Source organism: Pseudoalteromonas sp. BZK2 (assembly GCF_014349195.1).
Taxonomy (GTDB): domain Bacteria; phylum Pseudomonadota; class Gammaproteobacteria; order Enterobacterales; family Alteromonadaceae; genus Pseudoalteromonas; species Pseudoalteromonas simplex.
Genome location: NZ_JACSOG010000002.1, coordinates 115,343 through 230,685, shown reverse-complemented (window position 1 = coordinate 230,685; position 115,343 = coordinate 115,343). Strand labels below are relative to the sequence as shown.

The following is a 115,343-nucleotide window of genomic DNA, read 5'->3' as shown; positions in this document are numbered from 1 at the left end:
TACATCAGGCACCGATGGTGCTGGGTTTAATATTCGTGGAATCGATGCATTTAATGTCACTGGCGGCGGCTCTGGTGGGCTAGCAAGTGTCTATATTGATGGTGCCCCTGTGCCTTATCGAATGATGCAACAAGGCGGCTTCTCAACATGGGATATTAGCCAAGTCGAGATATTACGAGGTCCGCAATCAACTTTGCAAGGGCGTAATTCTTTAGCAGGCGCAGTGGTAATGAAAACTCGTGGTGCTATGCATGAATTTGATTTTAAAGGTCGCTTAGGGGTTGGCGAGTATGGTACACAAGAGGCCGCTGTTGCTTTTGGTGGCAGCTTAATTGAAGACGAGTTAGCATTTCGTGTTAGCGCTGAAAAACGTGACTTTGATGGCTACAATACTAATGTTGCAACAGGCAAAGAATCTGACTTTGATAACAACGAATTTTATCGTGCGAAGCTGCGTTATACCCCCTCTGCATTACCTGAATTTGAAGCACAATTTAGTTTTATGCACAGCGAAAATGACAAAGGTATCGACTGGGTTATGGTTGAAAGTGGTCATCAAGACTACCCTATTAATGATATCTACAAAGACAGGTACGTATACTTAGATTCGCCGACTTATGAATGGACAGATACTGACTTATACATTTTAAACCTTGATTACGATCTTAATGATCAATGGTCATTTGCATCTATCACTACTTACTCTGACGCTGCCTATGGTTATGAGTGGGATGGTGATGCGAGTATGAATCCACCAAAATCGACTCTAACAGATGTAAGAAAAGACGAAACAAAAACACAAGAGCTGCGATTTACTTATGATGGCGATAAACTTTCTGGTTTGATTGGCTTCTATTATTCAGATCTTGATGTTTTTGATAGTAGTGGTGGTGAGCGAGGCATTACATTTGCAGATTTAGGTGTGCGTTCATTATTAACTGCACCGGCTGAATTCGGTGGTCTAGGTTTACCTGCAGCATTAGCTGATCAAGTACTGCAATTTTATGCCGCAGCAGATCCTGTTTTTATTGGCCAAAACTCTGATTACATTCAAAGAGTAAAAACTAAAGCATTGTTTGCTGATTTTACTTATGAAGTTAACGACAACTGGGATATATTTGCCGGACTTCGTTACGACAAAGAAGAGCAAACCAACGGTACAATTGCAGACATCTATATCACAGAGCAAACTCAAGCTGTACTGCCAAACCCAGAAGACTTCGCAACCAACCCTATGCTTGCCCAATTGGTAGCCGGTATTAACCAGCAGCTTTTTGCAATGGCAGATGGCGCATCAGGGGATGAGCCTGTAGAGGATGCTGACTTTGACTCATGGCTACCAAAGCTAGGGGCAACATACCGCTTCAATCAAGATATTTCTACAAGCTTCACAGTACAAAAAGGCTATCGCTCAGGCGGTGTCGGCACCAATGTATCAAAAGCGACACCATTTACTTTTGATCCTGAGTATACATGGAATTATGAACTTGCATTTCGCTCAGTCTGGTTAGATGAAAAGTTAGTAGTCAACGCCAATATTTTCTACCTTGATTGGACCGACCAACAAATTGCGGTTTATCTATCAGGTAATCAATACGATAGAGAAACTCGCAATGTCGGTAAATCATACGTTCAAGGCTTTGAAACAGAAATTAGTTATGAACTTACAAATAACCTTAACTTTTATGGTGGGTTAGGTTATTCAAAAACCAAAATTGATGAGTTTGTTACTGACGTCAATGGCTCAGACGAAGATTACCAAGGCCGTCCTTTCGCTGGGGCACCAGAGTGGACTGCACTTGTTGGCTTAGATTACTTTAACGAACAAGGTTTCGTTGCAAATATCAATGCAAGCTATACAGGAAGCTCACAACGCTTGTCGATTCCCAAAGAAACAAGTGACAGCATTTTTATTGATCCACGAAATGAAGCCTACTGGTTAGTAAATACGCGAGTTGGTTATCAATGGGATAATTATGGCGTTTATGCACTAATCGAGAATCTACTTGATGAACAATACGTTGCACTTGAACCAGCTGGTTTTAACAATCAAACATTAAGCTCACCAAGAACCGCGAGTATTCGTTTCGAAGTAAGCTTTTAATAAAATGCGGCGGCTAAGGCCGCCTTTTTGAGGGGCATAAAAATGACTAAAAACCACACCTTCTCTGCAACTAAGCGGCGCCATTTTATGGCTTGTTTACTTGCCTTGCTGACTGCGATTGTAATGATCCCAGGAATGACAACATACCTTCCATTTGCGATTGAAGAACAAATACTTATTCCAATAATGTTGTTTCCTTTAATTTGGACAGCCTTGTTTATCTATGCCTATATGGCTGAAAAAGCGTGGCACCCTTTTGCATTGATGGTATTTATTTTGATAAGTCATGGTGGTCTGAGCTACTTAGCATTGACTGGGGGGCAGTCATGAAATCAATCAGCTTGAAAAAACTTTTCTTAATGCATAGCTGGGGCGGTATAGTGACTGCCATCTTGCTGTTTATTGTTTGCTTCACTGGTGCGTTAGCAGTGTTAAGCCGCCCAGAACTAAAGATTTGGGCGAATCCAGAGCTACATCAACTCAGTACACTTCCAAGCGAAAAAATCACAGATATAATAAATACATACCATAAAACTGTACCGAAAGAGTTTGGCGAAAATATTCATGTGTATTTACCAACGGGGCACAATACACATTTACTAACCGTATTGTTTGAATCACACCATGGAGATGAAAACTACAGCGAAGCGGCTGCTTATGCTTATCAGTTTGATCCGCGTAATTATCAATTAGTGAATGAATACTATGGGGCAACGGGTTACTTTTACGAACACAGAAAAACAGATGCCCCATCATTTATCGGGCATTTTCATGCAGACCTACATTTAGGTAGACCTATAGGCTTAATTTTAACCGGATTCTTAGGGTTAACGTTGCTTGTTTCTACAGTGACTGGTTTATTTATACATCGACAATTTTTTAAGGAGCTATTCACATTTAGGCGCAAAAAACCGCTTGATGTCATTATTAACGATGGCCATAAAATTATGGGGATTTGGGGCAGCTTATTCCATGCAGTCATTGGTTTTACAGGTGCTTTTTTAGGGCTTGCTACCGTTATTTTGCTACCCGCAGCGGCATTTGTTAGCTTTGGCGGCGATCAAGAGAAATTGATTGAAAAGTTCACCGCCATTCCAGAACCCATTATCAGCGAACAATTTCAAGCCACAGATATAAATGCCATTTTGCTAGATGCACAAGTACGCTACCCAAAAGCAAAGATAATTGATCTCACTATAATGGCGCATAATGATGCAAATGCAGAAGTCTACATGCGACTAATTGGTGGTGAGCAAGTGGCTTCACAATTGTTGAAATACCATGGCTCTGGTGAGTTTGTAAAATCAATGAGCAGTTTTGGCGATATACCAGGGGCATCAATCAAAGTACTAGAGTTATTGTTTCCGCTTCATTTTGGTAATTTTGCAGGCTTGTTTGTTAAATTAGTTTGGGTATTGCTAGGGCTGAGCACTGCGTTGTTACCGCTATCAGGTATGATGATGTGGCTTGCCAAACGCAGTCGGGGCAATAACCCCACACTCAGTCAACAAGCGTATCAGCGCTGGAACAGAGTTATTATTGGTACTTGCGGTGGCCTTGTATTAGCGTGTGCTATTTTATTCCCTGCTCAAATACTATTAAATAACCTGGTCGATAGTACCTTGCATAACAAGGTATTTGCTCCATTATTCTTTTATAGCTGGTTAGTATGGTCTTTATTGGCTCTATTACCGTTGAACTATCAGCGCTTTTTACAAATCACGCTTATTGTCATTGGTGTAGCATGTTCGGCCATCTTACCTCTTAATCTAATACTTTCATCCAGTCACGCTTTTAGCGCAGCTAACCTGTTAGTGAGTGTCGTTGATATGAGCTTTTTTGTAATCGGCTTTACCGTGTTATATGGCGCTTTTTGTAAAGTGAATATTCAAGATATCTCTAAAACGAAAAAGTTAGAACAGGAGTTAACAGTATGAACTTACTTCTCCTTATTGCCGCAATAATATTACTTTTAGGTAGTAATTTACTGCTTAGAAGCACAATAAGAACCTATAACCTCTTATCACCGTGTTTACTAATTATTGCAACAATATTACTAACACTCATTTATGGTGTAGTTGCAGGTGTTTTCATCGCCATTGCAAGCTTCCTCCTGATAGGCCTATTAACTGCACTATGCCTTGGAAAGGCACAGTAAGTTTTAGTGAAGGCTGCGTAATAGCAGCCCTCACCCACCTTCCCAAAAAACGCAAAAATACCGCAAATAAATAATGATAATAGTTATCACTTGTGATACATTTTGCAAAATTATTATATTACAAATAAAAATATTATTTTAATTCGTATCGTAAGCAAAATGCCGTATTGAATACCAATTAAAATAATAAAAATCATAACCCCTTGGAGATCATAATGAAGTTCACCCAGTTGCCTGTAGCCGCAGCCATCGCTTATACACTTTACCCTCAAATCAGCTATGCAGAGCAAATAACTGAAACAGAAGCCAATGTCGAAAAAATCGAAATTGTTGGCATACGTCAGAACCGTATTAGTGAAGGCGCGACAGGTTTAGCGCTCGAAATTGATGAAACTCCGCAATCAATTAGTGTGATCTCTGCTGAGCAATTAAAAAATTACTCTGCTTTTAACGTCAATGATGCTTTACGCTTAGCACCTGGTATCAATGTTGAAGAATGGGAAACTAACCGTACTAACTATACATCACGTGGTTTTGAAATTAAGAATACACAAATCGATGGTGTTGGCTTACCGAATGACTGGGGTATTGTCACTGGCGCAATGGAAGCGTACGGCTATGAAAAAATTGAAGTTATTCGTGGTGCCAATGGCTTACTTACTGGTGTAGGTAATGCTTCGGGTACGCTTAACTATGTGCGCAAACGCCCTAAAAACGAAAACGGCGGCGAAATCGGTGTCTCTGTTGGCTCTTGGGATTTTAAACGTCTACAAGCTGACTATTCACTATTATTAACCGAATCAGGTAGTTGGGCTGCACGCTTTGTGGCTGCAGCTGAAGATAAAGAGTCATATCTCGATGGACTTGAAAACAACCGCGAGTTTTTCTCTGCGGTAGTAGATGGTCAGCTTACAGATAACTCAACGGTTACTGTGGGATATTCATATCAAGATGCAGACACCGATGGCAATACTTGGGGCGGCCTTGTTTATAACTACACAGATGGCACACAAGCTAAATGGGACGAAAGCGACACAACCACCCAAGAATGGACAATGTGGGACACCATTAACACCTCTGCATTTGTTGAATACAACTATGTTTTTGCAAACGCGTGGCAACTTCAAGCGAGCTACAACTTCCGTGGCTTTGAAGAGCAAGACAAACTATTTTATGCCAGCGGCAGCATTGATAAAGACACAAACCTTGGCCTAAGTGGTTGGCCGGGTCGTTACGACAGCGAAGTAGATGCTGATTTATTTGAAATCAAAGCATTTGGTGCCTTTGAATTGTTTGGTAAAGAGCACCAAGCAAGCTTTGGGGTAAGCCATGCAAAAAGTGATGATGTGATGTATCAACACCCGTTTGATTTTGCAAATACACCAGCTTATGGACCAACGCCTGCGTTCCCGTACGATTTAGATGCGATCCCAGAACCTGAATGGTTAACGCCGGTTCTGTATTCAGATATTGAACAAAAGCTAACCCGTTACTTTGGCTCTGCTCAGTTAAATATTACTGATAAATTATTTACCGTGGTTGGTTTTAACGCTATTGAATTTGAACGCTCAGGTATGAATGCCGGTGCATCAATCGATAATGACGAAAGCGAGACAAGCCCATATGTCGGTTTTACCTATAAGTTAAACGACGATTTAAACCTATATGCCAGTTACTCAGATATTTATCAGCCGCAAGAACAAGCTGATTACAACGGCCAATACTTAGCACCTACCAAAGGCACTAACTTTGAAACCGGTGTTAAGGCTTCTTGGTTTGATGATGCTCTAATGACAACATTTGCTTATTTTACTGCTGAGCAAGATAACTTTGCGCAATACGCAGGCCTGACTGAAGATGGTATTTATTACTATGAAGGCGTGTCTATCGAGTCAGAAGGCTATGAGTTTGAAGTTACAGGTAAAATCACCGATGCTGTGAATATCGTTGCATCTTATACGCATATTGATGTTACAGATGAAAATGGTGATGACACTAATAAATGGGCACCTCGCGATGTTGTCGGTGTAACAGTGGATTATGCACTAACAGATGCAGTGGTGGTTGGTTTAAATGGCCGCTGGCAATCTAAAATCGAAAGCACTGATTACAATGTTAAGCAAGGTAGTTACGCGCTGCTAAACGCCTTCGCACGTTGGAATATTAATGACCAAGTTGCAGTACAGGCTAACGTTAATAATATTACTGATGAGCAGTACATCAATAGCTTGCAAACTGTAGGTTATTATGGCGCACCAACAAACGGTAGCCTCACCCTGACTTATAAGTTTTAAACCTTATTTAGAACAGTGTCGTCTTCGTAGGCGACACTTATCTATCTGTCAGTCAAACTATAGTTGTTAAAGCTATCAATACACGGGACTAACTCCGCAAGATTATGCTTTTGATTATAGTTGTGCAGAAAGCCTATTACTTCACAGCCACTTGCTTGTGCTGCAATTACTCCAGACCTAGAATCTTCAAAAATAATGGCTTGTTTACTGGTTATAGCTAATTTTTTTAATGCGAGTTGATACGCTTCTGGGTGAGGCTTTAAATTTGTCACTTGTTCATTAGTAATTATCACATCAAAAACATCCTCTAAATTTATTAATGATAAAACAGTATCGACCATCCACTGCGACGCTGAGGTTACTAAAGCACATTTTTTTTCATTTTTCTTAACATCGTTTAAGAGCCTTTTAGCTCCATTATTTAATTTTAGCTCTGCTCTCAATAACGTTTTGTAGTTTTTTTCAAAGCACGGGTTGAAGCTTTCTGGTACTTTGCTAATTTTTGCGTGGCTAAAAATATATTCAAGTACAGCTTGCCAACTTTGCCCCATTACTTCTTTATATATTTCAGCTTTGATTTTTACGTTAAATTCTAAGCATGTCATTGCTAAAGCTTTTGCTTTAAGCGGCTCAGAATTAACCAATGTGCCATCCATATCAAAAAGATACCCTTCATAGTTTTGCATTGATTGCTCCGGTTTTATTATTGCCAATTATTAAAATTTAGAATCAGTTTGTGTATTGAAAAGTCCACTACCTATAAGCACTTTCAGTTATTTATAAAAGCAAATTGACAAGATTAGCTTAGGTATGTAATTTACCAATTATAATTATTGTTTTACCAGAAAACTTACCAATTAATAAGCGTTCTTCGCATTAGTTATCTAAGACTCAAAATCGTTTTTATAGTTATGACTAATTTGAAGATCGGGAGAGATATAATGAAAAGACGGAGACGTTTTTGGACCGTTGTTGATAAATTAGAGTCTCAGATAGATCGTGGGATCTACCCTGTAGGGAGTCGCTTACCTGCAGAACGCGAATTAGCCGACACTCATCAAGTAAGCCGACCAACAATACGTGAAGCAATTATCGCGTTAGAAGTTCGTGGCCGTGTAGAAGTTAAAACTGGCTCTGGTGTATTTGTTACCGATAACTGCAAAGTAGAGACTGTAGATCAACCAATCAGTGCATTTGAGCTAACCCAAGCTCGTGCTTTGGTTGAAGCTGAAGCAGCAGCATTAGCAGCTGCGACAATTCAAGAACCAGAACTTGCTGCGCTAAAGCAAAGTTTAGAAGATATGAAAGTGCCCGATATGGCAATTGAAGCTGATCAGCGTTTTCATGAAATTATTGCTAAATCGACTCGAAATAATGCCATTGTGATGTCTATTCAGAACTTATGGAAATTAAGACGTTCTGAGCCACAAATAATCGCTGCCTATGAAGATGTTTGTTCGCAAAGTGATGAGCAACGCCTTCAAGAGCACACAAGTATTTACGAGGCAATTGCGAATAAGGATTCATCTGCGGCTCGTAAAGCAATGCACAACCACTTTAATCGTTTAATTAACTCACTATTTGCGGCAAGTGAAAAGAAAGCACTTGAAGAGATCAGAAGAAAAACGAATGAGACTCGTGGTTTGTATTCGATCTCACATTTAACTCAATAAAGATAAGCAAAACTTTAAGGCGGATTCTTAAAAAGTTTCAAACACCCCTAATTAAATATAAAAAAAGCAAGCTACTCAGCTTGCTTTTTTTCTAAATCGAACTGTTAGAATTTATAACTTACCCCAAATGTAATACGGCGGTCAGTTAAACCTTGATAACAAAGTAAAGCCCCTTCATTGACACATGATTGGCTAACTTCTGACTCAGTTAAATTCACTGCTTCAACAGCTAAATTAAGTTGTTCTGTCACATCATAGCTAACACTCGCATTTAATTGTCCACGATCTTCTTGAACAACCGGGAAACCCCACGGATAGCTTGATGTACTACCAAAGTCTTCTGAACGATAACCTTCACGCCACGTGTAGCGGGCACGAGCTGAAAACCCATATTTTTCATAATATAAAGTAAAATTATACGCGTTTTCAGAAAGATCAATTAATGGCTGCTTAGCAGAAACGGTAATATCTTCAATACCCGTTGTTAATGCGAAAATGGCATTAGCTCTACTCGTAGCCGTATCTATAGCCTCTCCTCCAGAAGACTTTTGATAGGTATAGTTAGCCATGACGCCAAAGCCTGAAGCCCAACCTAAATCATTCTCAAACTCTGACAAGTCATATTGAAATGCCAGTTCTACACCTTGCTGAGTTCGCGTATCTGAATCATTAATCGTAGTTTGTGTTGGCACACAAAGCCCAACCCCTGGTTCCGGGCCAAATACATTAATATCGGCGATCGGATTAAAAGTACCACCTTCTTCACAAACAGGTCCTGTGGTATCACGGTAGCCTGTAGCTGGGTCTTCATAAGGGTCAACTTGTCGAGTTACATGTAAATCTTTTCGTTTTTTATGAAAGTAGCCAACACTCACTAATGCTGAAGGGGCAAAATACCACTCAGTAGAGATGTCAAACGAAGTTACTTCCTCTGGCTCAAGACCAGGGTTGCCAATTGACACCGCGCTGTTCGGACTTGTGCTATATGAAACTGAAGTCGATAGGTCATCGTAATCTGGACGACGAATATCCTTTGACCACCCTAAACGAACAATCACATCCTCAGAGACATTCGCGCTTAGGTTAAGGCGCGGTAAAATAAAATCATAATCTGCTTCAGAAACAATTTGCGATACTACTTGGTTCCCTTCATCATCGACAGTGACAGAATTACCTACAGAGGTAATATCTGTCTGTAAATATCGAACACCGATATTGCCTCTAAACATTTCGTACTCAAAATTAGCTTGTGCATACAAAGCATGAGTAACTTCTTCAATATCAAAAAACGCACTTACTTGTGAAGTTGGCGAGCTGATTGGTGCGCGATCAGAACCGGTAATGGCATTATTAGCCGCAATTGCATCATTTAAAACGCTTAATACGTAGTCTGGATTTGAACCTGCTAATTCAGGGTTAATAAGTAAAAAATCTTTAATGTATAGCTTGCGGCCATCTGCAGCATTAAAATTATCTGGGCCAGCAACTAAAAGTTCTGCGAATAGGTCACCCGATGGGCTGTCAGCCATTTTACGAAGACCAACATTGTTGCGAATTTGGTCTGAAGTACTTGTAGATTTGTTGTAACGATAACCAAAGTCAACTGATGTAACGATACCGTCGAGGTAATAAACAAAATCAGTGCGAAATGCATCTTCTTGATTTTCAGTTGTGTCACGACCTTGGTTTACATCGCGTAAGACGACATTTGCAGGGTCAAGTAACTGTGAGCTGGTTGGCGCATTCGCTTCACTTTGGGCAATACCAAAGGATAAAGCACCACCACTTAAGTCATACTCAAAGGGGGTTCCATTTTCATTAGAGTCATTTGTAGCAACATTCGGGTTAATAAAATTCAATGTTGTATTGAAACTTGGAGTCGTTGAATCTGAACGAGATGTAGATGCTTCAACGCTAACAAATAGATCATCTCCTTGCCACTGGCCGCCTAAACGGAAAATCTGACTATCAGTTTGACGTGAGTTTGTATCACTTGAGAATCGAAGATTTGGATCTGCTCCGCCATCTTCTACTGGAATAACACCCTTTAGAGCAGCCTCAATACTACCAAGGTCTTGACCGTCTAAGGTGCCAAAATGAATCGTTTCAAATTCCGTTGGAACAGATACATTCCTAAGATCACTGACACCAGAAGCCTGAACACGAGAGCTTTCTTGACGGCGATCTTGATCATTTACAACAGCATCAAAGAAAAATTTAGTACTATCATTTGGCGCCCATTCAAGTGTACCTGCAAAGTTTACGGTTTCAGACTCGTAATTATCGTAATCTTGGATCAAGAACTGAATTGGTAGAAAGTCAAATGATTGAGCGCTTTGAGCTCCACTCTCGGCAGCTACAGAGTTATCTCTATCTGCACGAGGTCTAAAAGCCGTGACATCCTGCTCCGCATAACTTGCACTAAAAACAGCACCAAACTCACCACCAGAAGATAGTTCCCAATTATCGCCCCATGATGCTGAGACTCTAGGCTTCATACCATCGGTAGATAAACTACTATCTTCACCTTGAACACGAATTGCAGCAAGTGTTTCATTGAGTTGTAGAGGGCGAATTGTACGTAGATTAATTGTTCCACCTACTGAGCCTTCGATGGTCTTCGCCTCCGGTGACTTAATAACTTCAACAGCAGAAATCATTGAGGCAGACACATCTTCAAAGCTAATGCCCGTGCGACCTGAACCTGAGCCAACAGTAGATACACCATTTATCTCTGTTCTATTAGCATTAGTTCCCCTAATTTGAACACCTGTACCAACACCTGCTTGGCGAGTAATTTGAACACCAGTAACATTTTCTAGTACTTCAGCTAAGTTCTGATCTGGTAATTTACCTATGTCTACGGCTTGAATGACTTCAACTAAACTGTCCGCTGAGCGCTTTTCCGCTAGTGCGTTAGTAAGTGACTGTCTAATTCCTGAGACTTCAATCACTTCAAATTCTTCTTCCGTTTTTGTTTGACTTGGTTCTTGCTGCGCAAATGCAACATTGAGTGTACTTGCTGAGAGTATCGCTAACGTAATACTAGAGAGTGTGTGTTTCATAGTGTTTCCTGTGTATTCAAACGCATGATGTAAATAATTGTTGTTGTAAAATTGCTAACTGCCCCACAAAAGGTTAACCAAATAATTACACTCACTACAAAAAAGATCAACCTTTTGGTAATAACTTTATTTAAAAAAACCACAACATAGTTATTACCAATAAATATAGAAGAAGCCCAAAAAAAACAAACCCAATTAAAACAATTACTTAAAAAGAAAACAACACATTTACAGACACACTCGCCAACTACTCAAACATTAAGCCAACATTTATAAACACAATAAAATTGGTTAACCAATTGGTTTTAAGCAAAAAAAAGAGCGGCTATCCGCTCTTTTGACTCTCACAAAATCAGTTAATACTTAAATGTTACTCCTGCAAATAAGCGAGGACCATAATCATTTACTTCACCAAGATTTCCTTGAGTATAGAAATCTTGCGATTTAGGCGCACCGAATAAATTGATTGCTTCAACTTTAACTTTTACATGTTTATTTACTTTATATGAAGCACGCATCTCCCAAGTACCCACAGCATCTACGTAACGTAAACGTGTACCGTTTGATGTATATGGTTGAAAATATTCACTGCGATATTTATAAATGATAGCGGTATCTAAATCACCAATCTGGTAATACACTTGGCTACTAAATACATGCTCAGAAAACCCTGGCACAGATCCCGGCGGCACAATCCCTTGTGTTAATTGCGTTGTGTTACCTTCAACATCGGTAATAAAGGTATCACCATAGTTACTGTCTTCAAACTCAAAGTCAGTATCTGCGTAGTTGTAGCCTACTTTAATTCCTATGCCGCTGTCCCAACGATAAGTAATAGATGTTTCTAAGCCATACAAATCGCTTTTATCACTAGTTGTTACTGAGTTGGTGACTGGTAAACTAAAGCGCTCACCATCAATAATAAACTCTTCAAGAACGGTTTGCTGTTGAAAGCCTCCCTGAAATTGCTTGTAGTAAAAACCAAATGCAAATATCGCATCTTCATTTGGGTACCACTCAATTGCTGCATCATAGTTCCATGACATCAACGGTTGTAAATTAGGATTTCCCGAACCATTAACACCTATTATTAAATCTGATAATGAGGTTGGTGCGTCATCATCATCAGTTTGGAATGTACGGCTATATCCCATGTCTGAGGGATCGGCACGGGACATCCCACGGTAAATGCCACCACGAATTAAAATATCTTCGTTATAGTCAACAACTAGATTAAAGCTAGGCAGTAGTTCTGTATAACCGCCTCCTCCAGATACCTGCTCTAAGGCATCACCCGATGCAAGGGTTAAGGTACCATCTGGGTTAGTAACAATTTCAAACTCATTTCTAAATCCTAACGATGTTACGTCAGTATCAACAAACCGAACACCCACATTACCGCGAATAAACTTACCAAACATTTCAGTATCATAATTTGCCATCAGATACGCTGAGGTCGTTTTTTCGGTTACATCTTTGGTGCCTGCATTGATGTACTCAACTTCGGGGTAAGCATAGTCGTCTCCTGCAAGTGCCTGAGCAAAACACACATTATCATAGGTTGCCCAAGATGAGCCGCTAGCAATTGCATTACCGTCACTATCCAGCAGAGTAATTAAATCACCATCTGAAACACCCGATAAAAAGCCTGATTCAGGGAAAGCAATTTGACAACTTTCAAGAATATCAATTGCAGATTGCTCCGAAGAAAGCGTAAATTCACTTCTTGAACCATTACCTTGGTTACCACCAAATTGGATAAAGTTCATTTCAGAGGCTCTAACTCCCCCCTGAATACCTGTAAAAGCGCTGTCATTCAGGGTGTAATCAAAGTCAAAACGTGCTGCAACCACTTCATTTTTTCGTACATTTTCACGATCCATTCGTGAGCGTAAGCTGTCTGTAAAGTTTGCGATATCAGTAACATCAAAGTCCGTTATGCTAAAATGCGGAATGTGCTCACCCATATCCCAAGAGAAAAAAGGTCGGCTTGAAGTACGGCCTCGGTTAGAGATCTGTAGCTCCTCACGTTGTGTTTGTGAGTACGACACATCAAATTTTAGGGTTAATCTATCGGTGGCATAGTGCTCTACATTAATGCCATAGCCTTGGTAGTTTTCTTCACGAGAAAATTGCTCCCCAGCAGACTCAATACGCTCCTCACCTTGCCAATGTAAAATGCCACCAACATTATTTGTGATCAACGAAGGCCCTGTAACTCCGGGCGTGGCACGTTTTTGTAAAAAAATAAGATCATGGCGAGCCTCAGCCTGAATACGATCAGATATCTGAGCATCAAAATTTATATCCCATGTTGACGATGGCTGAAATTGCAACGCTAAGAAGAACGCATCACGTTCATCTGATGTTTCGTTTTGTCTAAAACTACGACTACTTCCGGTCCAGGCATAGGGTGTTCCTGCACTTATTGCATTGCCTGTTTCTGGGTCAATCTGCGTATTATAACCTTGGTTTTTACTGCCACTAACCTGATCCTCACAATCACCGGCTTCGCCGCGATAAAAGCCTTCATTGGTATTATTAGGATCATTCAAACATGCCCATAAAGATGATCCTGTAGGACTAGAACTACGGTATTCGCCCTCAGGTTGGCTAATATCTTGACGCTGTAGCCCAAAAGACACCCCTAACGCTTGACCACCATCAAATTCAAACTGATCCACATAACTAAATGTGCCTCTAAAACCAACATCACTTTGCAGTGAATTATCAACATTACTTTCGTCAGGGTTATAGTTTACTTTTACCTCACCCTGCAGGCGCTGCTTACCAAAATCCAGAGGCTGTACTGTTTCTAGGGCAATTACACCAGCAACTCCGCCCTCAATCATTGAGGCATCTTGGGTTTTATAAATAGCCACTTTCTTGACTAATTCAGATGGAAACTGAGAAAAGTTAACCGAGCGGTCGCCACTGCCATTAGTTGCTTCTCGGCCATTGATATGCGTGGCACTTAGAAAGGGGCCAAGGCCACGAATGGTGATCTCTGTAGCTCCGCCATTTTCTCGGTGCGATGCTGCGCCAGTAATTGATTCAAGCGCTTCACCAATCGAAAGTGCTGGTAAATCGCCAATATCTTCAGCAGATAAACCATCTACAACAGTGGTTGCTTCACGTTTAATTGAAATTTGGTTTTGAATAGTTTTACGCGAGCCAGTCACGCTAATAATTTCAATCCCAGCTTCCTCTTCAGCCTGCTCTTGTTGTTGTGCTTGTTGAGCATACGCTGAGAACGTAAAGGTACCAGCAACCCCAACTAGCAAGGTTGATTTAACCAACCGTGCCACAGGGTTTAGCAATAAATGCATGTGTTTTAAATTTTTATTGTGTTCATTATTCAACGACATGGTTATTCTCCATTAGTTTTTAGACTGCTTGTCGCTTTAAGTTTGTTGTCAATTTATTGTTGTTCTGCTTGCCACGTTGAGCCTGCGCCTACATCTTCTTCTTTAATCAGGTACAGTCCTTTTGCACCAGCAAGCGCTTGTGCTCCACTTACATCAGTTTCAAGTAAGCCATTGTCAGCAGTCACAAATTCAGGAACTTCTTTTGAGTTTGCAGCAGGGTCTTGATCAATAGCCCCATCGGCATCAAAATCTCCGTTGCCATTGAGTTTTCTTATATCTACCCAGTAATCATCTTCGGCATCACCTGAAGCGTAACTGTCACTAAAGCCAAAGCTATTAGAGAACACAGATTGGGTGTGATTAATTAAATCGCAGTCATACTCAAAGGAATGATCACTGCTGCTAGCATCAAAAGGTAAAAATAGCCCTTGTGTTTCTTGGTTGTCATTCAGGCCATTGGCGATTAAATTGCCATCAAAAGTAATCTTGAAGAAGTTTTTCGTTAACCCATACAACACTGGGGCATTGTCGGCTGTGAGTTCGTCGCAATCACCTACGGGGGCTTTAGAGCCTATTTCAGTGCTAAATACAATCGGTTGTATCGAGTTTAAAACCGTATTATTTGATACATCTAGGGTAAAATCACCAGCGCTATCAAGCACCGCTTGGTTGCCAGCGTTAGGCACGCCACCTGAGGCCTGTGAAAACGGGTTTGCGGTAAAAACTATACCACCAGTTTCTTTACCGTCGGCACGGATACCTGCAATGTAGTTATTAGTCACTGAGTGCCCTAAAGGTGTTATAAGTACGCCACTGGGCCTATCGTTACTTTGTGCAATATCTGATTTGCGGATAATTACGTTATTACTTACTGTATTGAAGCCACCGTCTTCTAACGATATAGCACCATTTGGATTGATAATGGTATTGCCGTTGATACTAGCGCCTGAGGTTTGTACCCGCATAACACGGCGCCCTGTCACAAAGTCATCGATTCGATTATATTGAACTTTAAAGTTACTTAACTGCGCAGCATCTTCACCAGTGCTGCTGCCCACATTAATAACCATTAAGCTTGAATCTAAACTTGCGTTAGCCGCACTATTATTAAATAAGTTATATTGTATGATGTGATTTGTACTTGATGATGCCAGCTTAACAACAGCGCCTTTTTCAGCATTGTTACGGTTTGCAAAGGTGTTGCGCTCAATTAGTGCGTTGTTTCCTTTGACCACCAGCCAGTGGTAGGTTTCGTTATTTAAATCAGTCTGATCGCCATCCATAACATTATGTGAAAAAACAAAGTTATCCGCTTCTGAATAAATAACTGCTTGCTCTTGCGAATCACAGTACGACCCTGCTAGCGTGTCGAGATCTTTAAATGTCAGGCCTGATAATTGTAGGCCATCAACATCACTGGCAACATGAATACATACATCACCGCTGATCACTGGAGTTTGCTGTTCAACCGCACGAATTGTAACCTCTGAGGTTAGCAAAATTTCAGCTAAGTCAGCGTAGATACCGGAGTTTAAACCAATAACTGAGCCATCAACTGGGGCATTCAGTGCGGCACTTAACGCCGCTTTGTCACTCACCACCTGTGAATAAACAATAGAATCAAGCGCTGTTGATACTTGCCCTGCAAATCCATCATTATCAGTATAAGTGGCAGAAACAGAAATAATAGCGCCTGCGTAGTCTGTTGGAGTGAACGTTTTTGCTGTTGCATCTGCAATGACTTCGCCATCGTGATACCAGCTATAGCTAACATTTGCCTCATCAATGCCATTATTATCAGCGATTTCGGCACTAAGCGTAACATCAGCAAGATAAGGAGCGGTGCCAATAATAGCGATACTGCCAGCTTGATCTACCGCTACTTCTGATACCTCGATGGTGGCCTCAGAAAGATTATCTTCACTAAAACCATGATCATCGGTATACATCACTTGAACAGTGAATGACTTTCCAAGGTGAGATTGGTTGACCGTAATGCTAGGTTGTGTTGCCTCAGTAATTACTTCTGAGTTTAAAAACCACTGGTAACTAATTTCACCAGAAATACCATCTGCATCTGTCACCTCAGCGCTGAGCACATTACCGACAGTTGGCGCTCCAACTATACTCACCACGCCTTGTTCATTAACACGTTGAACAGCTTGTGTCGGTGCTGATATTGCTGTTTCATCAAAACCTTGGTTATCTTCAAAGTTTGCTCTAACAGTAATCACTTTACCAAATTGTTGCTCGGTAAGTAAAAGGCTAGACAATAGCTCGTTTTCAATTACAACCCCATCAGCTTGCCATTCAAAAATAACAGTTTCAGGATCAAAACCGTTATCATCTGTAACAGTGGCCATCAGTGTCGAACCTATAAATGCATCACCGCTAATCGTGACTAATGATGGATATGCAAGCGCTGCCACGTTAGCTGTTTTATCTGTAATATGTGATTCGTTCACACCGCCATTGTCGATATATTTAGCTTGTGCTGACAATTGCATGCCTATTTGCTGTTGTGTGATCAGCAACGACTCACCATTTTCACCTTCAATGAGTTGATCATCTGCATACCAGTAATAACTTACATTACTTGAGATACCATCAGGATCACTCACTGAAACTTGTAAAGTTTGCCCAACAACTGCTGAGCCAGACAGCACTACTGAGCCGATATTATTATTATTCTTATTCTCATCACCTGCATTACAGCCAACTAATGCGGCTGCAACCGAACAAAGTGTAAAGTGTCGTAAGTTCATGATGATATCATTCTCCTTGGGAGGAATTTGGCATCGCGTGTTCTTTATTACCAAAAACCAACATTGTTGTTACCAAAAAAATAACAAACTGCAATAATTGTTAACCATTTTTAGTATATAAACACAGCAAAAAAAATTTTACCACCACATTTAGAAAGAATGACAAAATAAAACTTACCAAACACTAGAAATTGGTAATAACAAAAAGCTTTTAAAACTTACCAAAACTTAAGTTTTTAACTATTTTTATAAACAAGGAGACACAGCAGTCATCTAGCAAACACGACATGTGATGACTTTGGAAGAAATTTAGAACATAGCAATAACGTAGGCTCCAGCTAGTTTAGAGCCTACAATTTGTATAAGATTAAGAGTAGATAAATTAATGCAAGTTAGCTAAGTGATAAAAAGAGGCTTGTACAAAATCTTTTGAGTTTCCTGTGTTATTTTGGTTATAAACACCCGCTTTAAAATACATATATTGGTTATTTTTGTTATAACCACTGTCATTCATGTCCAAGTGTTTTGTTATTACAGGTTTACCTTCGCGGATCAAGGTAACAAATAACACGCTATTTTCGACCGTAATTTTATAGCTAAATTTCTCATTCAGCTTAATTCCACCTTCAGGATCATCAAGGGTATGTGAACGTGAGCCTATAAGATTTACCCAAACATCATCGCCACCATTAATTTCATGTGCAAAATACACCGATCCTCGCTCATTATTTGGCAACTTGCGGTAATACAAGCGGATCGGCTCATCATCAGTGGCATGGATCTGGCCGATAATAACGCGACCAACCTTTTTAATATCGCCCGTTGTTGATACACGATTAACCGCAAGCGTGGCCTCTAAGCTGCCCTCAATAGCCCCAGCTTCTCGCTTTACAGAGCCATGAGCAGAGCTAAACACCCAGTTATTTTTAGTTATTCCTTTTGTTTTTATACGGGTATTGCCTTGCCTAAGCATTTCACGAAGCTCAGTACGCGCATATTTAGTATTTTTAGAAGTTTTTGCCCCTTGGTTAGGGCAGGCAAACACCATTGCGCCATCTTGCGCGGTATAAAATAACGGAGCAAGTACAAAACCGTCACTGAGTGCTGACTCTAACACGGTGTCGGCTTTTTTATCTTTATTTAAATCTGTGGGTAAGGTTAAGTACCAATCGCGTAAGTCAAAATTATCACTGGGAGGTTTAGTCGGATCTAACTTGCTAAAATCACCTAATAACACTCCTGAGACTAATTGCAGATGAGATTGTGGAATACTCACCTGTGCAAACAATGTGAAACTGGCGAAACTTGCCCCTAATGCTAATCCGCGAATGAGTCCTAACATAACCTACTCTCTAAATTAGTTTATTCAAAAACAGTCTGATTAAACCCTTTTACTTGCTCAGGTGAGCCAATAATAACGGGTACTCGTTGATGTAAATTAGTTGGCATTATCGACATAATTCTCTGCCCTTGAGTAGTGGCTTGTCCCTGTGCATTTTCAATTAACATTGCCAATGGGTTTGCCTCATAAAGTAGTCGTATTTTACCATTCTCATTACCCACTCGGCGATCTGCTGGGTACATAAAAACGCCACCTCGCGTTAAAATCCGGTGTACATCTCCTACCATGGCTGCATTCCAACGCATAGCACTTTTGTCAAATTGCTCATCAGCGTATAGAAGCTGGTCAAAGTAATGCTGTACCGTAGCATGCCAATAGCGATAATTAGCCATGTTTACAGCAAACTCATTACGTGTATTTGCAACCTGCATCTGCTGTTTTGTTAGCAAAAAGCCTCCATGGGTTAAATCCAAGGTATAGCAGCGAGTTGGTCCGCCCGTACTCATAACCAATAACGTCGATGCTCCATATAAAACATAACCTGCGCATATCTGACTTTCACCAACCTGTAAGAATTGCTCATCGCTATCAAAGGGAACATCATCACGTTTGCGATAAATAGTAAAAATAGTGCCAATTTGGCCATTAACATCAATATTTGAAGAGCCATCAAGGGGGTCAAAAGCAACGATATAGTGGCCTTTAGCGTTACCAGCTACGGCATGATCTTCTTCTTCAGATGCAATAGCCGCAACCGATGCTTCTTCAAGTAACATGTCTTTAAGTAATTGGTTTGCGATTACATCGAGCTTCTTTTGCACCTCACCTTGGATATTTTCATCCAAGGTGGAGCCAAGTACCCCTGCCAACTCTCCCTGACTCACGCGAAAAGCAATTTCTTTACATGCCGCTAAAATAGTTCTGATCAGCATGATCAGCTCAGTCTCGACAGCATCTTTTTTTAATACGGGGATCAATCGTTGCATGGTAAGTACCTATTGATACAATTTAAATCACTAAAACACTGCAATAACCGCGCTGTCATTGCTTGCTCGCCTTGGTACAACCAAACTCTTGGATCATAATACTTTTTGTTTGGTTTATCGTCGCCGTCTGGATTGCCAATTTGACCTTGCAGATAGGCACTATGTTGGCGGTAATAATTTAACACCCCATCCCAACATGCCCATTGTGTATCAGTATCGATATTCATCTTTACCACACCATAGCCTAGCGACTCAGTAATTTTTGCTGGTTCTGAACCGCTACCGCCATGAAACACAAAGTTCAAACTGTTATGTGGCAAATTAAATTTCTTGGCTACAAACTGCTGAGATTGTTTTAAGATAAGCGGGGTCAATACTACATTACCCGGTTTATACACGCCGTGCACATTGCCAAACGAGGCGGCAATTATAAAATTAGGACTAATTTTACTGAGTCTTTCATAGGCATAAGCAACATCTTCTGGTTGGGTGTAAAGCGCTGAACTATCAAGGTGACTATTATCAACCCCATCTTCTTCGCCCCCAGTACAGCCCAGCTCGATTTCAAGTGTCATTCCTATTTTTGCCATACGAACTAAGTAACGTTCACATGTTTCGATATTTTCCTCTAAGGACTGTTCAGATAAATCAATCATATGAGAGCTAAACAAAGGTTTGCCCGTTTTTGCAAAGTAACGTTCTCCCTCATCTAGTAAGCCATCTATCCAAGGTAGTAATGATTTTGCGGCATGATCTGTGTGCAACATAACTGGCACACCATAATGCGCTGCAACACCATGCACATAGTGCGCGGCACTGACAGCACCTACAACCGCAGCATGTTGCGGTTCCAAGCCACAGTCTTTACCACAGAAAAATTGTGCGCCCCCATTTGATAACTGAATAATAACCGGAGACTGCACCTTTTTTGCAGCTGCCAGTGTTGCATTGATTGATGATGTCCCCACCACATTCACTGCCGGTAAGGCATAGTGGTTCTCTCTAGCATCATCGTATAGTTTTGCAACATCCCTACCAACAACCACCCCTGCTTTAACAGCTGTATCTAACAACGACATTTCAGCCTCCGTTATGCTTTATTCGCTGCAATACATGCATCGGTAATCGCTTGCCAGTTTTGTTGCTCAACCCATTGTTGTTTAGCGACCCACGTGCCTCCTACTGCAATTACATTATCTAATGCTAAATATTCATCTTTATTATGCTCATTCACGCCACCTGTTGGGCAAAAGCGAACATCTTGGAACACACTCGACACAGCTTTTAAAAACGCCGGCCCTCCTGATAAAGAAGCTGGAAATAGCTTTTGCTCAGTAAAGCCGGCCTCTAATGCCAGTAAAATGTCTGCTGTATTAGACACACCGGGAACAACCGGTAAACCACAGTTTTTTAGCGCTTGAAGTAAGTTTGCTGACACAGCAGGTGTAACAATAAAATCTGCACCTGCTTTAATTGCTTGCTGTAGGATACCTTCGTTGATAACCGTCCCTGCACCAACCGTGAGTTGGGGCAATTGTTGTTTTATCGCTGAAATAGTCGCTAATGAAGCCTTCGTTCTAAGTACAACTTCAACCAGCCCTAGCCCTGCATCAGCCATTGCTTTGGCTATTTTTACCCCTTGTTCAGGTGTCTCAGCTTGAATAAGAGGCAGCAGTGTTTGCCCTGACATCAGTTCAGAAAAGCGGATCATGTTCGTTCTCTCTTTAAATTAATTGGTAAAGATCAAGTTGCTGCTAACGAGCAGTTAAAAGGTAGTTTTGAAATTAAGTACTCTGCATGGCCTTCACAAAGTGTTCTTTTGGTGTAATTGCTCCTGGCTGCTGGATCACCACAGCAGCGGCTTTTGCAGCAAGCTGTACAGCTTTATGTTCATCCATACCTGCCATTCTGGCACCTAGGTAAGCACCATTAAATGCATCGCCTGCTGATGTGGTGTCGACAACATGCGTAACTGGTGTAATTTGATGCTCAAACAATTGACCATTTATTTTTGTAAAGACAGAGCTTGGGCCATTTTTAACAACGACTTCTGCGATATTAAATTGCGCTAAATAGTCCATAACGGCTTGTGCGCTATGAAGCTCATAAAGTGTCGTTAAATCTTCAATACCTGGTAGACAAATATCAGCTAGTTCGAATGCAATAGTGTATTGCCCTTTAGTTTCTTGCTCACTCTGCCACAACCGAGCACGATAATTGGGATCAAAAACAATTTTAACGCCCGCTTTTTTTATCCGCTGCACGATTTGCCAAAATAAATCTCGGCTTGCTGGTTCAATGACAGCCAATGAAATACCCGAGATAAACAGCATATCTGCACTGGCTAATTCTTCTTCAACACTTGGGTTAAAAAAATCCACCACTTTACGGGCTGCTGAGTCATGTCGCCAGTAGGTAAAACTGCGCTCCCCTTGCTCATCAGTTTCAATGTAGTAAATACCGGGTACTTTATTAGCATGTGTGAAGACAAGCTGTGTCGCTAGGCCTTCTTCGACAAATCGCTGCCGCATTTTAATACTGAGCGCATCCGTACCGATAGCACTTACAACCCCACATTCAAGTGAGCTAAAACAACGCTTTAAATACACCGCTGAATTATAAACATCGCCAGCAAATGATTGATTTAGCGTGCTATCTGAAATAGCTTTTAACTCAACCATGCATTCACCCAAAAAGAAGATTTTTTTCATTATTTTATCCTGTAATTAAAAAGGCTTTTTAGAGAATCTAAAAAGCCTTTATTTGGGTTACTTTTTACTGCTTAGTGGTTCAATTTTTGGGATCAATAGCCAAACAGCCAACATCGCAATAATCGCAAGCGATGCGCCAATCACAAATGCAGGTGTGTAATTACCGCCGGCAGTTAAGTAAGGCACCAATGACGTTAGACCTACAGCACCTAGTTTTGCAGCCATACCAGAAATACCCGATAAGGTGCCGACTGCTTTTTTCCCTAATAAGTCACTCGGTAGCGTTTGCACATTACCAATCGCTGTTTGAAAACCGAATAAAATCACAGCCATAATCAATACAGCTACTACGGGCGCGCCTGGGTTTGCCATGGCAATTAAGGCTGGCAACATAATTAAGCAGCCTAATGTAATGGTGAGCTTACGTGTTTTATCCGTGCTCCATCCGGCTTTTAAACGGTTTTGCGCAAGTAAACCACCAAACCATGCACCAAACATAGCGCCTACATAAGGCACCCAACCATAAATTCCAATTGACTTAACATCCATGCCATAGACTTCATTGAGGTAAATTGGGATCCAAAAAACAAACAACCACCAAATAGGGTCAATTGCTGCTGATGCAATGATAACGCCCCAGCTTTGTTTACGACTTAAAAGCTCAGTCGTGCTTGGGTTGTATTCTTCATCATTGGCGTTTTCGGCTGTAGACTGACGTTGGCCGGTTAAGATGTATTGCTTTTCTTCTTCGCTGATCCATGGGTGAGAGCCTGGTGGAGCTTTCACTAGAATAAGCCAAGGCACTAGCCATAAAAAGCCCATAACACCTACCACAACAAACACCATTTGCCAGCTAAAGTAGACAGTTAAATAAGCAATAAGAGGGATTGCAATAATGCCGCCAATTGCAGCTCCAGAGTTAAAAAATCCTTGTGCTAAGGCACGTTCTTTAGTTGGAAACCATTCAGCATTGCCTTTTGCAGCTCCCGGCCAATTCCCAGCTTCTGCAACGCCTAAAATAGCGCGAAAAAGACTTAAGCTCATTACTCCTTGGGCAAATGCATGAGCCACGGTTGCTAGCGACCACACCCCTATTGATAAAACAAAACCAAAGCGCGTACCAACCCAATCAAAAATTTTGCCAAAAATTGCTTGCCCAAATGCATAAGCAAATACAAAAACAATCGAAATATTGGCATAAATTTGCTTTCGCTCTAAAGCTGATTCATCAGGAAACAGTTCTTCAACAATATCAGGCCATAGCACACTAAGCGCTTGTCTATCGATATAATTGATAATAGTTGCCAGTGCTATTAGAGCAATTACCCACCAGCGTAAACCTTGAAGTTTCATATTATTCATCCTCTAAAAAGTCTTCACGAGCTGGGCTAAAGGTATCAATTAAAATACCACCCGTTGGGCAAGTTGCACCGTGATCTGCAAAAGGAGGAATAAAACAGCTATCACCTGCTTTTAATACTTTGGTAACACCATCAATATTAAAATGAAATTCACCTTCAACAACATAAGTAACTTGTGAATGACGGTGAGCATGGTTATAGCCAATAGCACCTTGTGCAAACCAAATTTTAACGGCCATTAGTTCTTCGTTATAACCAAGCATTTGACGTTTTAGGCCATTCCCTAGGTCTTCAACTTCAGCGTCGCTTGCAAATGTAAAATGTTCACTTTGTTTAGTCATGGCAACTATTCCTAAATGTTGGTCATCAAATAAACGCCTAAGTGGCCGTCTAATGAATATGATTGATTTTTATATTTAAATGATCTTTTACTAGCGCCTTTGTTGTTATTAATGGCAATTAAATAAGGCTTATCTGCCACAGTTAACTCAATAAGCGTAAGCTCCCCCTGTTGTGTGTGTGACAAGGCAGATAATCGGCTTTGTGCAACGAGGGTATATTCTTTGCTCGGGTTATATTCACCATGAGGCTCTAGTATTGAAATAAATTGATGCCTATTTACACCTTTCACTCGGCGGATAAAACCATGTTCATTACGTAGATTGAAATTAGGATCGTTTGCACCAACTTGCGTGAATAAAAACGACTCTTCGCCATTCACTAAGCTTGATAAAGTATAAAAGCGGCCATTTTCATTTAACCATGTGACCTTAGCTAACCCCTTCTCAGGACGAGCTTGCGCTCTTAACCAAAGATGTTGATAACCATTCTTTTTACCCAGCGCCGTCATCTGTTGACTCTGTGTATTTAAATCAAAATTACTATCGATAAATTGCCCTTTATAATGCAAAGGCAAATCTAGTTGGTGAGGTTGTGATGCATTGACACTGTATAAATCAATAGCAATAGTACTACCTAGTTCTTTAAGTTCGACCAAAGCAAGCGTTCTCTCAAGCTCAACCCCTTCGTAAGCTGTATTTATTTGACCACTCGATACACTGCCGTATTCCGAGGTTTCAAAGAAATTTAGCGTTGGGGCATGTTTGTTTCCTTGCTTTACATCTGAATTAAAATGACTGATTTCGTCCACAACGACTGTATTATGCGCTACGGTTTGTTTTGCATAGCTGTTATTTTCCGGTAAGTAACGACCCCCAAATTTGGCTTCAACATTTAAAAAACGCGCAGCACCATAATCAGAAACAATTTCTTGTCCCTTGTCATAAAACTGCCAGGTTAACTTATCGAAGTGGCCATGCCCTAATCCCTGAGAAGCAGGTTTAAAGAGTAATGCCTGTTCGCCATTGGGTTTGCTGCGCATGATCACAAGCGCCCCTTCATCTCCTTGGCTGCCATCTCCAAATGCGACGGACCTGAACTGATAGGGTGTTGCTAATCCTTCATCTAACGCATTTGCAACCTCTAAACCATCTCCCGAAAGAATAATTTGCCCTTGTTGTTGAGCAATATCTAAGTAGCCTGTATCACCCGTTAAACCGTAAGCAACCGTCACACCATGCACAAGTTCAATGGTGTCGATCCCTTTGCTCTTAATTGCATCATTAATCGGAAAAAACAAACCGTTATAGCTTAGTTGAATTGTAGTATCTATGGCTTTTAGCAAAATGCCATCACGATAGTGTGCAATTTTTCGCTCAGGTTCGTTATGTGCAATAGCTTGGGCAAACGTAACAAAAGGGAGTAACGCAAAGCGCTGGTAATAGGGGCCTTCGTTATAATACCCCTGAGGTGAAAAAAGCATATCAAGCTGCTTTAAGAAGCCGCCTTTACCAGATTTATCTAAATCATACAGAGCCTTTTCAACCCACTGTGGCTCATCTAACACGTAGCCTGCCATGCCAACTCCAGCTGTAGCCCAAGTGCCGTGATTATGTACTTTATTAAAAGTAGAAGGCTGTCCTTGTGATAAAAAGAGTGCCACAGGTCTTAATAGCTTATGCTCAATGTCATTAATGTCTTGATCTGTTAGTGTCTCAACGACCAAATCATAAGCTTGAATTGTGTATACCAACCACATGGCTTCATTTAAGCTTTGCCAAAATAATTTTCCTGGATTTTGCGACTTAACTTTACGTTTGGGGTGCACATCTAACGTTGGATAGAGTGCGGCATATTCAAGTAACATATCGCGCACAAAATCGGCATATTTTTGCTCTTGGCTTAACTGGTAAATTATGCCAGCGCCATACATAAGCTGATAATTCTTTTTATGACGCTCATGGCTATAACCACCGCCACCATCTTTAGGTAACGGCACAACAATACCAAAAGCAAGTTGCTGATCTACTTGTTGCTTTAGCTCAAGATACCGATCATTAAAGCGACCCGATTGGTTAAGCGCACTGCGCATCTTCTCAACATCAGATTGGGTGATTACTAAATTTGGGTGCGTCGCAAAAGCACTGCATGTGGTAATAGCCAGAGCAGTTACCGCTATTTTTAAGCCTGTGTAAAAATTAAATATTTTCATGCTTGCTCCCTACTTCTGAATCACTTGGTTATTTTTTAAAATAGCCGTATGCGAGCCTGCAATATTTAGCTCTTTAATGTGTGGTTTTGCTGTATTAGTGAACGTGTTTGAGATAATACGCGTTTGCGGTTCACCAACTGTATGTTCAACGACAATCGGCGCAGAATTGGTAAACGCGTTCTCGGCGATTTCGGTAACTTGCACACCATGTAAGTAAACACTGGCATTAGTTTTATTTCGCTTACCTAAACCCACTGAGTTCAGTGTATTATTCTTTAACAAAAAGTGAGGACCAAACGTACTTTCATCAGTGCCGCCACGATAAAGCTTAACTAGCGCACCACTAACATTATCAAAATGATTATTTGTTAAGGTGACATACTCTGCGTTATACACACCTAAGTTTTCAATCTCGCTGTCCAAGCGCAAGATATCACCAGTAACCTGACTAAACTGGTTATTAATTAAAGTGATTTCATCCGCTAGTGCACCTTTACCCGTTTTAAAAAAATCAAAGGTATGATTAATATCTAAGTTAATTAATTGGCAACGCTCCATAATCAAACGGTAGTTTTCAACCATGCCCCATTTTTTAGTACGAATAACCGAATTACCCGCTGAGTCTGGGCTGTTTTTACCAGATATAACTAACCCTTCTAATTTTAAACTGCCGCCATCATGAATTTCGAACAAACTCGAGCGCTCAAAAGTCAAATTCACAGCGCCATCTTGAGCCGCCTTAAAAGAAAGGGTTTTATCAATCACGACCAGTTTTGCGAGGTCATAGTCTCCTGCTGATAGTTCAAGTACATCACCAGAATGCGCTTGTTCAATTTTAAGCAGGAGATCCTTCGCAGAATTTTCGACTCGATGGGTTTTTCCCGAATCAAAAGCCACAATTGCAGGGCTTTTAGGGTACCAGCTCACTCCTGTGTCTGCTTTTTTCAGTACAGTTAAATCGGCCTTAACACCCGCAAGAACTGACTCTGAAACAGGGTAAAGTAAACCCGCTTTATTACGCATTAACTTAACTTGCTGTTGATTTACTCCCTTGCTAAGCGATGGTAATACGGCTGTATTGGCAATGTTGTTACTAAACTTAATGCCACTAATATCATCAAAAGCTGTGAACGGTTGCTGCGAGTCGTTAATGATCAGGTTATTGTTCATCACACTATCAATTGGTACAGCACTGCGTTCAGCATCACTGCCAGCAGCAAGCTGAATATGTTCAACATTTATAAAGGTATTGTTTTCAATTTGCGCATTTTCAACTTGGTGATAGCGGTTAATGGGTGAATTAGGCACACCATTCATCACCGTAAAGCCACTGCCAAAACGAAATCCCGTTAATCCCTCGAGATAATTATTACGAATAATGTGATCTTTGTTGATAACGCGAATGCCGCCAGTATGCTCTACACCATTACCGAAAAAAATATTTTCTTCGATGATATTTCCATTCCCATGACGCAGTGTAAGTGTGCCGCGAGCTTCATAAAAAACGTTATTTCGAATATGGTTCTTACCTGATTTAATCGAAATGATTTCGACCTCACCATTGGTTTGTTCAAAATAGTTGTTCTCAACTAATGTGTGCGAATCGGACAACGAGTAATGGCTCGTCCCAATACGTAACGTTTCTCCACCGTTAGAGCCAAATACAGGACGATAGCCAAAATAGTTATGGTCAATTTGATGGTAATTCTGCTGACTTTGTTCAGAGTTCAACCGAACCGCAACTGTTACTCCTTTATTTCGTTTACCTTCCAAGTGGTTGTGATCAAAACGGTTATGCTGACCATAAAGCGCTACCCAATAATCAGATTCGCGCTTATCTGGGTTGTTATAATTATCGATTACCATTTCAGAGACACGCGAATTAAATGCGAGTTCTTTACCATTACGAAATTCAATAACCGCGGATGTCGGGGTATAACCATTTTTAAATACAAGGCCGCTGGCATGCAAATACTGCCCTGCTAAACGAAGGTTTGACTGCCCAGATAAAATAACCTTACCTTTAGTTTGCGGCTTTAATCTAATCGGTAATTGTTTAGAGCCTTGACCAGATAAAACAATTTCGAAGTCATGCCACACCCCATTTTGTAAAATTACGGTATCACCTGCTTGTAACGTGTTGGCTATTTTTGCGTAAGCTTGTTTGTTGTCTATTAAGTAGTCTTTGGCTGCAATCGTTGTCGAAAAACAACCAAGAATAACTAGGCTAAGCTTTATTATATTTAGTTTAATCAATCGCATAGTTAACTCATTTTTACTGATATTTCGACGAAAAACGCCATCAGCTTTATTATGTGTGTTCAGACGCTTCACGATGTGAAGCGCTTTGGCAAATGGCTTTACTTAACTAAGCTTTTGAAATAATCAAAAATCTCAGGCACATTGCCTTGACCCATTCCCGCATCAAATGCAGCTTGCAAGTTCGCCGATGAGCCTTCAGCAATTTTTGACACAGTGCCAAGATCCTCTACCATCTGTAAAAAGTAACCTAAGTCCTTATTTGCATTTGCAATTGAAAACCCAAGATCACTCACTCCATCCACCGCATAGTTTTTACAAAAATGCATAAAAGGTGAATTTGATGGTCCCGTAGACATAATGTCGAAAAGTTGTTGGCGATTTACGCCGGCACGATCAGCAACAGCAAATGCTTGAGACATCGCACATACCGTTGTCATACCCATAAAGTTATTAATTAACTTTGTTGTATGACCTGCGCCAAGCTCCCCTAAATGGAACACATTTTCACCTTGATCATCTAATACAGGCTTCACTTTATTAAACGTCTCTAAGTCACCTGCAGCCATAATATTCAATAAGCCATCTTTTGCATGCGCTGGAGTACGCCCTAAAGGTGCATCAATCATACCTACGCCTTTTGCAGCAAGGTCTTTACCAATTTTCTTAGTTGAGGCAGGAATTGATGTACCAAAATCGATTAAAACAGACCCTTCTTTTAGTCCATCCAATAAACCTTCATCTGAATAAACTACTTTTTCCACGATATCTGATGTTGTTAAGCAAAGCATAACAATGTCTGAAGCAGCGGCTAACTCTTTACCTGTCGATACTGTTTGAGCACCTCGCTCTACACATTTTGTAACGGCTTCTTTATTAAGATCCATCACAATCAACTGATAGCCTTTGTTTTGTAGATTCTCGACCATATTGCCACCCATTAGGCCAAGGCCGATAAAACCGATCGTTGGTTTTGACATGTAGAACTCCTAAATAAATTGACACTTTTGAATGAAGTTAACCATTTCGAAAAGTGCGCCTAGTTAAATTTTTTAAATCTCACAGCACTACATCTTAATAGCAGCACTTACACAAACTGGCACAACAAGGTTACCAATAACAACATAAGTTATTACCAATAAATTACATTGTCAACCAATTGGCGTTACAAAAAAAGAAAAGAATATTGACCAATATTCAAAAAAGTCTGTCGCGATAAAAATAAAAGCTATCAAGTAAAATTATTTACTAACTTAATTAGTTAATTTTATTAGATTATTTGATTATTTACGGGAATTGATAAGTTTGAGAAAATTTTGAGATGAGGGTGCAACATAAAAACATAAAATTGGTAAGAACACTAAAATCATCTTTATGACCAATCATGCCAACCAGCTTAAATTAGTAAACAAATTTGAAGCATTTAAATATTGTTGAAAACAGCAAAAAGCGTCGTGACTAGTTGTTTCAACAATTCCACTAGTAATCCTGTAATCATTTTTAACGTAGGTGGTAATGGTTTAAATATAAGAGTAACTAAAGCTATGTCGCCCGTTTGGGCGACACACATCTATTAATTAGGGCAATTACCTAATTCATAATACCCAGCACTAGTTTGCGCTAAGGTACTGGTATAAAAAGTGTTATAAAGACCTAGGTTATCACCTGAGCCTACCGCATAGGCGTAAGAGCCATTCGTGGTTGCGCGATTTGCTTGCACATGTGCATAGTTGCTAGAGGTGGTTTCAGTGCATTGGTAATCACCATTCGGGGTTGAATCACACGCATCACCCACACCATCTGCATCACTATCCAGTTGATCACTATTGGCCACCAGCGGGCAGTTATCTAGGCCATCACTAACACCATCGCTGTCAGAGTCACTCGTTTCACCATCAGGAGTGCTGTCACATACATTACCAATCCCGTCATTATCGTTATCGGCTTGATCAGCATTCGCTACATTTGGGCAATTATCTGCGCCGTCGAGCACACCGTCGTTGTCTGCGTCATTAGTCGGTTCAGTGGTGGTTTTGCATGCCTGTAATGGCCCTGCACAACTTGAATTATCATCAGCAATCCACTGACATTGATTGGTGCCCGCTGAATACTCGCGCATAGTAAAGGCAGCAGTTCCAAACGCTAAATAACAGGCAGAGTAACCTTCGCCCCAGCTAATATGGCCTTCGTTAATATGAAGATTGTAATCGCCTGTTACACCAGCATCGATGACAAAACTAATGCTATCTGTTGATGTCAGCGCAGTATCATCAGTTGCGGTGATCACTGCACTATTATTGCCACCAGCCAGATTGCATTGTTCAGCAAAGTACGCAAGCCCATTCACTGTAGCCGTCACATCACCATTGCTAAAACTGACCACGACAGTACTTAAGTTTTGATTATCATCAATCACAGTTCCCGTCACTGAAGCGCACTGCCCGTTTACACTAGCCGCAGTGTCACTCAGTAGCGGTGCTGTAGCCGCAGGCTCTGGTCCAACGCGTACCGTTAGATTAGCTTCATCACCTTGTTTCGCTTCGTTATCTGTGGCACTGACACGCACTTCATAAAGTCCATCGCTGAGTACGCTTGTCACCCCGCTAAAGGTATTATTCGCATCGACTTGTACGTTCAGTGATTCAATTAAGCTTGCCGCGCCACCGGCTAGGCTATACACGTTAATATCAACATTGGTTACACTGCCTTCTGGGTCGACTGCACTGCCTGTAATGGTGAGCTGATTATTACTGTCTGTGGCAGTTAAATTACTAATTTCAGGGCCTGCATTACGATCAACTCGTTTATTATTAGCCGCAAAGTACTCACCGAGATAGGTTGCAAAATTAATACTGTTTGCCGCCACATAATCGCCAGACGCACCTTGCCCCCCCGACCACGAGTGATCCAAATTATTAAACCACAGCATAGCAACCCGATTGTCTTGCCAAAGTGACTGCTCAGCGGTACGCGTTGCATCATCACTTATGGTCGTTGTGCCTGAAAGTTGATTAATCCCATAAAGGGCAGCAAAGCCATCTGCGTTTTGCTGGTTGTAACAGGTATTGACTGTGGTATCGGCAGTACCATGACCAATCGCCGCTATTTGTGTGGCAAAATGATCTTTATAACTGCCAGCATAGCTTTCACAGCGGGATACAAAGGTGTTTTCAGACACTGTTTCACAGGTCGAAATTGCCCCACTTGAACTTGTGCCGATGGTCGGCCCAGCGCTTGATGCAACTCCGGCAAATACATCAGGCGCCACACAAGCCGTTTGTGCAGCCATTGCAGCTCCAGATGATAAGCCTGCAATATACACTTGTTTAGGGTCAATATTACGCGTTGCATCAGCACTCAATGTATTGGCTAAATTAATCAAGTTCTTATAATCGCCAGAGCTGCGATTGATTGCTCCTTGCCAATATGACCAGCAGCTATAGCCTGCTTTATTCATTGCATCAGGAACGGCTATTACCATGCCATGGGCTTCGGCTGCATCTTCAAGATTCGCAGTTAAGTAGTTATTAATGGGTTGTACGCAACCATGCAGTACCAGCATCAAAGAATGGCCATTGCCTATGCTTGATTGCGTATCAGGAGTGTAAATATGAACATTATTAAAACCGCCAATGCTGACATTTTGCTGCCAACTCCCTGCAAAACTTGGCTGCGAGAAAATAGCAGCACAGAGCACTGCGAGCGGAGTAAACGACGCTGATTTCCGTTTACATAATTGTGTTACTTTTTGCATATATCGCCTTTATAGTCGTTATCATTGTTGTCTGTCAGTTGATGACTAACTCAATGTAGTAGAACTATTCAAAAAGCGACCTATAACTATAGTGCTATACATCTATTGCAAAACAAACCAAAAGCACCACAACCTAATTTATTGTCATTTACGAAACTTAAGCCAGTTCCATTAACAAAGCCAACGTAACTCGTTGGCTTTGCTTTTGCTAAGGAGTAGGCTTAAAAATTAAACCCGACTGATAGCCAATAACGTCGACCATCTTCAACATATCCGTATTCAGCTTCGGTGATTTCTTTATCAAATAAATTATAAACACCAAACCCTAACTTAATGCTGCGGCTTAAATCATAGTTACCACCGATATCAGCCAAGGTGTAATCTGGCGCAATTAAGCTGTCTTGTGACGGACCTGTTGTCGGCTGACTTTCCTCACCACGGTAATGTACACGCAACCAGGTGCCTAGCTTATCAACCGGGCGCCAATTAACTGATGTTTGTAAAATGTGTTTAGGTAATTGATTAAGTGGGCTGCCTTTGTACTCACCAGTTTTTTGCTCAGAATCGGTGTAGGTGTAGTTGGCACTTACATCAAGCTCACTGGTAATGTCGTAAGATACTGATAACTCAAAGCCTTGTGTAACGGCTTCATCCACATTGACATAGGTCGTTGGCATCGAACCAAACTGGTTTGGTCCATCAGTACACTGGGTGAGTGGGCACGAAATACGGGTAATTTTGTCTTCAAATTCGTTGTAAAATACGGTGCTTGAAAGCGATAAATCACGGTTTGCATCGTAATAGATACCCATTTCGTAGTTTACAGATTTTTCAGGGCTTAAATCTGGGTTACCGTAAATATTACCACCTCGGCTCACTTGCCCCCACGCTGCGGTAGATTGACGAATATTCGGCGCTCTAAAGCCTGTAGAGATACCGCCTTTTACCGTCAACGATTTAGTTGCTGTATACACACCATACAAACGTGGGCTGAAATGGCCTGAAAAATTGCCATCATGGTCATAACGAAGACCTGTTGTGAGTTTAAACTGCTTGGTTGCTGCCCACTCATCTTCGGCAAACACCGACCACTGCTCGTTTTCAACATGGGTTAAGTCACTTATGCGGTTACTGGTGTAATCGTCCAGCTCTTCTTTTAAATATGATGCACCAAATGCAGCATTATGATTGGTAAAAGGTAAAGTCCAGCTGGTTTGCGCATCGGTATTTTCGACATACATTTCGCGAGAGGTATTATCGAATTTATCGTACTTTAGGTAACTACGTGATGAGCCAAAATCATAAAAACCATTATGGCTTAGTGAATAGCTCTCTTGGTCATACTCTGTGGTTGATGACTCAGGACAGCCATTTCGACCACAGCTTTCGCCTTCAGCTAAAGGAGCAACCGTTTTGCCTAATGTTTCGTCGAGTTTTTGGTTTGCAGAGCCTACTTCAAGCATGATTTCGTGGTTATCAGAAGGCGTTAAGATGAACTTAGCTTTGATATTACTTTGCTCTTTGCCACGAAAACCTGCTTCAAAATCGTCTTCGTCACGCTTTGAGAATTGACCAGATAACTGCATACCTAATAACTCAGGAATTAAGCCACCCGCTGTGAAAAAGCTACCTTGATTGATATTGCCCGATTCACTTGATTCTTGAATGGTGCTATCTAGGCGCAATTCGCCATACCATTTTTCTGGTGTTTTACGGGTAATAATATTGATAACCCCACCGATTGCATCTGAGCCATATAATGACGACATAGGACCACGGATAACCTCGATGCGTTCAATCGCTGAGATAGGCGGAGTCCATGCTCCTTCGACACCAGGGCCATCACTATTTGGGCGGGTTTCACGAGAGGTTTGACGCTGGCCATCAATTAAAATCAAAGTATATTGACTTGCCATACCACGAAGACTGATATCTTTTCTGTCGCCACCACCTGTGACAACCACACCAGGAACATCTGTCATTGCATCGGTTAGATCACGATAAAAACGCTTTTCGAGTTGCTCACGATCAATAACACTGATGCTGGCTGGTGCCTCTTTAAGCATCTGCTCATAACCTGAAGCAGAAACTACAATCACTTCCATGTCTTGCTTTTTATCATCTGCATTTGCAGAATAAGACAAACTAGCTAGTATAGCTGCCGTTAATGGTAAAATGTTCGTAACAACCCTCGTCATAATAATACTCCGTGACATTTTGTTTATTAATGATAATAATTAGCGTTTGCATACTAATGAGAAGTCCCGATTTTCACAATTTACGATTTCTTAAAACTGAATTAAGAAGGCCTGAACTATGAATTCCAAGCTGATAAAAACACTACGCGTTTTTTCTCGTACTGTAGAGACAGGCAATATGAGCGGTGCAGCTGCAGAGTTATCGATGACCACATCGGCTGTGAGTCAACACATTAAGCAATTAGAACAAGAAATCGGATTAAGCCTATTTAACCGCAGCCCACGCGAACTTACCTTAACCGAAGCCGGCCACCTGTATTATCAAAGCTGTTTAAAAATGCTGGCACTAGCTGATCAAGCCAGTACGCAATTACAACATTTGCAAAATAAGCCCAGTGGCGAGCTTAAATTAGTGGCGCCAGTGGGTTTTGGTGGAGGATTATTAAGCGAGCCGTTGGAGCGCTTAATTAACGAATTTGATGATTTACGTATTCAGTTAATTTTGACTGACGAGCCAATTGATATGATTAAATGCGGCGCTGACTTAGCAATCGCTATTGGCCCATTAACAGATTCCAACCTAGTAGCAAGGCAATTAGCAACGTGGCCACTAAAGTTATGCGCCCATAAAGATCATCCAATTAGTCAAATAAAACAGGCTCGTTGGCAAGATCTTAACCAGTTTGCCAGAATTGGACACAGTAATGCTGACAGCAACGCATTTAACCCTTCTACATTAGAAAGCAAGCCACTGCCAAAGGCTAAAATTACAGTGAACAACATGCAAAGTTTAATCAAACTTGTGATTGATGGTGTTGGCTATGGCGTGTTACCCGAACCAGAAGTTAGGCATTTACTAAAATCGAAAGAACTGGTTGAAATAGCACCTGAATGGGCAATGCCAAACTATACTGTTTATGCTGTAACACCAGCCAGAGACAGTTTAGCGGCAAAAACAAGGACTGCCATTGATACTTTAAAACTATGCTTTAACCATGTGTCTAAGCAAGTTGAATTAGTTGATTAAGACTCATAAAGGATAATAGCCATTTGCAATATGCAGATGGCTATTATCCAACTTAGCGTTAACCTAGCGCCAGCCAAACGCCTACACCCATCATAAGCGCGCCAGCAATACGGTTTAACCACTTCACATTATCGCCTTTATCTAAAAACAGCCTTAAGCTTTTACCGCCTGTTGCGTAAATCAACATACAGATAAATTCGCTCAGCATAATAATGCTCACTAATACCGCAAGCTGAGGAGCAACTGCTAAATCAACATTAATAAACGGAGGGAGTAAAGAAATCATAAATGCCCACCCTTTTGGGTTTGCAATGGCAGTAATATAACCCTGCGAAAACAATTGCCCACGACCAATTTGTTGCTGTGTAGCATCGTTAGGTTTAAAGCTGGTTTTAGCGCGCCACATATTAACACCTAAGTATATTAAGTACGCGCCACCTAGGTATTTTAAAAAGGCAAATAAGTCAGGGTAATTAAGCATAATACTGGCAACCCCAATTACCGCAGCAATGGCTACCGTGGCAACCCCTAACACCTCACCGACCATCATCCACAGCGTACGTCTAACGCCTACACTCATGCCTAACGTCATGGCTAGCGTCATACACATACCAGGTGTAATAGAAACAAAGAAAAAGGTCGGAATAAAAACCGCGAGTACTGCTAAATCGAGCATAAATGCAATCACATGTTTATTGCTTAAAAAGAGAAAGCGATTAAATCACATTCACTTAAATAAGCAAACAAACACGCGATTGCTAACAGGCTTATAAAAACATACCGCCTGATGCTTCAATGCGTTGTCCGGTCACCCAACGGTTTTCATCACCGAGTAGCTGCGCAATCATAGGACCAATATCATCAGCTTGGCCAACGCGTCCCATGGCTGTAAATGAACTCACTAATTGCGCAACATGCTCATTATCACGGACAGCACCGCCACCAAAATCAGTGGCAATTGCGCCAGGCGCGACGACATTCACGGCAATATTGCGACCAGCAAGTTCTTTTGCCATGTATTTGGTTAATACTTCAACGGCTCCTTTCATGGTAGCGTAGGCCGCTTTTCCTGGTAATGCAAAACGTGTCAGCCCTGAAGATAAGTTAATAATACGCCCGCCATCATTGATCATCTCATGCAGTGTTTGCGTTAAGAAAAACACACCTTTAACATGTACATTCATCAAATTGTCAAACATAGCTTCACTGGTATCAGCAAATGCACTATCACTGCCATGACCTGCGTTATTGATTAAATAATCAAATCGAGACGTTTGCCATTGTGTTGCCAAAGTACTTTCAAGTGTTTGTTTAAATTCAGCAAAACCTAAAATATCGCTAACATCAAGTTGAATGGCGACGGCTTTTTCCCCTAGCGCTGCAACTTCTTCTACAACGTGCTGCGCTTCATCTTTATGGCTTCTGTAAGTAAATACACAATCAATGTTCTTACGTGCCAAACTTAAAACTGTATTTTTACCTAAACCGCGATTACCACCTGTGATCACTGCAATTTTGTTGCTCATCGTGCTTACCCTTTTGCTTTGAAGTAATTGTGAGCAACCAGTATATTTACACTGCAAAACCAGATAAACCATGTAAAATTGAATTAACTGTTCGCAAATAACAAACAATCATGAATGAACTAAATGCCATGAAAACCTTTGTTCAGGTTGCAGAGCTAAAAAGCTTTTCGGCTGCAGCACTTGCACTGAGCATGCCTAAATCATCCGTCTCGCAGTTGGTCAAACAACTCGAAGATACGCTAGGTGCTCGGCTTCTAAACCGCACAACAAGGCGAGTTACGCTGACCAATGAAGGCACTGTGTTTTATCAGCGCTGCAAAGATATGCTTGCTGATATAGACGAACTACAAACCCTATTTCATAAAAAAGACGAAGCGTTATCAGGGCGTCTTAGAGTAGATATGCCACAGCCAATTAGTCGGCGCTTAGTGCTACCGAATCTAGACAGCTTTTTATCTGCACACCCGCAATTAGAGATTGAACTGAGTAGTTCTGACAGACGAGTTAACCTAATTGAAGAAGGCTTTGATTGTGTAGTGCGAGTCGGTAATTTAGAAGACTCATCGCTGATTGCGAAAAAAATTGGCCACTGCCCTATGATTAACTGTGTCAGCCCAGGTTATATTAAAAACTATGGCAACATCACTGAACTTAGCGATTTAGCCGAGCATTACATTGTTCGCTATAGCCAAACGCTCGGCCAACTTGACCCCGGCTTTGAATACCAAGATACGCAAGGCGATTGGCAAACCCTGACCATGAAATCACAGCTCACAGTCAACAATACTGATGCCTATAAAGCAGCGTGTTTAGCTGGGCTTGGCCTTATTCAAGTGCCTCGTCATGGAGTTCTTGACGAGCTTAGTTGTGGTGAACTTATCCAAGTTTTGCCTGACTATAATTTGCCGCCCATGCCTATGAATATCGTCTACCCAAATCGACGCCATTTACCAAGGCGTACCCGAGTGTTTATTGATTGGTTAAGCGAGCAATTAAAACCGATTACCCATAGCTAAGATACTTGCTATGTGCGCTTCAGTTTAAATACCTTTAATTACAGACAGCAGGAGTTGATCAATTTCATTATTCACTCCACCAACGCTACTATTGTTTAATATTACATAACCAATATTTTTATCTGTCACAGAGCGAGTTAAGGATGTCCAGCCTCTATTAAACCCTGCAAAACCTAGACTGTTATTCTCAGAGTCTACGACATAACTCATACTCCATCGCCCTCCTGTGTGAGGCTGAGCTTGAATCATATTTGCAATAAGCTGATTTGATAAAATATTTGAACCAATGTAATTACCTTGCTCATTTTTTAGCACTGCCTGATTAAACTTAGCTAAATCATCTGCCGTTGTTATAAAGCCAGCGGCAGCTGTTTCTGTAAAGTACACCATAGCTGTTTTGTTGCCATTCTCATCGTAAGGACTAGCCAGCTTTGCTGGAGAAATACGGTTGATATCAAACGAAGAATTTGTCATTCCGAGGGGTAAAAGAACGTTTTTAGTCATAAAATTACTGAAAGATTGATTAGTCAGGTCTTCAATTAACAGCTGAACTATCGTGTAACCACCACCTGAGTATGACCATTTAGTGTCAGGTTCATGAATAATTTTAACGGCTCCATCACCCGTATTATTTCCTTCTAATGACTCTACAAGAGTAGGTAATGGATCTTCAGCACTCCATCCATTGTAGCCACTTAATGAAAGCCCTGCAGTATGAGAGAGAATATTACGTAAAGTTACTTTGTTAGCATCAAACTGAGAATTCGGTATTTTCCAGCTTTTTAAGTAATCATTAATTGGTTTATCAAGTTCAACTTTACCTTGTTCAACTAGTATCATTGCGCCCCAAGCTGTAATCACTTTAGAAATGGAGCCAACATTGAATAAAGTTTTGTGTGTGATTGGGGTTCTATTTTCAGCGTCAGCATGGCCATAAGAATATGAACCAAGCACCTCATTCCCTTGAACAATCGATATAGCAATACCACGCGCTTTGCTTTTTTCAAGAATTAACGGGATCTCCTTATCTAGCACTTTAGAAAATTCTAAACTTTTGGTTTGTTTTGCATGTAATGAGCAAGACGATATTAAAAATGATATAAGAATTATAAACTTATTCATGAGCATCCTTGTTTTATAACGACCGCATCAAAGGCCTAATTTAATTGACTAAAATAGCATTCAAAGCAGAAACCAAGCACTTAGGACTTTCCCTTAAGCTATTGCCTGCTAAACTTTTAGAGCTGATAGTAACTTCTCAGCTTCATCAGATAGCTTAACGCGTTCATCCATTTCTGAAACATGCTTTAAGCGCGTGTAGATTTCAATATAACGTGTTCTTGCTTTTACAAAAGCCCCTGAATGATAGCAGCTGTAAATCCACTCCAGCTCTTGCTCTGATATGCTTTCGAGAACTCTGTGTGGTACTTCCTCACAATACTCTAACAGTGAGAAGTTTGTTAGATGGCGCATATCAATAGGTTCTACTTTTTCATCAAGTAGCCATGGCAATAAATATACATTCGAAAACATAGTTTCAGCTAGTTCGTAAGACGCCTTATTAATATCACCAATACGAAACGTTAGTATCGAACGACACAACATTTGCACTGGCTCACCCATATCATCAGGAAAGTGTGAATCATGCCACTGTATATGTTGCTCAGCTTTTTTCATATCATTGAGTACGAGCAACAAAGGAAATATTAAATATCGCTTACCATAACCATCTGAGATACAGCCATAATCTCTAATCTCTCGGTTAAAAGCAGATTTATAGCTAGATATCTTTGCTCGAATTTTCTTGTCGGTATCTGGAATTATAAACATGAACAACATTTCCTCTTATTTGCTAACCGCTTATCTACGAATATGAATATGCAAATAGGCAATACAAAAATCCCCGCTTTATGGGCGGGGATTCCTAATATAACCATTTAACTAACTACTGAGTGACACCGTCAGCGGCAACTGGCTCTGCGGGTTTTTCGTCACTTAATAAGTATTTTTCTAACCACTGCTCTTGCTCCCAAAGTACATGCAGCAAGCTCTTACGAGCGCGATAGCCATGCGCCTCATAAGGTAACATCACTAAGCGGGCTTCTTTACCTAGGCCTTTTAATGCAGCGTACATACGCTCACTTTGCATTGGGAAGGTACCCGAGTTTGGATCTTCTTGACCGTGGATCATCAGCATAGGCTCATTGATTTTCTCAGCATGGAAAAACGGTGACATCGCCGCGTACACATCTTGCGCTTGCCAAAAGTCACGCTCTTCACCTTGGAAACCAAATGGCGTTAGGGTGCGGTTGTAAGCACCACTGCGGGCAATACCGGTTTTAAATAAATCGCTGTGCGCTAATAAATTCGCCACCATAAAGGCACCATAAGAGTGACCAGCAATGGCAATGTTATCTTTATCTGCCACACCTTTTTCAACAAGCACATCTACCGCAGCCTTAGCACTTGCCACCAGCTGCTTACGGAATAAGTCGTTTGGCTCTTTACCATCAACACCCACAATTGGCATTTTCGGGTCGTCAAATACGGCAATACCTTTTGCAAGATAAGGCATTGGTCCCCAATAACCGATATAAGTAAACTCATAAGGCGACTCGCGCATTTGTGACGCAACGGCTTTATCTTTATATTCAAGCGGATAAGCCCACATTAGAACCGGTAACGGGCCTTGAGTTGAATCATAACCAGGCGGTAAATAAAGCGTACCACTAAGCTCAACGCCATCATCACGCTTGTATCGAATTAGCTCTTTAGTCACCCCTTTAAATTCTGGGTAAGGGTGCTCAAAAGTCGTAAGTTGAGTCAGGGTTTTATCGTCTAGGTCGCGAATAAAAAAGTTAGGTCGCTCAGTTTTAGATTCGCGAATCGTAATTAAACGCTCGCCTTCATCATCAAGCATTGCACGCACACGCTCATAGTATGGCGCTTCTGATTGCCAAACACGTGTTGTGGAATTGGTTTTTACATCATATCGGTCTAAAAACGGAATATTACCTTGTTCAGAGGCACCGTTACCGCGTAAGAAAAGATAACGCCCACCAACAACTTTTAATACGTCAGCGCCTAAATCATTCTTTTCATAAATTGGGTAACCTGGATCTTTATACGCATCGTTATAGCTGCGCTCAGAAAATAGCACGCGGTTTTTATCTGCATTACGAGGTTGAATAACAAATGTGCGAACTTGTCGGTCGCTAAAGCGCCATTCAGATAACAGAGCAATATTACCGTTGCCCCAAGTAATTGAGTCAAAACGGCGTTCAACTTTCGCAAATAACTTCGCATCACGTTTAAAAGGTGCTCTTAGGCTATAAAGGTGATCGTGATAAGGCACGTCGGTTTTCATATCACCGCCGTCTTGTGCTTCTGCCCAAATGACTTCAGCGCCTTGATCTGCACGCCATTGAAATTCGCGGCGACCAGTACGCACACTGTCATAACCTTGTGGAATGTTATCTGCTAAAGGCTGCTTCGCAAGCTCTGCTAACGTATAGCCACGCATGCCCCAAATTTGCCAAGTCGCAGCAAATCGGCTGTAAGGTACTTGATACGAAAAAGGCTCATCAATCATGCCAACCAAAATATTGGTTGAATCAGGCGAGACCGAAAACGATTTAATTAAGCCCGGTTGACCAATCGGTTGGCCTTGACCACTGAGCGGAATATAAGTCAGCTGGCTTTGGGCAAAGAACTTAAATTGTGCTTCATCGTATGGGCTAGTTAGCAGGTTTTGATAAGTACGCGCAGGCGCTTTTTCACCACTACTTTGCTGAATAACAGGCACAACCTGCGAGCTGTCATTGCTGATACGTGCTTTACCAATATTGACCGCTGCATTTGCGACAATAGCGCTGCTATCTGGCAACCACGTATAAGGCGTGCGCGTTAGCACAGAATTAAGAGGCGTATCACTTAACTGGCGGGCTTGCTTAGTACTTACATTATAGACCCATAGGTTAGCACTCGATGCTTGCTCTACCACAAATGCCAAATATTGACTGTCGCTTGACCAACTTGGTGAGCGTAAAATTCCATTTGGCAAACCAGATACAACAATTTCAGAGCCTGTTTCAACATGCTTAAGCACTAAAGATGTAAATTTATTACGCACTCGTGAGCGCGAAAAATTAGCAGGATTAAGCTTAATGCCCGCAAGTTTTAACTCTTCTTTGGCTAAGTCTTGTAAGGTATCGATGCGTTTTCTATCGAATAGCGCCAGCCACTGGCCATCATTCGATAAATAACTACTTGGTGCGAGCTTAGCGTCAACCACAGCAGCCAGTGCCGGCGATGGAGTTTGATAACCTTGATTAGCAAAACTGGGTGTGCAAACAGCTGCGCCAATGACTAGCGCAAAAAGCAGTTTAAATGCTTTCATGTTCGTTCCTTTTTCGTTTTTATTTTCGATTCTGTAAACAAGTAGAACATGTTTGCAGCATTTCATAAAGAGTTTCGACCCTTTTGGCAGCCAATCAGTGACTTAAACAGCTAAATTACGCTAAAATAAGAGCACTCTATTCGCCACTTTTTGCTAATAAAAATGAAAAAATCGACAGGCAAAGTCACAATTTGGGATGTGGCTGAACAAGCACAGGTTTCAAAGTCAACCGTGTCTTTGGTCCTTACCAACAGTGATAAGGTCAGTAAAAAAAGTAAAGAAAAAGTACTGGCTGCCATTGATAAGCTTGGCTATGTGTATAACCGCGATGCTGCAGCCCTACGCAGCAAGCGATCAAACCTAGTCGCGTTGGTTATAAATGACTTAACCAACCCGTATTCAGCTCAGCTTGCTGTTGGTCTCGAAAAACACATCTTTGAGCTTGGCATGCTGCCAATGCTGGTGAATATTGCAGAGTGTGTCGAAAGGCAAACTCAAGTGGTGAAAACCCTAAAAGAATACAACGTATCGGCGTTTATTATGTGTCCAGCACCGGGGACAGAGCAGCAGTGGCAAGATGATTTAATAAATAGTGGTTTTCCGGTTATTAATATCATGCGTGAAATTCCGTTTTCAGCTGCGCCGTGTATTTTGCCTGATAACAAAAAAGGCACACATATTTCGACTAGCCATATTTTATCGCAAGGCATAGAAGAAGTTGCATTTTTAGGCGGCACGGCAGAAATATCTGACTACCATGAACGTTTAAGTGGTTTTTTAGCTGCGCTTGAGCAATTTAATATCACTGACGAAAAACCCGTTATTCAAGCGCCGACAAACCGCCAAGGTGGCCGAGAAGCCTTTAATACCCTTATAAAACAAGCGCCAAATACCAAGGCCATTGTCTGTTTTAATGATGTGATTGCTTACGGCGCGATTGAAGCTATGCGCCAACACGGCCTAGAGCCAGGTAAAGACATCAAAGTTATTGGCTTTGATGACCTAGAAGATTCCCGCTTAATGCTTCCTTCTCTTTCAACCATCGCCATTAATGCCGATGAAATCGGTAAACGCACCTGTCAGGTGTTAAAAGAACTATTAGATAAATCAACGCCACCCGTTCGCACCTTGGTGGATGTTAACTTAAAAATACGAGATTCAAGTCAATGAAAAAAGTGTTAGTGATCGGTTATGTATGGCCTGAGCCTAATTCGTCGGCAGCCGGCACCCACATGATGTCACTCTTGCGCGCCTTTCGTGCAGAAAACTGGCAAGTTGAATTTGCAAGCCCAGCGCAAAAAACCGAACACATGGTGGATCTCAGCGAAGATGGCATTACCACACAGGTCATTGCATTAAACTGCTCAAGCTTTGATGAGTACGTGCAAGCGTATAACCCTGATATTGTGATGTTTGATCGCTTTATGATGGAAGAACAGTTCGGTTGGCGAGTCGATAAATACTGCCCTAACGCACTTAAAATTCTTGATACCGAAGATTTACAGTGCCTAAGAAATTCCCGTCACGAAGCTCACAAAGCAGGCCGAGAATTCAGCCATAGTGATTTACACAGCGATATTGCAAAGCGAGAAATCGCGGCAATTTTACGCTCAGACATCAGCTTAATTATCTCGCATTACGAGATGCAGCTACTCAATGACGTTTTCAAAGTAGATAACGCCCTACTTCACCATTTACCATTTTTGGTTGATTTACAGCATATTCCTACCAGCACCAAAGCATTTGCTGAGCGTAAGCACTTTATGACCATTGGTAATTTTCGTCATGCGCCAAACTGGGATGCAGTGTTGTACTTGCAACAGATTTGGCCGCTGATCCGCAAACAATTACCCGATGCTGAACTCCATATTTATGGCTCTTACCCACCGCCTAAGGCGACAGCGCTTAACAATCCAAAAACCGGCTTCTTAATCAAAGGCTGGGCAGATGATGCTTATCAAGTTATGGAAGATGCCCGAGTATGTTTATCGCCACTGCGTTTTGGGGCTGGTATCAAGGGTAAGTTACTCGAAGCGATGATCATGCAAACGCCGAGCGTAACAACCCCTATTGGTAGTGAAGGCATGCATCAAGATGAGCCATGGTCAGGCGCAATCTGTGAAGATGCACAGCAATTTGCTGATGCAGCAGTGGCACTTTATCAAGATGAAGCTCTGTTTACCCAAGCACAGCAAAATGGCCAGCAGTTATTGCAAAAATATTATGATAAATCAAAACTTCAGTCGCAGTTAATCGCTAAAATCACCGCCATTAGTGAGTCATTAGCGCAGCATAGACAGCAAAATTTTACCGGCCAAATGCTCAAACATCACACCATGCGTTCGACCCAATACATGGCGCAGTGGATTGAAGCAAAAAATAAGTAATTTTGCCGTAAATAACACTAGACATAGCGGCTTTTGTCGCTAAAATCGCGCTGGTCAATTTAAGCGATATAGTCTAGCTATTAGACTATATCTTATTGAATTTTGGTCTATCCTTAACTGAACAATTTAACCTTTGGTTCAAAACGCCTTTGAAAACCGCAACGTTTACTGAAAAACGAAAATTTATCGTGAAGCTTGGCAAAATGCTTCATAAATACGGTACACCTGCATACCGACTAGAAGCGCACTTAATGGAAGTTGCGACTTATCTCGGTTTGAAATCATCTTTTGTTATGTCGCCAACATCAGTGACATTTGTTATTTGGACAGATGGGCACGAAGAAGAGTACACCCATGTTGCGCGTGTTGATCCGGGCGATCATGACTTAGGCTCGCTGGCAGATACCGATGACTTAGTAAACAAAATGCTTAATGGCGAGCTGACGCTACAAGAAGTCGATAAACAGCTCGATATCATTTACACCATGCCAAACCCATATAATAAATTTATGACTGGCGTTGCGTTTGCGACTTCGGGTGGTGCATTTGCCATGCTGATGGGCACTAGCTGGAATGATGTATTTTGGTCAGCAATTATTACCTTAGTGGTGTATTTATTTGTGCTCTGGTCAACACGCTCTAAGCGTGTTGCGCATATGCTTGAACCATTAGTTGCCATTGTTTCTGCGATGATTGCCTGCGCTGTAAGCGTATATCTTGATGCCCAAATAAACATACGACTGGTGGTACTTTCAGCCATCATTGTATTTATACCCGGCTTAGCATTAGCCCTAGGTTTAGCAGAGTTAGCGGCAAGGCATTTAGTATCTGGTACAGCTCGGGTGATGGACTCATTCATGCTGCTGTTTAAACTGTATTTTGGTGCTTTTATTGGTATCGGTATTGGTTTTGCTATTTTTGGACAAAGTGATTTTGTGCAACCCGAGCCTTTACCCAAATGGACAGCCTGGCTTGCTATCTTCATGTTATGTAGCAGCCTAATCGTTATTTTTAGAACAAAATTAAAGCATGCAGTTTGGTCAATCGCTTCTGGCTTTATCGCGTATGGTACAAGTATTGGTTCGGCCATGTATCTAGATTACACTTTAGGTACTTTTGTTGGTGCTTTATCTGTTGGGGTATTCAGTAACTTGTTTAACCGTGTTGCTAATGCACCCGCCTCTATTGTAGCCATGCAAGGTTTAATTGTTTTAGTACCTGGAAGTAAAACCTATATCGGTTTGAACTCGTTAATTGAAGGTCAAGATTTCGTTTATGCGGAGCATATAGGCCAACAAACCTTCTTGATATTTATGTCATTAGTGGCGGGGCTTATCTTCGCTAACGTTGCGCTGCCACCGAAGAAAAGTCTATAACTTACTAAGCCCGAGCTTCTCGGGCTTTTTTATATCCTCGTTTTAACAAGCCGACTTTGCTTATCTGTAACAAACTGATATAACTCATAAGTGCATGTGGTAAAAATAAAAAGGATTTATTCTGTGATGAGATTGGCTTGGCTGTTATGTAGCTTTTTCGCATTTAGTGTGTTTGCAGAGTCCCAGTGTGTTAACTGTCATCAAAGCCAAGTTGCAGACTGGCAAACCTCCCATCATTTTCATGCTATGGACAAAGCCACTCCCGCTTCAGTGCTTGGCAATTTCAACGAACAAACCCTCGACTATCAAGGCCAGCAAGCGCGCTTTTTTCAAAAAGACCAACAACTTTTTATAAGCATGCCAAACCTTGATGGCAAGTTGACTGACTACTCTGTTTTATACACATTTGGCTATGAGCCATTGCAGCAATACATGTTTGATATGGGCAAAGGCCACATACAACTGTTTCCATTTGCGTGGGACTCACGCAGTAAAACAGACGGCGGTCAGCGCTGGTTTGTACTGCATCCTGAGCAGAAACAACACGACCTTTTTCATTGGTCGCAAAAAGGCCAAAACTGGAATCATATGTGTGCCGATTGCCACTCAACTGATTTCAAAAAGCAATTTGACCTTAAAACGAATAGCTTTGATTCAACTTATTCAAGCATTAACGTGAGCTGTAAAGCGTGTCATGGCGACACACAAGCGCATTTAAAATGGGCTGATGGCGATAGCAGTATTGCTGATAAGGGCTTTGCGCATAATATTAAAAAGCAAACCCCACTGTTTACTCAAGAAGTCGATGGCAGTATGCAAAGCGTGCAGCCTCTGGTAAAAAGCGAGCAAGTGCAAGTGTGTGCAACATGCCATGCTCGCCGCTCACAGCTTGATGACCGCAAAGACCCACATAGCTTTTTACAACACTTTCAAGGCTCATTACTCACTCCAGAGCTTTATCACGTTGATGGTCAAGTGTGGGACGAAGACTATGTTTGGGGTTCATTTTTACAAAGTAAAATGTTCAATGCCGGGGTAACATGTAGTAACTGCCATAACCCTCATTCGGGTAAATTAAAGCTACCGGGTAATCAAACCTGTACGCAATGTCATAGCCAAGAGGTGTTCGACACGCCAAAACATCACGGTCATAAAGTGGCAAGTACTGGTAGCCAATGTGTTGATTGTCATATGCCTGCCACCACCTATATGCAAGTGGATGCAAGGCGCGACCACAGCTTTCGGGTACCACGTCCAGACTTAACATTAAAAACCAATGCCCCAAATGCCTGTAATAGCTGCCATGAAGACAAGACGCCACAATGGGCGGTTGCTAAAATAAAAGGCTGGCATCCACATTCAAAGCACCTTGGCACTGCGCATTTTTCTGAGGCGTTTTATGCCGCGGATAACCGTTTGCCTAATGCATCAACCATGCTGACCAAAATCGTGCAAGATAAAGGCTTTCCTGAGATCATCCGTGCATCAGCATTAAGCCGCTTAGCCGCAAGCCCAGATAACAATGCTGTCGTCGCGATTGCTCGCTCAGTAAAAGACAGCGAACCATTAAAACGCCAAGCAGCCATTGAGGCGGCGATGCCGTTTGATATCAACCAGCGCTGGCGCCTGTTGAACCCGCTTTTAGATGATGAAAATTTGCCTATCAGAGCCGAAGCTGCACGAGCACTTGCAGGTATGTTAATTCAACCCTTCCCTACGGGGCTCAATGAGCAAGACAGCAAACGTTTAAATGCAGCCCTTGATGAATACAAATGCATTCAAGAGTACCAAGCAGAGCGTGGCTATTCACACACCAATTTAGGCAATTTGGCGCTCACATTACAAAAGCCTGAGCAAGCCAAAGCACATTACCTGCAAGCAATCAGTGTTGAGCCTATTTTTGCTCCCGCTTATGTCAATTTAGCAGATTTATACCGTAATCAAGGCGATGAAAAAGCAGCGCAAGCCATCTTAAAACAAGGCTTAGACGTTAACCTAGAAAGCGCCGACATACATTATGCCCTGGCAATGAGCCTTATTCGCGCAAAACAAAAAAACACCGCTCTTAACCATTTACAAAAAGCAGCGCAGTTTGCACAAGAAAATGCAAACTATCAGTTTACCTACGCCCTGCTATTACAAGATTTAGGCAACATGCCCGCAGCCATATCGGCCCTTGAGCGCGCATTTAATTTAACACCGAATAACCCAGATATCAGCTACAGTTTGGCACAGTGGTATGTGGCAGAAGAGAACTACAGCCAAGCGCTGTTTTATGCCAGAAACCTAGCCAGCTTGGTACCGGGTAACCAGCAAGTTGAGCAGTTTGTGAAACAGCTCGAAATGATGAATAGCATTAATCATTAAAAAAGGGCCTAATCGGCCCTTTTCAACTTATGGTTAATAATTAATGCCCATAGTTTAGTGATTTTGCTTTTTCGATTGCTTCATTAACGTTAAGTGACGCTGCTTCTTGACGTGGAGGGAATTCAACAAAGGTTTGAACATGTTCATTCAACTTAGCAATAATCGGCTGCATCAACCAACTCTTACGCATGATTTGATGAAAACCAGTCACCCCATCATAGTGTTCTAATGGATCTTTACGTAAATTAAATAATTTAGGCATACTGTGAGTTACCATATCTTCGTAATATAAGCCATTTGGTTTGGTCGCGAAGTGCATTTTCCATGGACCAAAACGTACCGCCGTAAGTTGTGACTCATAGTAATAAAAGAAATAGTTACGTGCAGATTTATCAGCTTTACCAGTCCAATAAGCTAGGTTGTTTTCACCATCAATATACACTTTGTCTGACTTTTTAAGCTTTTCACGTAAGTTCTTTTCACCTAATGCAGCAGCAACTGTAGGGAAAACATCTTCATGTGATGAAATGCCATTGAGCTTTAAGCCTTTTGGTATTTCATCAGGCCAGCGTACCAAGAAAGGCACGCGCACGCCCCCTTCCCAGGTTGTCATTTTTTCACCACGGAACTCAGTGGTTCCTGCATCAGGCCAGCTTGATTGCTCAGGACCATTATCGCTGGTGTAAATAACAATGGTGTTATCGGCAATTTTTAGCTCATCAAGTTTATCTAGTAGCTTGCCAACATGACCATCATGCTCCATCAAGCCACTACCAAAAATATCTTCTTCAGAACTAATGCCTGTCGCTAAATTTCGGCTTTCAGGTTTTAGGTGTGTGTAAACATGCATACGACTTGTGGCATGCCAAATAAAGAATGGTTTTTTCGCTTTAACTGCGCGTTCCATAAAGTTGAGTGAGCGCTCTAACACTTCTTCGTCAAACGTTTCCATTCGTTTGCGAGTAAGTGGGCCAGTATCAGTGATTTTGCCATTGGCGTAAGATTCAATCACACCACGCGGGCCAAACTTTTTAACAAACTTAGGATCTTTAGGGTAATCAGCCTGCTCAGGTTCTTCAGACACATTTAAGTGGTACAAATTTCCGTAAAATTCATCAAAGCCATGCTTTGTTGGTAAGTGCTCATCTAAATCACCTAAGTGATTTTTACCATATTGAGCCGTCATATAACCGCGAGCTTTTAAAAATTCGGCTAAGGTAGGATCGGCTTCTTTTATACCAAGAGGATTACCAGGTTGACCTACCGTGGTTAAGCCTGTCCGCACAGGCAACTGCCCCATTAAAAATGCAGCACGACCCGCTGTACAACTAGGCTGTGCATAATGATCAGTAAACAATGCACCTTCGTTAGCAATGCGATCAATATTAGGGGTTGGGTAGGTCATACCGTGTGAGTATGCACTGAGTGAGATTGGCGCAACGTCATCAACCATTATGGCCAATACGTTTGGCTTATCAGCTGCAAGGCTTACCGTTGAAACCAAACCGCAAATAGCTGCCGCTATTAGTTTTTTCATAAATCATCCTTTATTAGTTAAAGCAATACCTTTCACTCACAATGAGCTTTCATCAGTATAGATGAAAAAACGGTCGATTCTAGCACTTACCTTTATATACATTGGCCTCTATCAATAAAACCACCTATTTTCTATAAACCGCTTTTGAAATTAATAATTAATACCTAACAACAAATACTTAGTGAACTTTTTAGCTATACTAAAAAACTAATACCCCATAAATTTTAACTACTGGATCCCCATATTTTCGCCCTCAATTAGGATTGAACAAGAACAAAAAATAGACTATAACTAACTAATGAAACAGCCTTTTTATCTCTGTGTAAGGACAACACATGACTTCATATCACCTCATCACACTAATTAGTATTGGGGTTTCATTTTCCAGTTATGCGGATAATCAAAAAGAAGTACAAGACATGTCAGATCCTCTGGCTGTTTATACTCAAATAGGCTTTGGTACCACTAACAAAGGGCTAAACTTAAAAGTAGGCCAAGCATACGACACAGGTATCGCAACAACTGCCGGAATGAATGTTATTGAAGTAAAAGGCATATATGGCGATGCACTAGGCTGGGAAAGCGACAGCAAAACAACAGATTCTATCGACTCGTTTCGCTTTCGAAACTTCTCTGTTGATTTGAGCTCTATGAGTGCAACGCAAATTGATGCTAACTATAACCTTAATGCCAATCTTGTTGCTGACGAAAGTATGGATGTTTCGTACAGCTTTATTAAAGCTTTAAAACCTATGGGACGTTTCACGTTCTATCCGTTAGCTGGTGTGGGTGCATCGCTTGGTGAAAATACCCTAGAAGATGACGGCAGTCGTGACAGTGGTTATTCCATTATGGGTGCTTATGGTTTAGTGGGTATGTACGCTAAAGTGACAATTAACGATAAAATATGGCTTAACTACAATCCATTTTGGCTAACCACTATCGGCGGTAGTGATAACTACAAAGACCATTACTATGGGTTAAACCAAAGCCATATTTTAACTCATGAATTCGCCGCAAGTTACCAAATAAACCCGCGAATGAATCTACGCTATTTTGCAAATTGGAATGAAAACGTTGACTTTGTGGATGGCGACCACCGTCTCGAGTTTAATTATCAACTATAAATTAAGATTTGAAGAAAAATAAACTACAGGGTAAGGGATTAAGTGAAAAAAGTAGTACTAATAAATATGTTGGCGGTAAGTTTACTAAGCACTGAAAGCTTTGCATCAAGTTACGATGAATATGCAATAAAACCTGCCGAGCAACAATTAAGCAATCAACAACAAAAAGTTGATGAACCTATTTCATTTTTGCCCATCCCGACGTTTATTACAGAACCTGCTGTAGGGCCTGGCCTTGGTGTTGTAGGCCTTTTTTTTCATGACAACGAGAAAAAGGCTAAAAAGAAGAAAAAAGAGGGCTCTACCCTGCCACAAAGTATCAGTTTAGTTGGCCTTATGGGCACTAAAAATGGCACCAAAGGCGGCGCTGTTGGTCACATTACGTTTTGGGATGAAGACCGTATTCGCTATCAAGGGATTGTTGGCTGGGCGAGTATCAATCTTGATTTTTATACCTTCGATGAAATAAAGCTTCTCACGCCATTATCGTTAAATATTGAAGGTCCTGCTGTGTTCCAAAATCTTAAGTTACGCTATGACGATAGTAACTTCTTTTACGGTTTTAAACAGATTTATCGCCAAGTTGATATTAGCTTAGCCGATAACCCTATCGAAGATTTTTTACTTGAAAACGACATTATCAAGGAGCACCTTTCACTTGATGTAAATACGTCAGGTATCGGTCCGCTACTGGAATACGATAGCCGAGATAACCCGCTTAACCCTGAACGTGGCTTTAATTACAAGGCCGAATATTTATATTTTGATGAGGCTATTGGCAGTAAGGTTGATTACACCAGTCTAAAGCTAACCGCCTTAAACTATTGGCGTTACACCGATAAGTTTAATTTTGCTTTACGTATGCAGTATGACTCGGTTAATAATCGAGGTGAGAAACGCTTACCAGTTTACATTCCGCCAAGTATTAGCTTGCGTGGGGTGTCAGCAACGCGTTATCAAGGCCTAGATGTATTTGTTACTGAAGCTGAAGCAAGCTATAAAGTCACACATAAAATAAAACTCAATGTGTTTACTGGTATGGGCTGGGCAGCCGATAGCTTTTCTGACTTATCAAAGGCTGAAACCATTGATACTGTGGGTGCAGGGTTTCGCTATTTGATTGATGAACATTACGGTATCAGCATTGGTTTAGATGTAGCCCATGGTCCTGAACAAAATGCTATATACATTCAAGCAGGTTCTACCTGGTAGCAAAACCAGTGCTTTTTCACTAGTTTTTAAGAAAATCCAAACCAAAAGATTGAATTCGTTGATTTCACTGCTATTATCAAAAGCTCAATAAACATTCAGGGATTGAACGGATGCATAAAAAAGTATCAACAAACCATTATCCATTCAAAAACTTTAAACCTCACGGCCTTGTTGAGTTTTATCAACGTGAAAATACACTTTTAACAACCGCAACAGGTCCTTTCAATGAAGAGATTATTGACGCGCACTCTTTTATGCAAAAGGATTACATCAATAAGCTCAACGCTGATTACGGCCAGTGGTTTGAATTAGTTGAATTTAAAAATTCGTGTATGGCAACCCCTGATGCACTTGAAAAGTTAATGGTGTATTTTGTTGAACTCAAGCGTAAGGGCATTGCACCAGCCAAAACAGCCTTAGTCATAAAAGATGGGCTTGAAGGCGGTAGCTTGCTGAGTGATACCTACTGCAATTTGTATAAACGAGCAGGCTTGATAATGAATGTATTTAAGTCAAAAACAGCGGCCCTTAACTGGTTAGCAGAAGAGCCCGTTGCTGAATTAGCCTGTTAACACACAATTTATTTTAAAAAGTGTTGCTCTTCTTCGCGTAAGGTCAACACTTCAACTCCCTCAGCCGTTACTGCTAAAGTGTGCTCCCATTGCGCAGAAAGCTTTTTATCTCTTGTAACCACAGTCCAGCCATCAGGCTTGGTTTTTACTTTAGCAGCCCCTTGATTGATCATTGGCTCAATTGTAAAGGTCATCCCCTCTTTTAATACCAGCCCGGTATTTTTCTTGCCATAATGTAATACCTGTGGCTCTTCGTGCATTTGCTGGCCGATACCATGACCACAGTATTCTTTAACCACACTATAACCATGTTGATGAGCAAAGTTTGCAATCGCATTACCAATATCCCCCAGCCTCACGCCTGGTTTTACCATTTTAATCGCGTGCCACAGGGCTTGCTGGGTGGTGTCTACCAAACGCTTTGCTAAAGGCGATACATCTCCAATTAAGTACATTTTGCTCGAGTCAGCTAAATAGCCATTTTTCTCAAGAGTGATATCAATATTCACAATATCGCCTGCTTTTAAAATACCCTTCTCGCTTGGAAAACCATGACATACCACCTCGTTCACAGAGGCATTTAGTACATAAGGGTAGCCGTACTGCCCTTTACTTGATGGCCTTGCTTGTAACTGCTCAACAATGTAGCGCTCAACGAGATCGTTTATTTCCATTGTAGTCACTCCCTCTTTTACAAAAGGGTCGAGATAAGCAAATACATCAGCAAGTAATCGACCAGACTCTCGCATCAAAGCAATTTCGTCTGCATTTTTAATTACAACTTTACTCATCACTCACATCCTTAGCCTTCACATCAGCTTGACGAAGTTGCTCTTTGATAATATCGCTGTAAGTCATGGTGGGGTTAAGCTCTGCAAGCATCCCTATTTTAATCCAATACTCAGATTGTGAGTTGATTGAGCGCACCATCGCTGTGCTTGCTTTACGGATTTCTTCGTGTAGCTCATCGCTTATTTTAACAATACCCATCATGTGACCTATATATGAAACGTATATAGATCGTATTCATATAATATAAAAAAGCAAGAAGAACTTGTTTAATTACAACTCAGCAATCATTTTAACAAGCGCTTGCGTTGTCCATTCAAGTTCATTGAATTGAATATCAGGTTGATAATAAAAGCCTTTTTCTCGGGGTCTGTTCACATAGACCTTTATCGGCAGAATGACTTTAGCAAAACCTGAAGGTAGGGTTTCGAGCCTCACTTCCATATAGGTAGAATCGGTACTACTTGGTGCGCCAACTAACTGTGTGTTTGCAAATAATTTAAAACTATCAAGTGCGTCTAAACAGGCGCTGGCACATTGCCCTGGCACAATCACATAAACCGGTGTAGTAAACTTGCTGGCGTCTTTTGGCAATGCTGGCTGCTCTGCTGCAGGTATCTCAACATAAAAATGTTCACCTTTTTCATAAGCCGCCTGCATACTTTCGTGAGTCGTCTTTAACCATTGATACCAAGGGCTAGCTTTATCATAGCTTGCGACTACATCGCCAAAATAGTCAGTATTGCCTTTAGAAGCACGCCACCACACTTGGGTATTTTTGTGTAACTCATAGCGGCCATATTTAAACTGTTCACTACCCCAAAGTGCTGAGGCTATTTGCTCACTCCACATCGATGAGCCACCTTGATTATGGCGAAGATCAAGCACCACAGCTTTAGCTTGCATTAACTTATCATGTTGCTGTTCAATGGCGCTCAGCATCGTTTGGTAATCTGCTTGCTGCTGCTCATTGGGTGCATACGTTGGCATACTGATCCACGCAATATCCTTTAAAGGCCAATTAAGCGCAATTGGTAACTTGTCGCCGTTGTAAGCATGTTTAAGTTTACCACTGACATCATCAGGCCTAATACGCCAATTTAACTTTAAGCTGTAAACAGAGCCGTCGGCTTTTTCAAATGTGCAGCTTTCAAGTGGCGATAAAAACGGGTTTCCATCATCAATTGTTAGTCGCCAGCCATGATTCCACCAACTACCAGGTTGCGCAACTTCGCCGTAATAGCGAAAAACACGCTCAACGAGCAAAGTATTAATTGCTGTATTATCACAGCTTACGAGCTCATCACCCTTGGCAACTGTATCTAATTCGCTGTAATACACTTTTAACGCATCACCGCGCCATACAGTTGAAAAGCCCGGCCAACTTCTTTGTGGTTTTAATTCACTTGGTAAGGTATCAATCGCTCCCGCATGACCATCTTGTAGTACAGTTCTAAAACGTGCAATAGCCGCAGCAAAACCTTGTGAACTATGCGCTTTTACAGCCAGCTTTAAGCCTTCTTGCTTTGCTTTTTCAAGCTGTTTAGCAAAACCAGGGTTACGTGCATCATGCATCCCTGGGTGATTGATAACCGATAATTGATAAGCCGCTTCAACATCTTTTATAGCAAGTTCAGACCAATTAATTTCAGAGTGAGTGACTGTACGCCCCTCATCGGCGCGACATAGATTAACACCAAAAGGGCCAAAGTTTAGAGCTGTAAAGATGAGTGATAAGTAAAGCGTCAAACGTTTCATAAAAATCCATTTTAAATAATTATTATGTTTAAAAAACACCCTATTTAATCACTAAGGCATTGTTGTGGCAATAAAAAGTACTTCACATGCTAATAGATTAAAAAAATTCATCTATCAGGTTTATTTTAATCGTTTGTCGAATTAGAAGGATTACTCTAAAGTTAACTCATCAGCGCTTTTAAGCTAAACAGCTTCACACCTTTCAGCGTGTTTGCGCTAACCGAATTGTTGTCACAAAAAGTCTAGCTTGTGTGTTCTCTGGGCTTTTTTATATACCGAGTCACTGCATACGTGGTGACTCAACCAAATTGTTGTCAAAAGCTTAGTTTGTGTGTTCTCTGAGCTTTTTTATTCCGAGTCATTGCACACGCGGTGACTCACCAAATTGTTGTCAAAAGCTTAGTTTGTGTGTTCTCTAAGCTTTTTTATTCCGAGTCATTGCACACGTGGTGACTCACCAAATTGTTGTCAAAAGCTTAGTTTGTGTGTTCTCTAAGCTTTTTTATTCCGAGTCATTGCACACGCGGTGACTCAACAAATTGTTGTCGAAAAGCCTGGCTTGTGTGTTCGCCGGGCTTTTTTATGCCCGTTAAAAAATAAAAACGCCACTAGATGTGGCGTTTGGGTAGTTTCGACAACAATAAGAAATTGCTTTTAAAAGAAACCCAGTGGATTCTCACTGTAACTGACTAATAGGTTTTTAGTTTGTTGGTAATGATCAAGGGCAAGTTTATGTGTTTCGCGGCCTATGCCTGACTTTTTATAACCACCAAACGCAGCGTGTGCTGGGTACATGTGATAGCAGTTGGTCCAAACACGGCCCGCTTCAATCTTACGACCAAAGTGATAAGCACGGTTCATGTTTCGACTCCATACACCAGCACCTAAGCCAAACTCAGAACTATTAGCAAGGGCTAACGCTTCGTCTTCATCTTTAAAAGTCGACATTGAAATAACCGGGCCAAAAATCTCTTCTTGGAACACGCGCATGTCGTTAGTGCCTTTTAATAGCGTTGGTTGAATGTAGTAACCGCCATTAAACTCATCAGACAGTTGTTCGACTTCGCCGCCCGCAAGCACTTCGGCCCCTTCTTGTTTACCAATTTCGATGTAGCTTAGGATCTTATCAAACTGAGCTTGTGATGCTTGAGCACCCACCATGGTTTCGGTATCAAGAGGATTACCCCGTTTAATTTGTAGAGTTCGGGCAAGAACACGCTCAATAAATTGCTCGTAAATATCTTCTTGAATAAATAAACGCGATGGGCACGTACACACTTCACCTTGGTTAAAGTACGCAAGTACAGCCCCTTCAATCGCTTTACTCAAAAACTCATCGTCTTTTTCCATGACATCGTTAAAGAAGATATTTGGTGATTTACCACCTAGCTCAACCGTCGAAGGAATAATATTATCAGCAGCACATTTTAAAATATGTGAACCCACTGGCGTTGAGCCTGTAAAGGCAATCTTCGCAATTCGAGTACTGGTTGCCAGCGCTTCGCCCGCTTCTTTACCATAGCCATTTACCACATTTAGAACACCTGCAGGCAACAAGTCACCAATCACTTCAAGCAGCACTAATATAGACGTAGGCGTTTGTTCAGCTGGTTTTAAAACAATACAGTTACCCGCAGCAAGGGCAGGTGCAAGCTTCCACGCCGCCATTAACAATGGAAAGTTCCAAGGAATAATTTGCCCGACTACACCCAGTGGCTCATGAAAATGATAGGCAACGGTGGTTTCGTCTATCTCACCGATTGAACCTTCTTGGGCACGCACACAACCTGCGAAATAGCGAAAGTGATCAGCCGCGAGTGGCACGTCTGCCGCAAGTGTTTCACGGATTGCTTTACCGTTATCCCAGGTTTCGGCCACTGCCAGCATTTCTAGGTTTTGTTCAATGCGATCAGCAATTTTTAATAAGATATTACTACGCTCGGTAACCGACGTTGTTCCCCATGCCGCTTTTGCATCGTGGGCTTTATCAAGTGCCAGCTCGATATCTTCTTTTGATGAACGAGGTACTTTACAAAACACTTTGCCGTTTACTGGACTAATGTTTTCAAAGTATTCTCCTTTTACAGGGGCAACCCACTGGCCACCAATATAATTCTCATACTGCGCTTTAAAGTTAACTTTTGCACCTTCACTGCCTGGATTTGCATAAATCATAATGTGTTCTCTCTTCAAATTGTTGTGTTTTATTTAGCATTGACTAAATTATGCGGTAGGTTATTGTTTAATGAACCGCTAACAATTGAAGTTAGCTCAGTTACTGAAAACACACTTGATTCCTAGTCCAGACTTTTTGACTATTTGTCCAGAATTTAGGGCGACAGCGAGGCAACTATGAACACATCAGTCAGCAATAGAAGTTTAGATAAAAAACGACAACGTATTGATGTGCTTATTGAAAATAAAGTCAGTTTTGCGGGTGAACATGCTGAATTAAGTATTTACGACACTTACTTAGATGCCCAAAAAGTGGCGTTACATTCCACTGAATTATTATTTTGTGGCATGATCAGCGGTAAAAAAATCATGCATGTTGCCGACAGTGATTATCATGAAGAGTTTTTACCAAACCAATCATTTGTACTTGCCCCAGAGCAAGGAGTGTTAATCGATTTTCCCAATGCGTCTCTTAATCAACCTACAACCTGTTTAGCGATTGAAATCAGTACCGACAAAATAAGCCAAGTAGTTGATGCTCTTAATTTTAACCAGCAAATTACCCAGGATGACTTTTTCCAATATCAAGCCAAGTTAGTGCACGCCCAGCATAATCCGCAAACTCAACAACTGCTGGAGCGCATGATCACCCTGTTTAGTGAAAATGAACAACACCGCGATTACTTAATTGATTTATCACTTAATGAACTCATAACCCGCCTGTTACAGCAGCAAAGCCGAGATTTAATGATTGCAAGTTGTAAGCAAGGCAAGCTCGCAACTCCGTTAAGTCATGTAGTTAGTTATATAGAACAGCACCTTGCTGAGAATATTGATATTGATGTGTTATGCAAGATAGCGTGTATGAGCCGCAGTAAATTTTATCAGCAATTTAAACTAGCATTTGGTGTTACACCCGCTCACTGGCAACAGCAATTACGCTTACAAAAAGCGTATAAACTGCTCAAAAAAGGGGAGGCGATTAGCCAAGTTTGTTATCAATTAGGCTTTAATAACCCGAGCCATTTTAGTCGCGTGTTTAAACAAGCCTTTGGTACAACACCTAAGAGTATTGCTAATCATTAAATTCTGGATTTCGATGAGAATAAACGCGATAGATTAAGGCAAGTAAAATACAGATGGCACTTGGTACATAAAGCGCAGCAAAAGTCATTTTTGCAAATAACCACGCCCCTGCTAAGCCACCAAATATAAAGCCTATAATGATTAGGCCGAACAGCTTAGCCTTACGTTTATCAAGCGCCTCGCCACGAAAAACCCGACCAAACATAATACCTAAATCAGTAAAAATACCCGTAACATGGGTAGTACGCACAATTGCACCACTGTAAGTTGTTGCCAAGGCGTTTTGTAAGCCACATGCCGCAGAAGCTAAAAAATGCCCATAGCCCGAGCCATTAAATAATAACCAAAGTGCGCCCAGTAAAAGCCCTGCTTCGATCAGCAATGCCGTGTCGTAATGACGACCTAGTTTGAGTGCTGAACTATGCAGCAAAAAACCAGCAATACCAGACCCAACTAAAAATGACAGTAATACACCTAATAAATGTAAAGCATCAAGGCTATTGCCATGCATGAGATCTGTGCCAAGCAAGGTGGCAGTTCCCGATAAATGCGATACCGCTTGATGCTCAAAGCTAAGTAAACCAACTGCATTCACACACCCAGCCACCAGCGCCAAAATAAATGCGCCAATCTCAACCCATTTTGGTAACTTAGAAATCACTCGCTCTTCGCCTTTTTCTCACCCTCGTACTCATTCTTTTATGGTACGCCTATTTTTATGACTAAAAACACTTTTTTTCGACTCTTTATATGGTAATTTACAATTAAGTAAACCGATTAAGAACCTACAATGACAAAGCCAAAAAGTTGGACGCTGAAAAGTATTGCCCAAGAGTTAGGTGTTTCAAATGCCACTGTATCAAATGCGTTTAACCGCCCTGATCAATTATCGAAAGCACGCCGCGAAGAGATTTTGGCTGCCTGTAAAAAGCTTGGCTATTTTGGCCCTAACAAGGCGGCACAATCATTGCGCCGAGGCACCTTTAATATTGTTGCGTTAGTATTACCAGACAGCGTTGAATATATGATATCTGACCCGGTTGCTAGCAGCTTTATGCGCGGTGTGTCAGCGGTGCTCGAAAAAAATGGTATTAACCTTTTATTATTTTCAGGCAACAGCGATAACCTAAATAGCGTTGTCGACTTTGTAGATGGTTTTATTTGCTACGGCCGCCCACGTAATAAGCAACTTGTTGAGCAATTAAAACAGGTTGCCAAACATGTGGTAACGGTTGATTTTAATATCGGTCGCGATGCCTCAGTAAACGTAAACAACCAACAAGCCAGCTTTGATATTGCAAAACACGCACTTCACAAAAATGATGATCGGGTTGCTATTTTAGGCCTGCGTTTACTCGATAACGACGTATTATGCCGAGTATACGAACATCATGAGTTTGAAGCAGGTCAGTCGATTGCTCATCAACGACTGCGCGGTTATCACCAAGCAATCAGCGATGCTGGCATCACCCTGGGTGATGATAGAACATGGAATATTCCTGAAAGCAGCGAGCGCTTTGCCAGCATTGCCGCCAAAGAAGCACTTAGCAGTACACCAAGGCCAAACGTATTGTTATGTATGAGTGATTTGATCGCCCTTGCCGCCATGCGCGAAGCATTAAAAATGGGCTTATCGGTTCCTGAAGATGTCAGAATTGTTGGCTTTGATGGCATCGATGAAGGCCAACGATTTGTGCCAAAACTCACAACTGTTCATCAAAATAGCGAAGAAAAAGGCCGTATTGCTGCGACCTTGTTTCTATCGAAAGAGCAGCAAACAGCCGAAATCGACTATCAACTGCAATTGGGTCAAAGTAGTTAAGCTAAAAAGTCAGCCAAATCAACAATACTTTGTTCGCCTTCACGGTGATCAACAATGATCACTTCACGGCTAGCAAAGTCAACTTTTAACTCGATTGAGCTGGTATCATCATGCCAGCTTAAACGGCACACACTGCCTTCACCTTTAGCAATAAACTCACCGTGAAAAGCTGGATGCTCATTACGTAATTGAATCAGCTTGATTAAACCTTTCACCACAGGTTTAGCAAGCGCAGCATCAATGTCTTGCGCATTTAAATAAGGGCGATTGATATCACGACCTACATTGGTACGAGCCAATAATTCCATATCGTTCTCACAAGCGAACAGGCCACCATAATAAACTTGTGGAATACCTGGTGCGAAGAACTGAATCGCACGCGCTAATAAGTAATCAAAGTCATCTGCGCCCAAGGCATTGTAATATGTGCAGTTTACTTGATATAAATCGACATTACTTGCTGCTGCACCAGTCGCTAGGCGGCTTTGCCCTTCGCTCTTTTCATGAATGGTTTCAACCAAGTTATCAATTTGCGCAGCGTCTAATAAGCCCGGTTTATCACCCATCGGGCCTGCGTCAATGATGCCAATGCCATCATGAGTATCAAGTACCGTTAAACAGTTACGCGGCGAAATAGTTAGCCAATTCAGTAATGCTTGCGCATCATTGCTAAACAAGCTGTGTAAAATAAGGGGTGGTAAAGCAAAGTCATAAACCATATTTACACGCTTTGCGACTTCAACCTGAGTTTGGAAATGGCTATGGATCTCGGCAATGGTTTCCATACCCGCTTCATTAGCTTGCGCCGAAAGCTTATTTAAATATTCAAAGGTTTCATCCAACATAAAGCAGTTTGTGCCAGCTTCTTTAATCGCATAGCCTGCCGCATCTAAACGAATAATATTGACATTATTATCAGCAAATTTGCCAAGCACCGTATCTAAATACTCGATACCCGCCGTTGATTTCACATTGATATCAATTTGGTTATCGGTAAAAGTGGTCCAAAAATCATAGGTTTGGCCGTCACCACATGTAATTGGTGTAAAACAACTACCTGGACGCGGACGATAAATCGCTTGTTGTTCAGCCTCAGACATGCCATTTGGGAATACATCATCTTTGGTTAGAAATAAATCCCAAAATTCAGATTGCTTGCCTTTAGCGAGTACATCTTTAAATTGGAAAGATTGTGCTGAAACATGGTTAACAATTAAGTCAGCCATTAAGTCATAGTTTGCACCAAGGACTTTTATATCGTCCCAGCTACCAAGGCGCGAGTCTACTTCACTATGATCAATAGGATCAAAGCCAGCATCACTGCCATCAATCGGATTATAAAATGGCAACAAATGTACACCTGCAAACACATTGTTAAGTGGGCCATTTAATAAATTACTTAATTCATCAATACCTTGACCAGTAATACGGTCTGCGTAGGTGATTAATTGCACTTTATTGTTGATCATAATTGTTAATACCAAGTTGAAACTTAATCGATTAAGATATATCTTTAACCACGACAGCAAATTATTCAAGCAGTTTTTATAGTTTTTATACACTAATATACATAGTAAAGGCGCAGACCTTTCGGTGGGGATACAACAATGAATAGAACACACGATCCTTTGCAAACCATTAGATGGCTGACATACATGATGTTTTTTATGTTTGCGATGACCTCTGATGCGGTTGGTATGATCATACCTGAGCTTATCGAAGAATTTAATTTAAGCATGACCCAAGCCAGTGCTTTCCATTATGCACCGATGGCACTTATTGCTTTTAGTGGCCTGTTTTTAGGCTTTTTGGCCGACAGCTTTGGCCGCAAACAAACCATCATGCTAGGACTCGGCATCTTCACCATTTGTTGTTTTCTATTTGCTGTTAGCAGTAGTTTTAGCGTATTTGTAGTGCTGCTTAGCTGTATTGGTCTTGCTATTGGCCTATTTAAAACCGGTGCTTTGGCACTGTTAGGTGATATTTCTACAAACAATTTAGAGCACACAAAAACCATGAATTTGGTCGAAGGTTTCTTTGGTGTTGGCGCCATTGTAGGCCCTGCCCTTGTCAGCTTTTTAATCACCCAACAGGTTAGCTGGACCTACCTTTATGTTATCGCTGGGGTTTTATGTTTGATTTTAACCATAATTGCTTGGCGTGCAGATTACCCTAAACCTAAAAAGCTAGAAGAACACGCAAAACCGGCCTCTCTTGCAACCACCATGAGCATGATGAAAAACCCTTATGCACTGGGCTTTTCATTAGCAATTGCCCTTTATGTTGCAACCGAAGTAGCAATATACGTTTGGATGCCTACTCTACTTGGCGATTACGACGGCCCGTGGCAATTACTGGCAACCTATGCACTGACCTTATTTTTCATTTTACGCGCTGCGGGGCGTTTCTTAGCGGTGTGGCTATTAAATCACTTAAGCTGGCAAGCGGCGATGCTGTATTTAAGCTTAGGAATTGCATTGTGTTATTTAGGCTTAATCTTCGGTGGTGTTGATTGGGCGGTATTCTTACTCCCTTTATCTGGGCTATTCATGTCGATGATCTACCCAACTTTAAACTCAAAAGGTATTTCTTGCTTTGCGGTGCAACAGCACGGTGCGGTAGCTGGGGTTATTTTGTTTTTTACTGCCCTCTCTGCTGCAGCAGGCCCATTATTAATGGGTGTGATCAGTGACTACTTTGGCCACATTCGTTACGGCTTTTATCTCGCAACAGGCTTCGCATGTTTACTGTTTTTAGCCATGCTATATAACTACTTACGTAACCCTGCTGAGCAAGCGTTAGCGCAGCACAGTGCATTAAGCCACTAAATAAAAATCGTTAAAAATCAATTATCGAACATAAATCGTGCAAGTTTTTCACTAAAAAGACTTGCACTGTGTAAAATTATTGTTATCTTAACTTAATCGATTAAGATAACAATTTAGACAACAAACCATCTGGGATTGAGACGAGGCACATTATGACAACACACAAACATGCCCTTTATACATTAAGCGCGCTTGCATTAGCAGTAAGCCAAAACTTACACGCCGAAGAGCAAGCACAACCTGAGGCTAAAAAAAGCGGTCTTGAAACTATCGTTGTAACCGGTGTACCACGCCGTACAACCATCATGGCATCAAGCTCATCGGTTAGCAGTGTGACATTAGCTGAAATTGAAGTATCAACACCACGTTCTACTGCAGAAGCCTTCAGAACAATTCCGGGTGTACGTTCAGAATCGACGGGCGGTGAAGGTAACGCAAATATCGCGGTACGTGGTTTACCGGTTGCATCAGGCGGTGCTAAATTCTTGCAACTACAAGAAGATGGCTTACCTGTTATGCAGTTTGGCGATATTGCCTTTGGTAACGCAGACATCTTCATGCGCTTAGATTCAACAGTACAAAGTGTTGAATCAATCCGTGGTGGCTCAGCATCAACAGTAGCAAGTGATGCCCCAGGTGGTATCATCAACTTTATTTCAAAAACAGGTGAGAACGAATCAGGCAGTGTATCAACCACTGTTGGCCTTGATTATGACTCAATTCGTACGGATTTTGAGTATGGTACTTACCTAAACGACAGTGTGCGCTATCACATTGGTGGCTTTGTTCGCCAAGGTGAAGGCCCGCGTGAAACCGGTTATACATCAAATAAAGGTGGCCAAATTAAGGCAAACCTGACCAAAGAATTTGATGCTGGTTATGTGCGTGTGTACTTTAAACACCTCGATGATAAGAGCGTAGGTTACCTACCTATGCCTATGTACTCAGATGGCGATTCAATCCCAGGTTTCGATGCGCAATCAGATACGCCGCATTCAGCGCTTTTCACACAAACGCTGCGTTTAAATGGTGATAACCAAATCAGCACGGGCGATATGACCGACGGTATGAACCCAGTTGTTACCTCAGTAGGTTTTGAAGCGGCATTTGATTTAGAGAACGACTGGCGCATCGAAAACCGCTTTAGAACATCATCAGTAAGCGGTAACTTTATTTCTCTTATTCCAGCTGAAGTTGCAAGTGCAAGCTCTATTGCTTCTAGTATTGCTGGTGATGGTGCATCGCTGGTTTATGCAAATGGTGGTTCAGCAGGCGAAGCCTATGGCGATGACGATTTAGCAATGCGTATTCACACATTCGATGTAACGCTAAACGACATGGGTTCAATTGTTAATGACCTTAAGTTAACTAAGTCGTTCTCTGATGACACCAGTGTTACGTTTGGTTACTTTGCATCAAGCCAATCGATTGATATGTCGTGGCTTTGGAACTCATATGTTATGGAGCTGAAAGGCGACAACGCTGCATTACTTGACGTTTACGCTGCAAATGGCGACAGCTACTCAGATAATGGCTTGTACGCTTATGGTACACCTTACTGGGGTAACTGCTGTCAACGTAACTACGACACAGAATACGAAACTCGCGCACCTTACATTAACTTAGCCACTAAATTTGGCGATTTAAGCATTGATGCAAGTGCTCGCTATGATTCAGGTGAAGCACGCGGTAACTACGCAGGTGCCGTAACATCAACAATTGATATGAATGGCGACGGTACCATCTCAATTCCTGAGCAAAGTGTTGCTGGTATTGATAATGCAAATCCTAGCATTGTTAACTACGACTGGCACTACAGTTCATACTCAATTGGTGCGAACTACCAAATTGATCCAAGCTTTGCGACTTTTGCCCGTTTAAGTAAAGGCGGCCGCGCAAATGCAGACCGCTTACTATTCGGTAAAGTAGAAGCAGACGGTTCGGTTGCTGAAGCCGATGCAATTGATGAAGTAAATCAATACGAAATCGGTGTGAAAAAACGTTTTGATTCGCTATCAGTATTTGCAACTGCATTCTACGCAGAAACAGAAGAGCAAAACTTCGAAGCAACATCACAAAAGTTCTTTGACCGCGAGTACGAAGCAAAAGGTATTGAGGTTGAATCAACCTACTACGTAGGTGATTGGGATTTCCGTGGTAACTTTACTTGGACAGACGCAGAAATTGCTAAAGATGCGTTATCGCCAGAGTTAGTCGGTAATACACCACGTCGTCAAGCTGACCTTATTTACTCATTAATGGCAACTTACAACTTTGACAAAGGTGCTGCTGGCCTAAGCTTTATTGGTACAACAGATGCTTACGCACAAGACAGTAACGACCTTGAATTCGATGGCTACACACAAGTGAATGGCTTTGTAAGTTACAATCTATCTGAAAACTTAAGTCTATCGCTTAACGTGAACAACCTGTTCGACACCGTAGGTATCACAGAAGCAGAAGAAGGCTCAGTACCAGATAACGACATTATTCGTGCCCGTACTATTAACGGCCGTACAACGTCGCTTACTTTAAAATACTCTTTCTATTAATTACTCTCCTCCCTCGTTTTAGCCCAGTGTTTACTGGGCTTTTTGCGTTTATGTGTTCTTACCAACAGTAACAAAAGGGTGCTGTATTTGACTAAGTTGCTGCTCATTTCGTTTTACATAACTAAATAGTATTAAGCACCCAAGGGCCAAACTGGCTGCTAGCATTGAGCCAAGTGTTGCAAACCTAAAACTATAAAACTGTGCAACAACCCCAGTTGCCCCTGCCCCGCACATAACACCCAGTTTAATGGCGTTCGTGTAAAACGCTGAGGTAAACCCTATTCGTTCGGGGAGCTGATCTTGTAATACGGTTAAGCCAATGCCCGCAAAAATACCGTAAAACAACCCATTCAATACTTGCAACGCGATCAAATGCGAAACTTGAGTGGCAAAAAATACCCCTAAATAAAATACAATGGCACAACAAAATGCCACCGCAAGCATCGCGACTTTACTGTATTTTTTAGCAAGCTTTGCCCCATACAGCATGATAGGAATTTCTAACAGCGCCACTACACCCATAAACAGCCCAGGCGTATGTTCAGCGAATCCTAGTTCAGTAATGCTATAGAGCGGCAGTGCCGATGAATACATAATATTGCCCGTTGAACCAAGCATAATAGCTAAGCCCAACAACCAAAATGATAAACTCGCTGCGGCTGCAGGCTCTCTGCCGTTTTGTGATTTCTTAGCGCTGTAGTCAGGAATAAACTTAAATGCAAAAATAAGAGCAACCAAGGCACACACCGCAGCAAAGTAAAACGAGCGGCTAAACTCGCCTCCAGCGGCTAACAAATAACCAAGTGGCGGACCGCCCACCCACGCAAAGGAAATAGCAGCACGTAAACGGGAATTAAAACTGGTGATGTCGATGTTCTGTTGACGCCCAGCCCATTGTCTTGCCACGGTCATCATTTGCGGAATTGCCGCATTACCCATCGCAAGAAACAACACGCCTGCGAGCAAGACTTGCCAAAATGCAGTAGCATTCGCAAAGGCCACTAACGCACACACCATACCCGATACAGCCACCATAAATAACTTTCGCGCACTGGTGCCCTTATCAGCCATGCTACCTAGCCACTGACTGATAACTAACCCCATAATGGTGACCGCCACCACATAAACACCTAAGTACATAGGGGGTGCTCGCAGCCCTTCTACAATAAATAAGCTCATCAATGGGTTAACGAATGCCCCCATTAACCCGGTTAGCATACTTAGAAGAATAAAAATTACACCATGCTGTTTCAGCAATGCTTTCACTCACAACCCCACATCAATACGACAAGTCAACATTTAAAGGGCGCATATTATACATTGTTGTAGTAGAAAACTCATTTTGTAATACAAATAAAAAAGCCCAGCGGGGAAACTGGGCTTTGTCGTGTGGAACAATGTTAGTCGAAGGACACTGTTACTGGGTTAGAACAAGTCGTTTCAGTTACACAGACTTGATACTCATAGCTTGGCAACTCAGCCTTACGCTGTACATCGCGGTAGAAACCACGATCAGCGACTGTTTCAAGTAGTTCACCGTTACGATAAATGCTTACTTGATCGGCCACTGTTTGCCAACCTAAATCAACACGCATCGTACCTAATCGTGTTTTACTTGCACGTTTAACAGATAGCTCAATTTCGACATCAGATACCACAACCGTTTGTGTAAACGTATCTGTTTGACCTTCGCTATCGGTCGCAGTTAGCGTTACTTCATAGCTACCCGCTTGTGCGTAACTATGCATAGGGTCAGCATCTGTTGAAGAAGCACCGTCACCAAAGTCCCACGCCCAAGCAACAATATCATCGTTACTATCAGTGCTGGTGTTAGTGAAAGTGACATTTAAGCCTGATGTTTCAAATGCAAAGCCAGCTTGTGGTGGCTGCGGGCTTACTTCACCAATAGCGCTAAACGTCAGTGACCAGCTGTTTAAAGTACCCGTATCAGCTGACAGTACGTCTTTTACATTAAGTACCCAATCACCTGTCGCAACTTCACCATTAAAGTTTGCTAGCGAATAGCTTTGTACTAGGTCGTCGGCACCACCACCTGATTGGCTGTGTAGTGTAGCTGTTGTACCTTGCGGCGACGTTAATGTAACGATTAAATCACCAATATAAGTATGAGCAATATCAATACTTGCATCCGTTGAGAAAACCGTCAGTTCATCTGCAACTGTAATGATTGAATCAACACCCGTGTCATTGTTATCTGGAATAGACGCAGGTGTTTCATTTGAGTAAGTAAAGTCATTTAAGCCAACAGGATTAACAAACAATGACGCACTGCTTTGTTTAGCTAGCTCGCCCGATGTTGCATCAACAACAAAACTATAGCTACCCCACGCTGTTGCCTCTTCTGTTGGTACAGTTAAAGTAACTACATCACCCGGTACCGCCTCAGTTTGCGATAGCGTTGCGCCCGCTAAGTCAGCTTGAAGTGCTAGGCTAACAACACCTTCCCACTGGGCGATTGAGCCAATTTCAAAGGTATAAGTTGCCGTTTCACCAGCAGTAATCTGCTGTGAACTTGGCGAAACCGAGATTTTGAAGCTTGGAGTCGGATCAGCTTGTTCTAGTGCCTGATTCACATTTAAACGATTGCCAGACACTGTTTTACCTTGTAGTGCTTCATTCTGGTCACCGCTATTCATTAGCAACTCTTTGAGTTCAAGCGCTGTTAAATCAGGATTAATCGATAGCACTAATGCTGCGGCACCCGCAACATGTGGTGTTGCCATTGAAGTACCCGAATAACTAGCATAACCATTGCCCGGTACCGTTGATAAAATAGCACTACCCGGTGCACCTAAATCAACACTGGTTAAACCCCATTGTGAAAAGCTAGACATGTTATCTCTGCTATCAGTGCTGGCAACAGATAATACGCTGTCGTGCTCGTAGTTTGACGGATAGTGAGGGTTTTGGTCATTATCAACCGCATCGTTACCCGCAGCAGCAACGAATAAGATATCAGCTTGTTCACTCGCTGTGATAGCATCCGCTAGAGCTTGGCTAAAGCCACCACCGCCCCAACTGTTATTTAGAACACGTAAATTTACGCCTTGATTCTTAAGATCAACCATGTAATCAATACATTTAATAGCGTCAGAAGTGGAACCGGTACCATCTGCACTTAAAAATTTACAACCTACAATCGATACTTCGTGGTTAACACCTACAATACCCGTGCTGTTATTACCTGACGCGCCAATTGTACCCGATACGTGAGTACCATGGCCTTGGTCATCCATTGGATCACCAGAGTCAGTGATAGCATTAATACCGTGAACGTCATCAACATAACCATTACCGTCGTTATCGATGCCATCTCTTGGAATTTCGCCTGGGTTGATCCATGCATTATCAGCTAAGTCTTCATGGCTGTAATCAACACCCGTGTCAATCACACCAACAACAACATCGCGACTACCTGTTGAGATAGACCATGCTTCAAGCGCATCGATGTCAGCATCATCTACACCACCTGTCTGACCTTCATTGTGTAACCCCCACAATGATGAAAAATCTGGATCATTAGGCGCACTTGCAATTGAGACTCGATAATCTGGTTCTACATATTCTATGGCGGCATGAGTTTGTAGACGCTTGATAGCTTCTTTTGTACTCATTCCTGCAATTTTAAACTTAGCTAAACGGCCAGATAAAATCGCTGAGTAATTATCATCAACACCATCTTTATTCATATCGCTTATTGTGGCTCTGACTAAGCTACGAGCATGAGCACGCATTGCTGCAGAAGTGCCCTTTTTATACATAACGAGTACAGAGTCTTCACTTGCACCGACGAGAGTTGTTTTTGCTGGTGTGCTGATTTGCGCAGCACCTATACAAGGTAATAAGGCGAGGCTTAATACAGATAATTTAGTTTTCATATTTACTATCCATAATTAGTAATACTGACCGAATCAACATGATTCGACCACCAAAGCTCATTACTTCTGAAAATGATTATCACGCGGCATACCCCATAAATGGCGAATTGCAGATAACAGGCAAGGAAAAAAATTAAACAGGCAGCAAATCCATTCTTTTTTACCAATTTAGATTCTAAATTCAGATAAAAATCAGCCTTTTTCGTGACAAATGGAGCGTCAATTACCCGAGGTTATTTATCAAACTTTTTTACTGCCTTGTAATAATTCCTCATATCAAAACCTGATTAGATAATTATAAGATCATGAAAATAAAGAATTAATTAAAACCACAAAAACTGCTGATTTTATATTATTCCATATCTGTCTAAAGTGATTTTCTGTTAATTGCTTTATCTTTTCAGTGCATTTAACAATTTTGCTTCATTCACTTCTGATTGTTAGCGAACACTTGAATATCACGCAATTTAATCCGGCAAGGCATGCCGGTACATGGCCCTAAAAGCAAAAATAATATTTTAGGGCTTTGATTAATAATAATTTAAAGGAAATAATCATGAAGTTAAGAAAGTCTCTTCTTACCTGTGCAATCACCTTTGCACTCGGTTCAAGCTTTGCTGCTAACGCAAATACTGATGACAAAGCGCAGTCTAGCTCTGAGCTTGCTACTCAGGTAACAACTTTAGGTGTTAGCAACTCAATTATTCTAGATCAAGTATCTGTAACAGGTGTGGGTAATGAAGCAGTTATTACCCAGCAAGGCACTGGACAACGTGCAGAAACCGTCAGTATTGGTGACGGCAATATGGTTCAAGTTAACCAAGCACAAACATCTAACTTATCACTTATTTATAATACAGGTGATTTCAATGATGTTGTTCATACTCAGAATGGCACAATGAATGGCGCACTGTCTGAAACAGTAGGTAACGACAATGCTATTCGTGTTGAACAACAAGGTGCTGGCTTCTTTGGTATTAATAATGAAGCTATTAACACAGTTACAGGTGATGAAAATACAATTACTGTAACCCAAGGTGATGGGGGCCACTGGTTCTACAACTTCGATTTAGAAGGTAATAGCAACACAGTAAGCTCTGAGCAAGTTGGTTTATTAAATGAAGCTACATTTAATACTGTCATTGGTGATGACAACACGATTGAAGTAGCTCAAGAAGGCTTATTCAACGCCTTTACGTCAGATGAAATTGTCGGCAATGGCAACGACATTACAATTGACCAGACCGGTGCGTTTAACAGTGCAACATTAACTTCTGTTCGTGGTGATTACAACGAAGTTGAACTTGAGCAAGATGGCGACTCAAACACTGCGTTAATTGCTGAAGTTACAGGTAATGATAACGAAGTTAAATCAGACCAAGAAGGCAACAGCAATAGCTTTGAATCATCGGTATTAATTGGTGACGGCAATACGTTACTTGTTAATCAAAAGCAAGATGGGAATACTGCAGGCTTAGATGCAATTGGCAATGATAACGAGCTAACGGCATTCCAAAATGGTAACGGCAATGATGTATACCTTGGCGCAATTGGCAATGATAATGAATTTGTTGCAAACCAAATTGGTGATGCAAACAGTGCACATATTGCTAACTTCAATGGCAACGATAATAACGTTGATATTGCACAAGCAGGTGATGAAAACACGGTACTGGTTCAGTCTTCTTATCCAGATACATCGCTATCTTCAAATGATAATGATATTGCGATTAACCAAGAAGGTAATCTAAATGAAGCCGCACTAACGTTTGCAAGTGTGCTTGATAGCAACAATAACCAGGTTGCTTTCACACAAGTTGGTGAACTGAATGCGATTGACCTTATCATGGAAGGAAGTAGCAATTCAGTTGATATTAGCCAAACTGGTTCTGAAAACTTTGTTGCAGGCATTGGTGAAGGCGCATTCTTGTTAGGTGGTGAAGGTAATTCACTGGTCGTTGTCCAAGAAGGTAATGCTAACCTTGTAGAAGGCTCAATGATTGGCTCTAACAGCACGGTCGTTATCACTCAGCTAGGTGATGGCAATATCGCGACTGTAACCCAAGAATAATCATATTTAGGGGGAGCCTTGCTCCCTCATTTCGCTATGAAATTAAATAACTTTCTCCGCATATGTTGTATCTTGCTTGCAGCTCATAGTGCTGCTAGTTATGGCGAAGATCTCGAAATTGATGGTTTAGTACTCGATAGAAGCATTAGCCGATTTGGCCATCAATTTTATTTTGAGTTTGCCAATCTTTGGCGTGACTTACCTTCAACAGCTGGCTTTAATATCGAAATAAAAGAAACGGTATTACCTCGAGCGGGTACTCGCCTTGTTTTAAGAATGAACAACCAAATTGTGTACGTTACCTACCTAGGGCGTCGTTTAGAGCCATTAGATGAGCGTGTTAAACAAGCCATGTATAGCGTAATGGATGCAATGGCGCGTAACAAAATGCAGCAATCATCACCTGATATGGCAAAAAATGGATGGTAAAATGAAATACTTAACAACACTAATAATAATACTCTGCCCCCTCTACAGTTGGTCAACTGAACTCGTTTATACCCCTATAAATCCAAGTTTTGGTGGCAGTCCACTCAATGGCAGCATGTTGCTTAATAAAGCGCAATCCCAGAATAAACATAAAGCACCAACAATCGAACAAACTTATGGTGAAAAATTTCAAGACTCATTAGAGCGTACCTATTTAAATCGCATGGTTCGTGAGATCACCGATATGGCGTTTGGTGATGAAATCGACGACAGTATTTTTAACGGTGACTCTATCTTCATGACAGGTGATTATGAAATTCAGATCATTACCAGTACTAGCGATTCTATTACTGTAAGAATAACAAATACTTCTGATGGAACAATTACAGTTATTGAAGTACCGAGGTTTGGATAATGAGAAGTTTAATCTTAAGCACACTAATCGTAATTTTGTCGGGTTGTTCATCAATGGGCAATTTAATTCCACCGACAAAGCAACTCGCAAGTACACTAGAGCCAACAGAAACCTTTAAGGCATTGCAAGCACTTCCACAACCAGTGGGCAGCATTCCTGTTTCTGTGTATTCATTTCGCGACCAAACTGGGCAATACAAACCTCAAGCTAATGTCAGTTCGTTTTCTACCGCAGTGACCCAAGGCGCAAACTCTATTTTAGTGCAAGCATTACATGAATCAGATTGGTTTATTCCGGTAGAACGTGAAGGTCTACAAAATATTTTGACTGAGCGTAAAATTATTCGTGCCGCGCAAGCCGAAAACGACAAACTGCCTGAACTGCCACCGCTTACGACTGCAAAAATAATCTTAGAAGGCGGTATCATCAGCTACGATACTAATATTAAAACGGGCGGTATTGGGATGGAATACTTCGGGATTGGCGCATCAGAGTTATACCGTGAGGATGCAATCTCAATTTATTTACGCGCTGTCGATGTTCGCACAGGCCAAGTTTTGCTATCCGTTGCGACAAGCAAAAAAGTGCTCAGTCAAGAAATGCGCGCAGGGTTCTTTCGCTATGTCAGTTACAAGCGTTTAGCTGAAGCAGAAGCCGGTTTTACCGACAACGAGCCTATGAGCATCTGCGTAACTCAAGCAATAGAAAAAGCATTAAGTGATCTTGTACTAAAAGGTATTAACAAAGGTATTTGGGCTGCAAAAGCGGTCTAATTGAATTGTGGCGCTGACATCACAGCGTCACACACTTAAAATGAACTGCCGACTTTCGTCACCAAGAACTACTACTAACCATGCTAGAGCTAAGTACTGGGTAAAATCACTCTCCTTTAAACACAATACTTGCACCTTTGGATTATAATCACTGTGTATTTTGTAAAGACAAACTCACTGCCATGTAGCTTTGTGCCCAGTTAGCTAGTTCTACGCGATTACGTGATGATGTTTTCTTAAATGCGCTGTAAAGATGGGTTTTAACCGTATGATCGCTGATGTTTAAACGCTCTGCGATATCTCGATTACTCGCGCCTTGTGCAAGTAGATGAATCACTGATTTCTCGCGTTTAGTTAGTAAGCTGAGATCAATATCGTTATTTACCGAATCATTACTGGCACTAAATTGACTTCGAGACATAGCATAAAGCATGTGATTAAAGGTTGTAGAAATACTTTTACGACTAAAAAATAACTCACCATTGATCACTCTCACAAGCCCTGAAAAAATATCTTCAGGTGATTGCTCGGCAAAAAACACGCCTTTAATGCCATTTAAAAGTAGGTTCTTTTCACAGATGGCGTCAGCATCTGCATTAAAAATAACCACTGAGTTTTGCTTAGCAAGTTGTACTAATTCTGCTGGTAATAGGTCTTTCCAATCGGTGTTAGTGCTATCTATCAGATAAAGATCAAATTCGTCGCGCATCGCATCTTGGGGTAAGCTTGTATCTACTTTGACGCGGACAAAGAATGCATCAAGCATCTTGATTAAATATTGATAGCTTTGACTACGGTTTTGCAGTTTTGGTTGTGCTTTTAGAAAAACAGAAGTTGGTTGAATCATCTCATTTCTTCCTTGAAACATTTTATTCACAATACCCAATTTGGATACATGATTCAACCATTTATAATCCTTTATTTTAGTAATTTACAACATCACCAATCCATTTGGATGGCCAGACGCACGAGTTAACAAATTGTAAATAACCATACTCACATCTCCCCTTTTACAGTGAGTCATTGAGCAGTTTGTAAAAACGTGATGTTACGCCGTTCGTCCAACCAAACCCTTGTTGTACTGTGTATTCACCGCCACCAGCACGACTTACCAATTCACATACATTGTATTTTTCAAGAAGACACTTATCCTCAGCAAAACGCATTTCGATCATACTCAACCAATTTTTCATGACAGCTTCGGCTTCGCTGATAAAGCCATAGTCAAGCAAACCCTTAACAGCAAACCATTGCAGAGGTGCCCAGCCATTAGGGCTATCCCACTGCTGAGGAGTATTAGATAATGTTGTAACTAACCCTCCAGGTTTTAAAAAGTCACTCATTAGTTTCGTTTTTACTTGCTGAGCTTGCTGCTCAGATGCAGCACCGACAAATAAAGGTACAGCCATTGCCATAGAATCAATGGGACTTTGCTTATTTAAACGAATATTAAAGTCTCTATAAACGCCTTTATCATTGTCCCAACAATATTGATTAATTGCTTCTAGTCTAAATAATGCCAGTTCAGCAATTGCTCGACTTTTATGCTCTTTGTTAATTAAGCTGTAAAACCTTTCTAAGGTCTTTTCGAGGTTATAAACTAAACAATTTAAATCAATAGGTACTATATTTGTTGTTTCAATACTCTTCAAATCACTTGGCTCACTGAGCCAGCGACTGCTGAAATCCCACCCTGATTCACAGGCAGCACGAATATTCTGAAAGTAACTCAACTGCTGATCAGCTGAAAGATTTTGCGCATCATGCAAATCTTCTTTCAACGACTCTGGTCGTGGCGAGCGGGCGCTATCCCAATATCGATTTAAAATAGCCCCATCAGACATTTTAACGACACGCTTAGTAGCTTGTTTATCGTCAACTAACTCTTCACACCCTTTCATCCAAAACTGATATTCAGCTTCTAATGCCGCTATCGCATTTTCTAGCCAAGAAAAGTCTTTGCGTTGCTCATATTTAGCCTCCCATAATAGCGTGACCATCAAAGCTAAAACGGGCGGCTGAGACCGAGAGCTGTAATAAACTCTATTTCCATTTGGAATGCAGCCATTGCGCTTTTGCAAGTCAATAAAATTATTAACCATTGCTTCAATGGTTGCCAGGTCGCCTATGTCCTCAAGGCCTAATGCTGTAAAGTAACTATCCCAGTAGTAAATTTCTTGAAAACGTCCACCAGGAACAATGTAGTCAAACTGTAGAGGCATCAAAGAGCTTGATAAATCACTATCGGCACTGCGATGCAGGTGCGGCCATAGATCGAGTATATACTGGTTTACCGATGTCGTATTGAGTTTCGCCATTGGTATAGCTTGGTTGGCGAATGAAAAGTGCGACATAACAAACTCACGAAGCTTTTCACCTTGCAGAGGACCTACTAATTGGTATAACTCACTCGCACTCTGCCAAGATAAATTGGGGACTGCATCTGCAAATGTTTTAGAATCAGCAAAAATTTCTGCCATTTGCACATCTTTAAATAGCTGGCTATTAACAAAGTTCATAATCATTCCTTAATTGCCTGACGTGTCAGACCATTTTCTAAAACAAGCGTCGCTTTTTTAAACGCCGAAACACTTACTAACAACAGGACTATTGGCAGCAAAGTTAAATAAAAGGCGTGCTGGCCACTAAACTTATCGAACACAAAGCCCGTAATTATTGAACCCGTGGTGCCCCCTAAAGCCGAGAAAACAACGATTAAGCCAGTCATCGCAGCATGTTTATGCTTTTCTAAAGAACTCAGCATGACTGAGTTGAGTAAAGGGTAAATAGGTGCCATAAAAAAACCGACTAGAGGCAACATATATGCCGCAAAAGGCACATCAAAAATATTTTTTACTTGGCTGCCATCAACATCATGAGTAAGAGGTAAAACAAGTAAAATCAACAGCCCCATTGTAATCAGGCAAGTCAATAACATCTTGAACCAACTAATAAACCTAAGTACTTGCCCAGCAACCAAACGGCCAAGCGCTAACGCTGCAGCAAATAAACTAGCGAGCTGAATACTGACATCAACGGGGAGTTTTAAAACTTGATTGTTAAAGGTAGGCAGCCAGGTACCCACTCCTTGTTCAATTAAAACGTATAAAAAAGCACTAACTACAAAAATAAGCACTAAGGGTTGGTATGTTAATTTCAGCATATCTAAGAAAGCGTCTACTTGTGACTGTTTCTGGTTATGTAACTCAGGAGATTTAATTGGCGCTGTTAAAACAGTAAAGGTAGTCACTAAGACGATCGCTGCTAGCATGTAATAAACATTCAACCATTCGTTACTTTGGGGGTTATTAGCATCGATGAATAATGCAAAGATCCAGTAACCCGATAACACCCCAAGCATAAACACCCCTTCAATAGTGTTTAGCAAAGACGAATGTTTGTTCGCGTTATTAGAAAGTTGACCAATAATTGAGTAAACAGAGATTTTCACTACAGCGAAGCTACAACCAATTGCAGCAAATAATGCTTTTAGCACCCAAAATTCAGCAATGCTTGGCACCAATAAACAAAGAGCCGACACTAACAATAATGCACAGAGCATCGCGATTTTGTAGCCTATCCTTGGAATGAATGAAGCGACTAAAAAAGACATAATGGCAATGCTCAAATCCTTAAATCCCTCTAAAACAGAGGCATCCGTCTTGCTAACGTCCAGGCTATTAATTGCTTGTAAAATAACAGTGCCTACACTATTGAGCATAATTGCAAATACAAAATAGCTGCTTGCTAACGCTATGGTAATTCTTAATGAAGCCATTTAACTATACCGAAAGTAATTTTTACTCAGTCTAGTTGAGTGGAATTTCTTTTGCAAACGTTTGCAATAACAAAATACACAATTTATTCACAAAAAACCGAGCTCTATTTGCTAGATTGTCGATTTATCATTTCAATTTCAACAACTTGGGAGTTAACTTTTTGGCCTGCGAGTTGTGCAAGTAGTTTTTCAACCAAAATAATAGAGGCGCGCTGGGTATTTTGCTTAATAGTTGAAAGTGATGGATGACTAATATCAGCCATAGAAATGTCATCAAATCCGATAAGACCAACATCATTTGGTATGCTGATGTAGCGTTCTTTAAGGGCCTTCATAGCGCCAAGAGCGACCATATCACTACATGCCATAATCCCATCGAAACAAAGCCCCTTATCTACCAGTAACTGATTTATACCCTGATAGGCAGCTTTACTCGTGATATCGATAGACAGTACATTTGGTGTGGCTTTTGCCTTTGAAACTGCATCTAAGTAGCCTCTGTAGCGCTCACCAATTTCTGCGTGAGCAGGATCGCCCAAAAACAACACATTTTTTGCACCGTGCTCAAGTAAGCGTTCAGTGGCTAAACGGCCTCCCAAGTAATTATCACTACCAACTATAGGGTAATTACTTTCTGTTTTTGGATCTCCCCAAACAACCAATGGAACACCCGCATTTGCAGCTGCCTCAATATTCGCCTGGCTTTTACCTTGTCCGACAACAATCAAACCATCAGCCCGACGGCTGTTGATGAAATAATTGACCCAATCATCACTTGCCATAAATGAGTTAGAAAGTAACAGTTCGAGGCCATGCTTATTCAGTGCAAGGTTAATTTCGCCAACAAGTTTCAGTAAAAAAGGGTCATTAATTGATTGTTCTGTGTCACCATCAAGATTGATCATCACAGCAATCACATTGGTTTTTTGCGTTCGAAGACGGCTTGCAGCAGTATTCAGACTAAAGTTGTGTTTCTTCGCTAAACGCTGAAGCTTCTGCCTAGTTTCTAGTTTAATCAAAGGGTTATCATTAAGTGCTCTTGACACTGTCGAGGTAGATACACCTGCTAATTTAGCAAGATCAACTAATTTTAATTTTTTATCGTTCATGGCAGTAACACAGTAATCCTTAAACTGGGATAACAATATAGCATTTTTTTAAACAAACAACTGCTTAAAATTTTTTATTAAAAATCAATAACAAAACCAAGTTAACTGGAAGAAACCAAGAAAATTGTGAAAAACAGTAACAAAATTGTTTGCAAACGTTTGCATAAACTTCTATGGTTTAAATAGGCAAAGCATTAACAATTTTTTAAAATCTTGTTATGCAGTGTACTTAACAACAGATTAGTGGGAAAAAACTATGGCAACAAAACACACACGAACTGCAATTACATCCGCAATTCTTTTAGCAATGTCAGGCCAAACTGCTTTTGCTGAAGAGCAGACACAACAGGCAGCAGAAGAAAAAGTAGAACGCATTATTGTATCTGGTACACCAGGTGGTGTAGGTGTTCGCAAAATTGACGCTGGTTATGCCGTGACGAATATTGATGCTGACCAAATTGTTAAACTTTCACCTAAAAGCACCGCGGACTTGTTTAAAGCTGTACCTGGTGTTTGGGTAGAAAGCTCTGGTGGTGAATCAGGCGCGAACGTATTTGTACGTGGCTTTCCGGGTGGTGGTGATGCACCATTTTTAACAATTAGCATTGATGGCTCTCCTATCTACCCTGCTCCGACGCTCTCATTTTTAGAAAACTCTTCTATTTTCCGCCTTGATGAAACAATTGAGACAATGGAAGCACTTCGCGGTGGCCCTAACCCAGTTGTTTCAAACGGTCAGCCCGGTTTAACAACAAACTTCCGCTTAAAGCGCGGTAGCGAAGATACCGAAGCTATTTTTAAGTACACAACATCTGATTATGACCTACAACGTATTGATGCGATGGTAAGTGGTGAAATTTCTGAAGATTTTTACTACATGGTAGGTGGTTACGTTAAGAGTTCACCTGGTATTCGTGACGCAGGTTTTACCTCAGAAAAAGGCAATCAATTTACGATTAACCTTACAAAGGTGCTAGACAATGGCACCATCAACTTATACAGCCGTCATACCGATGATCACGGTGCGTGGTACTTACCTACGCCTTTAAATGTTGAAGGTATTGATGCTGGCTACACACAACTTGGCACTCTAAATCGTCAAGCAACTATATATACTGGCCCTAACAATGATGAACATCAAATTGACTTAGGTGAAGGGCGCGGTTGGAAAGGTCATGTATCTGGCGGTAGCATCAAGCTTGAATTTGATAATGGCTGGCAGTTTGTAGATCGCTTTAACTTTACTAAAGGTGATGCAAATACCTACGGCCTTGTTCCAGCAGGCTCTGCAACAACATTGGGTGAAGTAGCAACTAATGGTGAAACCGCAGCAGGTGCAGCAACAGGCACTGTTTATGATGCAGATACACCAGTACAACAACTTGGCCGTTGGGTTGTATTAAAAGAAATTAGTTCATTCACTAATGATCTTGCCTTTTCTAAAGACTTTGGTGATCTGTCTGCCGCATTCGGTTATTACACAGCAAGCACATCTGCAAACGACTGGTGGAGCTTAGGAAACGCTGCTTATCATGTACTTGAAGCTGGCGGTGAGATGTTAAATGACATTGAGTGTAATGCAAGTACTGAAGGTTGTGCATGGAACTACGATATTAACTCGACAGGTGATGCACGCACTAATGCGTTTTACTCAACAGCTCAGTATAAAATCAATGATGCATTCACACTTGATGCAGGTATTCGTTTTGAAAATCACGAAGTAGAATACACTGTAGATGAAGGCCTAGATGGTGTTATTACTAAATCTATCCAGTACGATGAAAGCAAAACATCATGGACAACAGGTATTAACTACTCAATTAATGATGATATGGGTGTATTTGCACGAGTTAACCGTGGTTATAAGATGCCTTATTTCGATGATTTTCGTGATAACTACGGCGCTTACCAAGGCGGCGAAAAGTTAATCAAAGAAGTGACACAGGCTGAATTCGGTTACAAGCTTTTGACCGATAGCACTGATTTTTATGCCACTTTATTCACGAATGAAGTAAAAGGTGACACTTTTGTTCGTCGTCCAGGCGCCCCTGCTGAAATTTTAACAAATGAAGCATACGGTATTGAGCTTGATTATAACTATAACCACGAATCTGGTTTCTCAGTTAACTTAAACTCAACACTGCAAGAAACTGAGATCACAGAAAGCCCGACCAACGAAAGCAACGAAAGCCAACGTCAGCCAAAATGGCAAGTACGTGTTACACCGAGCTATGACTTTGAAGTCAGCGGCATGTATGCAACTCTATACGGCACAATTTCAGCAGTTGATGATCGTTGGGGCGACAACGAAAATACTGTTACATTAGAAGGCTATGAAAAAGTTGACCTAGGTTTAATTGTTGAGCCTATGGAAGGTATTAAAATACAGTTAGCTATTGATAACTTAACTGATGAACAAGGCATTACCGAAGGTGATCCTCGTAATGCTGATGCACCAAATGGCCGTTATATTATGCCTCGCACCACGCGTTTAAGCGTAAGTTATGAGTTTTAAACTCTCCTAAAATCCCTTGGTTGTAAGTCAATCAATACCCAAGCCACAGTGTTTTACAACCTGTGGCTTTTTTGTATTTATACTTCCAAAAAAAGCTTATTAATTAAGTCTTTCTCTTGTTCATTAAGTTGTTCTTGCAACGCTCTAATAAAATCCATTGACGTTGCTGGTCGATTAGGAAACGCATATTTTTGCCATACTGATTTTAAAGCAGCCACAATCACAGCATCGCCAATTTCATTTCTAAGTTTTGCAAATACAAGAGTAGCTTTGGAATACTGATCGTAACTTTTTGATGAGTCTACCAACGCTTGCTTTGTCGAAATATCTAGCCGAGAAGCTTGTTGATATCGCTGAGTTTCATATTTGACTAATGCATCGACAGCCTTTTTTCCGTATCGTTTTTCAATCACCACAAGCTCTATATATTTAGCTAATGATTCAATCAAAAAAGCGCTATCTTCAGGAACACTATTGCCAATATCATGACCAAACCATTGATGAGCCGTTTCATGTACTGCACGGCGGTAGCGTTGATCAAAACCTGCGCCTTCACTTGGTTTAGCCCTAAAACCGACCTTATTATCAATCAACATGATTTCAGGTAATGCATACCCTGTCCCACCAAATCCTGTTGCGTCGATCAAACTGAGCTTTGAACCGTTGTACGCATTAAGATTATTATTAAACCAAAAAAGCGTGTCACTCATAGCTTGTAAGTTAACTTTTACGGCATCTTTATTAGCTTCTGTTGCACTTGATTTAGTAAAAACCTGTAACTTCACACCCTCATAAATTAACTCAGTTGCTGCAAATGGAAATGACAACCAAGCAGGTAAGTTGTTAATTGGCACTGTCGTCTGAAATTTAAAAACGGCTCTTTGCCCTTCAACAATATGCGCTATTTTCTTCCCCTGTGAAACGACCTGATAACCTAGGGCGGTGGTAACTTTGCTTTTCATGGTGATGCGTTCATAGTTATATGGTACTTGGTATGTTGCATTAAAAAGCTTTGAAGGCGGTGTTTTAACATAGAGTGGAAGCCCATAATCTAACCTTAACTGCTCGTCATCTAATTCATAGTTTCTTTGATACCCAAGCGTCGGTAATAGCGGAACTGAACGAATATAACTAAATTCAGGCGTTATGATTTGATGCCCTTGTGTAGGCCATAACTTGGCTTGCTTTACTACAAATTGCGTTTTAAGTTGCCTTGTTTCGAATGGCTGAAGTGCGGATTTAAACTCGTAAATAGCTTGGTTCATTGATGGATAAAATGCGACTTGCTCAGCTCCTTCTATTTTAATATCTGCCCATTGATAGAAGCCTGCACGACCTATCAATACCTGTTTTATTGGTTTTTTGTGAGGGTTAGTAAATGAGTAGGTTAAGTTAAATTGGGCTGACTGCTTATAAGGATAGAAATCTATTTCTGCATCGATATGACTCACTTTTGGCTGAGCTTTATGTTTCCAATCAGCAAACATTTTTTCATAATTTGCTTTAAATGTTTCTCGTTTATAAGAGTTACTTAATGGCTTTTCTGAAATTAAATTAGTATGTAGCTGCAAAAATAAATTGATAGCCAAAACTGCAGGTATTAACAGCCAAGCATCTTTATTTTTAAGTGCCCTACTGCCCATTCCTGTCCCGCGGTGATTAAAAGCCTGACTAACAAGCACAACACTAAGTAATAATACTAGCCACGCGCGGACATAAGGCCAGTAACTACTTAAACTTGCTCGATATCCCCAAAATTCATTAGCCGGCTGCAATGGTGTCCAAGCTACACTCCAAAACGTGTGTGTTAGCCCCAAATAAGTCATTACTGGGGTAAATTTAAGTAACAAAATGGCAAACACCACTAAAGAAGCAACAAGCTCTGAGCGCAATAAATTAAAAATACATACAAATATCGAAGCAATGATAGCTAGCGGCAGTCCCATTAAAGCTAAGGTATAAATAGCGTGATAAGCGTCAAAGTCACTGCCAATAAAAAGTTCAGCTAACGATGCACCAACAAAACCTATTAACGAAAAAACAAACACCAAACTCACTATTGCCAATAATTGGCTATGCAAAATCGAAGCAGTCTTAATAGGCGCTGCCGCAATTATCTCTGCTATTTTATAGTGCCTAGCATTACAACTAAGTTGCCAACTCCATAGAGCCATCAGTAAACAACCGAGCAATATATACATATCAAAGGCATATTGATTAACAGCATCAATGCTAGTTGCTTTAATAACACTCATTGGTTCTGCATACTGAGAAGAAGATGCAACACTATTAAATACTAACCCTAGCCATAAAAGTAACAGAATAAGAGTTATAGGTTGTTTTAATATATTTAAAATTGCAGCTTTATATAGCTCGAATAGAATCGAGCTTTGACGAAATGTAGGCTTTACCGTTTGAAATTGAGTGTAAGGCCTAAGGTCAGACTCAATACATTGTTGTTTGGGTTGCTTTATCCTTGCATATACTTGGGGGTGCGAGCCAACAGCATGAGTAAAAATAACAATTGCTAGAGTAAAACAAATAAAGCGATTAGTATAAAAAGGCGTATTTTGCGACTCGCTAAAACTTGCTATTACCGTTGTATAAGCAAATGGGTCTAACCAAATAAATAGCTGATAAAACGTTTCGTTTAGTACACTACTTCCTGCCAGAATTGGATTACCCGTTATACTCGCAGCGAACAAATAAGCAATCCAAACACTTGCAAAAGCGGCGTAGATAATCATTGAGCTTCGAAACCTTTGACAAAGCCAAAATGCCAAAGCAATAAGTAAAAAACAGTTTATGAGTAGAACAAAACCACTATAAAAAACTGTATAACCAAGTATTTGCCAACTAAATCCATTATTTTGAAAATGTACGTAACTCATAACCAACGTACTGCTTAATGAAACCATCATTAATAGACTTACAAAACCACCTATTCGAATATAGTTTTTTTGTTTTGAACTTACTGATGCAACAGCAATAATTTCGTCCATATGAAAGAGGTGGTCACGTAAGAAAATTGCTGGCGATAATGCTCCAACCAATAAAGCCAATTGCATCATGTGTAATGACACTAAATGCAATTGATACTGCTGTAATGGGTCAACATTACTTGTTGCAAGCCCTGAAGAAAGTGAAAATGCAAAACTTGGCGCAATAAGCAAGCATACCCAAACTATTGGTTGACGAAAAAGACACTTTAACTCATTGATTATTAGCACAATTCACCTCTTCGAGATTTTAGTTCAAAGAAGTACTTATCTTGTAATGATTCTGCCGCCAAAACAGCCCCTGTAGTTGGGCGCTCTGCGGCATAAACTCGAAAGACGGGCTCACCATATCGATAACTTTGGCTCAGTACTAAAGCATCTTTGGGCAGTGCGCGTGGCAAAGTTTTTAATACCCATACTTTACCTTTGAGTTGGTTTACTAAGGTATCGATATGGCCACTTTGGATCAGTTGACCACCTTTAATCATCGCCACAAAGTGACATTGGTTTTCTATGTCTTCCACAATGTGTGTTGAAAGCAAAATCAGTCGATTCTTACTCATTGAAACTAATAAGTTATTGAGACTCTCTCGCTCTGCCGGGTCAAGCCCAGCAGTAGGCTCATCTAAAATGATTAATTTAGGATCACCCAACAATGCTTGAGCAATACCAAAGCGTTGTTTCATTCCCCCAGAAAAGTGACTGACTCTTTTATTTGCATGCTGAGTTAAATTTAATGCAGTAAGCAGGTCATCAATCTGTTGCTTTGTCTTTTTAGATTCAAGCCCTTTTAATATGGCGATGTGTTCAAGTAATGCTCTACATCCCATATGTGGGTAAACACCAAATTGTTGTGGTAGATAACCAAGTTGCTTACGTAACTTGTCAGAGTCTTTTAATATATCTAAGCCACTAAACTGTATACGGCCAGAATTAATAGTTTGCAGGCATGCAAGAGTTCTCATCAAACTAGACTTGCCAGCGCCATTTGGCCCCAGCAACCCTACCATGCCGCTGGGTAACTCAATGGTTATATCGTTAAGTGCTTGAGTTCCATCAGGGTATGTTTTCGAAATATGCTCAAGTGTTAGCATTTATTGGCTCCTTAATTAGCACAAATCTAGATTAAGGAATGGCAAAGCTCGCTGCTACGAAGTAATGATCAATGAGTCAAGTTTGATGATGAAAGCAAAAATTCTTATTTCGTCATCAAAAAAAGAACTTTCATCAAGATGTGGATGAATAAAGAAATAAAAACGTTAAGCTAAATCCATTATAACGCTTAATCAGAGTATTACTCCCTCAGTTTCCACATTATTTAGAAATTAGGGTAATATATAAATGTTCGAAAAAACAACAGTGTACGTTGCAAAAATAAAAACTGAACGGAGTAGATTTTGCTGGCAGCTATTAGCTATCTATCATCACCTAAAAACACAAAAAACATGGTTGCTCTACTACCATTAATCGCTGCGATACTACTTGAAAGTCATATTCGCTATCTTTCGCTGAGAATTGATTCACCCAGTACTTATCTAACAGTAAATTTACAGCTAATATTTGAGTGTATCCCTTTCTTAATCGCTCACTGGATGGCATCACAGCATTCTTCAAAGCAGGCTTCAATATGGTGGTTATCTGGGTTTATTGGTTACCCAATACTCATTTATCTGTTAAGCAACAGCTTGCCACTTTATGATAAATGGCACTACTTACAAGAGCAATGTTGGTTACTGTGCAGTCTAGCAAGTTTACTTTGGCTTTCATCCCAACGCTTTAAGAAGAACCAAAAATCCAAATTAACCAGTTGGATGAGCTCTTTGTTTACATTAAATAAAGTTGTTTTTGTTATATGTTTTGGCTGGGCCTTTGTCATGGCTGGCATACTCAACAGCCATAACGAACCTTTGCTAAATCAACCCTTTGCATTGATATTTGATACTCAAAAGCTACTTACAAACTATAATCAATTTATTTGGTATTTTTCTCAGCTTTTGGTCTACGCAATTATTGTACACGGCACTTTTTTATTTAATCGTTACATTTTAATACGTCAATTCTTAGCCAAGCATGGAGTGCTCATTTTTGTATCTGCATGCTTAATTAGCATGGTTGTTTTAACACCATTACTTGCCGCTATTGTGCTTACATTGCCTGTTAATGACTTACCCTCAAATGTTGCCAATCTAACTCCGGGAGGCAACCTAGACATTATCAATAAGTACAATTATCAGTTTATGTTTTTATTTTTAAGTATCTCTACACCCATTATCTTGGCGTTTGAACGCCAGCAGCACCACCATAAATTAGAAGAAATTGCCAAACAGCAAATAAAAACAGAACTAAAGCTATTACAGCAGCAAATTAATCCGCACTTTTTATTTAATACTTTAAATAACTTATATGCACTTGCATTAACAAAATCAGAAAAGACACCTGAATTGGTATTACAGCTGGCTGACTTACTGAGATACACCGTCTATGAAGGGCAAAAACCATTCGTTCTACTCGAAAAAGAGCTAAATTACATTAAAAACTTTCTTGAGCTTCACAAGATAAGGCATGCAAATAACTGTAGATTTAACCTAGCATGGCCTGAAACTAGTCACCCTCTTTCTATAGCGCCACTGCTTCTTATTATTTTAATCGAAAACACCATAAAGTACGGTGTTGAACACGCACAAGAAAACGCTGAAGTAACGATAAAACTAACCTTAAATGGCAACGTTTTAACGTTATATTGCGAAAATAGCATTCCTCGCAAAAACAATAATGATAATTCAGGCATGGGGCTAAACAATTTAAAGCGCCGTTTAGAGCTTCTATATCCAGAAAAACATACTTTATTAGTGCATAATAACAATGGACTTTGGCAAACCACCCTCTCTTTGGAACTATCAAATGATTAAAGCAATTATTGTTGATGATGAACCACTTGCTCATCAAGTAATTCTTCATCATTTAGAGTCGTATTCAGATATCAAAGTAGTTTCTCAGCATTTCAGCGCAAAAGATGCTTTGTACCAATTAGCAAAATCAACTATTGAAGTCGTTTTTTTAGATATAAACATGCCAGAGTTGTCAGGGTTAGAACTCATTCAATCACTCGCTAACCCGCCTCAAATTATCATTGTGAGTGCTTATGAAGAATATGCACTCGCAGGTTACGAGCTAAATGTTACTGATTATTTACTCAAACCTGTATCTGCACAACGTTTACAGCAAGCAATAAATAAAGTCCGTGAACGTATTTCCCAAACGCCGAAAAGTAAAACAATCACCCTAAAAGTAGATCGCGAAAAACGCAAGTTTAGCTTAGATACAATTGAATACATTGAAGCGTATGGAAATTATGTAAAAGTACACCAAGAAGACCAAACGATCCTCGCAACAACAACCCTAAAACAGATCTTAGAGCAGCTATTAGGCTCATTCACTCAAATCCATAAATCATACATGGTGAATAACAGCAGAGTCATAGCCGTTACGAACGAACATGTAGAGCTAGATACTGGTGATAAGATAAAAATTGGTAAATCATTTAAAGAACACAGCAAAGTTTTACTTTAGAGACAACTTCTCAAGTGATCTACAAGTGTCTTATGCTGTGAGCTTGGCCAATGAACGCCTTCTGAAGAACATGGTGTTATTAATTCAAAGCAGTTAACGAAACAGCAGTTGTTGCTGTCAGCAACATTTTTAAACTCTTCCACTAACCGTTTTGCTTTTAGCTCTGCTCCTGCATAAATAGATTTATACGCGCCAACCTCATACACCGCTGGCGGGCTCAAAATTATTATTTTGGGTAATTCACGGTGCCGATAATAGTTTTTTATATCTAAAATAAGTGCTTCTAGTGCGTTGGCAATATCAACAACCGACAGCGCAAAACGGCGCTTTAAATCATTCGTGCCGAGCTGAATAACAATCACATCTAAATGATAAGCCGCTAAGTAGGGTTCTAAGTATTTAATGCCCAGTTTATCGCCACTGAAAGGCGGGTCGTTCACCAGTGTACGATTAGGCTGGCCGGCTTCAATAACTTGATAGCCGGCACCTAATTTAATACCCAGTAAACTAGGCCAGCGCTCATCGGCAGCAAAGCGCTTACCATCGACGGGCGAAATACCATAGGTATTTGAATCACCAAAACATAAGATATTCATTAGAATGGATTCAATGTGTAACCTTGCTGCTGCAACTGTGCATGCGCCGTCATTGCTGATAATGCCATTTGCACACCAGGAATAAGCTGCTGCTGTTTTACCTTCATGTGCGTTGCAGACTGCCCACACACATACACAACGGTATTATGTGCCAACAATTGTGAGATCAATTGCTGATTTTTATTATCGCTGTCAAAGCGCTGTTTATAAAAACTGTTTTCCAGTACATCAACACTCGCGCCACCATGCACAACTAAAGCGAGTTGAATGTTCTCAGGCTTCACACCATGGGCTATATGCATATTAATGAACCGTGCTAATGAGTTCATTTTATTATTCTGCGCCCCTTTTTCTGCCGCATCAGCTACATCAAATGCCACTTTGAAAACCGTTTGATCAAAGATTGGTGCATGGTTTGGCACATCATAATAAAAACCAAAACCTTTGATAGCAGGCTCAGCTTGCTCTGCATAACTAAACGAAGATAATAAGGCTAAAGATAAACCTAACAGTGTTGATTTCATAAAAGTTCCTGTTGTTTTTTACTCTAGCCTACCTTGTTTAAACCCGTTTAACTAGCATCAATATGTTGGTGCGCTTTAAAGGTCATGCCTAAGTAATTAAAGGTGTTTTTAAACATCTCGATAAACGCGTTAGGTGCCTGAGCAGATCCTGCATTTGAGAGCAATGAAAACTGCTTTTCACGCAGTGTTCTCAGTTTTGGCCTGAGAGTTTCATCATCCATGTAATCAGTGATCCGGTCTAAAAACGCTTTAAACTGCGGTGTGGTGTTATACCAATACACTGGCGATGCCAATACCCAGTGTTGATAATTCAACAGCGCTTCAAATACCGCATAAAAGTCATCATTTTTATATTGCTTATCGTAGCAATAAGGCGAGATAACATAATCATCTAGACATACCAGATCACCACCATATTGTGCTTTATAATCAATAACTTGCAAGCTCGTGCTACCCTTTTTTCGTGCACTTGAATAAATAATTACCGTATTTGTTATTGGTTTTTGTTGCATGACTATCACTCCTTTTTTATGATGTGCGCAGCGTAAAACCTCAAGCTAACTTTAGGTCAACACCTTGGAGCAAATTATGTCAGATAAGAAACTTATTGATGCAAACCTAGCGGTTGGCTTTGTAGCAAAACGCAGTGGCGTAAAAGTTTCGACCTTGCATTTTTATGAGTCGAAAGGGCTTATTCGCAGCTGGCGTAATAACGGTAACCAGCGCCGCTATAAACCCGATGTTTTGCGCCGAATTGCCGTAATAAAAGCTGCGCAAACCATGGGCATAACTCTTGAAGACATTAAACAAACTTTAGGCACCCTACCCGAGCAACGCACACCCACTAAACAAGATTGGGCAGCTCTTTCAAAAGTCTGGCAAACACAATTAGATGAACGAATTCAATACATGCAACGATTACGCGAGCGCGTTAATGGTTGCATTGGCTGCGGCTGTTTATCAATGGCCAAATGCCCTATCTACAACAAAGATGATTATTTAGGTGAAGAGCACAGCGGCGCTGTGCTGTTAGAAAGAGAATAAAGTTTATAAATAAAACAGCTGTGAGATACTAAGTCAAAATAATAAAAGGAATTTAATAATGGATAAAGGAAATACTCCAAAGATCACTACAGCATTTAAAACCGTTGATAATAAAGAACTAAAAAGTACTGGTTTTTGGCTAAACCAATTATTCCTCGTTTTTTCAACTATTTTCGGGGTTTATCTTGCAGCCCAAAGTGGTTTAGAGCAAGCTTTAAAATTCGACTCATTCAGTAAAATGGAAGATAATTATTATCTTAGAACTTCTCTATATGATGAAGTTAAAGATAATGCTGAACATCTCAAAAAATTTGCTAATTTACTTGCAAAAAGCCCACCTAAGTCTGAACTTGAATATAACAAGCCAACCATCGAAAAGTATATTTGGCAGACCATGCAGTATTCACCCACAACCTTAGAAACGCCCAGTGAGTTCTTAACTGAAATTCGTCGTTTTTACAGCAAAAGTCAATTTATTATTGATGCAGCAATCAGTAGAAAAATGTCGGCTAAACATGCTTCAGAGCAGTTAAGTGAAGCAGTTGATATCATAAATAACAAGACGTTACCAAACTTAAAAAGCAGTGCATTAAAGCTACAAAGTGAGCTGAGTAAGAATGGAATACTAATAAGCTCATTAAAAGAAAACGAAAAATAATAAGAAATGGGCATGCTAACCAGCATGCCCAATATGTTATTAATCTAAGCCATTTAGGCCGTCTTTTGCGGCGCGATAAAGAGCACCAAGAGTCGAGTCAAAAGCCCACTTAATAACACTGTATGTTAGTTCTACGGCTTTGCTAACAACTTTGCCAGCAAACACCAACATATGACCAATAAGACCCAGTGTTTGTGCAGCAAATGAGGCTGATGCTTTCGCAATTTTATCTAAAGTTCGAGCAAGCATGTCGTAAAATGTCAGGCCTGTTCCAATCGCTGCTTGTGCTGCAACAGCACTGTAATAACCAGCGTCTTTTAATAAGGTAACAAGCGCCGCACCTAATTTATCTGCCCAATGTGAATTAAATGATGCTTGATTACGATCTTCAAAATTTAAACGCACAGGTGTATTTAGATAATGATTCGCACGGATTGTCAGGTTGCCCCAATCATTACTATTTGCGGTATTGATGTAGCCAGGTGTCCCACTGAGTTTGTGGGCAGCACCTTTTAAACCTTGACCGCTGTCTAAACGAATTTCTTGGCCCTGATAAGGAGCATGAGAAAATGGCCATAACGGCACTTTAGTGACAGGATCGGCACCATGAGTACAACGATAAATCTTATCGATTCTGCCTGTTGCGGCTCTTGAGAAGTTATCTAGACCAACACGAGGAGAGCCAAATGTATACAGTTTTACAGGTAACGAATATTCAGCTTTGATCCAATCTGCCGCTAACGTTGCAAGTGCACCACCCAAGCTATGGCCAACTAAATGTACGCATCCTGTTACTTTGTCACGTATATTTGCTGTTACAAACTCTTGCAGGCCCGGCTTCATGGTGTAAAACGTTTTATTAAACCCCGCATGAACCATACTACCGTTTGAACCACCACTTAAACCGAAGTTTGCATCTGTTAAACCATCTCTTAAAGAGGCTGTGCCACGAATGGTGATAACAGAATCACCTTGAAACTCATTTTTTCCGTGTGCAACTAAACCAAAACCTGTACTTAAACCAAATAAATGAGAGAAAAAACCACCCGACACACCTTGTACAGCACTTGGGTTAATTGAGAAATTAAAGCTATTTCGCAAAGAAGCGTGCAATGAGTGATTAAGTAAATTAGTTGTTTTAATACTTTTTGCTTTATAAGCAAGCTCAGCGAGTTGCACCGCTTGAGTAGGCGTCAAGGTATTCATATAAGTTCCCTTTGTATGAGATGTTTTAGGTTAAAGTTTACATGATGTATAAATCGCAAAAGTATGGCTTGTATCTTCTTCGATAGGAATATCGTATGTTTCTGGCTCTTTAGAAATATCGCATTCTAAATCAGCAAGTAATCGTTTGAGGGTTTGACTATTTTCATGCAGTGACACAAGTGTATACCACAATACTATTCCCTCTGGCGTGCCATTTTCTAAATAAATGTGCTGTACCAATGAGTCATTATCGAACATGTTAGCTGGTTTACTGGTTTTAATTGTTTTTTCTGAAAACGTAAAATAGCCCTGTTCATCAGTTACTGTTTCGTCGATATATTCATCACCGTAAGTAAGCGAACGCATCACTTTGGTATTTGCAACAGGCTTCCCATCATCAAATAGCTGCCCTTTAACAGGGGCAGACAAAATAAAATCACTTTTATTAAAAAAACCAAACATATTCGCAAATACCTGTGTCGTAGTGAATAAAACAAATAATGTAGCAATTAATATAGCTAACTGCCTAACCCTTGATGAGAACACACCAAGCCTCCTTGCAATGCAATTTATGGCAACAAAAACCTTATTATGCTGATTTATACATTATTAATTTACGCAGAATAAAAACAACAAAACAGGTACAAATAATAACTAAAAAACAACCTCCCTTGCAAGGTCAAAAATCAAACTTCAGAAGTAAAAAATATTACATGTATAATTTTTACGATAATAGCCACCCCAACTCCCATTGATAATATATATGCATATAAAAAAGCAATCGCTCCGCCAGAGGGGTCATTTATTTTATTAATTTCCATATACATAGAGCAAAAAATAAAAAATATGACGATATTTATAAACAAGCCAAGAATAAAACTGCCATCAACGAGTGGTGATATACCGATTAACGCTGCCGCAAGTATCAAAAAAGTACCAGATAATGCTGGCTTTAATTGAAAGCGAAACTCGAGTACTTTAAGTAAAAATGTAAAAACCATTAAACCTAAATAGTAAAATGAAGGCCAAAATAGCTGATAAAATGGCTCAACTTGCTGATCAGCATCAGCAATTGTTGGCTGAACTTCTGGTGAGCCTGTAAATAATGAAATTAACCAATATATAACGCCAAAAATAAGCAGCCACGACGTCAAAAAACGCAAAGTTAAGATGATATCCAATGGCCTTTTGCCCTTTGATTCTAAAGTTTTAGCAAGTGTTAAACCTAATAGTGTGATGCCAGTTAACATACCAACTGCGAACCAAAACTGCTCCATGTAAAAATAAGCAACACTAGGCGTGATACCCAAAAGACCAAAGTTAAATAGCATGACAGTCGAATCTTGCGAGTCTTCATTAAGATCAACTTCTTTTGCAAATAACGCAAAGTAAACAAACAATGGCTGCAATAGCAGCATTAAAATGCACGCATTCATTAATGACATAAACCATCCTTGTACTTTGTTTACCTAAACTAAGATTTTGTAAATTACTGATTAATTCGTTGAAAATAAGGCTTAAGCTTTAAAAGCCCTGACTCAAGTTCAAACTTTTGAATATTTGGATTGGTAGATTTAAGTCCATTGACAAAATGGCTGTGGATCATCGTTGCCATCCCCTCAAAGCCCGCTGGCGCACTAGCTAGCAAGTCTTTTAATAAGGGTTGAATAAGAACCTGATGTTCTTCGATTAAGTCCGGTTTGTTATAAACATCGTTGACTAGTTGGGTGAGTGTTTGTTGATGTTGTTGTTCCATACTGTTCCTATAGCGCATTTAATAGCGTTTATAGCTCCTTGCTGTGAGATTAAACTTCTTGATTTAAAATAGGTGAATAAAGCCCATGAGTTTAAAATTAGCGTATATGGGCTTCATACAGTATGACCTTGTTTAACTAATTCCAATATAAGGCGATACTTTTACTGCTGCTATTACTAACTGATTGAGTTTCTCTAGCATCCAATAAAGTATTTTCTTCACTTTGGAATAGGTAATATCAACCAAAGTAACGCCAGACTTACCAACAAAGTTAAGTATATGGCCTAGCACCCCTTTACAATCTTCTGCATATTTCGAGGACATTTTTGATATTTCAACCAAGCTACGCGCTAAAGCATCATATATAGTCAAAGTACAAGCAACGACACCTTGCGCTAATATGCTTGTTATTTTGCCACTCTCTCGTAAGAGCGTTAATAGTGCGCTCGTGATTTTATCTGCCCAGTGAGCATTAAATGATGCATGATGGCGATTAACATACTTTAAACGTGTCATCGTCAAATTAGATAATGAGCCTCTTTCCATACTTTTATAGTCTGGGTAACGAGATGCGGTATTAATATAACCTGTTGCATTCCCTGCCATTTTGTGAGCAGCCCCCGTTAAAGAAACACAAGTACTAAGCCTATACTCGCTCCCAGCATGTACAAATGGCCAAACAGGTACCATAGGGACAGGATCACTCCTGTGTACTGCACGGTAAATACCATTTAAATTTGTTTCAGTTTGAATTGCAAATGGGTTGCAGCCGACTCTTGGAGCACCGAATGTGTATAACTTTACCGGCACCTTAAATTGCGCCTTAATCCAATTAGCAGCCAATGTTGCAATTGCTCCGCCTAAACTATGACCGACACAATGAACTGGTCTGCTACCTAATTTACTGAGTATTTTTGATAATTGTGGTTTAATAGATTCAAAAGTACGATTAAAACCTGCATGTACGGCTTTATAGTTTGGCCCCACCGTCATTCCACAATGTAAATCTGTTAGTGTGTCAGCAATGCCTGCAGTACCACGGAAAGTGATGACAATTTCTTTTTCATAAATACCACCGTTTCTTCCTTCACCAATATACCCAAAGCCACTACTATGATTTAAAACATGCTCCAAACAGGTTCCTGTAACCCCTTTTAGTGATGACTTACTGTTAAAAAGAAACTGCTTTGCCAGAACTATAGGTACATCTAACTTACCTGTAAGACTTTCATAAGCAAATTCGGCAAGGTTAACTGCCAATGTTGGGCTCAACGTTTTCATATTCATCCTTAATTAGAAAAGTTAACTACTAAAAAATTGTGTTCCATCATCCTCAAGTTCAAAAACTTCAAAATCATTTTCCCACCTGCAAATACTTAACCCATCGAATTCCAAACTCGGGTTTTTCTTATTGGGAAAAGTGAATCGCACTTCTTGTGAACTTAAATCACCATTCAGAGTAAGTAATTTTTCTTCTATCTCTTTGAATGGTTCAATACCTAGTTGTTTTGTGTTCCATAAAACATACGTTTCTTCATTACTTAAAATTGTAATGCGTTGTAATACAACATCGTGAACAAACATATCACCAGGCTTTTTTGACGTTATTAAAATTTCAGGCATTGAGAAATAGCCATTAGCATCTGTTACGGTTTCATCAATTTCAACAACTGAGTGAGCATAAGTTAACTCACGACGTATCCTTGCTCCATTTACCGGCTCTCCATTATTCAAAATACAACCCTTGACCTCAGAGCACATATGAACATCGTATTTTTTTATTAAGCCAAACATATGCTTAAACCTCCCTTTAATTCACGACTAAAAATTGTATAGCCGTAATTTCGAATCTAATTTCTATTTCTAGATACTGCTTTTTCAATGACTTCTAAAGTGGAAATATCGACCACCTATCATTTTCTAGAGCAAGTTACTTTCAGAGTTCTCGCCTAATGTATCTCCATAACCCATAACGGAAATACCTTATTTCTTAAAATCATCTACAGAAGGTAACTGACTAGAACTCAAATCATCACAAAGCCAATACTCTTTCTTACCGCCTTGGACTAACGTGACCGATTTTTCTTTTATATTCATACCTAGTTCTTCACTGTGATAATCACTCAGTGTTAATTTATTTTCACCGACTTTAAACTCCATACTATGTTCTGTAACCAACGGGCGGTGATAGCTAAATTTACCGATAGCAATTACTTTTTCAGGCATTGAGTGCTTAAATTGCAAATGACTAAATTGCTCTAGTTCAAAAAGGCCTTTATGCTCCTTAACTACCACACTGATCTTGGTTGGCGTATCTGAATGGCACTTAAAAATAACAACAAAGTCACTTGGATTCGCTTGGCACGCATTAATACACAATAGCGGCAAAGTGAGCAAAACAGAAAAAAGCTTATTTTTTATCATATTTGTCAAAGGCCTTTTTTAATTTAATATCATAATTATTTTGGGCGTACTGTGAGCCATTGTAACCTTGGGCAAATGCAGCCCAATTCAATGTTCTGAGATACTCTTCTAAACCTTTACTTTTAACAAAGTTCACAAATGCATCCAACTGCTTCCTTTGCGAAGTAAACATTGTTTTAACAAAAGCCTCTACACTCGCAAATCCTGCAGCTCTAAAATTAAAACCCATAATCTGAAAACGCCCCCATGAAGTTGATTTTAAAGCTTCTGTTGCATCCAACTCCATAGCCTTTTCGAGCCTTTTATATTCTAGAGCACCTCCAACATATAAGCTTCGATTCCAACTCCTACTAGAAACAGACGGGTGACTCGAATCATACTGATGGTTTGTGAATCGCGAGAAAATATGCGCTTCATATAAAATCTTTGGTTTTCCGTTAGGTAAAAAGGCATCACCAGAAGATTCAACCTCAGCTACAGCTTTAATCGCAGCAACTTTACAATTCAATGCCTTAGCAACACTCAAAAAGTCAGATTCAGTTAACTCTTGAACATTCGATGATGCCAATGGTAATTTAAAACGTAATTGATGGCTTTTAATTATTAGTTTCTCGTTAATCTTTTTGTGAGTTCGGCCATTTGGGTCTATTTTCCCATCTGGCCGCACCATACCTACAACTTTGCTTTGAAACTGTTTAATTGCAGCAACTGTTTTAGAGTTTTCTGGGCGGGAACCTAAACGCCCGTCCACGACCAATGCGTTTATAGAAGGGAGCAATTTAAGTAATTTATTTAATGCTGTTTGAATTGCTTTTACATCAGCTGGATTATTAACACCACACAGACCAACTGACTGAGTTATTCTTATTGCTGACATATGAAAGTCCTTTTCATGTATTTATTTTCAAAGCCATTTCATATTAACGTTCAACAAAATGGCTTATTTAGTACCCGATGGATACCCAATTTAATATTGCTTAGTTGAAATGATTAACCGCTACAGCGTTACTTCTTATGTAGTTCATTAGACATAGCGACAATATCAGCCATTATGCGTTTTTCGCCCAATTCAGCTAGAAAATTCAAATGCTCAATCGCTTTTACTTTCTGCAAATTTTCAAGCTTATTTACACCACCAAGAGCCAACGCAGGAACGAACGCATACATTTCATCGGCTTCTAATGGGCCTAGGTTTTTTAGTGCATGCTCAAACAAAGGTTTTTCGTTAATGTCTTTTTGATCAAATGACTCTTTTCTTCGAACTGCAAAAAATAAGTCAATTGAACGTTCCTCTCCTCGCTCCTTTAATTTTTCAGAGTAATCTGTTGGAAAAATCATTCCAAAGTTTGAATTAACATCTATACTCTGACCTGATGTTTTCCCCCAAATAAGTAAATTTCCAAAAGCACCGCGACCAATTACATAATATTTATCAACTCCATTGTTTTCGCGTTCAGCGAATTCGGTGCCCTCAAGCCATGTTTGTAAAATATCATGGTAATCTTGTGGGTTTACTAACCAAAAAATGCCATCACCCCATCCACAAAATCCATACTTTTGCCAGTATTCAAGCAAACGGTCTGGAAGTTTGCCTTTAAAAAATTCAAGCGTCTCTTGTGTTGGCATTGTCGCTTTTATCGCGGGACCAAATCCCGCATAATTGTAAAAGTTATCAAAAAACTTATTCGTCATTTAACCGTTCTATTTCATCTGCCAATTCTTGATCCCATGAAAAATCAATATTGAATTCACCAGTTGGTTTCAGATGAAATACAGCACGATTCCACATGTTCGAATCATTTTCAGTTGTAATTTCATGGAGCTGCTGAAAATCATTTACAATTTTTCTATCAAAATTTCTAAACTTAAATGAAGTAAAATCTGTATTTTTTTGATGAAAGCCGCCTTTCATCTTAAGTGCATCGTCTCCATAATACTCTACTTCAATTACAGCTTTTGACCATTCTTGCCTGCCTATATTTACTAACATATTTTGTGCGACACTGTTATATATATCATCAACGTTCATTTAATTTAGCCTCCAGGTTTATTCTTTAAATTCACAAACTCTTCAACACCGTCAATCTCATAAAATATATCAAAGGATGACGGGCGTTTACTATCATTCTCATAAATAGCTCGAATCTCCACTTCAACACTCTTAGGTGGCTCTTCTTGTAAAGCCTTTGCCCATTTATTCTCCATGCTCTTCCAAGCACCTTTATTGAGATTGCCATCCATAGCAGCATAATTGATTTGCTCACCCGGACCATTAAAAATTGAAGCGATTAAATGTCCCCCTTCATCGTCGTCCAGTCCATCTTTAATACCATCAACTTTACCTGCTTTGGTTTGTTGATATTTATTTCGATCGGCTTTTGACAAGTCCAGTTTACCACTAACAGAATTTACACGTCCAAGTTCATCGGTACCGTATGTATAGTTACCAACTTCATACTTGCTATTAGGCTGTAATTTGCCATTAAGAGCTTTATTCCAACCACCTTTTTTACCTGGGTCTAATTTTATTACATCGTCTAACTTTTTAACCGCAGGCTCGAGTGCTTTATCTGCCACTTTACCTGGTATAAGTGCAATACCCGCAGTCGCAACCCCAGCAGCTGTTACGCCTGTATCTACCATTTGGCTTATTGCCTCGGCAGCATCTGCAAGCCCTTCAACGAACCATTCAACTGGTGTAATAGCAACAGGGGTTATTGCATCAGCCATAGGATCGTTATGATCATACGCAGGCACTTCAATTGCTTTAGTTTCTTTACAACTAAGTCCTAACGGATCCACCCAATTCACTGGATTCGGCGCATATTGGTAATGGTTTATGCCGCCTACTAAGCCAATGGGGTCTTGGTTTATAAAGCGTTGTTGTTTGGGGCTGTAATAGCGGTAGCGGTTGTAGTGTAGGCCGCTTTCTTCATCAAAATATTGCCCTTGAAAACGTATTGGCTGAGTGAAGCTGTTTTCTTTATTAAAGCCAGCATGGGTTTCTGGTTCTTCATAGCCGTACACATCAGCATGGTTTTGCCATACAACTTCTGCATTATTGTTGGTAACAAAACGTGGGGTGTTTAGTTGGTCTAGGTGGTAATAATACAGCTCACCTTGCTTAATCAGTACGACCGGGTGAAATTGATTGGGTAAGTTGATGTACCAGGTATACTCGCCGTGCTGGTATTCACCTATTAGTTGGTCGTTATCCCAAATATAATCAATCTTGCCATGCTCAGTCTGCTTAGCGATACGACGACCTAGTGGGTCATAGTCGTAATGTGTTAGCGTGCCATTGTTGTTAAAGCTGCTTAATTGGTTGAATGCATTGTATTCACGGTGCGTTTTTATGCCTTTGCCCGTTTCGCGTACTTGGTTACCACAGTCATCGTATTCAAAATCGCTATCGCCAAAATGCGTTAACCTGTCGGCATCGACTTGGCTATGTGTAACAGCATCATTAGCTTCTTGTTTATTGACTGCTTCATCATGCTGCACTTGAGTTTGGCTAATCGGGTTGCCAAAACTGTCCCACTGAAATTGTTTGGCGGTTTCTGGTGCTTGTGTATCCGACTTTGCATCAGCTAGATTTTGCTGAATTAATTGGCCAAGGCTATTGTATTCAAACTGTGTATTTTGGCAGCTAATGCCTTGTTCTTCACGCGTAATGAGTTGATTAACCGCATCATATTGATAATTACAGCTATCAAATAGTGTGTGCTCTGGATGCGATAGTTGCTGCTGCGTTAAACGCCCAAAAACATCAAACGCCTGATTAAGGGTAACCTTATTACCGAAACGTTGGGTTTTGATATTATTTTGGCTGTCGTAGCCAAGCTCGACGAGTTTTGCTAACTCACCATCCGCTCGCTTTACCTGTATAGCACTTAACTGACCAAAGCTATTGTAGTTGTAATAAAGGATTGTTGAGTCTGGCAAGGTAAGAGACTGTCGTCTGCCATAGTCATCGTAGCTATATGCGAGTTTATGGGTTTGAGACTGGTTGTGAGTTTGCTCAACATTGAGTAGTCGTCCGCCTTTATCAAACGACTGTTTAATCGTTGATTGCTCATTGTGAGCACGTGCTATTTTGCCCTCTGTCGTATAACTGTAGTGGTTAGCGTTATTAACTATGTGTTTATTGGTGGCCAGACTTGCGTGCTGCGAAATAACGCGGCCCAGCTTATCACGCTTAATATTTACATGGCGTTTGTCGCTTTGCGTGACAGCCACTAAGCGATTACATGCGTCGTACTTAAATTGCTGCTCAGTACCATCAAAACCCGTGATTTGTATTGGGTTTTCGTTTGCATCGTAATTAATGCGATAAATATGGCCGTCACTACGCTCGATTGCGGTTAAATTTCGCTCTTTATCATACGTTAAATGCAGTGCACTGCCATCTGGCTGGATCACGCAGTGAGGTTGGCTTAGTCCCTCAAAGTGCTGCTCTGTGGTATCACCATTACCGTTTTGCGAACGAACTAATCGACCAGCATCATCATAAGTAAAAAGCTGTTGTTGCTTGTTATCAGGGTTACTTTGCTCAAACGCGGTTGTTTCAACTAGTTGCCCTTGTTCATTATATTTAAATTGAGTAAGCAGACCGGCTTGGTTAATGGTTGCGTTTATACGACCGAGGTTATCGTAGCTATAACGAATGAGCTCATCATTGTGCTGCTTTGCAAGTAGCTCACCTTGTTCATTCCACGTGTATTTTAATACATGACCGTTTGGTGTGACATGCTGGGTCAAATTACCTTGTTTGTCGTAACTGTAAAGTGCTATTCGTCCATCTGCTTGGGTTTCACTTTGTAGTAACCCTGAGGCACTGTATTGGCGTTTAATCTTCTCGCCATTTGGCAAAATAACAACGACTTGTTGACCAAGTTGGTTATAGCCAAATTGAGTGCGGTTACCATCAGCTTGGGTTACTGATTCAAGTTGGCCGTATTCAGTATAGGTATAAAGCGTTTGATGACCTAAGGCGTCTGTTTGCGCTACTTTTTGCCCTAGCGAATTGTAATCATAGCGCGTGATATTACCGTTGGCATCAGTGTGCTCAATCAGCTTACCTTGCTCATTGTGCACAAAGTGTTCTTGATTGCCGCGTGAATCTATACTGGTTGTTTTATTTCCTTGGTACTCGAACCGATAACAATAGGTGTTGTCATCCCCCCACTGTTTAATACATTTGGCATCATAACCATACGAGTCCCACTCAAAGTGATGACTAAAACCGCTTGCTCTAGTTCGCTTTAATAGTAAATTTGCAGCGTTATACTCATAACGCTCTTGTTCAGCAAATTGGTTTGTTGCCGCAACTAAGTTTGACTGTTCATCATACTCATAACTGGCTAACGGCTGATCTAAAAGAACTAATTTTCCTTGTTCATTAGTACGATAAGCGTGCACCGTTTTGAGCAAACCATGCTTATTATATTTCAGTACACAGCCGCGTACTTTGTTTACTTCAATACGTTGTAAACGCTCCATCGAATCATAATAAAAACGGGTGCTTTGACCTTTTTCATTGATGATTTTTTCGAGCAACCATGCTGATCCACCCGGCATAAACGTCAGGTGCTTATCATCTGGTGTTACTAATACTTGCTTGCCATTTTCTTTATAATGAAGCACCAAGTTACTACTTAACTGATAACTCGATTGCCCCGGCTTCACTTTTTCAAACTTATGAGTCGCACCATGTTCGTCATGATACTCAAGCCAGTAGGTGCCCTTTTTCTTTGGGCCCACTTTCGGCGGCGGGAGATAATGCTCGGTTAATTGCACTAAATAATCGTGACGCCAGCCATTACCCAGTATTGTTTTTTGATTACAGTGAGACGAACGATATAACCGACGCCACGTTAAAGGCCTATTTGCGGCTAATGAGAAGTCAGTTAAAGGAAGAATTTCTTCGCCTGTTAGCATCGAAACCGGGTCTGAACGGCATTCTTGTTCTGTTATAGGCGTTTCACTTGCGGTTGTGTTACTGGCACTGCCCTTATTGCTAGCAGGAGCTTGTGTTGCTTTTTTGGCATTACTTGGCACAGCCGAAGACGCTGAACTGCTACTTTGCGATGAGCGAGTATTATCACTGACTTGAATGGTGCTTTTTACTTGCTGCTGGTAGCACGTAATGGCACCTGAGGTTAAGGCTTTTATCAAAGCCGATGCAGTTTCGCGCGCTGTTGCTTGCCTTGGACAATTAATACCAGCAACATTTAATAATTGAATAAGATCTAATCGTTTAGCAGCATCGCCACTTAATACCGCACCAACCTCAGCTACAAATTTGTAGGCACTATCCGGCGTATTCGTTGCGACAGCAATAAAACCACTGGGGGCTGGCTGTTTAGCTAACACGAGGCAGATGGGATAACGTGTTCCCTGTAACACAACTGCTTTACTATCCATTAGTTGCACATTTCCTTACTTATCCATAAGTATGACGCGACGGCTTGGTACTTGTTGTACTCTTGCGAAATTATTAACGCCTGCCCAAAACGCTCAGCATAAAGGGCGCTATTTGTCAGGCTTGCGAGGTTTACAACCCCTTCTATTGCTCCCATTTTGCCTAATTTATAATTAGGAAGTTGGAACATCGTTTGTTCATTAATTTTTTTACTTAAAACAGGTAAATAACTTACCCAATCATCACTTTCTAGGCCATTTCCTGGGGCAAACACTAAATCTATTTTTTGTTCATTTAGCGATAAAATACGTTCAAGCTCTGCATGTATAGGCTGATGCTTTGCTATATCTACAGAAGAACACATGCTCGTAGATTGCAGCGCCCAGCCTACCTGAGTAAATTCAACACATGCCTTACAAGCCGCAATACCCAAATATTCAAAGCCGTTATGCTTTGAGGCTTTAAACACACCATCAATTGCTACCACATCAAAAGCACTAAAATTTTGCTCTTTAGCTAATGCGATCGCACTGTGCATAGCGTTTGCGCCTTCAAAAATCATCTGTTCGACAGCAATGCCATAACGCTGCTGAAGGCTGTTTATAAATAGTGTTTTGTGATCAGTTTGAAAAGGCAGTGCCGGTAATAACCAAATTAACGGTTGCTGCACGTCTGACTCTTTCAATACTGACTTTGCTTTTACAATACAATCATAAATAAAGGCATCAAATGAATGCCAGTTTTGCACTTGCTCATGACCCGAGCTCCCCTCTAGTACTAATACTTCTGGGGCTACTTCATAAGGTGTATCAAACTGCTGTATTGAAATTTTAAATGCACTCAATGCTAACTCGCTTGACTATTTCGACAGTCATATTTAAGCGCATTTAAAATTGTAATCACCTGCCAACTAAAAAAATCAACACCTTGCAGGCTTGCAACACTAACAGGTCTATTCATCGCAAAGCCATAAACCAGGGTTTGATCATTAAATTTGATCTTTTGCTCTGGCCAACTAAATGCAAATTGGCGCTGAAAATCAACAGCGGCTTGCTTACAATAGCCAGCCTGAATTTGAGTATCAAATGCAACTAATTCATCGAGCTGACTACCTAAGCAGCGTTTAATACCAGCAACAAGATTCTTGGCCGACCTCACTTCGGTCAACAGCGCAACAGCCATAGGGACATATTTTGTTGCCCCAGTTTGCAATAGCACCGCAATAGCTTGCTCTCGAGTAAACTGCTGGCTCACATAGTTGCAAACAAAATTCATCCTTTGTGAGTCTAACAATAATAGGTACACAGACATTAACGGTGAATTAATCATCGCAGCCTTTTCAAATGCGTTTACTGTTTCTTGCATTTCAGTCATATCTGGCAGCTGTTTTACAGCACGTTTTATCGCTTTATAAATAATCGCCTGTGTCTCTGATTTACCGTACACATTTGCCCAATTCAAAAGATCGCTATTGGCTGGCCCACTTATTGTTAAGCTTTTCTGCAAAAGCTTATGTTTTAAAAGCGTAAACTCATGTCGGTTTAATAACCCCAAAAACCTCTGCTTTTGAGAGTTAGACATTAATTGCAGCGCAACCAAGCATGCTTCTGCAACGTCATCTAATGACGTTTCTTGCTGTTTTAACGTCTCGAGCTCTTCAATAATGCACTGCACCATTTCAAACTGTACATTGCTAGCGCTCTGAGATGCTTGTACTTTTAAAATTAACTGCTGACGAACTTGAGCAATAAACCCAATGCTATAAAAAGCACTTTGCTGCATCATATTTAAATTTAAAAGAGCTGCTTTATGCTCATTTAGAATGAGTGATAACACCTTAGCCACCAATTAAAACTGTTGGGTTACCTAAAACAATTTTACCGCCATGAGAAGTACTGTCTCCCATTCTAGCCGCAGGTTTCCCATTTATTTTAACTGTGCCAGAACCGCTATTAATGCTATCTGGTGGGCCAACACATACAAGCATGTCGCCTTTTCTTGCGGCAGGCATATTACCAATCAACACATTGGCCGAACCCACTACAATTGGCCCTCCAACATGAGGTACTGTACCTGTTACTTTTGGGCAAACATGCATGTGCCCTAACGTTGAAGCGGGTTTTCCCATATTACCTTCCTTGTTATTAGCTATTCGTTTAAAGGAATAACTTGTAACTTATTTGTGCTCACGAGTTTTGCCAACTCTTGCGCTATTTCTGCATACGAGAGATCGTTTATTATTGAGCTTGTTTGTGTTGCGTATTGGTAAATATGCGACAACACATTACTACTATTGAGTACAGGGTGAAGGTTTATAAAAAATTGCTCAGCAAAATAACCATCTAGGCCCTTAAAATAATCTATTGGCAAGTTTAAAAACGGATCATCTGGGCGATTTACACAAAGACACACCAAATGAGGAAGCCCATAACGGCAATAAACGGTAAAGCCATTACTTGCTGCGCCATGCACGACACCTGGTTGAAACGTATTAAGTAATTCCATGCTAGTTCAACTTGATCATGCCAGCAGAAAGGGTAATTGCACTCCCATCAACCTTTACGTTACTGCCTTTAATATTAATATTTGTGCCTTCAATAGAAATATTCCCGCTACTGCTCATAGTAATTTTTGCCGATCCGGTCTTAATAACGATTTCTTTTCCTGCTTCGATATTGAGTGATTTACCCACTTTCAATGTGTCATTTTCACCGATATCGACGATGCGATTCACTTTTACTTTGGCATCATCATTGTTGCCCACTTCAAGGAATCGATCATTATCAATTTTTTCTTTTTGATCATTTTTTACATACAGCTGCTTATCTTTTTCAGCTTGCATGTATACAAGCTCACTGCCTTTTTTATCTTCAAAACGCAGTTCATTAAAATTATCGGCACCGCCCTCTTTTGTTGAGCGTGTTTTAATACCGCTTTGTGTTTTATCTGCAGGTAATGCATAAGGAGGCATTAAGTCAGCGTTGTATACTGCACCGCTAATGATTGGCTGATCAGGATCCCCATTAATAAAGTCGACTAATACCTCTTGCCCGACACGAGGAAAGAAAAATGCCCCCCATTTTTTACCGGCCCAGTTTTGCGCAACCCTGATCCAACATGAACTTTGCGAGTCTTTTTTACCTTCTCGATCCCAATCGAACTGCACTTTCACACGTCCGTATTGATCAACCATAATTTCATCTGCGCTGTCGCCCGTAACTATGGCTGTTTGCACACCATGAATAACAGGTTTGCGCATGCTGTGAGCTGCACGATATGGCACATCTTTTGGCACACATTCAAAGTGGTTGGTAAATACTTCTTGCGCGCCAGATTGCTGAATACCTGACTGATTTGGCACCGTTATAGACGTTAGTAACGAGGTGATGGCAAACGTTTTACCTTCTAGGCGCGGGTCTTCATGTTTTTTAAAGCTAAATAATTTACCTACCGAGAATGAACGGCAATCACTTCTACCGCTACTTAACTTCATATTACGCTGTAATGATTCAAGTTGAACGGCTGCCAAACCTGCAGCTCTTGGATGGGTTTCAGCTTCTGCGGTATATTCAAAAATTTCAGCGACTGACTGGGTTGGTAAATCAGCTTTTTTGTGATCGCCATCAGGGTATCGTGGTGGTTGCTTAAAATCATAGCCAATACGCTTGTAGCTGCCAGGCGCAATACTTAAACCACCTTGCCATTTATTTATGTGTGACTCACTGAGGTGACCAGAGGTAAACTCTACTTTTGCTTCAGCGCATTCTTCGTAAGCTGTTATATCATCAGCAAGTACTAACGTATGTGCACTGTTACTATGCTCGAAAAAATAAAAAATACCTTCTTGCTGAAGCAAGCGTTGAATAAAGTCAAAATCTGACTCTTGGTATTGAACACAATACTCGTACTTAGGGTACGTCTTAGTTGTATTATCTTTAAAAGCGACACTGTGTTGACCAAACAAATCGGCAAAAATGTCTTTTATAGTTTTCTTTTGAAAGATCCGACTGTTTTTTCGGTTTCGCATTGATGCTGCGAAAGGCACAATTGTAGCGTGGTAATCTATATAATTTTTTTGCTCATCAATATCAGCGGTGCGGCTACCATTAGATACTAATTGGCTAACTATGCCATGAAAATAACGCTCACCTGCGCTATCGGCATTCTTTACTTTAATAGAAACAGGTTTTCCCACCAGATCTTCATGCGCTATTTGTGTACCAATAGTGAACATATTCACTGACATCACAAACAAATCAGACATAGACTCTTGCACCACCAGCCGAGTTAAGTAAAGTGCATCTTTACCTGCTGGGGTGTTAATCTGAATTACATTATTATCTTGTGTCGCTTTTTGCATTCCATGCTTCCTATTTCCTAAAGATCAAAAAAGCTCTGAGTAAAACTCAGAGCTATTAGGTACTGCAAAAAATTACATTTGCTGACCTTTAACACCGCTGTAACCATAAACAAGTGGTGCAGTGATGTTATTTTTGTCGTCTGTAGGAGTAACAGTCATCATCATTTCTGTGTAGCTGATAGTGATTGTTTCAACTGGACGGTCGTTTTGAACTGATACAGAGTAGCTAGAGATCATTGCATCTGTAAGTTCGATTTTCATGATTTCTTCAACTTTATCACCTTGCTTAGTGATGTGGAAAACAGCCGGAAGGCCTTTACCAATTGTCGCTTCTTTGAAAAGGTCTGGAGACGCTTTATCTTGAAGTTTAGTGATAGTTACATCACCTAAGCGAGTTGAGCTAGATTCACGGTCCATTGCTGTACCAGTGTGTGCTGAAATTTCACGGCTTACGTTCCAATCTAATGATAAAACTGTGATTAAATCTTTAAAAGACTCAGCAGTAGTTTCGCCTTTAATTGAACCGTATTTTAAATATGTATTTGATTGCATTTGATAATGCTCCTTTTAATTTATAAATAACATCCATTACATTGGATCATTTACTTTTGGTTTCCCAAAATTCCTTTGAAATCATTATCTCTAACTGCGCAACGAAAAGGTCTTCAATATCCTTTCCCTAGACGAAGACAATGTCTCAATGTTCCATCAATTAATGAAGACGGACAAATTATAATCCGACTCCAAAAAAGAAACAAGAAACTAATTTAAATATATCAATTTATATTAACAACAAAAGAACCATCATTTATATCTAATGATATATCATTGATTTTGTTACCACTAACAAGACTATCAAGTAAAGATTCAGATAATAAAGGCAAGACATTATTTTGCAATAATGCATGAATATTTCTTGCACCTGAACCAGAGTCATTACAATTGTTAACTATATAATCTACAACAAGATCTGAATATAAAAAATCAGATTTGTAATTTTTGTTAACTCTATTTTTTATTTTACATAATTGCAGTTTTGTAATTTCTGCAAGAGTTTCTTTATTAAGTGGCAAATAGGGTATGACGTTGATACGACCAAGAAATGCAGCTTTAAATACTTCAAGTAAATCATTTTGAATAGCCTTTTGCAGACCCTGAACGCTTGGCGCAGTTTCTTCATCTTCAAAAAGACTCATTGTTGTATCAGTACCCACATTTGAGGTCATGATAATAATTGTGTTTTTAAAGTCGATATCTCTACCTTCACCATCTTTAATGGTGCCTTTGTCAAACACTTGATAAAAAATGTCATGTACACCAGGGTGCGCTTTTTCAATTTCATCTAATAAAATAACACTGTATGGCTTACGTCTGATCGCTTCTGTTAATACGCCACCTTCACCGTAACCTACATAACCTGGAGGTGAGCCAAGGAGTAACGAAACTTTATGCTCTTCTTTGTATTCTGACATATTGATGACAGTGATGTTTTCTTCACTACCATACACTTCATTCGCTAACGCAAGTGCCGTTTCAGTTTTACCCACACCACTTGGACCCGCTAGCATAAAAATTCCATTCGGGCGGCTTTCGTCTGCTAAGTGCGCTTTAGATGTCTGTACAACTTTTGCAATTAGCTCCAACGCATGATCTTGACCCACAACACGGTCTTTCATTGTGCTGGCTAAATTAAGAACACTCTTCACATCATCTTCATGCATCTTGCCAACTGGAATTCCCGTCCAGTCAGAAATAACTTGAGCAATTAACTCATCATCAACCTGCCAATGCACCATGTTTGAATCATATTTAGCTAAGTTTTCTTTGCATTGTTGTAGCTTTTCAATTTCTTCACTTGGCTGTTCTATTTCATCATTCAGGCCACTAATGACTTCTTTTACATCTTTAATAAGCAACATTTCATTTTCGAACTGCGACTTTAATGGTGCAAGCTGCTCAGTAATTTGCTGGCACTTATTTGTTAAACTCTCAAGCACCTCACTGTGATTTAATCCTGTGCGTTGCTCACGGGTTAACATATTGATTTGCGACTCTATTTCTGAGCGTTCATTTTCAAGCGTTTCAATTGAATTAGGTGTTGATGCTTGGCTCATTGCAACCCGAGCGCAGGCTGTATCAAGTAAACCAACCGCTTTATCAGGAAGTTGTCTGCCGGTAATGTAGCGGTGTGATAAATGCACTGCACTTTCTAGTGCTTGTTCTGAAATGAACACATTATGATGCCTTTCCATAACGGGTACTAAACCACGTAACATCGCAATCGCTTTTTCTGGTGTAGGCTCTTCCACTTTAACGACTTGGAATCGACGCGCCAGTGCTGCGTCTTTTTCAAAGAATTTTTTATATTCAGCCCATGTTGTGGCTGCAATTGTTCTGAGTTCACCGCGCGCTAGTGCCGGTTTTAATAGATTTGCAGCATCATTTTGACCAGCTTGACCACCACTACCGATCATAGTGTGCGCTTCATCGATAAATAAAATAACAGGATTTGGGGTATTTTTAATTTCCGATATTAAAGACTTAAGTCTATTTTCGAACTCACCTTTCATACCAGCACCTGCTTGTAATAAAGCAAGGTCTAGAGTGTGAATTTTTACATTTTTTAGAACATCTGGAACACTGCCTTGTGCAATCCTAAGCGCTAACCCTTCAACAACGGCCGTTTTACCAACTCCAGCTTCACCAGTTAAAATTGGGTTATTTTGTCTGCGTCGCGTAAGAATATCGACCATTTGTCTAATTTCAAAATCGCGCCCCAAAATTGGATCTATCTTTCCTGCTTTTGCCTGAGCTGTTAGATCAACTGTAAATTGATCTAAACTCGGCGTTTTAGAACTTGTAGATACCGATGTTTCAGTCTGACTATTTGCCACAGGGCTTTGTTCTTGTGACTTAGCGACCATTTCAGGCCAAGCATGCAATAATTGCCCTGCTTCTATCTTATTAAACTCTTTACTACAACGACTCACTAAACTTGCTAAAGTGTCATCTTTTACCAGCGTGTAAATTAAGTAAGCACTACGAATTTGTGTATCTGTAAAATCAATGCTCGTACTAAGCCACGTTTGCTTAAGCAAACTGGTAACATGCATCGATAAGCTCGGTGATGAGTTACAACCCGTTTTGTGCATTTCTAAAGACTTATTCAAATCATTTTTTAACGAGTCGCTGTCAATATCGTAAGCGCTCAAAATAATTCTAAAGTCATCAAGTTGTTGTTCAAGCATTGCTAATAACCAGTGCTCTAATTCAACAGTGAAGTGACTTCTGCTATTACAAATTGCAACAGCTTGTTCAAGACTCTTTTTGCACTCAGGGCTTAATTTTTCAACGAGTGTATTTAGCGTCATTGTAGACATAATATTTCCTTGTATTTATTTATCCTTTGAACGAAAGCTCAGAGACTTTGCCGTCTATAGTTGCTTTTTCTGAAAACAGAAAACTATTACAGCCTAATTGAAGTCGCTCTTTTAATAGTTGCTTTGCACCAAGTTTGTAGAAGTTTGCTTTTACTATTAGTGCATGCTGAATTTGATTACCAACAAAATCATTCACTATTTGATGGGCTAAATTCCAAAGCTCTTGCTGTGGTAGAAGACGGGCTGTTTGGTGCTCATTTTTGGGCTCAATAGTAACTTCTATCTTTGTTGAGATGTCCCAAACTTGCTTACCTGCTATTGCGTCAATACCAAGCCTTGCATGTTGTCCTGCAAAGCCCCCGCTGTTAATGCGGGTTTGCTCTGATTTTTTTAGTGGCTGCCACTGACCCACAAACTGATTTATGCTGACGTCACAACCTAAATAGAAAGTTAAAATATTTCGCAGATCAGCAATATTTCGCGTTTTTCGACTGAAAAGACCACTGAAATAAAGCTGATGAGGGGCATTGCCCCCACTCAAAAGTGCCAAAATTTTCGTGTGATTATCTTGATTGCTGTTAGCAAAATTAAGCGCGGGTTTATACTTTTTCCAAGCTCGGTAGTACAACGAAATCAAACGATGATTAAACATATCGTAAAAATCTCTCATTGTGCTGTCTTTGTAGCGCAATCTTTGCATCACCAATTCACTATAAAAGTGTGGCAATGCGCCTGAGCAACCGGTCATCCCCATAAATGATATTTCCATATCAAACTGAGTGATCCCTGCAACGCTTTTAGCAGGTTTTAATTTAGTTATCGCATTACCCGCAAAGCCAAACTTTTGTGTTGAACTAAACTTAATCAGCTCTAGTTTTGGCTGACAATCATAGCCAACTTTCCGGTAGTGCTGAGCCGTACTCGATAACTGCGACTCGATCACAAACACGGCTTTGTAAAAATCTATTTCTGTCGCGTTCTCGAGCAATTGAGCAATCATAGTAGCACCTCTGAACCGACTCTAGCTGGCCACTGATGATAAACTCGGTCTTGTTCTTTTAACTTTAGACTTAAGCGTGTAAAGCTATTAATTGATGCAAATTGCGAGAAGAAACAATCAAGAACTGAAGCAAAAAAGAACACCCCACTGCCAGCGTAATCATCATTTGCAAACGTAATTTCAATATCGGTACCTGTTGCAAATGCAACCCGCCCATTTTGCACAACTCGTGCAGTTGCGGGTTCAATTTTGACGCTATAGATATTATCAATCATCCCTTTTGATTGGGGTGTTGCTTTAAAATCATATAGTCTCAATGTTTCTTTCAATTTCTCTACGCTGTGCTCACCACTGAATGAATCAAGAGTCAGATGATTAATCAGTTGCCAACGAGTATTGCTACCCAACACAGGTCTTACCGCATGAGTAGGTGCAACTAGGCACCTGATTTTTTTGATGACATCGCCACGCTTTGGTAATGTAAAACCAAGTTCATCATCACCAAATGGTAAACTAGCTGGTAGATTACGGTTACTACACTGCGCCCGTGCTGTTACGACCGTATTTCCCTCACTGAGTGCTTGCGCACTATTTTCAAAGCCACCATTTACTAATGACAAATAAGTTTCGGTGCCCGCTTCTGCATAACCACCGGCCCAAAGGGCTGTTTCTCGTCGAGTATGCCAATAGAGATCTTTATGCTCTTGATATTTAGGGTGTGTTTGCGCATAAAAAGGCGTCACCAGCTGTTTATTCCCCTTGTGGTCAAATGCAACTACTTCTTCAAGACTAATAACTTCTGATATTTCAGAGTCGATATAACGTGGTGCAAGCTTATACTCATATTCGCTTAGCTCTGGGCGGATCGGTTCAAGTTCTTGTTCATATAAATTTATGATTGGCGTGCAGCCCAGCAAGAACATGTCTTTATCTACTTGCTTCTCCAACTCGCTCGACTCAACATCTAAATAAAAATAAAGCGTTGTAGTGCTTGCATTGCGTGGTAGTACAGAACGAATATTTTGTAACTCAAAAAACTTAAATTTTTCAGGAAAAATAAAGTTCTCGACTAATAGCCTATATGCTGATGATGAACGCATTGAATAAGGTACTACAGCCTCATGCTCCTCAAAACCAACTGATTTTAAATGAGTTTTCGAGAGGTAATGCACTCCCTCATCGCCATTGTCTACTGCTATTCCGATACAATGTTTAAACAATAGCTCGTAAACTTTGAGTGCATAATGCCATTGTCCATGAATATAAATTTTTAGATCATTTAGCTCTGTTTCATGCAATGAAACGCCATCATACTCACCTGTCAGTTGTAACTTAAAAATCGCTTTAGCTGGTTCATTAAACTTTGGTTTAGGCGCAATAAAAGGACTGTTATCAAACTGGGCAGCAGTTATCTCTACAGGCCACAAATTGGTATCAAAACAGCTTTGAAATTTACACTGTTTCATTCCTTCTACATTAGTTTCAAGCTCACTCCCACGCGGAATGATGACCCCAGTCGTTGATAGGTTTTCTGACTCTAACTTTACAATTGATAATGAAGGGATCGGTGCTTGGTAGTCAGGATAAAGCTGACCTAATAGCGCATCCGTTAACTCAGGAAAGCTATCATCAAGTTTTTGCCTAATGTTGGCAGTTAAAAATGCAAATGATTCGACTAACCTTGAAACATGAGGATCTTCTATCACTTCGTCTGTAAGTTTTAACCTGCCTGCCACTTTTGGGTATTTTTCTGCAAAGTCTTTCCCAAGGTGGCGCACATAAGCTAATTCACGATTGTAATACTTTAATAATTCATCATTCATAGTGAAGACTCATAGATTTTCATACCTAAACTAACTGGCTCAACTTCAGAGTTAAAACTGATGTATTCAGGCTCAGGATCGGCATATAACAAGGCATTAATTCTTAGGTTTAAAATGCGGTTAAGGGGTAGCTCTTCATCAACTAGCACTTCAACTTCAATAAACCTAGGCTCAAATCGCAAAATTGCATCTCGAACTTTTTCACATAACGCTGCTCGCCCCTCATGGGAACTTACAACCATGCTTGAAAAGTCTGGCAATCCATATGATAAACACGATGTTGCAAGCTCACTGTATTGACTTGGCCATGTATGCCACTGGATCCGAGCATTTAACAGTGCTTCGATATCTCGCCTAACGTAACTTTTTAAAAGTGATAAGCTGATACCATCCGTTCGCTGTGGCGAATCCTGTACTTCAGGCTCGTCATCTATCAAGCGGTCTAAAATTGATGCTTTGAGCGGCTGTTTGCTTGCAATCATGAAAATTTCACGCTCAATTAATGAAAGAGCCAAGTTCAGACAATAAAACCGCTTCATCATTTATGAACAGCATTTTCATCCCGCGGCCTAAATACATTTCTTCACTTATTTCATGCCATTCAGTCACTTGACCTAATTTTTCAATTTCGCTCTTTGAGTGTGGGTAAACAACTGGGATATGAGCAGTACCGACAGGTCCATCTTTGATAGTTACTTCAACGCGTAGCCAAATTTGCTCAACGATTGATTCTATTGGCTGAACTTCAAACTTTTCGATTTCATCGAAACGAGCTAAATAAAACTCGCCATTGGTACCCAAAAGTTCCAAATATGGGTTTAATGAATCATCAATATCTCTTATTGCAGTAAGTTGCTCATTTACTGTACTTATCCTGAGAGACTCAACTTTAGCTGCCTTTTCAGTCGCTGATTTAAAATCATCTTCGCGTAAATCGATATGCATCTGAAGAAATACTTCATCTAGCTCATCTGCTTCATGAAATAGCTTAGGGGCCGCTTTACCTTCGTAAAAATCCTGTCTTGCTTGCTCAGCTCTAATTAGGTGCCTTAAATTAACAGCGCCCACCGCTAGCTCAGGCGACTTTGTCACCATAAAATCTAATTGTTTATCAGCTTTTTCAAGCTCACCGTTCACACACAATAGTTCCGTGTAAGCACTGCGAATATCAAAGTTAAGTGGATCATCTTTTAGTTTCTGTGCGCAATACTCTAATGCATCAGCTAATTTTCCATTGCGAATACACTCATGGATCTTCTTCATTTCTATTCCTTTATTTGGTGATGAGGACTTAGTTCAGTCACTAATTTGATACTTGATATCATTTGATCAAGCTGAAAATGGGGTTGTAATTGTAAAACAGAAAAATAATGGCCTGGCCTCGATTTATTTTCAGTCACTTTTACTTTTGCATTCGCCAAAGGATACTTACTTCTTATTTGCTCTGAGGCAGAATCCGATGCTGTAGTGTAGTTGTTAACCCATGCTTGCAAACCTTGTTCACAGGCTTGGGCTGTACTATAAGAGCCAACTCGATCACGCGCTAACAGCTTTAAATAATGAGCAAAGCGTGAAACACATAAAATATATTGCAGCATAGACGATAAGCGAGCGTTTACAGTAGAAGCCTCACTATCGTAGTGTTTGGCTTGCTGAGCTGATGCATTACTATAAAAAACCAGATGCTCAGTATTTGTCACTGACGATGCTGGGATAAACCCAAGTTCAGAGAACTGCTTTTCTAATTTACTAGTCACAATCAAGTCTATTGGTGGCTTAGCTTCTTTTCTGTAAACATCGGTTGAAAAGTAATTTTTCGTCAATCCGGTAACGATGCCTTTAGATATTTTGCCAGGCTCAATGCCTCTTATTTGACCAAACCAACCACTTTCTGCATAAGCTCGCACTAATGTCGACACAAATTGGTAAGCGGCGTTTCCCCATAACATTTCTGTTTCAGGCGTGGTTATTTTTTCTGTATATAAAAAATCTAAGTGACGTGTGCCGTCGTTTTTATAGGGTGCTCTAACTAATACATGCGGCAAGACAAGACCAACAAAACGCGCATCTTCCATGTTCCTAAAGCTACGCCACTTCGTATATTCGACCTGTTCAAACTGAGTATACAAATCAAATTGATAGCCTAAATCAGTAAAACTATTTGCACCAAATAAGCTTGCAGACACAGTAGTAATAAATGGCGAAAAAGAGGCTGCGGCTACTTTCGAAATTTCTTTTAAGGTGTCTATATCGTTGTAAATTGTACCCGGTGCATTGCCATTGGTTATTTCGTAATCACCAATCAATACACCAAAAGGCTCACCGCCTGGACGATCGAACTCATTTTGATAAATTAATTGGAAGAAGCTACTTTGATCAAAATCGATTGCTTTATTAACATCTCTCGATAACGTATTCCAGTCACAATCTAACAGCCGTAACTTT

89 protein-coding genes (2 of these 89 running past the window's edge) are annotated in these 115,343 nt (G+C 40.5%); 27 read left to right on the top strand and 62 right to left on the bottom strand.

From position 1 onward, the window contains the following. The 4 genes from BIZ38_RS02150 to BIZ38_RS02135 form a co-directional block, all read left to right on the top strand. On the top strand, nt 1-2,104 hold the 3' portion of the coding sequence (locus BIZ38_RS02150; RefSeq protein ID WP_187489442.1) for a TonB-dependent receptor. 224 nt of this gene lie to the left of the window's left edge; only the last 2,104 of its 2,328 coding nucleotides appear in the window; its start codon lies beyond the left edge, outside the window; its stop codon occupies nt 2,102-2,104. Between the two features lie 42 nt (nt 2,105-2,146). Beyond that, nucleotides 2,147-2,434, top strand: a complete 288-nt coding sequence (locus BIZ38_RS02145) for a hypothetical protein (protein WP_138618308.1) — start codon at nt 2,147-2,149, stop codon at nt 2,432-2,434. Then, on the top strand, nt 2,431-4,041 hold the full coding sequence (locus BIZ38_RS02140) for a PepSY-associated TM helix domain-containing protein (protein WP_187489441.1): 1,611 nt from the start codon (nt 2,431-2,433) through the stop codon (nt 4,039-4,041). Before BIZ38_RS02145 ends, BIZ38_RS02140 begins: the two co-directional genes overlap by 4 nt. Nucleotides 4,042-4,477: 436 nt before the next feature. Next, entirely contained in the window at nt 4,478-6,556 is a 2,079-nt protein-coding gene (locus BIZ38_RS02135) for a TonB-dependent siderophore receptor (RefSeq protein WP_187489440.1), read from the top strand. A 41-nt stretch (nt 6,557-6,597) separates the two neighbouring features. On the opposite strand, the gene BIZ38_RS02130 is transcribed toward BIZ38_RS02135, so the two are convergent. Then, entirely contained in the window at nt 6,598-7,242 is a 645-nt protein-coding gene (locus BIZ38_RS02130; RefSeq protein WP_138618302.1) for an HAD family hydrolase, read from the bottom strand. A 255-nt stretch (nt 7,243-7,497) separates the two neighbouring features. Between BIZ38_RS02130 and BIZ38_RS02125 the strand changes: the two genes are divergently transcribed. Next, nucleotides 7,498-8,229: a FadR/GntR family transcriptional regulator gene (locus tag BIZ38_RS02125; protein WP_054553975.1), complete on the top strand. Its 732-nt coding sequence runs from the start codon at nt 7,498-7,500 to the stop codon at nt 8,227-8,229. Between the two features lie 104 nt (nt 8,230-8,333). Here BIZ38_RS02125 and BIZ38_RS02120 read toward each other — a convergent pair whose 3' ends face one another. From BIZ38_RS02120 to BIZ38_RS02045, 15 genes are all read right to left on the bottom strand, one after another. Continuing rightward, nucleotides 8,334-11,294 (bottom strand): TonB-dependent receptor, encoded by a 2,961-nt coding sequence (locus BIZ38_RS02120; protein ID WP_054553976.1) that lies wholly within the window; start codon nt 11,292-11,294, stop codon nt 8,334-8,336. A gap of 356 nt (nt 11,295-11,650) precedes the next feature. After that, nucleotides 11,651-14,662 carry a TonB-dependent receptor gene (locus BIZ38_RS02115; protein ID WP_187489439.1) on the bottom strand — a complete coding sequence of 1,004 codons (3,012 nt, stop codon included), beginning with the start codon at nt 14,660-14,662 and terminating at the stop codon, nt 11,651-11,653. A gap of 53 nt (nt 14,663-14,715) precedes the next feature. Then, on the bottom strand, nt 14,716-17,427 hold the full coding sequence (locus BIZ38_RS02110; protein ID WP_187489438.1) for a poly(beta-D-mannuronate) lyase: 2,712 nt from the start codon (nt 17,425-17,427) through the stop codon (nt 14,716-14,718). A gap of 382 nt (nt 17,428-17,809) precedes the next feature. Then, entirely contained in the window at nt 17,810-18,769 is a 960-nt protein-coding gene (locus BIZ38_RS02105; protein WP_187489437.1) for a polysaccharide lyase family 7 protein, read from the bottom strand. 20 nt (nt 18,770-18,789) lie between these two features. Continuing rightward, a complete protein-coding gene (locus BIZ38_RS02100; RefSeq protein ID WP_187489436.1) occupies nt 18,790-19,755 on the bottom strand; it encodes a class 1 fructose-bisphosphatase in 966 nt (321 codons plus the stop codon). After that, complete coding sequence (fbaA, locus tag BIZ38_RS02095; protein WP_187489435.1) at nt 19,743-20,834, bottom strand: class II fructose-bisphosphate aldolase; 1,092 nt, start codon at nt 20,832-20,834, stop codon at nt 19,743-19,745. Before fbaA ends, BIZ38_RS02100 begins: the two co-directional genes overlap by 13 nt. Nucleotides 20,835-20,845: 11 nt before the next feature. Next, complete coding sequence (gene eda / locus BIZ38_RS02090; RefSeq protein WP_138618290.1) at nt 20,846-21,466, bottom strand: bifunctional 4-hydroxy-2-oxoglutarate aldolase/2-dehydro-3-deoxy-phosphogluconate aldolase; 621 nt, start codon at nt 21,464-21,466, stop codon at nt 20,846-20,848. Between the two features lie 73 nt (nt 21,467-21,539). Beyond that, nucleotides 21,540-22,466: a sugar kinase gene (locus BIZ38_RS02085; protein WP_187489434.1), complete on the bottom strand. Its 927-nt coding sequence runs from the start codon at nt 22,464-22,466 to the stop codon at nt 21,540-21,542. Nucleotides 22,467-22,523: 57 nt separating this feature from the next. Further along, nucleotides 22,524-23,819 carry an MFS transporter gene (locus BIZ38_RS02080; RefSeq protein ID WP_187489433.1) on the bottom strand — a complete coding sequence of 432 codons (1,296 nt, stop codon included), beginning with the start codon at nt 23,817-23,819 and terminating at the stop codon, nt 22,524-22,526. 1 nt (nt 23,820) lies between these two features. Then, nucleotides 23,821-24,168, bottom strand: a complete 348-nt coding sequence (locus BIZ38_RS02075) for a cupin domain-containing protein (protein WP_054553983.1) — start codon at nt 24,166-24,168, stop codon at nt 23,821-23,823. 11 nt (nt 24,169-24,179) lie between these two features. Then, nucleotides 24,180-26,378, bottom strand: a complete 2,199-nt coding sequence (locus tag BIZ38_RS02070; RefSeq protein WP_187489432.1) for a heparinase II/III family protein — start codon at nt 26,376-26,378, stop codon at nt 24,180-24,182. Between the two features lie 9 nt (nt 26,379-26,387). Then, a complete protein-coding gene (locus BIZ38_RS02065) occupies nt 26,388-28,640 on the bottom strand; it encodes a polysaccharide lyase 6 family protein (RefSeq protein WP_187489431.1) in 2,253 nt (750 codons plus the stop codon). Nucleotides 28,641-28,738: 98 nt separating this feature from the next. Then, nucleotides 28,739-29,617, bottom strand: coding sequence for an NAD(P)-dependent oxidoreductase (locus tag BIZ38_RS02060; RefSeq protein WP_138618280.1), 879 nt, complete (start codon nt 29,615-29,617; stop codon nt 28,739-28,741). Between the two features lie 593 nt (nt 29,618-30,210). Beyond that, the gene (locus BIZ38_RS21660; RefSeq protein ID WP_222937990.1) at nt 30,211-32,391 is read right to left on the bottom strand and encodes a PHB depolymerase family esterase; all 2,181 of its coding nucleotides are present in this window, start codon (nt 32,389-32,391) and stop codon (nt 30,211-30,213) included. A 221-nt stretch (nt 32,392-32,612) separates the two neighbouring features. After that, nucleotides 32,613-34,589, bottom strand: a complete 1,977-nt coding sequence (locus BIZ38_RS02045) for a ligand-gated channel protein (protein ID WP_262387541.1) — start codon at nt 34,587-34,589, stop codon at nt 32,613-32,615. A 118-nt stretch (nt 34,590-34,707) separates the two neighbouring features. Between BIZ38_RS02045 and BIZ38_RS02040 the strand changes: the two genes are divergently transcribed. Continuing rightward, entirely contained in the window at nt 34,708-35,616 is a 909-nt protein-coding gene (locus BIZ38_RS02040; protein WP_138599394.1) for a LysR family transcriptional regulator, read from the top strand. Between the two features lie 58 nt (nt 35,617-35,674). On the opposite strand, the gene BIZ38_RS02035 is transcribed toward BIZ38_RS02040, so the two are convergent. Both BIZ38_RS02035 and BIZ38_RS02030 read right to left on the bottom strand, forming a co-directional pair. Further along, entirely contained in the window at nt 35,675-36,292 is a 618-nt protein-coding gene (locus BIZ38_RS02035; protein ID WP_166338682.1) for a LysE family translocator, read from the bottom strand. A gap of 91 nt (nt 36,293-36,383) precedes the next feature. Next, the gene (locus BIZ38_RS02030) at nt 36,384-37,142 is read right to left on the bottom strand and encodes an SDR family NAD(P)-dependent oxidoreductase (protein WP_187489429.1); all 759 of its coding nucleotides are present in this window, start codon (nt 37,140-37,142) and stop codon (nt 36,384-36,386) included. Nucleotides 37,143-37,252: 110 nt separating this feature from the next. Here BIZ38_RS02030 and BIZ38_RS02025 point away from each other — a divergent pair, with 110 nt between their 5' ends. After that, on the top strand, nt 37,253-38,158 hold the full coding sequence (locus BIZ38_RS02025) for a LysR family transcriptional regulator (RefSeq protein WP_166338608.1): 906 nt from the start codon (nt 37,253-37,255) through the stop codon (nt 38,156-38,158). Between the two features lie 24 nt (nt 38,159-38,182). Here BIZ38_RS02025 and BIZ38_RS02020 read toward each other — a convergent pair whose 3' ends face one another. From BIZ38_RS02020 to BIZ38_RS02010, 3 genes are all read right to left on the bottom strand, one after another. Continuing rightward, the gene (locus BIZ38_RS02020; protein ID WP_187489428.1) at nt 38,183-39,280 is read right to left on the bottom strand and encodes a serine hydrolase domain-containing protein; all 1,098 of its coding nucleotides are present in this window, start codon (nt 39,278-39,280) and stop codon (nt 38,183-38,185) included. A 108-nt stretch (nt 39,281-39,388) separates the two neighbouring features. Beyond that, nucleotides 39,389-39,988 (bottom strand): hypothetical protein, encoded by a 600-nt coding sequence (locus tag BIZ38_RS02015; protein ID WP_187489427.1) that lies wholly within the window; start codon nt 39,986-39,988, stop codon nt 39,389-39,391. Between the two features lie 115 nt (nt 39,989-40,103). Further along, the gene (locus BIZ38_RS02010; RefSeq protein ID WP_187489426.1) at nt 40,104-42,557 is read right to left on the bottom strand and encodes a S9 family peptidase; all 2,454 of its coding nucleotides are present in this window, start codon (nt 42,555-42,557) and stop codon (nt 40,104-40,106) included. A 162-nt stretch (nt 42,558-42,719) separates the two neighbouring features. Here BIZ38_RS02010 and BIZ38_RS02005 point away from each other — a divergent pair, with 162 nt between their 5' ends. The 4 genes from BIZ38_RS02005 (at nt 42,720) to BIZ38_RS01990 (ending at nt 48,687) form a co-directional block, all read left to right on the top strand. Further along, nucleotides 42,720-43,727: a LacI family DNA-binding transcriptional regulator gene (locus tag BIZ38_RS02005; RefSeq protein ID WP_054553993.1), complete on the top strand. Its 1,008-nt coding sequence runs from the start codon at nt 42,720-42,722 to the stop codon at nt 43,725-43,727. Then, on the top strand, nt 43,724-44,944 hold the full coding sequence (locus tag BIZ38_RS02000; RefSeq protein ID WP_187489425.1) for a glycosyltransferase: 1,221 nt from the start codon (nt 43,724-43,726) through the stop codon (nt 44,942-44,944). The genes BIZ38_RS02005 and BIZ38_RS02000 overlap by 4 nt, the downstream gene beginning before the upstream one ends. A 149-nt stretch (nt 44,945-45,093) precedes the next feature. Further along, the gene (locus BIZ38_RS01995; RefSeq protein ID WP_187489424.1) at nt 45,094-46,320 is read left to right on the top strand and encodes a threonine/serine exporter ThrE family protein; all 1,227 of its coding nucleotides are present in this window, start codon (nt 45,094-45,096) and stop codon (nt 46,318-46,320) included. 126 nt (nt 46,321-46,446) lie between these two features. Beyond that, entirely contained in the window at nt 46,447-48,687 is a 2,241-nt protein-coding gene (locus tag BIZ38_RS01990; protein WP_187489479.1) for a tetratricopeptide repeat protein, read from the top strand. A gap of 40 nt (nt 48,688-48,727) precedes the next feature. On the opposite strand, the gene BIZ38_RS01985 is transcribed toward BIZ38_RS01990, so the two are convergent. Beyond that, nucleotides 48,728-50,224, bottom strand: a complete 1,497-nt coding sequence (locus tag BIZ38_RS01985; protein ID WP_054553996.1) for an arylsulfatase — start codon at nt 50,222-50,224, stop codon at nt 48,728-48,730. 335 nt (nt 50,225-50,559) lie between these two features. Between BIZ38_RS01985 and BIZ38_RS01980 the strand changes: the two genes are divergently transcribed. The 3 genes from BIZ38_RS01980 (at nt 50,560) to BIZ38_RS01970 (ending at nt 53,135) form a co-directional block, all read left to right on the top strand. After that, complete coding sequence (locus tag BIZ38_RS01980) at nt 50,560-51,351, top strand: hypothetical protein (protein WP_138599386.1); 792 nt, start codon at nt 50,560-50,562, stop codon at nt 51,349-51,351. A 42-nt stretch (nt 51,352-51,393) separates the two neighbouring features. After that, nucleotides 51,394-52,563 carry a BamA/TamA family outer membrane protein gene (locus BIZ38_RS01975; protein ID WP_294410282.1) on the top strand — a complete coding sequence of 390 codons (1,170 nt, stop codon included), beginning with the start codon at nt 51,394-51,396 and terminating at the stop codon, nt 52,561-52,563. Between the two features lie 110 nt (nt 52,564-52,673). Then, on the top strand, nt 52,674-53,135 hold the full coding sequence (locus BIZ38_RS01970) for a hypothetical protein (RefSeq protein ID WP_054553999.1): 462 nt from the start codon (nt 52,674-52,676) through the stop codon (nt 53,133-53,135). Nucleotides 53,136-53,143: 8 nt separating this feature from the next. Here BIZ38_RS01970 and map read toward each other — a convergent pair whose 3' ends face one another. The 4 genes from map to BIZ38_RS01950 form a co-directional block, all read right to left on the bottom strand. Beyond that, a complete protein-coding gene (gene map / locus BIZ38_RS01965; RefSeq protein ID WP_187489423.1) occupies nt 53,144-53,926 on the bottom strand; it encodes a type I methionyl aminopeptidase in 783 nt (260 codons plus the stop codon). Next, on the bottom strand, nt 53,919-54,125 hold the full coding sequence (locus BIZ38_RS01960) for a ParD-like family protein (protein WP_119853080.1): 207 nt from the start codon (nt 54,123-54,125) through the stop codon (nt 53,919-53,921). Before BIZ38_RS01960 ends, map begins: the two co-directional genes overlap by 8 nt. Nucleotides 54,126-54,197: 72 nt before the next feature. After that, nucleotides 54,198-55,682 (bottom strand): S41 family peptidase, encoded by a 1,485-nt coding sequence (locus tag BIZ38_RS01955; protein WP_187489422.1) that lies wholly within the window; start codon nt 55,680-55,682, stop codon nt 54,198-54,200. A gap of 654 nt (nt 55,683-56,336) precedes the next feature. Further along, nucleotides 56,337-57,857: an aldehyde dehydrogenase family protein gene (locus BIZ38_RS01950; protein ID WP_054554003.1), complete on the bottom strand. Its 1,521-nt coding sequence runs from the start codon at nt 57,855-57,857 to the stop codon at nt 56,337-56,339. 177 nt (nt 57,858-58,034) lie between these two features. On the opposite strand from BIZ38_RS01950, the gene BIZ38_RS01945 reads away from it, so the two are divergent. Next, nucleotides 58,035-58,943, top strand: a complete 909-nt coding sequence (locus BIZ38_RS01945) for an AraC family transcriptional regulator (protein WP_187489421.1) — start codon at nt 58,035-58,037, stop codon at nt 58,941-58,943. Here the strand turns inward: BIZ38_RS01945 and BIZ38_RS01940 are convergent. Continuing rightward, nucleotides 58,933-59,604, bottom strand: coding sequence for a YoaK family protein (locus BIZ38_RS01940; RefSeq protein WP_187489420.1), 672 nt, complete (start codon nt 59,602-59,604; stop codon nt 58,933-58,935). The two genes, BIZ38_RS01945 and BIZ38_RS01940, sit on opposite strands and share 11 nt — an antisense overlap. 129 nt (nt 59,605-59,733) lie before the next feature. On the opposite strand from BIZ38_RS01940, the gene BIZ38_RS01935 reads away from it, so the two are divergent. Beyond that, the gene (locus BIZ38_RS01935; RefSeq protein ID WP_138599246.1) at nt 59,734-60,765 is read left to right on the top strand and encodes a LacI family DNA-binding transcriptional regulator; all 1,032 of its coding nucleotides are present in this window, start codon (nt 59,734-59,736) and stop codon (nt 60,763-60,765) included. Here the strand turns inward: BIZ38_RS01935 and gtfA are convergent. Further along, nucleotides 60,762-62,234: a sucrose phosphorylase gene (gene gtfA, locus BIZ38_RS01930; protein ID WP_187489419.1), complete on the bottom strand. Its 1,473-nt coding sequence runs from the start codon at nt 62,232-62,234 to the stop codon at nt 60,762-60,764. The genes BIZ38_RS01935 and gtfA overlap by 4 nt on opposite strands. A gap of 138 nt (nt 62,235-62,372) precedes the next feature. On the opposite strand from gtfA, the gene BIZ38_RS01925 reads away from it, so the two are divergent. Both BIZ38_RS01925 and BIZ38_RS01920 read left to right on the top strand, forming a co-directional pair. Next, complete coding sequence (locus BIZ38_RS01925) at nt 62,373-63,593, top strand: MFS transporter (protein WP_054554008.1); 1,221 nt, start codon at nt 62,373-62,375, stop codon at nt 63,591-63,593. A gap of 152 nt (nt 63,594-63,745) precedes the next feature. Beyond that, nucleotides 63,746-66,145 carry a TonB-dependent siderophore receptor gene (locus BIZ38_RS01920; RefSeq protein WP_187489418.1) on the top strand — a complete coding sequence of 800 codons (2,400 nt, stop codon included), beginning with the start codon at nt 63,746-63,748 and terminating at the stop codon, nt 66,143-66,145. 48 nt (nt 66,146-66,193) lie between these two features. Here BIZ38_RS01920 and BIZ38_RS01915 read toward each other — a convergent pair whose 3' ends face one another. Together BIZ38_RS01915 and BIZ38_RS01910 are read right to left on the bottom strand one after the other, a co-directional pair. Continuing rightward, nucleotides 66,194-67,411: a sugar efflux transporter gene (locus BIZ38_RS01915; RefSeq protein WP_316247563.1), complete on the bottom strand. Its 1,218-nt coding sequence runs from the start codon at nt 67,409-67,411 to the stop codon at nt 66,194-66,196. Between the two features lie 134 nt (nt 67,412-67,545). Further along, nucleotides 67,546-70,044, bottom strand: a complete 2,499-nt coding sequence (locus BIZ38_RS01910; RefSeq protein ID WP_187489417.1) for a S8 family serine peptidase — start codon at nt 70,042-70,044, stop codon at nt 67,546-67,548. A gap of 556 nt (nt 70,045-70,600) precedes the next feature. Between BIZ38_RS01910 and BIZ38_RS01905 the strand changes: the two genes are divergently transcribed. Genes BIZ38_RS01905 through BIZ38_RS01890 form a run of 4 tightly spaced genes read left to right on the top strand, consistent with a single transcriptional unit; the run spans nt 70,601 to nt 73,732 of the window. Continuing rightward, nucleotides 70,601-72,115 (top strand): curlin, encoded by a 1,515-nt coding sequence (locus BIZ38_RS01905; RefSeq protein WP_187489416.1) that lies wholly within the window; start codon nt 70,601-70,603, stop codon nt 72,113-72,115. A gap of 36 nt (nt 72,116-72,151) precedes the next feature. Further along, the gene (locus BIZ38_RS01900) at nt 72,152-72,544 is read left to right on the top strand and encodes a curli production assembly/transport protein CsgE (protein ID WP_138599254.1); all 393 of its coding nucleotides are present in this window, start codon (nt 72,152-72,154) and stop codon (nt 72,542-72,544) included. Between the two features lies 1 nt (nt 72,545). Next, nucleotides 72,546-72,959, top strand: coding sequence for a curli assembly protein CsgF (locus tag BIZ38_RS01895; RefSeq protein ID WP_249362616.1), 414 nt, complete (start codon nt 72,546-72,548; stop codon nt 72,957-72,959). Continuing rightward, entirely contained in the window at nt 72,959-73,732 is a 774-nt protein-coding gene (locus tag BIZ38_RS01890; RefSeq protein WP_187489415.1) for a CsgG/HfaB family protein, read from the top strand. The genes BIZ38_RS01895 and BIZ38_RS01890 overlap by 1 nt, the downstream gene beginning before the upstream one ends. 148 nt (nt 73,733-73,880) lie before the next feature. On the opposite strand, the gene BIZ38_RS01885 is transcribed toward BIZ38_RS01890, so the two are convergent. The 4 genes from BIZ38_RS01885 to BIZ38_RS01870 all read right to left on the bottom strand — a co-directional run bounded on the left by BIZ38_RS01885 (nt 73,881) and on the right by BIZ38_RS01870 (nt 78,619). Further along, a complete protein-coding gene (locus BIZ38_RS01885; RefSeq protein WP_054554015.1) occupies nt 73,881-74,579 on the bottom strand; it encodes a helix-turn-helix transcriptional regulator in 699 nt (232 codons plus the stop codon). Between the two features lie 163 nt (nt 74,580-74,742). Beyond that, nucleotides 74,743-76,251: a trehalase family glycosidase gene (locus tag BIZ38_RS01880; RefSeq protein ID WP_138599239.1), complete on the bottom strand. Its 1,509-nt coding sequence runs from the start codon at nt 76,249-76,251 to the stop codon at nt 74,743-74,745. Nucleotides 76,252-76,253: 2 nt separating this feature from the next. Next, a complete protein-coding gene (locus BIZ38_RS01875) occupies nt 76,254-77,510 on the bottom strand; it encodes an MFS transporter (RefSeq protein ID WP_187489414.1) in 1,257 nt (418 codons plus the stop codon). Nucleotides 77,511-77,614: 104 nt separating this feature from the next. After that, a complete protein-coding gene (locus BIZ38_RS01870; RefSeq protein WP_054554018.1) occupies nt 77,615-78,619 on the bottom strand; it encodes a LacI family DNA-binding transcriptional regulator in 1,005 nt (334 codons plus the stop codon). A 256-nt stretch (nt 78,620-78,875) separates the two neighbouring features. Here BIZ38_RS01870 and BIZ38_RS01865 point away from each other — a divergent pair, with 256 nt between their 5' ends. Next, the gene (locus BIZ38_RS01865) at nt 78,876-81,134 is read left to right on the top strand and encodes a TonB-dependent receptor (protein WP_187489413.1); all 2,259 of its coding nucleotides are present in this window, start codon (nt 78,876-78,878) and stop codon (nt 81,132-81,134) included. Nucleotides 81,135-81,211: 77 nt separating this feature from the next. On the opposite strand, the gene BIZ38_RS01860 is transcribed toward BIZ38_RS01865, so the two are convergent. Together BIZ38_RS01860 and BIZ38_RS01855 are read right to left on the bottom strand one after the other, a co-directional pair. Further along, nucleotides 81,212-84,364: a M1 family aminopeptidase gene (locus BIZ38_RS01860; protein WP_187489412.1), complete on the bottom strand. Its 3,153-nt coding sequence runs from the start codon at nt 84,362-84,364 to the stop codon at nt 81,212-81,214. Then, nucleotides 84,358-85,227, bottom strand: a complete 870-nt coding sequence (locus BIZ38_RS01855; protein ID WP_187489411.1) for an ABC transporter ATP-binding protein — start codon at nt 85,225-85,227, stop codon at nt 84,358-84,360. Before BIZ38_RS01855 ends, BIZ38_RS01860 begins: the two co-directional genes overlap by 7 nt. A gap of 303 nt (nt 85,228-85,530) precedes the next feature. Here BIZ38_RS01855 and BIZ38_RS01850 point away from each other — a divergent pair, with 303 nt between their 5' ends. Together BIZ38_RS01850 and BIZ38_RS01845 are read left to right on the top strand one after the other, a co-directional pair. Continuing rightward, complete coding sequence (locus tag BIZ38_RS01850; RefSeq protein WP_262387540.1) at nt 85,531-87,042, top strand: sensor histidine kinase; 1,512 nt, start codon at nt 85,531-85,533, stop codon at nt 87,040-87,042. Further along, nucleotides 87,035-87,703: a LytR/AlgR family response regulator transcription factor gene (locus BIZ38_RS01845; RefSeq protein ID WP_187489410.1), complete on the top strand. Its 669-nt coding sequence runs from the start codon at nt 87,035-87,037 to the stop codon at nt 87,701-87,703. Before BIZ38_RS01850 ends, BIZ38_RS01845 begins: the two co-directional genes overlap by 8 nt. Here BIZ38_RS01845 and BIZ38_RS01840 read toward each other — a convergent pair. Genes BIZ38_RS01840 through BIZ38_RS01830 form a run of 3 tightly spaced genes read right to left on the bottom strand, consistent with a single transcriptional unit; the run spans nt 87,700 to nt 89,335 of the window. Then, the gene (locus BIZ38_RS01840) at nt 87,700-88,299 is read right to left on the bottom strand and encodes an SGNH/GDSL hydrolase family protein (protein ID WP_138599233.1); all 600 of its coding nucleotides are present in this window, start codon (nt 88,297-88,299) and stop codon (nt 87,700-87,702) included. The genes BIZ38_RS01845 and BIZ38_RS01840 overlap by 4 nt on opposite strands. After that, nucleotides 88,299-88,823, bottom strand: coding sequence for a DsrE family protein (locus BIZ38_RS01835; RefSeq protein WP_187489409.1), 525 nt, complete (start codon nt 88,821-88,823; stop codon nt 88,299-88,301). The genes BIZ38_RS01840 and BIZ38_RS01835 overlap by 1 nt, the downstream gene beginning before the upstream one ends. A 47-nt stretch (nt 88,824-88,870) precedes the next feature. After that, nucleotides 88,871-89,335 (bottom strand): flavodoxin family protein, encoded by a 465-nt coding sequence (locus BIZ38_RS01830; RefSeq protein ID WP_187489408.1) that lies wholly within the window; start codon nt 89,333-89,335, stop codon nt 88,871-88,873. A 76-nt stretch (nt 89,336-89,411) separates the two neighbouring features. On the opposite strand from BIZ38_RS01830, the gene soxR reads away from it, so the two are divergent. Then, nucleotides 89,412-89,867: a redox-sensitive transcriptional activator SoxR gene (gene soxR / locus BIZ38_RS01825; protein WP_063701340.1), complete on the top strand. Its 456-nt coding sequence runs from the start codon at nt 89,412-89,414 to the stop codon at nt 89,865-89,867. 58 nt (nt 89,868-89,925) lie between these two features. Further along, complete coding sequence (locus BIZ38_RS01820; protein WP_222937989.1) at nt 89,926-90,525, top strand: hypothetical protein; 600 nt, start codon at nt 89,926-89,928, stop codon at nt 90,523-90,525. 39 nt (nt 90,526-90,564) lie between these two features. Here BIZ38_RS01820 and BIZ38_RS01815 read toward each other — a convergent pair whose 3' ends face one another. The 23 genes from BIZ38_RS01815 to tssC form a co-directional block, all read right to left on the bottom strand. Beyond that, nucleotides 90,565-91,731: a lipase family protein gene (locus BIZ38_RS01815; RefSeq protein WP_138618920.1), complete on the bottom strand. Its 1,167-nt coding sequence runs from the start codon at nt 91,729-91,731 to the stop codon at nt 90,565-90,567. A 30-nt stretch (nt 91,732-91,761) separates the two neighbouring features. Beyond that, nucleotides 91,762-92,277, bottom strand: a complete 516-nt coding sequence (locus BIZ38_RS01810) for a DUF6795 domain-containing protein (protein ID WP_105181748.1) — start codon at nt 92,275-92,277, stop codon at nt 91,762-91,764. Nucleotides 92,278-92,417: 140 nt separating this feature from the next. Further along, nucleotides 92,418-93,176: a hypothetical protein gene (locus BIZ38_RS01805; RefSeq protein ID WP_187489407.1), complete on the bottom strand. Its 759-nt coding sequence runs from the start codon at nt 93,174-93,176 to the stop codon at nt 92,418-92,420. Nucleotides 93,177-93,220: 44 nt separating this feature from the next. Then, on the bottom strand, nt 93,221-93,487 hold the full coding sequence (locus BIZ38_RS01800; protein WP_138618914.1) for a hypothetical protein: 267 nt from the start codon (nt 93,485-93,487) through the stop codon (nt 93,221-93,223). Nucleotides 93,488-93,619: 132 nt separating this feature from the next. Next, nucleotides 93,620-94,768 carry a lipase family protein gene (locus BIZ38_RS01795; RefSeq protein WP_187489406.1) on the bottom strand — a complete coding sequence of 383 codons (1,149 nt, stop codon included), beginning with the start codon at nt 94,766-94,768 and terminating at the stop codon, nt 93,620-93,622. Nucleotides 94,769-94,789: 21 nt separating this feature from the next. Beyond that, nucleotides 94,790-95,281 carry a DUF6795 domain-containing protein gene (locus BIZ38_RS01790; RefSeq protein WP_187489405.1) on the bottom strand — a complete coding sequence of 164 codons (492 nt, stop codon included), beginning with the start codon at nt 95,279-95,281 and terminating at the stop codon, nt 94,790-94,792. A 189-nt stretch (nt 95,282-95,470) separates the two neighbouring features. Further along, on the bottom strand, nt 95,471-95,911 hold the full coding sequence (locus BIZ38_RS01785; protein WP_187489404.1) for a hypothetical protein: 441 nt from the start codon (nt 95,909-95,911) through the stop codon (nt 95,471-95,473). Further along, nucleotides 95,898-96,788: an N-acetylmuramidase domain-containing protein gene (locus BIZ38_RS01780; RefSeq protein ID WP_187489403.1), complete on the bottom strand. Its 891-nt coding sequence runs from the start codon at nt 96,786-96,788 to the stop codon at nt 95,898-95,900. The genes BIZ38_RS01785 and BIZ38_RS01780 overlap by 14 nt, the downstream gene beginning before the upstream one ends. Before the next feature lie 128 nt (nt 96,789-96,916). Then, on the bottom strand, nt 96,917-97,603 hold the full coding sequence (locus tag BIZ38_RS01775; RefSeq protein ID WP_187489402.1) for a GAD-like domain-containing protein: 687 nt from the start codon (nt 97,601-97,603) through the stop codon (nt 96,917-96,919). Further along, complete coding sequence (locus tag BIZ38_RS01770; protein WP_187489401.1) at nt 97,593-97,940, bottom strand: immunity protein YezG family protein; 348 nt, start codon at nt 97,938-97,940, stop codon at nt 97,593-97,595. Before BIZ38_RS01770 ends, BIZ38_RS01775 begins: the two co-directional genes overlap by 11 nt. A gap of 5 nt (nt 97,941-97,945) precedes the next feature. Then, a complete protein-coding gene (locus BIZ38_RS01765) occupies nt 97,946-102,337 on the bottom strand; it encodes a DNA/RNA non-specific endonuclease (protein ID WP_187489400.1) in 4,392 nt (1,463 codons plus the stop codon). Then, nucleotides 102,337-103,179, bottom strand: coding sequence for a hypothetical protein (locus tag BIZ38_RS01760; protein WP_187489399.1), 843 nt, complete (start codon nt 103,177-103,179; stop codon nt 102,337-102,339). The genes BIZ38_RS01765 and BIZ38_RS01760 overlap by 1 nt, the downstream gene beginning before the upstream one ends. Nucleotides 103,180-103,181: 2 nt before the next feature. Further along, complete coding sequence (locus BIZ38_RS01755; protein WP_187489398.1) at nt 103,182-104,171, bottom strand: hypothetical protein; 990 nt, start codon at nt 104,169-104,171, stop codon at nt 103,182-103,184. 1 nt (nt 104,172) lies between these two features. After that, entirely contained in the window at nt 104,173-104,463 is a 291-nt protein-coding gene (locus BIZ38_RS01750; protein ID WP_135926857.1) for a PAAR domain-containing protein, read from the bottom strand. Nucleotides 104,464-104,483: 20 nt separating this feature from the next. Continuing rightward, entirely contained in the window at nt 104,484-104,840 is a 357-nt protein-coding gene (locus BIZ38_RS01745) for a hypothetical protein (protein ID WP_138618898.1), read from the bottom strand. Between the two features lies 1 nt (nt 104,841). After that, nucleotides 104,842-106,695, bottom strand: a complete 1,854-nt coding sequence (locus tag BIZ38_RS01740) for a type VI secretion system Vgr family protein (RefSeq protein ID WP_187489397.1) — start codon at nt 106,693-106,695, stop codon at nt 104,842-104,844. A 72-nt stretch (nt 106,696-106,767) separates the two neighbouring features. Next, on the bottom strand, nt 106,768-107,247 hold the full coding sequence (locus tag BIZ38_RS01735) for an Hcp family type VI secretion system effector (RefSeq protein ID WP_105181734.1): 480 nt from the start codon (nt 107,245-107,247) through the stop codon (nt 106,768-106,770). 224 nt (nt 107,248-107,471) lie between these two features. Beyond that, nucleotides 107,472-110,075: a type VI secretion system ATPase TssH gene (gene tssH, locus BIZ38_RS01730; protein WP_187489396.1), complete on the bottom strand. Its 2,604-nt coding sequence runs from the start codon at nt 110,073-110,075 to the stop codon at nt 107,472-107,474. A 19-nt stretch (nt 110,076-110,094) separates the two neighbouring features. Beyond that, nucleotides 110,095-111,075 carry a type VI secretion system baseplate subunit TssG gene (tssG, locus tag BIZ38_RS01725; RefSeq protein WP_138618892.1) on the bottom strand — a complete coding sequence of 327 codons (981 nt, stop codon included), beginning with the start codon at nt 111,073-111,075 and terminating at the stop codon, nt 110,095-110,097. Next, nucleotides 111,072-112,898 carry a type VI secretion system baseplate subunit TssF gene (gene tssF / locus BIZ38_RS01720; protein ID WP_187489395.1) on the bottom strand — a complete coding sequence of 609 codons (1,827 nt, stop codon included), beginning with the start codon at nt 112,896-112,898 and terminating at the stop codon, nt 111,072-111,074. The genes tssG and tssF overlap by 4 nt, the downstream gene beginning before the upstream one ends. Then, nucleotides 112,895-113,380 carry a type VI secretion system baseplate subunit TssE gene (gene tssE, locus BIZ38_RS01715; RefSeq protein WP_166338540.1) on the bottom strand — a complete coding sequence of 162 codons (486 nt, stop codon included), beginning with the start codon at nt 113,378-113,380 and terminating at the stop codon, nt 112,895-112,897. Before tssE ends, tssF begins: the two co-directional genes overlap by 4 nt. Before the next feature lie 13 nt (nt 113,381-113,393). Continuing rightward, entirely contained in the window at nt 113,394-114,161 is a 768-nt protein-coding gene (locus tag BIZ38_RS01710) for a type VI secretion system accessory protein TagJ (protein ID WP_138618886.1), read from the bottom strand. A gap of 2 nt (nt 114,162-114,163) precedes the next feature. Further along, nucleotides 114,164-115,343, bottom strand: the 3' portion of a protein-coding gene (tssC, locus tag BIZ38_RS01705; protein WP_187489394.1) for a type VI secretion system contractile sheath large subunit. Its footprint extends 347 nt past the window's final position; only the last 1,180 of its 1,527 coding nucleotides appear in the window; its start codon lies off the right edge, out of view — the gene reads right to left on this strand; it ends in the stop codon at nt 114,164-114,166.

Coding starts and splice junctions, on each gene's coding strand:
- BIZ38_RS02145 (WP_138618308.1), top strand. CDS start 2,147: ATGACTAAAAACCACACCTTCTCTGCAACTAAGCGGCGCCATTTTATG.
- BIZ38_RS02140 (WP_187489441.1), top strand. CDS start 2,431: ATGAAATCAATCAGCTTGAAAAAACTTTTCTTAATGCATAGCTGGGGC.
- BIZ38_RS02135 (WP_187489440.1), top strand. CDS start 4,478: ATGAAGTTCACCCAGTTGCCTGTAGCCGCAGCCATCGCTTATACACTT.
- BIZ38_RS02130 (WP_138618302.1), bottom strand. CDS start 7,242: ATGCAAAACTATGAAGGGTATCTTTTTGATATGGATGGCACATTGGTT.
- BIZ38_RS02125 (WP_054553975.1), top strand. CDS start 7,498: ATGAAAAGACGGAGACGTTTTTGGACCGTTGTTGATAAATTAGAGTCT.
- BIZ38_RS02120 (WP_054553976.1), bottom strand. CDS start 11,294: ATGAAACACACACTCTCTAGTATTACGTTAGCGATACTCTCAGCAAGT.
- BIZ38_RS02115 (WP_187489439.1), bottom strand. CDS start 14,662: ATGTCGTTGAATAATGAACACAATAAAAATTTAAAACACATGCATTTA.
- BIZ38_RS02110 (WP_187489438.1), bottom strand. CDS start 17,427: ATGAACTTACGACACTTTACACTTTGTTCGGTTGCAGCCGCATTAGTT.
- BIZ38_RS02105 (WP_187489437.1), bottom strand. CDS start 18,769: ATGTTAGGACTCATTCGCGGATTAGCATTAGGGGCAAGTTTCGCCAGT.
- BIZ38_RS02100 (WP_187489436.1), bottom strand. CDS start 19,755: ATGCAACGATTGATCCCCGTATTAAAAAAAGATGCTGTCGAGACTGAG.
- fbaA (WP_187489435.1), bottom strand. CDS start 20,834: ATGTCGTTGTTAGATACAGCTGTTAAAGCAGGGGTGGTTGTTGGTAGG.
- eda (WP_138618290.1), bottom strand. CDS start 21,466: ATGATCCGCTTTTCTGAACTGATGTCAGGGCAAACACTGCTGCCTCTT.
- BIZ38_RS02085 (WP_187489434.1), bottom strand. CDS start 22,466: ATGAAAAAAATCTTCTTTTTGGGTGAATGCATGGTTGAGTTAAAAGCT.
- BIZ38_RS02080 (WP_187489433.1), bottom strand. CDS start 23,819: ATGAAACTTCAAGGTTTACGCTGGTGGGTAATTGCTCTAATAGCACTG.
- BIZ38_RS02075 (WP_054553983.1), bottom strand. CDS start 24,168: ATGACTAAACAAAGTGAACATTTTACATTTGCAAGCGACGCTGAAGTT.
- BIZ38_RS02070 (WP_187489432.1), bottom strand. CDS start 26,378: ATGAAAATATTTAATTTTTACACAGGCTTAAAAATAGCGGTAACTGCT.
- BIZ38_RS02065 (WP_187489431.1), bottom strand. CDS start 28,640: ATGCGATTGATTAAACTAAATATAATAAAGCTTAGCCTAGTTATTCTT.
- BIZ38_RS02060 (WP_138618280.1), bottom strand. CDS start 29,617: ATGTCAAAACCAACGATCGGTTTTATCGGCCTTGGCCTAATGGGTGGC.
- BIZ38_RS21660 (WP_222937990.1), bottom strand. CDS start 32,391: ATGCAAAAAGTAACACAATTATGTAAACGGAAATCAGCGTCGTTTACT.
- BIZ38_RS02045 (WP_262387541.1), bottom strand. CDS start 34,589: ATGACGAGGGTTGTTACGAACATTTTACCATTAACGGCAGCTATACTA.
- BIZ38_RS02040 (WP_138599394.1), top strand. CDS start 34,708: ATGAATTCCAAGCTGATAAAAACACTACGCGTTTTTTCTCGTACTGTA.
- BIZ38_RS02035 (WP_166338682.1), bottom strand. CDS start 36,292: ATGCTCGATTTAGCAGTACTCGCGGTTTTTATTCCGACCTTTTTCTTT.
- BIZ38_RS02030 (WP_187489429.1), bottom strand. CDS start 37,142: ATGAGCAACAAAATTGCAGTGATCACAGGTGGTAATCGCGGTTTAGGT.
- BIZ38_RS02025 (WP_166338608.1), top strand. CDS start 37,253: ATGAATGAACTAAATGCCATGAAAACCTTTGTTCAGGTTGCAGAGCTA.
- BIZ38_RS02020 (WP_187489428.1), bottom strand. CDS start 39,280: ATGAATAAGTTTATAATTCTTATATCATTTTTAATATCGTCTTGCTCA.
- BIZ38_RS02015 (WP_187489427.1), bottom strand. CDS start 39,988: ATGTTTATAATTCCAGATACCGACAAGAAAATTCGAGCAAAGATATCT.
- BIZ38_RS02010 (WP_187489426.1), bottom strand. CDS start 42,557: ATGAAAGCATTTAAACTGCTTTTTGCGCTAGTCATTGGCGCAGCTGTT.
- BIZ38_RS02005 (WP_054553993.1), top strand. CDS start 42,720: ATGAAAAAATCGACAGGCAAAGTCACAATTTGGGATGTGGCTGAACAA.
- BIZ38_RS02000 (WP_187489425.1), top strand. CDS start 43,724: ATGAAAAAAGTGTTAGTGATCGGTTATGTATGGCCTGAGCCTAATTCG.
- BIZ38_RS01990 (WP_187489479.1), top strand. CDS start 46,447: ATGAGATTGGCTTGGCTGTTATGTAGCTTTTTCGCATTTAGTGTGTTT.
- BIZ38_RS01985 (WP_054553996.1), bottom strand. CDS start 50,224: ATGAAAAAACTAATAGCGGCAGCTATTTGCGGTTTGGTTTCAACGGTA.
- BIZ38_RS01980 (WP_138599386.1), top strand. CDS start 50,560: ATGACTTCATATCACCTCATCACACTAATTAGTATTGGGGTTTCATTT.
- BIZ38_RS01970 (WP_054553999.1), top strand. CDS start 52,674: ATGCATAAAAAAGTATCAACAAACCATTATCCATTCAAAAACTTTAAA.
- map (WP_187489423.1), bottom strand. CDS start 53,926: ATGAGTAAAGTTGTAATTAAAAATGCAGACGAAATTGCTTTGATGCGA.
- BIZ38_RS01960 (WP_119853080.1), bottom strand. CDS start 54,125: ATGGGTATTGTTAAAATAAGCGATGAGCTACACGAAGAAATCCGTAAA.
- BIZ38_RS01955 (WP_187489422.1), bottom strand. CDS start 55,682: ATGAAACGTTTGACGCTTTACTTATCACTCATCTTTACAGCTCTAAAC.
- BIZ38_RS01950 (WP_054554003.1), bottom strand. CDS start 57,857: ATGATTTATGCAAATCCAGGCAGTGAAGGTGCAAAAGTTAACTTTAAA.
- BIZ38_RS01945 (WP_187489421.1), top strand. CDS start 58,035: ATGAACACATCAGTCAGCAATAGAAGTTTAGATAAAAAACGACAACGT.
- BIZ38_RS01935 (WP_138599246.1), top strand. CDS start 59,734: ATGACAAAGCCAAAAAGTTGGACGCTGAAAAGTATTGCCCAAGAGTTA.
- gtfA (WP_187489419.1), bottom strand. CDS start 62,234: ATGATCAACAATAAAGTGCAATTAATCACCTACGCAGACCGTATTACT.
- BIZ38_RS01925 (WP_054554008.1), top strand. CDS start 62,373: ATGAATAGAACACACGATCCTTTGCAAACCATTAGATGGCTGACATAC.
- BIZ38_RS01920 (WP_187489418.1), top strand. CDS start 63,746: ATGACAACACACAAACATGCCCTTTATACATTAAGCGCGCTTGCATTA.
- BIZ38_RS01910 (WP_187489417.1), bottom strand. CDS start 70,044: ATGAAAACTAAATTATCTGTATTAAGCCTCGCCTTATTACCTTGTATA.
- BIZ38_RS01905 (WP_187489416.1), top strand. CDS start 70,601: ATGAAGTTAAGAAAGTCTCTTCTTACCTGTGCAATCACCTTTGCACTC.
- BIZ38_RS01900 (WP_138599254.1), top strand. CDS start 72,152: ATGAAATTAAATAACTTTCTCCGCATATGTTGTATCTTGCTTGCAGCT.
- BIZ38_RS01895 (WP_249362616.1), top strand. CDS start 72,546: ATGAAATACTTAACAACACTAATAATAATACTCTGCCCCCTCTACAGT.
- BIZ38_RS01890 (WP_187489415.1), top strand. CDS start 72,959: ATGAGAAGTTTAATCTTAAGCACACTAATCGTAATTTTGTCGGGTTGT.
- BIZ38_RS01885 (WP_054554015.1), bottom strand. CDS start 74,579: ATGATTCAACCAACTTCTGTTTTTCTAAAAGCACAACCAAAACTGCAA.
- BIZ38_RS01880 (WP_138599239.1), bottom strand. CDS start 76,251: ATGAACTTTGTTAATAGCCAGCTATTTAAAGATGTGCAAATGGCAGAA.
- BIZ38_RS01875 (WP_187489414.1), bottom strand. CDS start 77,510: ATGGCTTCATTAAGAATTACCATAGCGTTAGCAAGCAGCTATTTTGTA.
- BIZ38_RS01870 (WP_054554018.1), bottom strand. CDS start 78,619: ATGAACGATAAAAAATTAAAATTAGTTGATCTTGCTAAATTAGCAGGT.
- BIZ38_RS01865 (WP_187489413.1), top strand. CDS start 78,876: ATGGCAACAAAACACACACGAACTGCAATTACATCCGCAATTCTTTTA.
- BIZ38_RS01855 (WP_187489411.1), bottom strand. CDS start 85,227: ATGCTAACACTTGAGCATATTTCGAAAACATACCCTGATGGAACTCAA.
- BIZ38_RS01845 (WP_187489410.1), top strand. CDS start 87,035: ATGATTAAAGCAATTATTGTTGATGATGAACCACTTGCTCATCAAGTA.
- BIZ38_RS01840 (WP_138599233.1), bottom strand. CDS start 88,299: ATGAATATCTTATGTTTTGGTGATTCAAATACCTATGGTATTTCGCCC.
- BIZ38_RS01835 (WP_187489409.1), bottom strand. CDS start 88,823: ATGAAATCAACACTGTTAGGTTTATCTTTAGCCTTATTATCTTCGTTT.
- BIZ38_RS01830 (WP_187489408.1), bottom strand. CDS start 89,335: ATGCAACAAAAACCAATAACAAATACGGTAATTATTTATTCAAGTGCA.
- soxR (WP_063701340.1), top strand. CDS start 89,412: ATGTCAGATAAGAAACTTATTGATGCAAACCTAGCGGTTGGCTTTGTA.
- BIZ38_RS01820 (WP_222937989.1), top strand. CDS start 89,926: ATGGATAAAGGAAATACTCCAAAGATCACTACAGCATTTAAAACCGTT.
- BIZ38_RS01815 (WP_138618920.1), bottom strand. CDS start 91,731: ATGAATACCTTGACGCCTACTCAAGCGGTGCAACTCGCTGAGCTTGCT.
- BIZ38_RS01805 (WP_187489407.1), bottom strand. CDS start 93,176: ATGTCATTAATGAATGCGTGCATTTTAATGCTGCTATTGCAGCCATTG.
- BIZ38_RS01800 (WP_138618914.1), bottom strand. CDS start 93,487: ATGGAACAACAACATCAACAAACACTCACCCAACTAGTCAACGATGTT.
- BIZ38_RS01795 (WP_187489406.1), bottom strand. CDS start 94,768: ATGAAAACGTTGAGCCCAACATTGGCAGTTAACCTTGCCGAATTTGCT.
- BIZ38_RS01790 (WP_187489405.1), bottom strand. CDS start 95,281: ATGTTTGGCTTAATAAAAAAATACGATGTTCATATGTGCTCTGAGGTC.
- BIZ38_RS01785 (WP_187489404.1), bottom strand. CDS start 95,911: ATGATAAAAAATAAGCTTTTTTCTGTTTTGCTCACTTTGCCGCTATTG.
- BIZ38_RS01780 (WP_187489403.1), bottom strand. CDS start 96,788: ATGTCAGCAATAAGAATAACTCAGTCAGTTGGTCTGTGTGGTGTTAAT.
- BIZ38_RS01775 (WP_187489402.1), bottom strand. CDS start 97,603: ATGACGAATAAGTTTTTTGATAACTTTTACAATTATGCGGGATTTGGT.
- BIZ38_RS01770 (WP_187489401.1), bottom strand. CDS start 97,940: ATGAACGTTGATGATATATATAACAGTGTCGCACAAAATATGTTAGTA.
- BIZ38_RS01765 (WP_187489400.1), bottom strand. CDS start 102,337: ATGGATAGTAAAGCAGTTGTGTTACAGGGAACACGTTATCCCATCTGC.
- BIZ38_RS01750 (WP_135926857.1), bottom strand. CDS start 104,463: ATGGGAAAACCCGCTTCAACGTTAGGGCACATGCATGTTTGCCCAAAA.
- BIZ38_RS01745 (WP_138618898.1), bottom strand. CDS start 104,840: ATGGAATTACTTAATACGTTTCAACCAGGTGTCGTGCATGGCGCAGCA.
- BIZ38_RS01740 (WP_187489397.1), bottom strand. CDS start 106,695: ATGCAAAAAGCGACACAAGATAATAATGTAATTCAGATTAACACCCCA.
- BIZ38_RS01735 (WP_105181734.1), bottom strand. CDS start 107,247: ATGCAATCAAATACATATTTAAAATACGGTTCAATTAAAGGCGAAACT.
- tssH (WP_187489396.1), bottom strand. CDS start 110,075: ATGTCTACAATGACGCTAAATACACTCGTTGAAAAATTAAGCCCTGAG.
- tssG (WP_138618892.1), bottom strand. CDS start 111,075: ATGATTGCTCAATTGCTCGAGAACGCGACAGAAATAGATTTTTACAAA.
- tssF (WP_187489395.1), bottom strand. CDS start 112,898: ATGAATGATGAATTATTAAAGTATTACAATCGTGAATTAGCTTATGTG.
- tssE (WP_166338540.1), bottom strand. CDS start 113,380: ATGATTGCAAGCAAACAGCCGCTCAAAGCATCAATTTTAGACCGCTTG.
- BIZ38_RS01710 (WP_138618886.1), bottom strand. CDS start 114,161: ATGAAGAAGATCCATGAGTGTATTCGCAATGGAAAATTAGCTGATGCA.